Below are 111,611 nucleotides of genomic sequence, written 5' to 3'. Positions count from 1 at the left end.
ATGATGAACGGTCCCCGGCAGGCTCGGGGCGAAGCGAGTGAGAGCTATGACGAGTCCCGATACTGCGCCTGCCGACGACCTGCTTCCCGAGGGTCTGGAAGACCGCCTGCCGCGCGAGGCGGCGGCGGCGACCCGCGCGATGCGCGCGATTCTTTCGGCGATGGATGGGCATGGCTACGACCGGGTGCGCCCGCCGCTGATCGAGTTCGAAAAGTCGCTCGCGGGGCGGATGGAGGGGGTTCACACCCGCCGGATGGTGCGCTTCACCGATCCGATCAGCCTGCGCACGCTGGCGCTGCGGTCGGACATGACGGTGCAGGTCGGGCGGATCGCCGCCACAAGGATGGCGGGCGCGCCGCGTCCGCTGCGGCTGTGCTATGGCGGCGAGGTCGCCACGATCCGGTCCGATCACCTCGATCCGGCGCGGCAGCGGCTGCAGCTCGGCGCCGAACTGATCGGCAGCGACAGCGTCGAGGCGGCGGTGCAGATCGTGCTGCTGGCGCTGGAGTCGCTCGAGGCCGCGGGCGTGGCGAACGTCTCGGTCGATTTCACCCTGCCGGATCTGGTCGACACGCTTGCCGAAGCGGCGTTTCCGCTGGACGACGACCAGGTCGAGGCGGTGCGCCGCGAGCTCGACACCAAGGATGCCGGCGGGCTGGCGCAGGTGCCCGGCGGACAGGCCTATCTGCCACTGCTCTATGCCGCGGGCCCCTTCGACGCGGCGGTCGAACGGCTGGCGGCGATCGACGCCAGGGGCGCGCTCGCCAGCCGGATCAAGGGTCTGCGCAGCATCGCGGCGGCGGTCGGCGACCGCGCACGGCTGACGCTCGATCCCAGCGAGCGCCACGGTTTCGAATACCAGAGCTGGTTCGGCTTCACGCTCTACGCCGATGGCGCGCGCGGCGCGCTGGGGCGCGGCGGGACCTATTCGATCAAGGGCAGCGACGAGGTCGCGACCGGTTTCTCGCTCTATATGGAACCGGTGCTGGATGCGCTGGGTGGCGGCGGCGAGGAGCTACGCCCGGCAGTGTTCCTCGCGCTCGGTCACGACCGCGCCGCTGCCGCCGCGCTGCGCGCCATGGGCTGGCGCACGCTGGCGGCGGTGGGCGACGATGACGATGCGGCAGCGCTGGGCTGCACGCACCGGCTCGAGGGCGGGGCGGCGGTTCCGCTCTAGCAGAACTCGCTGGGGTCGGGGCCCATCCTTCCATCCGCGCTGTCGAGCGCGTCGATCCGCTCCATCTGTTCGTCCGAGAGTTCGAACGACAGCGCCTTGAAATTGGCCTCGATATGGCCCCGGCTGCTCGCCTTGGGGATCACCGCGAGCCCGTGTTGGATATGCCAGCGCAGGATCACCGCGCTGGCGGGCTGGCCGGTCTCCTCGGCGATCGCCTTGATCGCGGGGGTGTCCAGCCCGTCGCCTTGGCCGAGCGGCGACCAGCTCTGCGTGACGATGCCCAGTTCCTTGTGGAGCTGGCGCAATTCGCGCTGCTGGAAGCTGGGATGCAGCTCGATCTGATTGACCGCGGGCGTCACGCCGGTCTCGTCTATGATCCGGCGCAGATCCTGTTCGCGGAAGTTCGACACGCCGATCGACTTGGCCTTGCCCTCATCGCGCAGTTCGATGAACGCTTTCCAGGTATCCACGAACTCGCCCTTGTCGGGGCAGGGCCAGTGGATCAGCAGCATGTCGACAAGATCGCGGCCCAGCCGATCGAGGCATTTGTCCGCCGCCTTCTTGGCGCGATCGAAACCCTGGCTGTCGTTCCAGACCTTGGTCTGGAGGAAGATGTCGGCCCAGTCGCCCACGCCTTCGCCCACGCCCTTCTCGTTCTGGTAGATTGCGGCGGTATCGACCAGCCAGTAGCCGACATCGAGCGCGGTGCGGACTGTCTCGGGCGCGTCGGCGTCGTCGATCTTGTAGGTGCCGAAACCGAGCTGGGGGATCCGGCGGTCGTCGTTGAGCGTGAGGGTGGGGTAATCGGTCATGGGGTCTCCTTTGCCCTGACAATGGCGCAGCGCCGCCAAGTATCCCGAAACGCGCTTGCCCTGCCAAGGGCCAGCGCCTACCTGCCGCACCGTTTGTTCTCTACCGGGTGAATTCTGCCAGATGGCCAATGTTACCGTGATCGGCGCCCAATGGGGCGATGAAGGCAAGGGCAAGATCGTCGACTGGCTCGCCAGCCGCGCGGATGCCGTGGTGCGTTTCCAGGGCGGGCACAACGCCGGCCACACGCTGGTGGTGGGCGAGACCGTCTACAAGCTCAGCCTGCTGCCCAGCGGCATCGTCACCGGCACGCTCAGCATCATCGGCAATGGCGTGGTGCTCGATCCGTGGCATCTCAAGGCCGAGATCGCCAAGCTGGAGGGGCAGGGCGTCTCGATCACGCCCGAAAATTTTGCGATTGCCGACAATTGCGCGCTGATCCTGCCGCTCCACCGCGACCTCGACGGACTGCGCGAGACCGCGGCGGGCGCGGGCAAGATCGGCACCACCGGGCGCGGGATCGGCCCGGCCTACGAGGACAAGGTCGGCCGCCGCGCGATCCGCGTGTGCGACCTCGCCCACCTCGACCATCTCGAGCCGCAACTCGACCGCCTGTGCGCCCACCACGATGCGCTGCGCGCCGGGTTCGACCAGCCGCCGATCGACCGGGCCGCGCTGCTTGCCGAGCTGCGCGAAATCGCTCCCTCGGTGCTGCAATACGCGCAGCCGGTGTGGAAACGGCTCAAGAAGGTGCGCAAGGCCGGTGCGCGGATCCTGTTCGAGGGCGCGCAGGGCGTGCTGCTCGACGTCGATCACGGCACCTATCCCTTCGTCACCAGCTCCAACACCGTCAGCGGCACCGCCGCGGCGGGCAGCGGGCTGGGGCCGGGCAGCACCGGCTATGTGCTCGGCATCGTCAAGGCCTACACCACGCGGGTCGGCTCGGGCCCGTTCCCGACTGAGCTCGACGACGAGATCGGCCAGCGGCTGGGCGAGCGCGGCCATGAATTCGGCACCGTCACCGGGCGCCAGCGGCGGGTCGGCTGGTTCGATGCCGTGCTGGTGCGCCAGACCTGCTCGATCTCGGGCGTGACCGGTATCGCGCTGACCAAGATCGATGTGCTCGACGGGCTCGAGCAGGTGAAGATCTGCACCGGCTACCGGCTGCACGGGAAGGTCTACGACTACTTGCCCAGCCATGCCGCCGATCAGGAGGCGGTCGAGCCGATCTACGAGACGATGGACGGCTGGCACGAATCGACCGCGGGCGCGCGCAGCTATGCCGAACTGCCTGCCAATGCGATCAAATACATCCAGCGCGTGCAGGAACTGATCGAGACCCCGGTGGCGCTGGTCAGCACCAGCCCCGAGCGCGACGACACCATCCTGATGCGCGATCCGTTCGAGGATTGACTCGCGGATCGCCGTGGGCGCGGTTGCGCAGCGGTCGAGCTGGCGGCATTGTGGCTGGAGCCATGCGTAGCCTGCTTACCCTGCTGCTGCTCGTCACGATCGCTGTCTCCGGCGAGGAATCCGCCCGCGCCGAGAACGTCCCGACCGCCGACTTCGTGCTGGTCGACAAATCGGAACGCACACTGTGGCTGTATTCGCAGGGGCGGGTGGTTCACAGCGTGGCCGGCTTGCAGTTCGGCAACGCGCCGCGGGGTCATAAGCGGTTCGAGGGCGACGAGCGGACCCCCGAGGGTCGCTACACGATCGACTTCGGCAATCCGCAGTCGCGCTTCTTCCTCAGCCTCCGAATCTCTTACCCCAATGCCGCCGATCGCGCCTTTGCGCAGTTGCATGGGCGCTCGCCCGGCGGCGACATCTTCATCCATGGCCAGCCGAACGGTTCGCCCGACGACCGGCGCGTGGCAGGCGACTGGACCGACGGCTGCATTGCGCTGACGAATGCGGAGATCGAACTGCTGTGGCGGATGGTGCCCGATGGAACGCCGATTGAAATCCGGCCCTGATCATCGGGTGCAATTGCTCCATTCTTGACTCATTCCCGCTATGTTCTACTCCTGTTCACCCAAACAGGAGCGATTCGCATGGCCCAGCTTGCCTATCTTCACGAGGGTGTCGAACCTTTGCAGGCGGAGGGCGATCCGGTGTTCGCGCTCACGCTCTCGCTGTTCGGAGCGGACGAGCGCAGGCTGATCCATCTTGCCGAGGACGCCCGCGCTTGCGGGTTGGCGGCGGGCAAGCCGCAGCCGTTGGAAAGCCTGCTCGAAGGATCGGGCGGGGTGCTGGGCGATGTGGTGGTTGCCGATTGTCCGCAGATCGATGCCGGCAAGCTGGCGGCACTGATCCGGCTCGACGAGCGGGTGGCGCGCGCGGGGGCGCGACTGATCGTCGCGACCTCGGCGGAAGCGCTCGAGGATGTCTTCGGTTGTCTCGACCGCTCGCGCCCGCAAATTCTGATCGGTGCCCAGCGCGCCGAGGGGCTGGTGGCGCTGGGCGCGGCACTGGCGCAACTGCCCGGTCGCCGATTGCGCGAAGACGACGGCGAGGAGCGCATGATGCTGCTGCGGCTGACCGAGCAGGTCGTACGAATTGCCGAAAAGCTCGACCGGCTGGCGCCGGGAGCGGATGGAGGAGCGCTGCGCGCGCCCGAGAGGACATTCCGCCCGGCGGGTGACGAGCGCGATTTCCTGCGTCGACCGCGCCCGCCCTTGCCCGATCCGCGGCTGGTCAGGGGCATCATCCGCGACCGGCGTCGGCGCGCCAAGTATTTCGACGACGAAATGTTCGCCGATCCGGCATGGGACATCCTGCTCGATCTGACCGTCGCGCGGGCCGAGCATCGCCGCGTGTCGGTCTCCTCGCTGTGCATCGCCGCCGGGGTCCCGCCCACCACCGCATTGCGATGGGTGGCGCAGATGGTGGAGAGCGGCTTGCTCGAGCGTACGCAGGATCGGGAGGACAAGCGCCGTGCCTTCATCGCGCTAAGCGATCGAACCGCCGATGCGATGGCGCGCTATTTCGCCGAGGTGGACAGCGGTCGCGAAACCGCGATCTGATCCGCGCTGGTCACGGTGCAGCGCGACGCAATACGATCGTCAGCCCGTTCCCGGGTGGTTCGCACGGCAGGGCCATTCGCCTCGCATCGGCGCGCGCGCGGATCAGGATTGCTTCGGCGACAGCCGAATCGTGCAGCACCGTGTCGGCCATTCCGAGCAGCCGCGCCTGCCGCAGCGTGAGCTCGTCTGGGTCGTTGCCGGCGAGTTCGATCTCGATAACCTGCGCGCCCTGCGGCTCGGTGGCATCCGCCAGCCAGCTCTCGACCCGCTCGGCGCTTCCGCCGGCGAGCGGATCGAGCGGGCCGTGCTCGGACAGCGCGGCATCGATGGCGCGGCGGCGGTCGTCGCCATCGGGCCAGCGTGCGCGGAGCCGGTCCCTCGCTTCCGACAACCCGCTCGCGAGCGCGCCAAGTCCTGCGGGCAGCAGCCGCTCGAGCCGCAGCCGCAGATGCTTGGCGAGCCCGGCAGAGGCGCCGCCGGTGCCGACGGCGATCAGCACCGGTTCGCGCTCGAGCACGCTGGGGAGGGTGAAATCGCACAGTTCGGGCCGGTCGGCGACATTGACCAGCAGGCCCAGCCGCTTGAGCCGCAGCGCCGCCGCCTCGGCCTTGCGGCCATCCTCCAGCGCGACGAAAGCCAGCCGCGCGTGATGCGCCTCGGCCTCGCTGCAGATCTCGCCCCCGGCGCGCTCGACCAGCCGCTGCTTGGCCTCGGCCATGCCGCCGCTGCCGACCAGCACCACCTTCGTGCCCGCGATGCGGTGGAAGAGCGGCAGGCTGTTCACGCCAGCCAGTCGGGCATGCGCTCGGCGTCCATGATGGCGCTGGGCGCGATCCGGTCGGCGACCACGGCGAAGCGGTCGCCATCGACCAGCACCTCGGCGACGAAGCCGCGCGAATTGTAGGACGAGGCCATGGTTGCGCCATAGGCGCCCGCGGTGCGGAACACCGCCAGCTCGCCACTGGTCAGCGCATCGCATTCGCGGTCCATAGCGAAAGTGTCGCCGGTCTCGCAGATCGGCCCGACGATATGCGCGGTCGTGCGCTCGCCGGTGGGTTCGACCGCGTCGAAATCGTGCCAGGCGCCGTAGAGAGCGGGGCGTGCGAGATCGTTCATCGCCGCGTCGACGACCACGAAGGGATGCGTCAGCCCGCGCTTGACCCGCACCACGCGGGTCAGCAGCACGCCGGCATTGCCCGCGATCACCCTTCCGGGCTCGAACATCAGCCGCACGTCCCAGTCCTTGGTCACCCGCGCCACCATGGCGCCGTATTCGGCCGGGGCGGGGAGCACTTCGCCCGCGCGGTAGGGGACGCCGAGACCGCCGCCGAGATCGGCGTGGGTGACCTTGCAGCCGCCAGCGCGCAGTTCGCCGATCAGCGCGCCGACCTTGCCGAAGGCGGTTCCGAGCGGCTCGAGGCTGGCGAGCTGGCTGCCGATATGGACCGCGATCCCGCGCATATCGAGCCCGTCTTCGCGCGCGAGCGCGGTGTAGATCTCGGCGGCGCGGTCGAGCGGCACGCCGAACTTGTTCTCGCTCTTGCCGGTCGAGATCTTCTCATGCGTGCGCGCATCGATATCGGGGTTCACCCTGAGCGCGCAGCGCGCGACCTTGCCCGCGCGGCGCGCGATGGCTGCGAGCTCGTAGCCCTCTTCCTCGCTCTCGATGTTGAACTGGCCGATATCCTCGCGCAGCCCCTGTTCGAGCTCGCCATGGGTCTTTCCGACCCCGGAAAAGACGATGTCGTCCGGCTTCATCCCCGCGGCCAGCGCACGGATCAGCTCGCCGCCCGAGACCACATCCGCGCCATAGCCCTGCCGCGCGAGCACGCGCAGCACCGCGAGGTTGGGATTGGCTTTCACCGCGAAGGCGATGTGGGGATTGTCGAGCGGTGCCAGCGCCTCGCGGAAGACCGCGGCGTGGCGCTCGATCGTGGCGCGCGAATAGACATAGACGGGGGTGCCGACCGCCTCGGCGATCGCGGGGAGCGGCACGTCTTCGGCGTGGAGGACGCCGTCGCGGAGAGTGAAATGGTCCATCGCGGCGCCGCATGCCGCGATGCTGCGTCCAAGTCGAGTTATCTGTGCTTTCCGGGCAGCAAGCTAACCGGCGGCAAGCTATTCGGGAGGCAGGTCGAACGGATCGTCCTGGCGTTCCTCCGAACGGCGACGCAGTTCGACGCTGCGCTCGGGCGCGGCCTGCGGATCGAGTTCGAGCAGCTCCGCGGCATCGGGCGGGGTGCTGCTGCCATAGGGCGCGACGGGGAGCGTGGCGCCCGGTGCGGGCGTCAGCGCGGCCTGCTGTCCGCAGGCGCCCAGCGCCAGCAGCGCTCCGATGGCGGCGAGTGTGCGTGTCATTCGTCGATCCCCAATTCGCGGCGCGCCTCGGCCACGCGCTGTCTTACCTGCTCGGGCGCGGTGCCGCCATAGGAGCTGCGCGCCGCGACCGAGGCATCGACCGAGAGCGCGGCAAACACGCGCTCGTCGATGCGCGAGTCGATCGCTGTAAGCTCGTCCAGCGACAGCGCGTCGAGCGCTAACCCGCGGCTCTCCGCCAGCCGCACCGCCGCCCCGGTGATGTGATGCGCCTCGCGGAAGGGGATGTCCGCCTCGCGCACCAGCCAATCGGCGAGATCGGTCGCGGTGGCATAGCCCAGCTCGGCCGCCTGCCGCATTCGTGCGACCTCGAAGCGGCTGTCCGCGATCATGCCGGCGGCGGCGGCGAGGCACAGGTCGAGCAGGCCCGCGGCCTCGAACACCGGCGGCTTGTCGTCCTGCATGTCCTTGGAATAGGCCAGCGGCAGGCCCTTCATCGTCACCATCAGCGCGGTCGCGCAGCCGATAATCCGCCCGGAATGGCCGCGCACCAGCTCGGCGGCGTCGGGGTTCTTCTTCTGCGGCATGATCGAGCTGCCGGTCGAGAGCGTGTCGGGCATGCGCACGAAGCCGAAGGGCTGGCTCGCCCAGATGATCAGCTCCTCCGCCAGCCGCGAGAGATGGATCGCGCACTGGCTCGCGGCGGCGAGGTAATCCATCGCAAAATCTCGGTCAGAGACTGCATCGAGACTGTTGCGCGTTGGGCGGGCGAAGCCCAGCGCGCGGGCGGTCGCCTCGCGGTCGATCGGGAAGCCGGTCCCCGCCAGCGCCGCGCTGCCCAGCGGGCATTCGTCCATTCGCGCGCGGGCATCGGCGAAACGGCTGCGGTCGCGCCGCGTCATCTCGTAATAGGCCAGCAGGTGATGGCCCAACGTCACCGGCTGCGCGGTCTGCAGGTGCGTGAAGCCGGGCATGATGGTGTCGGCGTGCTCGCCTGCGCGCGTCACCAGCGCATGCTGGAGCGCATCGATCCCGGCCTCGGCGCGGAGCATCGCCTCGCGCATCCACAGCCGGAAATCGGTCGCCACCTGGTCGTTGCGGCTGCGCGCGGTGTGCAGCCGCCCTGCCACCGGGCCGACCAGTTCGGCCAGTCGCGATTCTACGGTCATGTGGATGTCTTCCAGGTCCCAGTCTTCGGGCACACCGTCGCGCTCGTATTCGGCGGCGATGGTCTGCAGACCCTCGTCGATCGCCTTCGCGTCCTTCGCGCTGACGATATCCTGCGCCGCCAGCATCGCGACATGCGCGCGACTGCCGGCGATATCCTGCCGCCACAACGCCTTGTCGAAGGGGATCGAGGCGTTGATTTCGCGCATGATCGCGCTAGGCCCTTCGGCGAACCTGCCTCCCCACATCGTATTGGAAGCCTGCTTGTCCCGCGTCTCGCTCACAATCGCCACCATCCTCATCGCCGGTCTCGGCCTGGCCGGCTGCGATAGGGGAGCGCCCGAGGGGGCGCAAGAAAGCTCGGGCGCCGTGGTCGCGGGCCGGATAGATCGCAGCCAGGCGGGGGAGCTGATGCCCGCGGTCAATCTGGTCGATCCTGCGGGCCGGGTTCTTAATCTCGGCGCGCTGCAGGGCACGCCGGTGCTGCTCAACCTGTGGGCCACCTGGTGCGCGCCCTGCGTCAAGGAAATGCCGCTGCTCGACAAGCTGGCGGGCGATTACGGAGAGGAACTGACCGTGATCGCGGCAAGCCAAGACCTCCAGACCGAGAAGGTCCAGCCCTTCTTCGAGGAGACCGGGCTGGAGCATCTCGAACCTTGGATCGATCCCGAAACCCAGCTTTCGATGGCGCTGGCACAGGCGCTGCCGACCACAGTTCTTTACGACGGTGCGGGCCGCGAGGTCTGGCGGGTTGCGGGCGAACTGGATTGGTCCGCACCGGAAGTGCGCGCTGCGATCGACGAGGCTCTGGCAGCGCAATAACTGCGCAGACCGGCTTCAGCGTTTTCAGGAGACTTCCGTGGTGGGCGCTGACGGGCTCGAACCGCCGACCCTCTCGGTGTAAACGAGATGCTCTACCAACTGAGCTAAGCGCCCCACGGGCTGCCCACATAGCGGGCTCGGGTGCAAAATCAATTGCCGTTGCGTGCGCCGCGCGGCTAGGCGCGGCAGCGATGACCGTGAAGCTCACCGTACTCGCCACCGGCGGCACGATCGCCGGGATCGCCGGCTCGGCGACCGCCAGCGATTACAACGCCGGCCAGATCGCGATCGAGGACTATCTCGAGGATGTCGCCGGGCTCGGTCTCGAGGCGGAGCTCACCGCACAACAAATCGCCAATATCGATTCGGCGGACATCGGACAGTTGGTCTGGAACGACCTCCACCGCGCGGCGCGCGCGGCGCTGGCCGATCCCGAATGCGACGGCGTCGTCATCACCCATGGCACCGACACGCTGGAGGAAACCGCCTTTCTGCTCGACCTGACGCTGCCCGCCAGCAAACCCGTGGTGATGGTCGGCGCGATGCGGCCCGCCGATGCGGTAGGCTATGACGGATTGCGCAATTTTGCCAATGCCATGCGCGTCGCGGGCGATCGCGAGGCCGCGGGGCGCGGTGTGCTGGTGGTGATGGGCGACAGGATTTTCGGCGCGCGCGACGTCCGCAAGGTGCGCACCCGCGGGACCGAAGCCTTTCGCGGTTTCCCGCGCGAATCGGTGGGGTTGGTCACGCCGTCCTCGCTCGAATGGTTCGGCGCGCCATGGCGGGCTGGCGATGAAGCGCAGTTCGCCTGGGTGGAAGCATTGCCCGAGGTCGCGATCGTCGCCGCCTATTCGGGCCTCTGCGGCGAAGCGGTGGCGCGCTGCATCGGGCCCGACACGCGCGGCGTGGTGGTGGCAGGCGTCGGCGAGGGCAACATGCCCAAAGCCGCGCGCCGCGAACTGGTTCGCCGCTGCGCCGAAGGGCTGCAGGTGGTCCGCGCCAGCCGTGCCGACGAGGGGCTGGTCGATGTCGAACCCGACGACGCCAAGAACGGATTCGTCGCCTCGCGGGCGCTCACTCCGGCGAAGGCGCGCATCCTGCTGCAATTGCTGATCGCCAGCGGTGAGAACGACCGCGCGGCGATCCAGCGCGCCTTCGACGGGCGCTGACAACCGGGTCCCCGCACCTGCGAGGACCCGGTCGCGACACGGCTAGCCGTTGGGCACGACGAGATATTTCTCGCCGGTCTTCATCGCGCGATAGTCGAGCACGGCGTTCTTGGTCAGCATTTCTTCCAGATTGACCTTGCGCTTGTACTTGCTGGCGAAGGTGGTGGTGAGGTTGTCGAGCACGCGCTTGCGCATCCGCACCACGGTTTCCATCCCCGCCTGCTGCAGGAACGGGGTCAAAAGCCAGCCCGACAGCGTCCAGCCGAAGCCATAGGCCGGGGTCAGCACGGTCGCGCCCATGTCGAGCCGTCCGTAGATATACATCTTCTTGGGCTGGTTCGAACCGTAACGGCTGAACTCGCTCATCTTGGAGACCGCGACCTGCTCCATCGCCTTGAAGCAGTGATCCACGGTCTGCCCGCCGCCGATCGGGTCGAAGCCGATGAAGGCGTCGGTCGCGTCGATCGCGCTGCGCAGCTGGGCCATGAAATCCTCGTCGGAGGAATTGACGACATGTTCGGCCCCCTGCGACTTGAGCAGTTCGACCTGCTCGCGCTTGCGGACGATATTGACCAGCTGCATCCCGTCCTCCTGGCAGATGCGGTTGAGCATCTGGCCCAGATTGGAAGCGGCAGCGGAATGGACGATCGCCTTGTGCCCTTCGGCGCGCGCGGTCTCGACGAAGCCCAGCGCGGTCATCGGGTTGACGAAGGCGCTGGCGCCGTCCTCGGCGGAGATATCGCCCAGCGGCAGGCACATGGCCGCCTCGGCGATGGCGTATTCGGAGAAGGCGGTGCCGGGGACGCAGGCGACCCGCTGGCCCATCAGCGCCTTGGCCATCTCGCCATCGCCGGTAGCCACCACCGTGCCCGCGCCCTCATTGCCGACGGGCATCCGCTGGTCGTGGCGGCCCTTGGAACCGGTGTTGAACGGCTCGGGCATCCGCGCGACGAGTTTGCCGGGAGAATAGTCCGCGTTCTCGAGATCCGCGGCACCGGTCAGCAGCGCGAGATCCGACGGGTTGATCGGCGCCGCCTCCATTTTGACCAGCACCTGATTGCCGGTGGGATCGGGGAAGGTGCTTTCGGCCAGTTCGACGGTCAGCGTGCCGTCGCTCGCGAGCGTGGTGAAGATCTGCTTGCCGGTCGTGGTCATCGGTCTCTCTCCTGTGGGGATTCTTTTGCTTGGTCGGGATAGATGGCTTCCATGAAGTAGAGGCCGTGAGGGGGTGCATTCAACCCCAGTCGCTGCCGGTCGCGCGCTTCGAGCGCGCTGACAAGCCTTTCCTCGCTCCAGCGGCCCATGCCCACCAGCGCCAGGCAGCCGACCATCGAGCGGACCTGATGGTGGAGGAAACTGCGCGCCGCGGCGTGGATGCGGATTTCCTCGCCCTCGCGTTCGACATCGAGCCGGTCGAGCGTCTTGACCGGGCTGCGGGACTGGCAATGCGCCGAGCGGAAGGTGGTGAAGTCATGCTGGCCGACCAGCAATTGCGCGGCGCGGTGCATGGCCTGGGCATCCACCTCGGGCACGATCTGCCAGGCCCGCTCGCGATCCAGCGTCAGCGGCGCGCGGCGGTTCACGATGCGATAGAGATAGCGCCGCTCGACACAGGCGAAGCGCGCGTGCCAGTCGTCGGACACCACCTCGCACTGCGTCACCGCGATCGGATCGGGGCGCAGATGCGCGTTGATCGCCCCCGTCAGCCGGAACGGCGTGAGGGCGGTGTCGATATCGCAATGGCAGCGCATCGCCACAGCATGGACCCCGGCGTCGGTCCTGCCGGCGCTGTGCAGCGCGACCTGCTGCCCGGTCACCCCGTGGATTGCCGCCTCGACCGAGCGCTGGATGCTGGGGCCGTCCTTCTGGCGCTGGAAGCCGAAGAAGGGGCCGCCGTCGAATTCGAGAGTGAGCGCGAAACGGGGCATGCGGGTCAGGCGAGCCTGGTCCCCGGCGCCACCGCGCGGCCGCGCAGGAATTCGCCGCGATCCATCGCCGGCTTGCCCGCGCGCTGGAGCCGCAGCGGGCGGATCGCGCCGCTGCCGCAGGCGATGGCGAGGTCGGTATCGAGCACTTCGCCGGGGACGCAAGCTTCGTCTGTATCTACCACCTCGGCGAGAAGCAGCTTGATCCGCTCGTCCTCCAGCTCGAACCAGGCCCCCGGGAAGGGTGCCAGCGCGCGGATTTTCCGCTCGACCGTCCCGGCGTCCTCGCTCCAGTCGATCCGCGCCTCCGACTTGTCGATCTTGGGCGCATAGGTCGCCTCGGCATCGTTCTGGCGCACCGCGCGGTGGTTCGCCAGTTCGCGCAAGGTACCCACCATCAGCTGCGCGCCCAGCTCGGCCAACTGTTCGGTCAATTCGCCCGTGGTCTGACGCTCGATCGGCTTGCGCAGCGTCGCCAGCATCGGCCCGGTGTCGAGCCCCGCCTCCATCTGCATGATCGTCACCCCGGTGGTCGCATCGCCCGCCATGATCGCGCGGTGGATCGGCGCCGCCCCGCGCCAACGCGGCAGGATCGAGGCATGGACATTCAAGCAGCCATGCGCGGGCGCGTCGAGGATCGCCTGCGGCAGGATCAGCCCATAGGCGGCGACCACCGCGATGTCGGCCTCGAGCGCGGCAAAGCGCGCCTGTTCCTCGGACGATTTGAGCGAGGCGGGGCTGCGCACCTCGAGGCCCAGCACCTCCGCCTCCTTCTGCACCGCCGAGGGCTGGAGCTGCTTGCCCCGGCCCGCCCGGCGCGGCGGCTGGGTGTAGACCGCGACAATCTCATGCGCCGCCTGATGCAGCGCGCGCAGCGTCGACACGGCGAATTCGGGCGTTCCCATGAAGATGATGCGCATGAAGGTCTTTCCGCCGGAGGAGTTTCGGTTTTCAATTGTCCGGCTGCGCCCTATCTGTCGCCCCATGGCATCGCAAGAGATCGAAACCCTCGCTTCGGCGCTGGCACGGCTGCCGGGGCTGGGCCCGCGCAGCGCGCGCCGCGTGGTGCTGTGGCTGGTCAAGCGCCGCGAGAGCGCGCTGCCCGCGCTGATCGAGGCGCTGGCGCAGGTCGGCGAGACGCTGGTCGAATGCGGCATCTGCGGCAATGTCGACACCAGCAATCCGTGCGGCATCTGCGCCGATCCGCGCCGCGACGCCAAGGCGATCTGCGTGGTCGAGGATGTCGCCGATCTCTGGGCGCTCGACCGTGCCAAGCTGTTCACCGGTACCTATCACGTGCTCGGCGGTCGCCTGTCCGCGCTCGACGGCGTCCGGCCCGAGGATCTCGATGTCGCCGGGCTGCTGGCGCGGGTCGAGCAGGGCGGGGTGGACGAGGTGGTGCTCGCCACCAACGCCACGCTCGAGGGCCAGACCACCGCGCATTACCTCGCCGAACGGCTCGAGAGCTACAGCGTGAGGATCACCCAGCTGGCGCATGGCCTCCCCGTGGGGGGCGAGCTTGACTATCTCGACGAGGGCACGCTGGCGCAGGCGCTGCGCGCGCGGCGGCCGGTGTCTTGACCATCGCCGCCGTACACCTACCCCAACCCCTCCCTCAAGGGAGGGGAAGCGAGACTTGGCGGCTTGCCTCCTAGACGCAGCGGGGTGGGTTTGCGGAGCGTTGTAATTCGCGCGTCATCACCCTAAATTGCCGGTTATGGCTATCCGTGAAATCCTCGAAGTGCCGGATCCCCGGCTCAAACTCGTGTCCGAACCCGTCACCGAATTCGACGAGGGGCTGAAAGAGCTCGTCGCCGACATGTTCGAGACCATGTACGACGCGCCCGGCATCGGCCTGGCCGCGATCCAGGTCGGCGTGCCCAAGCGCCTGCTGGTGATCGATCTCCAGCCCGACGACGAGACCGCCGAGCCCGAAGCCTGCAACCACGGCGGCCACCAGCACACCCACCAGCCCACGCGCAAGGAACCGCGGATTTTCGTGAATCCCGAGATCCTCGATCCGGCTGAAGAGCTGGCCAGCTATCAGGAAGGCTGCCTCTCGGTCCCCGAGATCTATGCCGATGTCGATCGCCCGGTAACCTGCCGCGTCCGCTATCAGGACCTCGAGGGCCAGACCCACGAGGAGAATCTCGACGGGCTGATGGCGACCTGCCTGCAGCACGAGATGGACCACCTCGAGGGGATCTTGTTCATCGACCATCTCAGCCGGCTCAAGCGCAACATGGCGCTCAAGAAGCTGCGCAAGCTGCGCGAAGCGGCTTGAGCGACAAGCCGCTCAGCCTGAGGCGAGCCGCCGCCGCGGGGCTCGTCTATGCGGCTCTGATGTGCGCATGGCGATATTACGACGAAGGCGGGAGCTTCGACGACTTCGCGATCCGTTTCGCGATCTACTTCAGCGTTTTCACGCTCGGCTTTTGGGCGCTCTACAACTTCGTGGCGAACCGCAAGGTCAGGCGCTAGCCCGACCCTGCGCAGCGCATTCACCGCGCGTCGCTCATCCCGTCGAGCGCCTTGCGGACATCGTCGAGCACCTCCTGGCACATCGTCGCACAGCGCTTGCAATGCGCATCCTCGTGCATCGAGCATTCTTCGCGGCAGGCCTCGACCGCAACCAGCACTGCTTCGCCGATCGCCTTGATCGCCGCGACATTGCCCCCGGTGCGGCGGCTGGCCATGCGATAGAAGGCGGTGCAGGCGTCCGACGCATCGAGGCAGCGGCGAATGCACTGCGCCCGCTCGCCGGGATTGGGTTCCGCCAGACAGGCATCGGCGCAGCTGTTCATGATCGCCGCGCCATACATCGCGTGTTTGATCGCCTCGCCGAGCTGGTCGTTGTAATCCGCGCCCACCTGCGGGTGGTCCGAAATCATTTCTTTGATCGACATAGTCGCGTTTCTCCTTCGGTAACTGAGCGGGCGGGACTGGGGATTGTTCCATGAGGGGCTTTCCCGCCAACCTCGTTCCGCGTATGTTCCAGCCATGGAAATGCTCGCAACATTCGTCGCGCTGGGCGCGCTGGTCATCGGCGCCGGTCTTGGCTGGTTTTTCGGCTCGCGCCCGGTTGTCGAGTGGATGGCGAGACATGGCGAACGCGACCGCGAAGCGCGCGAGCTCGACGAAAAATTCCGCAAGGCGATCGTCGAACTGGAGAACGCCACCGTTCGGGCGGCGCGCGCCGATGAGTTGACCGTAGAACTGCGCGAAGCTCGCTCGGGACACGAAACCGCGATCGAGGAGGTGCGTCGCAGCAATTCCGCGCTCGCTTCCGAACTGGCGACGCTCAAGGAAAAGACCGCCAATTTCGACGAGCAGAAGCGGCTGCTGGTCGAGGCGCGCGAGGAAATGCTCAAGGAATTCCAGAACACTGGCTCCGCGGTGCTGTCCAAGGCGCAGGAATCCTTCCTCGAGCGCGCGACCGAGCGCTTCGGCCATTCGGAAAAGACCTCCGAGGCGAAGATTCGCGAATTGCTCCAGCCGGTGGGCGACCGGCTCAAGAAATACGAGGACCAGGTCGCGGCCCTCGAGGAGAAGCGCACCAACGCGTTTTCCTCGCTCGCCACGCAGATCGAACAGATGCGGCTGGGTCAGGAAGAGGTCCGGCGGGAGGCGCAGCGGCTGGGCAATTCGCTCACCAACGCGCCCAAGGCGCGCGGGCGCTGGGGCGAGCGGGCCCTGCAGAACGTGCTCGAACAATGCGGGCTGTCGGAACACACCGATTTCACGCTCGAGCACTCGGTCGATACCGAGGATGGCCGGCTGCGTCCCGATGCGATCGTCCATGTTCCCGGGCAGAAGAAGCTGGTGATCGACGCCAAGGTCTCGCTCAACGCCTATCAGGCGGCGTTCGAGGCCGACACCGACGAGGAGCGCATCCGCCACCTCGACCTGCACGCCAAATCAATGCGCAACCACGTCCAAACGCTGGGGGCGAAAAGCTATCAGAGCCAGTTCGACGAGGCGCCCGACTATGTGGTGATGTTCATCCCCGGCGAGCATTTCGTTGCCGCCGCGCTCGAGCACGATCCCGAGCTGTGGGATTTCGCCTTCCGCAACAAGGTTCTGCTGGCGACTCCGACCAATCTCGTCGCGATCGCGCGCACCGTGGCGCAGGTCTGGCGGCAGGACACGATCGCGCGCGAGGCGGTCGAGATCGGCAAGGCGGGGGCGGAGCTTTACGACCGTCTTGCAGTCGCCGCCGAGCATATGAAACGCGTCGGCGGCGGGCTCGAAACCGCGGTCGACAATTACAACAAGTTCGTTGGCAGCTTCGAGCGCAACGTCTTGTCCGCGGGGCGGCGAATGTCGGAAAAGGGTATCGAGATCGGCAAGCGCGAGATCGAGGAAGTGCCCAAGGTCGAGGCGACCCCGCGCTACAACAACGAGGACGTGGCGCTGATCGAGGACCGGGCGGAGAAGGGCTGAGCCGGACCGGGGCCGGTCAGCTTTTACGCGAGCCGATCTGGCGCAGCTTCTGAGTCGCGATGTCGAGAACCTGCAGCTTGGCGTAATATTTCGCGACCACATCTGGATCCTCGCTCAGCGCGTCTCCCAATCCGTCGAGCAGGTCGGCGATGCTGAGCAATTCGTAGGATTCGGAATTGCGCGCCGGTGCCGGGGTAGGGGAGGGGCTGTCGCCGTCCTTGAGCGCCTTGACCACCCGGTCTACCTGTTGCTGGCTTCCTTGCCCCGCGGGCAACCACAGCTGCACGTCGGTCGGGCGATCGAACCGCATCCCCATCGCCTTGCCATTGCGCCAGCCGACGACGCCGGTCACCGAGAGCGTCCCGCGTCGCAGGCGGACCCGCGTACCGACATCGGGCAGATCGGCCGCCTCGACCTTGGCGCCCGAGGGGGAGATGTTGCGCAGCCGGACCGGCCCCGACATGGCGTCGGTGGCGATCGTCGCTGCCACAAACAGGTTGGTCCGCGGCTCGGCGCGGTCTTCGGTGTGATTCTTGTCCATCGTTCGACCCCGAACTTAATAGATATTAAGCGGCTCTGCCAAGCAAGCCGGGTGCTGCCGCAAAGCTTTTCCCCCGCGACTGTGCAACAAAGGCAACGCTTTTACTTGTCGAGATGCGCCAATATTTCATAGCCGAGCACCGCCGCGGCGACCGCCGCGTTGAGGCTGTCGGCGCGGCCGCGCATCGGCATGGTCACACGCAGGTCGCAGGCGAGCTCGTATTCCTCTGGCAGCCCGCGCGATTCATTGCCGACCATAACGAGGCAGGGGGCGGCATAGGGCGCGTCCCGGTAGGGCTGCGCATCGCGCAGGCTGGCGGCAATCAATTGTCCGTCGCCCGCGCGGAGCCAGGGGAGGAATTCGTCCCACTTCGCCTGCGCGATCGTTTGCGTGAACACCGCACCCATGCTGGCGCGGACCGCTTCGACGCTGAAGGGATCGGCGCAATCGTCGATCAGGATCAGCCCGCCCGCGCCCATCGCATCGCCGGTGCGCAGCATCGTGCCCAGATTGCCCGGATCGCGCAGCGCCTGTGCTACCAGCCAGATCGGCGCGCGGCTCCGGTCGAGCGCGGAAAGCGCGGTGTCGAACTCGGCGAACACCCCTGCGACCGCCTGCGGATTGTCCTTGCCGGTGATCTTGGAGAGAATATCGGGGGGTGTCTCGACGATCTCGCCCCCTGCCGCAGCGACATCGGCCTCCAGCGCCGCAAGCAGCGGATGCGGATCGCGCGCCGTGGACAGCACCAGCATCTCGGGCACGCGCCCGCTTTCGCGTGCATCGGTCAGGAGCCGCAGCCCTTCCGCGAGGAAACGGCCTTCGCGCTTGCGGTGCTTTTTATCGCGCAGCGCGCGCAGCGCCTTGACGGTGGGGTTGGAAAAACCGGTGATCCGGCGGCGATCGGTCATGGCAGAAGCGCGGCGGTCAAGTCTCGCCGAACCCGTCCTCGATCATGGCGGAAAGCTGAGCCATCACCGCCTCGGCGTTCTCGCCCGAGACGGTCAGGACGATGGTATCGCCTTTGGCTGCGCCGAGCATCATCAGGCCGAGGATCGAACCGCCCGCGGCCGCGGTTCCATCCTTGGCCACGCTGACCTTGGTGCTTTCCGGCAATTCGCTCACCGCACCGACGAATTTGGCGCTGGCCCGCGCGTGCAGCCCGCGCTGGTTCACCACCGTCAGTTCGCGGCGCAATTCGCTCACGTGACCTGCTTTCGCGGCGCGGCCTCGTCTTGGCCGAGGAATTGGCTGGCGACCGTGATGTAATTGCGCCCGGCCTCCTGCGCGGCCTCGACCGCCCGGGTCACATCCATCGATTTGCGCGCGCCGGCCAGCCGGATCAGCATCGGCAGGTTGATCCCGGCGATGACCTCGACCCGCCCGGCGTCGAGCAGTGAAATGGCGAGGTTGGAAGGCGTGCCGCCGAACAGATCGGTCAGGATGATCGCTCCCTTGCCGGTATCGACCGACGTGATCGCATCGGCGATCTGCTGCCGGCGGCGCTCCATGTCGTCATTGGGGCCGATGCTGATCGCGGCGATGCAATCCTGTTTACCAACGACATGCTCCATCGCATCGATGAAGTGCTCGGCAAGCTTGCCGTGGGTGACGAGGATCAAACCGATCATGCGTGGGGGGTCCGTGTCGTCCTGTGTCATATGACGAAAGCGGTGCGCCCTTGACCCTGTCTCATAGCTGAGTCAACCGGCCAACCCCACCTGTCCCTCGGTGGCATCGGTGGCGCGGGCAGTGAGATTGCGGTGCAGGACGGTCGGTGTGCGGCCCGCCTCTTGCAAGGCCAGGGCCAGCTTTTCCGTCGTGTAGACGGACCGATGGCGCCCCCCGGTGCAGCCAAAGGCGATCGTCAGATAGGCGCGGCCCTGGGCTTCGTAATGCGGGATCAGTTCCAGCACCAGATCGCGGATGCGCGCAAAGCTGGAGGCGAAAGCAGGATCCTTCTCGATATGGGCACCCACGTCCGGATCGAGCCCGGTCTGCGCGCGCAAGCCTTCGACCCAGTGTGGATTATCGAGGAAGCGCATGTCGAACACCAGATCGGCAAGCGGCGGCATACCGCGCGCGAAACCGAAACTGTTCACCGTGATCGTCAATTCCTGCGGCGCATCGCTGGCAAAGCGGTCGCGGACCGCCTGCTGCAGATCGTTGCTGGTGAAGCTGGTGGTGTCGATCACCATTTCGGCCCAGCGGCGGACTGGGTCGAGCAATTCGCGTTCTGCACGAATGCCTTCGCCGATCGGGCGTCCGCGCGCCATCGGGTGGCGCCGGCGGGTCTCGTTGTAGCGCCGCGCAACCTCGCCGCTGGCGCAATCGAGAAAGAGCGTCTGGACATCGAGATCGTCGCGCGCGGCGAGCTCCTTGATCCGGGCCACAAGCTCGGCGGGAATGAAGCCGCGGGTGCGCGAATCGATCCCGATCGCCAGCGGCATGACCTGGCATTCCTCTTTCGACAGCAGGTCGGGCAGCAGCCGGATCGGGAAATTGTCGATCGCCTCCCAGCCGAGGTCCTCGAGCACCTGCAAGGCGGTCGATTTGCCTGCCCCCGAAATGCCGGTCACGACGAGGATTTTCTGCGCCACAATCTTGTGGGACGGTGCCGGGTGCGATTCGGGGGCCATTCGGGCAGTCTGTCAGTCCTGCGGGGAATGTAAATGGACGGCACGGGCGTGCGACACAGATCATTCGATCCCGAAGCGCGCCAGCGCGTGTTCGGCGCGGACCGCTGCGGCCGGATGATTTGCCGCGAAAGCCAACTGCGGGATCGACCGCCCGAGCCAGCCGGCGCTCTCCATTTCAGGAAAGCGAGGCGCGCTATCGATTAGGCGCAGGACCAGCGCCACGGGAGCTTCGGTGCAAGGCATATCCACTATGCCGACGCCGCGGATCTCCAGTTTCCCGGCGATATTGGCGGGCGGGGCAGCCCAGAGACGCTCACCTCGCAGTTCGAAACCGACTCCATCGTCTCCCACGAGAACTGCTCCGCGATCCACCAGCTCGATAGCAAGAGTGGACTTGCCGCTGCCCGGTGGTCCCTGGATCAGCAGCCCGCGCCCGCCGATTGCGACGCAGGTGACATTGGCGACCGCAAACGCCACCAGTTCAGCGCTTGATTGCGGGGAGGCTCAGGACGAAACATGCGCCGTCCCCGCCATCCCTGCGCGAAGTTGCGGTCAGAGTCCCGTCGTGCGCCTCCGCGACCGCCCGCGCAATCGCCAGCCCCAGTCCGGAGTGGTTGCCAAAATCCTCGGCATCGGGCCTGAGCGAATGGAAACGTTCGAATATCTGCTCGCGTCGGTCTTCGGGGACGCCCGGACCATTGTCGCTGACTGCGAGCAGGACCCGTCCGTCGCGGCTGTCGAGGTCGATCGCGATCGCACCGTCGGGCGGAGAGAAAGACACCGCGTTGTCGAGCAGGTTCTCGATCACCCGCTCGAGCCTCGCAGGCTCTCCCAGCACCCGATAGGATCCGGCTGGCGCATCGAAGCGGATCGTGCGTCCCTCGTTCTCGTGCCGGTCCTCGCGCGAACCGATGATGTTCGCCACCAGCTGTGCCAGGTCGAGTTCCACGAAGGTGGTCCGCGACAGCTCGGCATCGATGCGGCTGGCGTCGGAGATGTCGGACACCAGCCGGTCGATCCGGCGGACATCGTGGCTGGCGATATCGTTGAGCTGACGGCGCAGATCGGGGTCGTCGACCTTGGCGAGCGATTCGACCGCGCTGCGCAGGCTGGCGAGCGGGTTCTTGATCTCGTGCGCGACGTCGGCGGCGAAGCTTTCGACCGCGTCGATCCGCTGACGCAGTGCGCCGGTCATGTCCGACACCGCACGAGCCAGCATGCCGATCTCGTCGCGCCGCTGCGGCAGGCGGGGGACCTCGACCTGTCGGTCGCGGCCCTGCCGGACCCGCACCGCCGCCTGGACCAGTTCGCGCAAGGGGCGCACGATGGTCTGTGCGAGAAACAGCGACAGCAAGGTCGAAACCAGCAGCGCGATCAGCACCACCAGCGCCACGGTCGAGCGCGCCTCGCGCACCCGCTGGTTGATATCGACCGGGTTGCGGGTGATCAGCAGCGTGTCGCCGTCCAGCCCCACGGGCGCCGCCGCGGTGATCACATGGCTGCCGTCGGGTGCATCGCGCAGCACGATCTGGGTCAGGCTCTCGCTGCGCGCGCGGGCCAGTTCGGGCCAGGCGTCGGCGAAATCGGAGGAGGGTTCATTGTAGTCGGGCAACACAGGAGCGCCGACGATCCGGTCGAACCAGCGATCGAGCGTGAGCGCGAATTCCTCGCTGCCGTCCGTGGGCTTCTCCGCCAGCGTGAAGGAGGGCGGGCCGAGCGCGAAACTGTCCGATTCGAGCATGCCTTCGGGGCCGTAGACCCGGATACGCAGCCGCTGTTCCTTGCCGATCTGGATGAGCAAGGCTTCCTGCCGGGCTTCGCTCGCGCCGGCGAGCGCCTCGGCGGTGATCTGCGCTTCGACCAGCGCCAGCTTGAAACGCTCGTCGAGCAGTTGTTCGCGATAGGAATCGAGATAGATGAACCCGCCGCCCAGCAGCACCAGCGGCAGGACGTTGACGAACAGGATGCGGCTGGTGAGCGAGAGGCGGCCCTGCCAGCGCGACCTGTCGGAACCCGGATTGCGCGCCGGAACGCTGCTCCGATCGATCACGCGGTCAGCTTTCGGCGAAGCTGTAGCCGGCGCCATAAAGCGTATCGATCGCGGAAAACCCGTCGTCGGCGACGCGGAACTTGCGCCGCATCCGCTTGATGTGGCTGTCGACCGTGCGATCGTCGACGAAGACATCATCGGGATAGGCGGCGTCCATCAATTGGTTGCGGCTTTTGATGACGCCGGGGCGCTGGGCCAATGCTTCGAGGATAAGGAATTCGGTGACGGTGAGTGAAACTGCCCTGCCGTCCCAGGTAACCTGGTGGCGCGCGGGATCCATCACCAGCCGTCCGCGCTCGATCTTCTCGGGCGGTCGTTCGCTCGCCGGTGGCGAGGGGGCGCCGTCGGGTAACACCGCATCGCTGCGGCGCAGGATCGCGCGGATGCGGGCCAGCAACAGCCGCAGGCTGAAGGGCTTTGCTATATAATCGTCGGCGCCCAGCTCGAGCCCGGCCTCCTCGTCCTGCTCGTGGTCCTTGCTGGTCAGGAAAATCACCGGCAGTGCCGAATGCTCGCGCAACCGGCGCAGCAATTCCATTCCGTCCATCTTGGGCATCTTGATGTCGAACACCGCCAGATGCGGCGGGTTGTCGAGCAGCGCCTTGAGCGCCGCTTCGCCATCGGAATAGACCCTTGTAGCATAGCCTTCGGATTGCAGCGCGATCGAGACAGTCGTCAGGATGTTGCGATCATCGTCGACCAGTGCGACGACAGTGCGGCCGTCGACGGGCGCCGTGGTCTCCGGAGGGACGGATTGCTCCGCGCTGCCGAGACCGGGTTGAGGAATGCCATGGTCCATGTTGCGTTCTGCCTATCCGCTTTGCTGGACCAAGACAACGCATGCAAAGCGCAGCCTGCTTGCCGCTTCATGGTAAATACATCCATCAAATTGACGCGGCCGCATGGTGTGCTTAGATACCTGCCGGTGGCCCCGCGCACTTCGATGCGCCCTGCCGCTCCATTCAGCCCGTTCGGTTCGGAGACTTCAGTGCCTTCATCGCTTTCTCATTCGCTCGCCGACCAAGGCATCGCCACCGATGCCGATATCCACGCCAATCTCTCGTCGGATGAACTGACGAAAGCGGCGCTGGCGAACGGGGAAGGGCGCCGCGCCAAGCACGGGCCGCTGGTGGTCGAGACCGGCGCGCACACCGGGCGCAGCGCCAAGGACAAGTTCATCGTCCGCGACGCCGAGACCGAAGACACCGTATGGTGGGATAACAACGCCTCGATGACACCCGCGCAATTCGCGGCTCTGAAGGAGGATTTCCTCGCCGAGGTGAAGGGCAAGGAGACGCTCTACGTCGCCGATCTGTTCGGCGGCTCGCAGCCCGAATACCGCCTCAACGTCCGCGTCATCAACGAGCTCGCCTGGCACAACCAGTTCATCCGCACGCTGCTGGTGCGCCCCACGGCGGAGGAGCTCCAAGGATTCGTCCCCGAATACACCATCATCGACCTGCCCGGCTTCCGCGCCGATCCCGAGCGGCACGGCTGCCGCAGCGAGACCGTGATCGCGGTCAGCCTGTCCGAGAAGCTGATCCTGATCGGCGGGACCAAATATGCCGGCGAGATGAAGAAGAGCGTGTTCGGCATTCTCAACTATCTGCTCCCGCCGCAGGGCGTCATGCCGATGCATTGCTCGGCCAATATCGGCCCCGACGGCAAGACCGCGGTCTTCTTCGGTCTCTCGGGCACCGGCAAGACCACGCTCAGCGCCGATGCCAGCCGAACGCTGATCGGCGATGACGAGCATGGCTGGTCGGACACGGCGGTCTTCAATTTCGAAGGCGGCTGCTACGCCAAGATGATCCGGCTCGACCCCGAGGCCGAACCCGAAATCTTCGCCACCACCCGCATGGAAGGCACCGTGCTCGAGAACGTGGTGATGGACGAGGATGGCGAGATCGATCTCGACGACAACAGCCTCGCCGAGAACACCCGCGGCGCCTATCCGCTGTCCTCGATCCCCAACACCAGCGCCGAGAACCTCGGCCCGCCGCCTTCAAACGTGATCATGCTGACCGCCGATGCCTTCGGCGTGCTGCCCCCGATCGCCAGGCTGACCCCCGACCAGGCGATGTACCACTTCCTCTCGGGCTACACCGCCAAGGTGGCCGGGACCGAAATCGGCGTCACCGAACCGCAGGCGACCTTCTCGACCTGCTTTGGCGCGCCCTTCATGCCGCGCCACCCCAGTGTCTACGGCAATCTGCTCAAGAAGCGGATCGCCGAGGGCGGGGCGCAGTGCTGGCTGGTCAACACCGGCTGGACCGGCGGCAAATACGGCACCGGCAAGCGGATGCCGATCAAGGCCACCCGCGCGCTGCTCAACGCCGCTCTCGACGGATCGCTCAACGATGCGGAATTCCGCAAGGATCCCAATTTCGGCTTCGAGGTCCCGGTCGCGGTGCCCGCGCTCGACGATGCCGGGCTCGATAGCGCGATCCTCGATCCGCGGACGACCTGGGACGACAAGGACGAATACGATCGCACTGCGCAAAAGCTGGTGCGGCTGTTCGTCGACAATTTCGAGCCCTTCGCGGAACACGTCGATCAAGGCGTGCGCGATGCGGCTCCGGCCGCCGCCTAGGCGACGGGATCGGTTACCAGACCGTATCGGCGGTTGGAGAGGAGACCCCCGCCCGGGCAACCGGAGCGGGGGTTTTCTTTGGCCGCGACCGATCCGGTTGGAATTCTCGGACTATTCGGAAGCGTCGGCGTCGGCGTCCCCGTCAACCTCACCCATGCTTGCGCTCAATGTGCGGGGGTCGAAGGGGACGCCTTCTTCGGCGGCGTCGAACAGCGTCAGCAGCAGCTTTGCCGCATTGGCCATGTTCCCTCCGTGCGGGTTCGCGGCAACCGGGGTCAGCTGGAGCGTGGCCTGTGCGATCTCGCCGAACCGCGCGTGCATGATCGCGGCATTCATCGCCAATTGATGATCGAAGGGGGCCAGTTCGGTTGCCTTTTCGAGCGCTTGCCGGGCGGTCTGATTGGGTTGCTTGCCCCGTTCGGCGAAGCTGCGATAATAATAGATGAGCGGCAGAGGATGGTCGTTCTCGATCACGTTGAGTGCAGAGAAGGGCGCCATTGCCGAGGCATAGGCCGCATCTGGGTCGGATGCCTCGCTCGCTCTCCGGAACAGCGCGAACCCTTTCTGGACATAGGCATTTGGTCGATTGGGATCGAGCGCGATAGCCCGGTCGGCGGCGGCGATCGCTTCGGCATCATTGCCCGCGTCGAACTCGGCTTCCGCCAGCGCGGTCTGGACCCCGGGGTCGTCGGGATATCGTCGCGCGATCTTGCGCGCGTCTTCGAGGACCTCGAGCGCGGTTTCCCGATCCACGCCGCGTTGCGAGCGGATGCGGACTTCCATCATCTCGGATTCGCCCTTGGGCAATTCGCGCAGACGGATTTCGCCGATCGCAATCTTCTCGGCGGGCAGCTTGAAGTTGTAGAGCGAGCGCCGCTTCAAATAGCGGTCGAGCTCCTTCTCGAGCTCGTCGAGATCGCCAAAGGCGGCCTCGGCTGCCTCAATCGAGGTGCCGCCGGCGATCATCCGGTTCAGATATTCGGTGAGCTGGCCTCGGCGTGATTCTTCGAACGTCAGGAAATGATAGAGCAGCCAGCTGCGACCGTAGAACGCATCGTAGCGGCTGCGCTCGCGGCTGTCGTAAAGCCCGGCGTCGAGCAGCTCCCGGACCGGAACTTCGTCTGCGAACGCGAGTTCGCCCGCCCGATGCTGAGCCGGACGACCCACCTGCACGCTCCCGTCGCTGTTGAAGGTCGCGGCGGCAAAGAACTCCGCCGAGCCCTCGCTCAGCCAGCGGGGCATGGCGTAAGACGAACTGGCGATCAGAAAGTGGTGCGCATATTCATGCAGCAGGACGGTGGTCGAGAAGCTCGGGTAGCCGCTCTTCATCCGGATGTTCTGGACGAATGCGCGCGAGGCGCCTGCGCGGGGGATGTAGAAGCCGGCGATCGAGCGGCTGTCGGTGCCGGCAAGTCTCCGGATGTCGCTCTGGTCGCCCACCACGAAGATCACCAGCCGGTTTGACGGGCTGGGCTTGGCGATCTCGCGACCGATCAGATATTCGAGCGCCGAGTGATAGCTTTCCAGGTTCTGCGAGAATTCGCGGACGTCCTTTTCGCTATCGTCGGCATAGATGACGAAATGATCGCTCGACGCCTCATACCAGGCGGCGCTGGCCGGCACTTCGATGCCGGACAGAGCCATAAGCGACAGAAAAGCGACCACGAATCTCATGCCAAATCCCCCGTCCGACGAGATCAGGCTAAGACAATTCACCGTTGATGCAAGGCGAATGCGGGGCCGCCGCTCCCACCTGCTATCAAGCGGTCCGGGTCGATGTCGTCTCGATATAGCGCCCGACATTCTTCGCCAGGACGTCGAGCGGGGCATTGCCGCCGAGGACCACCGCATCGTTGAACGCCTTGAAATCATAGGCGTCGCCCAGTTCCGCCTCGGCGCGGGCGCGCTGGCGGACGATCTCGCTGTGGCCGACCTTGTAGCCACAGGCCTGGCCTGGCCAGCTGCAATAGAGATCGACCTCGGAGGCCACTTCCTCGTATTTGCTGCCGTTGCGCTCGACGAAGAAATTGCGCGCCTGCTCGCGGGTCCAGCGCTTGTGGTGGAGCCCGGTGTCGACCACCATCCGGCAGGCGCGGAAGGCCAGCGCCTGGAGATAGCCCAGCCGCCCGACCTTGAAATCGTCATAGGCTCCCAGCTCGTCGGCGATCTGCTCGCCATAAAGCGCCCAGCTTTCGGAAAAGGCGTTGAAGGCGAGGATCGAGCGGATCAGCGGCAGGCGGTTGGAATATTCGCCCGCCCAGACGTGGCCCGGGATGGTCTCGTGATAGGTCAAGTCGGCGAGATCGTATTTGCGATGCAGATCGGTGGTGCGCAGATTGATCCACATTCGGCCCGGGATCGTACCGTCCTTGCTGCCGGCCCCGCCATAGGCGGCCGGTGCCCCGGGTTCCTCGGACAGCGGCAGGCGGCGGACCTCGAGCTTGGGGTCGACCAACGTGTTGAAGGCGCGCGGCATCTGCGAGGTGATCCACTCGATGCGGTCGTCGATGAAGGCCCTGATCTCGGCGCGGCCGGGATCGCCTTCAGCAAACTGATAGCGCGGATCGCGGCTCAGCGCCTGCATCCGCTCGCCCACGCTGCCGCTGGTGTAGCCGATCTCGCGCAGGATCGGGTCCATCCGCGCGTGCAGCATTGCGAGTTCCTCGAGCCCGGCTTCGTGGACTTCGTCGGGGCTCTGAGTGGTGGTGGTGCTGGCGCGCAGGGCCCAGGCATACCATTCGTCGCCGTGCGGCTGGCTCCACATTCCGGCATTGTCGTCGGCCATGCCGCGCTGGCGGCCTAGCTCGGCCACTTGGCGGGTCAGCGCCTCGGCGATGGGACCGGTGACTAGCGGCTCGGCGCGTGCGGCGAAGGCGGAGGGCATGCCCTTGGCCACCAGTCGCTCGCGCAATTGGTCGACAAACAATTTGCCCGATCGCGCGCTGGCGATCGTGCTCTGCATCTGCTCGATAATAGCCTTGTCGATCAGGAAGCCGGGCGGGATCACGCCCATCCCGCGCGCCGCTTGCATCCGCTCCAGCTCGCCGTCGAGCACGCCCGGCAGCGCTTCCAATCGCTCCATATAGGCATCGGCGTCGCTGCCATCCTCGAGCGGGTGGCTGCTGTCGAGAAAGCGCGGCATGTCGAGATAGGTGCCGACGTTCTGGATGACGACATAGGGCGCGTTGCGCCAGCTGCCGACTGCGACATCGCCATAGGGCAGCGCGAAGCCGTCGAGCGCGGTCGAATAGGCGCTCTCGACCACATTGAGACTGGTCACCAGATCGGGGTCGAGCCCCTCGCGCGGGACGGCCCGGACGCGGCCGAGATCGCGGCGCAGCGTCGCGGCGTAGAGATCCTGACCGGTCTGCGACTGGTCCTCCAGCCGCGCGCGCAGTTCGGCATAGCGGCCGGTGTCGACACCGAGCGAGGTGGCGCGCTCGGGCTCGTGTTCGAGCAGGTTGTAGGCGACCACCTCCAGCAACCGCTCGGCGCCGATGGCCTGCGCCTGTGCAAGCGCGATGGGGCGGCCGGTCGCGGCACAGCCGCCGAGCGTGAGTGCGGTGGTCGCGCCAAGCCCGGCGAGGGCCTGGCGACGGGTGAGGGAAAGGCTGGTCTGGATCATGCCGGGCGGTGTGCGCGCCCGGCATTATCCTGTCAAATCAATCGATATATTCGGGCGGGACCCGGCCGCCGCTGGCTGCGAGTTCGCGCATCGTGCGGCGGTGGAGCCAGAGATTGTCCTCTGCGCTGCCGTCGTAATCGGGGCGTCCGAGTTCGCTGGCGAGCGCCTTGCGGCTTTCGTAATCGGAATCGACATTGATCAGCTTGAGCAGATCGACGATCGAGGTCCGCCAGTTGAGCCGGTCCGAACCGGGCATGGAATCGAGACTGTTCTCGACATCGATCCGGTCCTCCGATGCGCGTTCGCTCTTGGGCTGCGCCGCGCTCGCTTCGGCATTGGTCGTTCGCGTTTCAGCGGATGCCGGGGCAGCGACCGGGCGGCTCGCCTGCGGTCTTGCAGGTTCGGATTCCGTGCCGAAGATGGCATCCTTAATTGAACTGAAAATACCCATGAAAATAGCGCTCCGACTGGCGCGCATCGCGGTGATGCGCTTGCCAAGGCTCAACGGCACCAGACCCCGGGCGTTCCGGACGAAACAGGGTTTCGCGGCGCGGCAAGGACTGCCAAGAAGCCTCCATGCTCGACATCGCGCTCTCGATCACCGTCCTTGCCGCCATCGCCTTGCTCGGAGGGGCATGGCTCGCCTGGAAGCGCGGCCAGCGCAAGCAGGCGGGGCTGATGCTCGTGCTGGTCGCGGTCGCGCTGGTCAATGTGGCGATATGGACTCTCCCCGACGAGGGCGGAACGGCCCCGCTCGACCGGATCGAGCAGGGCGCGGGCCGCTAGCGCAGGACCGGCCTCAGTCGGGCAATTCCCATCTGACCGCATTGACGAAGCTGCCAGCCACCGCATCCCCTTTCGCATTGCGCGCCGGCTCGAAGCGGGCGCGCTGCTTGAGCAGGCGGCAGGTCGCCGTATCGAGCGCCGCATGGCCGGTCGAACCGGTGATCGCGCAACCGGTGACGCGGCCATCCGCGGCGATGTCCAGCCGGAAGCGCGCGGTTCCGGTCAGTTCGCGGGCGATCCAGCTCGAACGATAGTCGTTGGTGGTGATCCAGCGCGCGGGATCGTTGCGCGGCCGCGCGGCAAGTGGCGCGACTCCGCTCGCGGTCGGCGTGGCGCTCGGCTGCAATGCCGGAACCGCGACCGGGTCCACGCCCGGTTGCCGGATGATGGTGTCGCGCGGAATGATGATCTCGGTGGTCTCGAACGGGGGTGTCGGAGACGCGAAGGAGATCGGAGGCTTGGGTGCGACGACGGTATCGCGCGGATTGCTGGCCTGCTGGCGTGGTTTGGGCTGCGGCTCGGGCGAGGGTTCGGGCGGGGGCGGCTTGGGCAGTTCGATCTGCGCCCCGCTCAGCGGCTTGGCTGGCGGCTTCAACACGCCCGTAAACGACAGGCCGGTAATCAGCGCGGTGCCGATCGCGGCGTGGACCGCGACGACGGCGATCATGCTGGTGGGGGAAGGGCGGCGGGTCTGGTCGGCATAGGCCATGGTTCAGTCCTCTCTCTTTGCGACCGCCTGTGCGACGAGAGAAGCCGGCGGCCTGCTGACAGAGAATGTTACAACATTACCATTGTTGCAAGAGGTTTCGCGTTGCCGCATGCAACGCAACTGCCCACGCGCCGTTTGCCGACGCGTGGGTTTCAACGGGTTCGCATGGTTCAGCGCCTTGCGGTCGAGGCCGCCCGGCTCACTTGATCGGGCAGGAAGGATCCAGCCGGAAGTCGAGGTAATTGTCGACCGAGGCCATCAGCTCGTCCTGCTCGTTCTCGAAGAAGTGGTTGGCGCGGGGGATTTCCTCGTGGTGCACGGTGATGTGCTTCTGGGTGCGCAGCTTCTCGACCAGCTTGGTCACCGCATTGGGCTGGACCACCGTGTCCTGCGCGCCGTGGATGAAGATCCCGCTGGCCGGGCAGGGGGCAAGGAAGGAGAAGTCGTACATGCTCGCCGGGGCGCCGATCGAGATCCAGCCGCGCACTTCGGGGCGGCGCATCAGCAGTTGCATCCCGATCAGCGAGCCGAAGCTGACGCCCGCGACCCAGGTGGTCTGCGCTTCGGGATGGATCGACTGGACCCAGTCGAGCGCCGAGGCAGCATCGGACAATTCGCCCACGCCATTGTCGAAACTGCCCTGGCTGCGACCGACACCGCGGAAGTTGAACCGTAAAACGGCGAAACCGCGATCAACGAAGTTCTTGTAGAGCTTCTGCGTGATCTGCTCGTTCATCGTCCCGCCGCCCTGGGGGTGCGGGTGGAGGATCATCGCCACTGGCGCGCGCGGGCGCGGGGCAGGCGAAAAACGGCCTTCAAGACGGCCCTCGGGGCCGGGGAAGATGACGGTCGGCATGGTTGGGGTACCTAGCGAGATGGTTGGCCCGTGCTGCCGGTGGTGGCGCGCGAGAGGTCGCGGGCTATATAGTGTTTCCGTCGCAATTCGCAATTGTTTAGAGCCTGTCCCATCGCCGAACGCATCTATCTCGATCACGCCGCCACCACCCCGATCCGGCCGCAGGCGCTCGCCGCGCTGGAGGAGGGCTGGCGGCTGTGGGCCAATCCCTCCAGCCCGCATGCCGAGGGGCGCAAGGCCAAGGCCGCGCTGGAGGCTGCGCGCGGGCGCATCGCTGCGGCACTGGAGTGGGACGGCGAGATCATTTTCACCTCGGGTGCGAGCGAGGCGGCGCAGCTGGCGCTGGGCAGCGCGCAAGCGGGCGCGCGGCTGGTCGCGGCCAGCGAGCACGATGCGATTCTCGGCGCGGCGCCCGACGCCGAGCGGTTGCCGGTCCAGTTGGATGGCGCGCTCGATCTCGAAGTGCTGCAGGAGGCGGTCCAGCGCGAGCGTCCGCTGGTGGCGGTGCAGCAGATCAATTCGGAGACCGGGCAGCGGCAGGATCTCGCGACGATCGGCTCCATCGTGCGCGATGCGGGCGGTGTGCTGCTCGCCGATTGCGCGCAAGGCGCGGGCAAACTCGCGCTGCCCGAATGCGACATGGCGATCCTCTCGGCGCACAAATTCGGCGGGCCGGTGGGTATCGGCGCGCTGCTGGTAAAGGATTACAATCTGCTCAAGCCCAGCGGCGGGCACGAGCGCGGCTATCGGCGGGGGACAGAGAACCTGCCCGGCGTGCTCGCCATGGCGGCGGCGCTGGAAGCCTGCGCCGAGTCCTATTGCGACCCTGCGGTGCTCGAACCGCTCGAGACGCTGGCGCAGGACTGCCGCAGCTTGGGCGGCACATGGCTGGCCGATCGGCTCGCCGCGCCCACGCCCTACATCCACGCCGTCGCCATGCCTGGGATGAGCGGCAGCGCGCAGCTGATGCGCTTCGACATGGCCGGGATCGCGGTCTCGCAGGGCAGCGCCTGTTCGAGCGGCAGCCTCAAGCGCAGCCATGTGCTCGAGGCGATGCAGCTCGAACCCGGCATCGCCGACCGCACCATCCGCGTGAGTGTCGGCTGGACCACCACCCGCACCGAGGTCGAGCGCTTCTGCGCGGTCTGGCGCGAGCTGGCGCAGCGCAGCTGACTCGCTCCGTCGAAACACCGCTTCGACAAGCCCGCCCCGAGCGGTTAGGATCGCATCCGACATGATCTATCTCGACTACCAGGCGACTACCCCGCTCGCCCCCGATGCGCGCGACGAAATGATGCGCTGGCTCGACGGGCCGGCCGGCAGCGGCTTCGGCAATCCGCATTCGCCGCACCGCATGGGGCGCGAGGCCGCCGCCGCGATCGCGCTGGCGCGCGACCGGGTGGCGGCGCTGTTCCCGCCCGGCGGAAAGGTGATCTTCACGTCCGGAGCCACCGAGGCGATCAATCTCGCCATCCGCGGGACTGCCGGCCGCGACGAGCGTCGCACGGTATCGGCCTCCGCGATCGAACACGCCGCGGTGCTCGACACCGCGCGCAGCATGGGCGCCTGCCATGAATTGAACGTCGCCAAGAACGGCCAGTGCAACACGAAGCAGGACCTTCCCGCCGACACGCGGCTGGTCTGCGTGATGCAGGTCAACAACGAGATCGGCACTATCCAACCGACGATCGACTGGCATCGCAAGGCCAAGGGCGCCAACGCGCTCTACCTGTGCGATGCGGTGCAGGCCTACGGGAAGATCGAGCTGACCGCGGCGGACATGATCGCGGTCAGCGCCCACAAGCTGCACGGGCCCAAAGGCGTCGGAGCGCTGTGGGTCCGTGACGGGCTCGAACTGGCGGAGGTGCAGACCGGCGGCGGGCAGGAATTCGGCATCCGCTCTGGCACGCTCAGCCCGGCGCTGATCGCGGGCTTCGGCGCTGCGGCCTTGCTGGCGAAGGAGCAGATGGCGGCCGATGCCGAACATGTCGAGAAGCTCTGGCATCGCGCCCGCGAGCTGTTTTCCGAGTGGAAGCTCAATGGCAGCGAGGAAGCGCGCTGGCATGGCAATATCAACATCAGACGCAAGGGCCTGGATGTGAACCGGCTGATGAGCGAGGTGCGCGACGTGATGTTCTCCGCCGGCTCCGCCTGCGCCAGCGGTTCGGGGCGCACCAGCCATGTGCTCGCCGCGATCGGACTCTCGGCCAAGCGAGCCAAAAGCTCGATCCGGCTGGGCTGGGGTCGCTATACTACGCTGGAGGAAATCGAACGGGCGGCCGAGAAGATCAACGCGGCAGTCAAGGCGCAGGGGCTGTGAGCGTGCGCGTGACCTTCACGACCGCACGTGACGAGCGAGTCGAAGCCGAGGGCGAACCCGGCGACAGCCTGCTGACGCTGGCGCAGGGCGCGGGCTTGCCTTTGGAGGGCACCTGCGAGGGACAGATGGCCTGCTCGACCTGCCATGTCGTGGTGGATCCCGAGTGGTTCGCGAAACTGCCGCCGGCCAGCGAAGACGAGGAAGACATGCTCGATCTCGCTGTCGGCGTGCGCCGCACCAGCCGCCTCTCCTGCCAGATCCTGCTGGACGAGAGCCTGGATGGGCTCAGCGTGTCGATCCCCGCCGACAGCCATGACGCTAGGCGCTTCTGATCACTCCGAATCGTCTTCGCCGGCGAGATCCATGCGTACCTCACGCTCGCGAGGCAAATAGGCAGGGACGGACTCGTTCCCGGCCGCCGCATCCAGCTTGGATGCTACCGACAGAAGGTGTTCGCGCAAGCGGCACTCCATGTTCCAGCCGCGCTTGGGATCGGGAGAGCGCACCATGAAGCGAACGCTCATCGCGCTCGCGTTCTGGGCCACCACCTGACACTTCGCGTCGTCCAGATCGATGGCGTCTTCGTCGTCGGCGATGAATTCATGGAATGCGTCGCGCAGGACGTCGACATCGGCGCGATTGTCGAGTTCCAGCACGACATGCATCATTTGCCGAGCGTCGTGTTTGGTCCAGTTCTCGAAACTCTCGTTGGTGAAATCGCTTACCGGAGCGATGATGCGGCGTTCGTCCCAGGTTCGCAGGCGAAGGTGGGTAAAGCCGATCTTTTCGACGTAGCACCACACGCCATCGTAGGAGACGGCGTCGCCGATGCGCGCCGTCTGTGCGAAAGCGATCTGCACGCTCGCCATCATGTCGCCCAGAACCTTGCGGGCTGCAAAGGCGAGGACTAGGCCGAGAATCCCCGCCGAGGCGATGATGGAAAAGCCCAGTGTGCTCGAGATGCTACTCGCCACCAGCAGGAACCCAAGCGCCGCGAGCAGAAGCAAGGCGGTGATGATGCGCCGGATCGCGCTCATTTTGGTGTAGAAATTGCGGTCCTCGTGATTGGACGGATCCTCGAGCTCGTCGGTGCGGCGGGACGTTGCGAACTCGAACAAGGCTTCGATCACCGCCAGCATGATGCCAAGGGCAGCGGCGATAACCAGGATCAGCTGCAGTGGATCGAGCAAGTCCTTCACCGGTCCCGAGAGGCGGAAGAAGAAAATCCGGATCAGCGCGAAAGTGCCCGCGAAAGCGAGCAGTGTGGCGGGAAGATGGAGCGCCCGCAAGACGCTGGTGAGCTTGGTCTCGTCCTCTTGGCGAGCGCGCCAGCGCGAGATTGCCAGATAGGTCAGCGGTGCCACGAAACCGGAAATCAGCAGGATGATAGGGAGCGCGATGACTTCCCACCAGGCGAGCGTCCAGAAAGCCTGTTCGCGCAGGCCCGCCGGAAGCGAGCGTTCGAACGCGGTGGGGCCGTACCGATCGTAGAGCGCCGGAACGTTGGCAACGCTCTGTCGTGCGAACACCCAGACCGGTTCGCCTCCCGGCTCTTGTACCCGGGCAATCCTCATTGGGACCATCCGGTCGCCGAGTTCCAGCCGTGCAATGGTCAGCGACCGGCGCGCTATGCCGGCCATGGGATCCTTGCTGCTAGTACTGACATCGACGGCGTCGGGCCGGTCCGGCAAGCTCGCCCAATCGAACGAAACCGTCCGCTTCAGGAGGTCGTAGAGCTGTTTCGCTACTCTCTGACTGGTCGCCGGATCGGCACCACCCTCAATATCGGCCAGGTCCAGACCAGCGGCGGCGCGGCTCCAGTCCCCTCGGCTACCCGCTTCGAGAAAGCTTTCCAGCAGACCCATCGGCGTTTCGAGATCGAGCGCTCCCGAAGCCTTGCCGTTCTGGAGCGCTTCGACTTCATAGATGTACGGTTCCGGTGCCTGAGCAACCTCGCGGCCTGATTGCGCGGTGCCCTGAGTTGCAAAGCATGCGAAAAGCAGCGCGATCAAGGTCGCAAACCGTGTGAACATTCTTTACCCCTTTCCGGCTCAATGCGCAGGCTTGGCTTAGGGTCCGGGAACGAAAAAGCCCCCGCAGTCGGTGCGGGGGCTTCTTGCGTCCGATTTAATTGCCTCAGGCGGCTTCGAGTTCGCCGTCCTTCACGGTCTCGCCGACCGCTTCGATCAGCGCCTTGGAGAAGGCGGGGATGTCGTCGGGCTTGCGGCTGGTGATGATGTTGCCATCGATCGCCACTTCCTTGTCGACCACATTGGCGCCTGCGTTCTTGAGATCCGTGCGGATCGAGTTGTAGCTGGTCGCAGTCTTGCCTTCGATCACTCCGGCCTCGATCAGCAGCCACGGCGCGTGGCAGATCGCCGCGATCGGCTTGCCCGCCGCGTTGAATTCGCGGACGATCGCGACGGCACGCTCGTTGGCGCGGAGCAGGTCGGGGTTGATCTGGCCGCCGGGGATCATCAGTGCGTCGTAGCCTTCGCAGTTCGACACCTCGTCGACGGTCTTATCGACGCTGACGCTCTGGCCCCAATCGTCCTTGTCCCAGCCCTTGATCGAGCCGCTTTCGAGGCTGACCACGGTGGTCTTAATGCCGGCCTTTTCGAGATTGGCCTTGGGCTTCATCAGCTCGGACTGTTCAAAGCCGTTGGTGGCGAGGATCATCACGTGCTTGGTCATGGGTAACTCCTTGATTTGCTGTTACCCGGTCAACGTATGGGGAAAGCCTGCCGTTCCCCGTTGGTAGCCAGGGCGTGGCGGTGATAGGGCGGGGCGACTGGAATCATTTCCGCCCATCCTCTGGAGCCGCGGCGCCGTCGATCCGGCGTCGCCAAGGTGCTCCGAATAACCGTCCTGCGGCCACCGGCTTCGGGTCCCCGAGCGGATGAGCGGGTAGGAATATAGATGGCGAAGACCGACACGACCGAACCCCACCCGATCGACGCGATCGTCGACACGCCGTTCGATTCCGCGCTGTCCGAGCGCTATCTGGTCTATGCGCTCTCGACCATCACCGCGCGCTCGCTGCCCGACCTGCGCGATGGGCTCAAGCCGGTCCATCGCCGGCTGCTGTGGGCGATGCGGCAGTTGAAGCTCAACCCCACCGACGCCTTTAAGAAGAGCGCGCGCGTGGTCGGCGACGTGATCGGCAAATACCACCCCCACGGCGATGCCAGCGTCTACGACGCTATGGTCCGGCTCGCGCAGGATTTCGCGCTGCGCTACCCGCTGGTCGAGGGGCAGGGGAACTTCGGCAATATCGACGGCGATAACGCCGCCGCCTATCGCTACACCGAAGCCCGCATGACCCGCACCGCGGTGCGGCTGATGGAGGGCCTCGACGAAGGCACGGTCGATTTCGTCCCCACCTACAATGGCGAGGAGCAGGAGCCGGAGATCTTTCCCGGGCTGTTCCCCAATCTGCTCGCCAACGGTTCGAGCGGGATTGCGGTGGGCATGGCGACCAATATCCCCAGCCATAATGTCGCCGAAGTGGTGGATGCCACGCTCGAGCTGATCGACAACCCGCATGTTGAGCATGCGCGGCTGATGGAGCTGTTCCACGGACCGGACTTCGCAACCGGCGGGCTGGTGGTCGACGGGCCCGAGGTGATCGCTCAGGCCTACGAGACCGGGCGTGGAAGTTTCCGCGTGCGCGGGCGTTTCCATGCCGCCGAGGCCGAGAAGCAGGCGGATCGCGACGCCGGGATCGAGCGGCTCGGCTCCGGGCAGTGGCAGCTGGTGGTCAGCGAGATCCCCTATCAGGTCCAGAAGGGCAAGCTGATCGAGCAGATCGCGCAGGCGATCGCCGATCGCAAGCTGCCGATCCTCGAGGATGTTCGCGACGAGAGCGACGAGCAGATCCGGCTGGTGCTGGTCCCGCGCAGCCGCAACGTCGATCCCGAGCTGCTCAAGGAATCGCTCTACAAGCTGACCGATCTCGAAACCCGTTTCGGGCTCAACCTCAACGTCCTCGACGCCACGCGCACCCCGATGGTGATGGGGCTGAAGGAGTTGCTGGGCAATTGGGTCGCCAGCCAGATCGAGATCCTCCAGCGCCGCAGCCTCCACCGGCTCGAGCAGATCGCGCGCCGGCTGGAACTGGTCGAGGGCTATATCATCGCCTTCCTCAATCTCGACCGGGTGATCGAGATCATCCGCACCGAGGACGAGCCCAAGCCGGTCATGATGGCCGAGTTCGGCCTGACCGACCGGCAGGCCGAGGCGATCCTCAACATGCGGCTGCGATCTTTGCGCAAGCTGGAGGAAATGCAGCTGCGCCAGGAAAAGGACACGCTGCTCAAGGAGAAGGACGAGCTCGACAGGCTGCTCGCCTCGCCCGCGCGCCAGCGCACGCGATTGAAGCGCGAACTGGCCGATCTGCGCAAGGAATACGGGCCCGAGACGCCGCTTGGCCGCCGCCGCACCAGCATCGAGGAGGCCGCGCCGACGGTCGAGTTCAGCATGGATGCGATGATCGAGAAGGAGCCGATCACGGTTATCCTGTCGCAGCGCGGCTGGGTGCGCGGCGCGCGTGGGCATGTCCCGCTCGACCAGGAGTTCAAGTTCAAGGAAGGCGACGGCCCGGCCTTCGCGGTGCATGCGCAGACCACCGACAAGCTGCTGCTCGCCGCGGACAACGGAAGGTTCTTCACGCTGGGCGCGGACAAATTGCCCGGTGCGCGCGGTTTCGGCGAACCCTTGCGCAACACGCTCGACATCGACACCGAGGCGCAGATCGTCGCCATGGTGCTGCATTCTCCCGACCAGCGGCTGCTGCTTGCGGCGAGCACGGGCAAGGGCTTCGCGGCCGCGACCGCGGACTTGCTCGCCGAGACCCGCAAGGGGCGGCAGGTCGTCAATCTCAAGGGCGATGCCAAGCTCGCGGTGGTCCGCCCGATCGCGAGCACCGACGATCATGTCGCGGTGGTCGGCGACAACCGCAAGCTGGTGGTGTTCAACCTCGAGGAACTGCCCGACATGGCGCGCGGGCAGGGCGTCCAGCTGCAGCGCTATCGCGACGGCGGAATGGCCGATGCGCGCACCTTCCGACTCGAAGACGGGCTTAGCTGGGCGATGGGCGGCGAGAGCGGCCGCACCCGCACCGAGCAGGAAATGTGGCAGTGGAAGGTCGCGCGCGGCGGGGCCGGGCGGATGCCGCCGCAGGGCTTCCCGCGCGACAACCGGTTCAGTTGATCAGCGCGCGCTAAGCTCGGCTTCGAGCAGAGCGTCGATCCGCTCGGGACCCGGAAAGCCTTCCGCGACCCAGCGGTTCTCGACCGCGCGCATGATCCGCGCGACCTCGGGGCCCGCCGCCACGCCGCGCGCGATGATGCTTCCGCCCTTGAGCGGGAATTGCGGGACGTCCCAATCCGCGAATTCGCCGAGTGACCGGCCCGACAGCAAAAGCCGGTCGCGCGCGCAGGCGAGCCCCTCGCGATAGGCGAGGGCGCGCGGGTCGGCGGCATCCTCCTCCCTGCGTTCAGCCGCGCAGACCAGCCGCGCGCGCTGGGCGCGCGACAGCCGCAGGCGCACTGCCACCGCTTCGGCTAGCGCGCGCACCGGCGGGATCAGCGCCGCGAGCCGGCGGATGGCGTCGGGGTGCGCATGCTGCGCCTGTTCATGCGCCACCAGCGCGACCAGACAGGCGCGTTCGGCGGCGCGGGCTTCGGGCAGGATCACCGCGAGCACGCCGCAATCCTGCATCAGCGCGAGGGTCGGGTCCGGATCGGGCAGGCCGAGGATGGCGAGCAGTTCCATCGCCACGCGCTCGCGGCTGAGTTCTTTGAGCGTTCCCGCCAGATTGCGGCAGGCGGCGAGCGCTTCCTCGTCGAGCGCATCGCCGAAGCGCGCCTGGAAACGGAAGTAGCGCAGGATCCGCAAGTGATCCTCGCGGATGCGCTGCGCGGCGTCGCCGATGAAGCGCACCCGCCGCGCCGCCAGATCGTCGAGCCCGCCGAAATAGTCGGCGATCTCGAGCGTCTCGGGATGCACATAGAGCGCGTTGATGGTGAAATCGCGCCGCGCCGCATCCTCGCGCCAGTCTGCGGCGAAGGCGACGGTCGCGCGGCGCCCGTCGGTCGAAACGTCGTGGCGCAGCGTCGTCACCTCGACCGGACCATCATCGAGCAGCGCCGTGACCGTCCCGTGATCGATCCCGGTGGGCACGGTGCGGATGCCCGCCTCGCGGCACAGCGCGATGACGCGTTCGGGGCGATGCGTCGTCGCGGCGTCGATATCCTTGGCGCTGCCGCCGAGCAGCGTGTCGCGCACCGCGCCCCCGACCCAGCGCAGGTGTTCCGCCCCCAGCGCCGCCACCAGCTCGGCAAGATCCTCGCGCCGCGTCCACTCCGCTTCGGGCAAACGCGTCATCGCTCAGCCTCCATCCAGGCCAGTCGGCGCGAGAGATTGTAGCAGATCGCCGCGGTCACGCCCCAGATGCGATAGCCGGAATGCTCGATCTCGAGATATTGGCGCTCGGCTCCCTTCCAGAACACCGAATTGCGCCGCCAGTTGCGGTCGTTCATCAGCAGCGACAGCGGCGCCTCGAACCAGCTCTCGACCTCGCGATCGCAGGCCACCAGCGGCAGGTCGGGCGGGATCACGCCGAGCACGGGAGTGATGTCGAAGCCGGTGCCGGTCTGATAGCGGTCGGTGGTGCCGATCAGCCGCACCGATTGTGGATCGAGCGCCAGTTCCTCCTGCGCCTCGCGCAGCGCGCCCGCGACCGCATCCTCTCCGGTCTCCAGCTTGCCGCCGGGAAAGGCGACCTGTCCGGGGTGATCGCGCATCGTGGTGGGGCGCTGGGTGAGCAGCACGCCCGGCTCGTCGGCGCGGTCGGTTACCGCGATCAGCACCGCGGCATCGGCAGTGCGCCCGACATCGGCGAAACGCACGTCGGACATCAGATCGCCCAATTCCTGCGCATGGCCCTGTTCGAACAGCGCCTGTAGTCGGTCGAACAGCGCGCTCATGCAGGCAGCAGCGAGTAGGTTTCGCCCCGGCTGGTCACGGTCCAGTCGTCGCCGCGCGCGAGCGCGATCTGCGCCAATTGCTCGTAGGTCGAACGGTTGAGCCGCGCCTCGCAGCCGCGCCGCACATGGCAGTAGATCGCGGGCGCCTCGCGGTTGCCCTCGGCGCGCAGCGCGTGGTCGGGGCCGACGATCACCAGTTCGTCGGTGTTGAGCCGCAGCGCGATCCCGTCATCGACCAAGCGGCAGTCGGTGGCGATGAAGGCGGCGTCCTCGACCGCGATCGAGAGCTTCTGCACCGGGGTGACCAGCCAGTAGATACCCGCCTCGTCGCGTGTCAGCAGGCCGGCGAAGGCGCGGACCATCGCCTGACGCCGGATCTTGCCGCCATCGTGATACCAGGTGCCATCGGCGGCGATCCGCATTGCGCTGTCGCCTTCGTTCGCCGGGTCCCACTCCTCGACCGGGGGGAGCTTGCGCTGCGCGACCTGTTCGGCGATCTCGGCAAGACCGAGCGAGGCGAGTTCGGGGGGCGGATCGTAGGGCATGGTGATGGCTTTACATGGCTGCGGGGCAGGGATGGCAGAGCGCGGCTAGTTCGCCAAGGCCGCGCGCGCTTCCTCGCTCCAGGGGCCGAGCATGCCCTCGTGTGGCAGGACGCCCGGATTGTCCGTGCGAACCAGCAGCCGCGCCGGGTCCCACGGACCGGGACAGTGCCACGATCGCGTAGGCGCCGCGGTAAAGCCCCACGCGCCGTAATAGGCCTCGTCCCCGATCAGCACCTGCGGCAGCGCGGCGCGCGGATCGATCGCGCCCAGCGCAGCGGTGATCAGAGCCTTGCCATAGCCTTCGCCCTGGCGCCCGGGCATTACTGCCACCGGGCCGACCATCAGCATCGGGTGCGGGCGTCCCCTGGGATCGGTCAGCGCGACCGGCCAGATCTGGATCGTGCCGGTGAGGTAATCCTCCTCGTCGAGCACCGCGAAGCTCAAGGCCTCGAGCCACTCGGTGCCTTCGCGCATGCGATAGGCGGTGCGCGCATGGCGGTCTTCGCCGAATGCGGCGTCGAGCAATTGCTCAATCAGCGCGGGTTCGACCGCGGTCAGGGGAATCAGCGTGGCCATGGGCGGCGCGGACTAGGACGCGGACAAGGGCAAGTCGATAGCAATCCTCCTGCCCGAGCGACGGCTCAGCCCGGCGTCAGCCGCAAGAGCCGCGCGTCGTCGCCGTCTTCGAGCACCCAGAGCGCGCCGTCGGGCCCTTGAATGACCGAGCGGATCCGCTCGCCCAGCTCGTAGCGGGCGACCTCGCGCGCGGTTTCTCCCTCCACCTCGACGCGGACGAGCCCCTGCGTCACCAGTCCCGAGATGATCGCATCGCCATCCCAGCCTGCGAACAGATCGCCGTCGTAGAACACGAAATTGCCGGGGGCAATGACCGGAGTCCAGCTCACCACCGGCTTGACGAAACCATCGTCCGGGCTGTGGTCGGGAATGTCGGACCCGTCGTAATTCACCCCATTCGATCGCACCGGCCAGCCGTAGTTCTCGCCGCGCTGCACCAGATTGAGCTCGTCGCCTCCCCTGGGTCCGTGCTCGATCTCCCAAAGGCGACCGCTGTCGTCGAAATCCATGCCGAGGATGTTGCGGTGGCCCCAGCTCCAGATCTCGTCGCTGGCCCCGGCGCGATCGGCGAGGGGGTTGCCGGGCGCGGGCGTGCCATCGGGGTTGAGCCGGACGATCGTGCCCAGCGTGTTGCCGGTGTCCTGCGCCGGGGTCATCTTCTGGCGGTCGCCGCTGGCGACGAACAGGTAACGCTCGTCGGGGCCGAATTCGATGCGGTGCGAGTAATGGCCGCGACCGGTGACCTTGGGGGCCTGGCGCCAGATCACCGAAAGGTCCTCGATGGTGCACGACGTCGGCTGAGCGCAGACCATCTGTCCGCGCCCGACCACCGCGCCGCGGGTATCGCCTTCGCCCGCCTCGGCCCAGCTCAGATAGATCGTGCGCGTGCCGAGGCTGGCGGAGGCCTCGCTGTCCAGAAAGGCGATATCGCCCAGACCGCCCTGGCCGCCGTAATCGACCTGCGGAGCGCCGGTGATGGTGATCGCCTGCCGCGTCTCGGTGTCGATCGCGTGCAGTTCGCCCGGCTTGGTGGTGAGCACCAGCACCGAGGTGCCGGGAACGAAGGCGGAGGCCCATGGCTCGTCGAAGGTTCCAAAGCTCTCGATCGCGAATTCGCCGTCGAATTCGCCGCCAGAATTTGCGCCCGCAACGGGAGTCGATTGGGCGGCGGTATCCCCGCTCGCCGCGTTCCCGCAGCTTGCAGCAAGCAGCAGGGGCGATAGGGTGGCGGCGAGGATGGATGCTTTGGTCATGATGTGTGCAACTCCCGACAAAGGCCTTGGTGCCGCCCCGCTGATCGTCGGCGTGGACGAAGCGGGACGCGGCCCGCTGGCTGGCCCCGTTGTGGCGGCGGCGGTGGTGCTGTGCAAGCCTTGCCCCGAAGGGCTCGACGATTCCAAGAAGCTCTCCCGCGCCCGGCGGGCGGCGCTCGAGCCGCAGATCCAGAGCTGCTGCGCCTGGGGGCTGGGGGTGGTCGAGCCCGAGGAGATCGACCGGCTCAACATCTTCGGGGCGACCATGCTGGCGATGACGCTCGCGGTGGCGCGGCTGGTCGAGGCGCTCGCCTGCGCACCCGACAGCGTGCTGATCGACGGCAATCTGACGCCGCATGGCCGCTGCGAAGGATGGCGCTGGCCCGCGCGCGCGATCGTCGGCGGCGACGCGCTAGAGCCCTGCATCTCCGCCGCCTCGATCCTCGCCAAGGAGTATCGCGACCGTCTGATGCGCGAGGCGGCGCACTCGCATCCGCATTACGGCTGGGAACGCAACGCCGGCTACGGAACGCCCGAGCACCTTGCTGCATTGAAGACGCACGGGCCGAGCCCGCTGCACCGCCGCAGCTTCGCTCCGGTCGCGCAAGTGGAGATGTTCGCGTGAGTTTCGCTTTTTCCGATATTCCCGACCAGACCGGCAAGACCGCCATCGTTACCGGCGCCAACACCGGCATCGGTTTCGCCATCGCCGAAGGGCTGGCGCGCAAGGGCGCCCGCGTGCTCCTCGCCTGCCGCGACGCCGACAAGGCGCAAGAGGCGCAGGAGCGGCTGGCATCGGGTCACGAGCGGGCGGACACCGAATTCCTGCCGCTGGATCTGGCGAACATCGCTTCGGTCCGCGACGCCGCCGAGAAGGCCGGCGAAGAGGAGCGGATAGACATTCTGGTCAACAATGCCGGGGTGATGATGCCGCCGCTGTCGCACGCGCCGGGCGGCAGCGAACTGCAATTCGCGGTCAATCATCTCGGCCATTTCGCCTTCACCAGCCTGTTGCTCGACAAGCTGGCGGCGGATGGCGGGGCGCGGGTCGTGAGCCAGAGCAGCCTCGCCCATCGCGGCGCCGAAATCGATTTCGACAATCTCGACGCGGCCAAGGGCTACGGACGAACCAAGTTCTACGGTCAGAGCAAGCTCGCCAATCTGCTGTTCGCGCTGGAGCTGGATCGGCGCCTGCGCGCGACCAACTCGCCGGTCGTCTCGATCGCCTGTCATCCCGGCATCGCCCAGACCGAGCTGACCCGGCATCTGGGGGTGGTCGGCGACCTCTTCGGATCGCTGGTCGGACTGGTGCTCAACAGCAGCGAGCAAGGCGCGCTGCCGGCACTGCAAGCGGCTACCGACCCCGAGGCGAAGGGCGGCGACTATTACGGACCCTACGGCCTGCGCGAAATGAGTGGCCGGACTTCGGGGCGCGCGATCGCCAGCAAGACCGCGCGCGATCCGCAGCTGGCGCAGCGGCTGTGGGAGAAGTCGATCGAGCTCACCGGTATTGATCCCGGGCTGGAGCCAGCGCCCGCCGATTGAGCTGGGGAAATATCTCTGGCGGGCGAGTCTCCTGGGCCACACCACTTCATCTGGAGTCAGGAAAACACCAGCAGACTCAACATCTAGTGGCGGACTCTTTTCGTTCCTTCGTAGCTAACCCGGAATTAACCATAGCCCTCTAGAACTCCGGCCTTGACCTGACGGCGGCTTGGATTCACCCTGTGGATAACTGCAGATGGGGGAATATGACATGGGGGTCCTCGAGGCCGAAATGACGCGCGTCAAATCGCGTGGGGTGGCCGTCGAAGCGCCGCGAGCGGCGTCGCCGCAATTGCCCTTGGGGCAGATCCTCGACGGCGATTGCGTCGAGCGGCTGCGCGAATTGCCGACCGCTTCGGTCGATCTGGTCTTCGCCGATCCGCCCTACAATCTCCAGCTCGGCGGCGATCTCAACCGGCCCGATGGCAGCCAGGTCGATGCGGTCACCGATGATTGGGACAAATTCGCCAGCTTCCGGACCTACGACGATTTTACAAAGGCCTGGCTGAGCGAGTGCAAACGGGTCCTCAAGCCCGACGGCGCGCTGTGGGTGATCGGCAGCTATCACAACATCTACCGCGTCGGGGCGATCCTGCAGGATCTGGGGTTCTGGATCCTCAACGACATCGTCTGGCGCAAGACGAATCCGATGCCCAATTTCAAGGGCACCCGCTTCACCAATGCGCATGAGACGCTGCTGTGGTGCAGTCAGGGCGAGAAGGCCAAGTACCACTTCAACTACCGCGCGATGAAGACATTGAACGACGAGCTGCAGATGCGCAGCGACTGGGTGCTGCCGATCTGCAGCGGCGGCGAGCGATTGAAGGAGGGCGGCACCAAGGTCCACCCGACTCAGAAGCCCGAATCGCTGCTCTACCGGGTGCTGCTGGCGACCACCGAGCGCGGCGACGTGGTGCTCGATCCCTTCTTCGGCACCGGCACCACCGGCGCGGTCGCGACGAGGCTGGGCCGCGACTGGATCGGCTGCGAGCGCGAGGCACCCTACCGCGATGCGGCGCGCAAGCGGATCGCCAAGGAACTTCCGCTCGACGAAAGCGCGCTCGCCACGATGCAGAGCCGCCGCGATGCGCCGCGGGTGGCCTTCGGCGCGCTGGTCGAGAACGGCCTGATCCCGCCGGGTACGCAATTGTTCGATCGCAAGCGCCGCTGGACCGCGGTGGTCCGCGCCGACGGCTCGCTGGCATACGAGAAGCAGACCGGTTCGATCCACGGGCTGGGCAAGGATCTGCAGGGCGCGCCCAGCTGCAACGGCTGGAGCTTCTGGCACTACGACAAGGGCGGCGAGGTGACCCCGATCGACGCGGCGCGGCAACTGTACCTGCTGGCGACCGAGGATTGATCGCCCACTCTCGCCTGAACCAAGCCATCGAGGGTTCCAGACCATGACCGACCGCATCTACATCCGCCCGATCGGTTTCGTACCCGGGCCGCAGAGCGAGCATGGCAATGCGATCCGGCTCTCCGGGGGGATGACCTATGCCAGTCGTTTCGCGGTGATCCTGCGGCGCGGCGAGGGCGAGGGCGGCGAGGTGGTCGAGCGCTGGCTTGCCTCGCCCGATACGATTCCCGAGGTGCTCGGCCAGCTCCCCGACAGCCTCGGCGCCGAAGCCGAGGCGCAATGGGCCAATCTCACCCTCGCGCATCCACCGCTCGCGCTGGGCTCGCGCACCATCCGGCTCGACCAGCCTCAGGTGATGGCGATCCTCAACGTCACCCCCGACAGTTTTTCCGATGGCGGGCGCTTCCTCGACGACCGCGCGGCGGGGCGGGACCACGCCGCGGCGATGGTCGAGGCGGGCGCGGCGCTGCTCGATATCGGCGGCGAGAGCACGCGGCCGGGCGCGCCGGTGCTGTGGGAGGGGGACGAGATCGCACGCGTGGTCCCCGCTATCGAGGCTTGCGCGGCCATGGGCGCGGCGATCAGCATCGACACCCGCAAGGCTGCGGTGATGGAGGCTGCGCTCGATGCCGGGGCGCATATGGTCAACGATGTCTCCGGCCTGGCGCACGATCCGCGCAGCCTCGAAGTGGTGGCGGAGCGCGGCTGCCCGGTTGTGCTGATGCATGCGCCCGGCGCGGCGGGCGACGATCTCCACGCCGGGAGCGGTTACGGCGACACGGTGTTCGACGTGTTCGACGCGCTGCGCGCGCGCCGCGATGCCGCGCTGGCGGCGGGGATCGCACCGGCGAAAATCCTGCTCGATCCGGGCATCGGTTTCGGCAAGTCGCTGGCCGACAACACCGCGCTGATCAACGCGCTGCCGCTGTTCCACGCGCTTGGCCATCCGCTGCTGCTGGGCGCCAGCCGCAAGCGGATGATCGGGGCGCTGTCGAACGAGGCACCGGTCGCGAACCGGCTGGGCGGCAGCCTCGCGCTGGCGCTGGCGGGAATGAATGCCGGCGTGCAGGTGCTGCGCGTCCACGATGCGGCGGAGACCGTCCAGGCGCGCAACGTATGGCGCGGCCTGCGCGACGCGGCGCTGACCGATTTCTCCGATCTGCCGGGCTGACCCGGTCTAGCCGGGAGACGCCGCCGAACCGGCGAGCAGCCCGCCATCCAGTGTGAGCTCGGTCCCGGTCATGTAGGCGCTCTTGCTGCTCGCGAGAAAGACCGCCAGCGCGGCGACTTCCTCGACCGTGCCGAACCTTTTGAGCGGCGTATCGGCGACCAGCGCCGCCATCCGTGCCTCGCGCTCGGGTCCGTCACCCAGCATTGGCTCCCAGATCGCGGTCAGGATCGCGGCGGGATGGATCGAGTTGCAGCGGATCCGCCAGCCCTGCTGGGCCGCATAGAGCGCAACCGATTTGCTGTGGTTGCGGATCGCAGCCTTGGACGCCGCATAGGCGGCGGCACCGGGAATGCCGACGAGGCCGGAGCGTGACGAGATGTTGATGATCGAGCCTTCGCCGCGCGCCTTCATCGCGCGCAGGGCATAGCGGCAACCAAGGAAAGTCCCGTCGCAATTGACCGCCTGCACTGCGCGCCAGTCGGCCAGCGAGGCGTGTTCGGGATCGTGCGGCCCGGGCGAGAATTCGAAACCGGTCACTCCCGCATTGTTGACCATCGTGTCGATCTGCGGCGCATGCTCGGCCAGCGCCTCCCAATCCGCTTCTTCGCGGACATCGAGTTCGAGGAATTCGCAGCCGATTTCGTCGGCGGCGGCTTGCCCGGCGACTGCATCGATATCGGTGAGGATGACCCGCGCGCCCTCGGCGGCGAAAGCGGCACAGATCGCCTTGCCGATGCCGCTGGCGGCACCGGTGACGACGCAGAGTTTGTCGTTTAATTCAGACATTGCCGTACCTCCAAGCCAAGCCAAGATTAGCCAAGCGGTGCGGAACTGTCGATCCGGTCCACCAGATCAGGCAGCGTTGTCGATCCCGAGGTCGCCGAGCTTGCGGTAGAGCGTCGAGCGACCGATCCCGAGGCGGCGCGCCACCTCGGTCATCCGCCCGCGGTAATGGCCGATGGCGAGGCGGATCACGTCGGCCTCGATTTCCTCGAGCGCGCGCAGATTGCCGTCGTTGGTGTAGAGCATGACCGCCAGTCCCCGCTGCCGGCTTTCGGCGCGATCATCCATCGCGCCGAGCAGTTCGGAGAGCTGGGGGAAGCTCTCGGCGGTCAGCGATTCGCCGTCGCAGAACACTGCCGCGCGGAACAGCACCGCCTGCAGCTGGCGGACATTGCCCGGCCAGTCGTAGACCTCGAGCAGGTTGAGCCCGCTGTCGGCGATCGAGTGATGGCGCAGGCCCGGCTGTTCGCCGATCAGGCTGAGGAAATAGCGTGTCAGCGCCGGGATGTCGCCCGCGCGCTCGCGCAGCGGCGGCAATTCGACCAGCGTCCCGTTGAGGCGCTTGTAGAGTTCGGGATCGAACTCGCCCGTCTTGACCAGCGCCGCCAGCGGCAGATCGCTCGCCGCCATGATCCGGACATCGATCTTGAAGCCGTGACTCGCACCGGTGGGGCGGACCACTCCGGTCGAAAGCACTTCGGCCAGCCGCGCTTGCAAGGCGGGCTCGAGCCGGTCGATCTCGTCGAGCAGCAGCGTGCCGGCATCGCATTGCTGGAGCGCGCCGACCTGGCGGTCGAAGGCGCCCGGGAAGGCACCTTGCTCATGTCCGAACAGCAGCGACTCGATCGATCCGGCCGAGGTCCCGCCGATCGAGATCATCCGCATCGGCGCCTTGGCGCGCGGGCTGGAGGTGAGCATCGCCCGCATGAGCATTTCCTTGCCCGTCCCGGTCTCGCCCTCGACGATCACATGGCCGTGTCCGCGCGCCGCGGTGGCGGCCTTGGCCAGGGCGGTGCGGAAGGGCGGAGCGCTGCCGACCATCGCGTCGAAATCGAGCGTGGCGGGCATCTTCTCCGCGAGCGGCTGCAGTTCGGCCTTGGGCGCTTCGGCGCGGGTGGCGCTGCGCAGCGTGGAGAGCAGCCGCTCGGGCGCGACCGGCTTGATGAGATAGTCGGTGGCACCCGCACGCATCGCCTCGACCGCCAGCAGCGGGGAAGCGCTGGCGGTGATCATGAGCACCGGCACGGCAGGTCGGCTGGACTTGAGCGCACGGATCAGGTCGCAGGCATCCTCGCCCGGAACCCACTGGTCGAGCAGGATCGCGGCCAGATCGTTGCATTCGGGTGTTGCGAGCAGATCGAGCGCTTCTTCGGCGGAACCCGCGACAAGCGTGCGCCAGCCCTCGCGCGCCGCGAGCGCGGTGACGAGGCGGCTTTGCGCCGGCTCGTCGTCGATCAGCATCAGGAGGCGCGTTTCGCTCTCCACCATAACCGTTTCCGCCCAATTCATGCGCGCCGGAAAGCCCGGCGGAAAAGCAGGCTTAGGCGAAATGGGTAAAAAGCGGATTAAGGGTGATCCGGGCCGGGCGGGGCTTGAGCGCGCGCACGGCTCGGGATAGAGCGGGAAGAACGCAATCATCCAAGCCGGGGACATACATGGCTTCGCCGCACGACATAACCAAGGCCACCAAGACCTACGATCGCTTCATCGGCAGTCTCAAATGGATCGTTCCGCTGCTCGCGGTCGTGACGCTCGTCATTGTCATTCTGATCGCGGAATGATCGCCGCCTAGTGCGCATCGCGGTCCTCAAGGAACGCGCGGCTGGCGAACACCGCGTCGCCGCAACGCCCGAGACGGTGAAGAAATTCATCGCCCTGGGTGCCATAGTCGCGATCGAGGAAGGCGCCGGGGAAGGCGCCTCCATTCCCGACGCCGCCTATCGTGATGCGGGGGCCGAGGTGACCACCGGACCGCAGGCGGTCGCCGGCGCGGACATCGTGCTCGGCGTGCAGGCACCCGATCCGCTGGCTTTGGCCGGCGCCAGCCCGGGTGCCTGGGTGGCGGCGACCTTTGATCCCTTCGGAGCGCGCGAGCGGGTCGATGCCTATGCGAGTGCCGGTTTCGAAGCGTTGGCGATGGAATTCATGCCGCGGATCACCCGCGCGCAGAGCATGGATGTGCTCTCGAGCCAGTCCAATCTCGCGGGTTACAAGGCGGTGATCGCCAGCGCCGACACCTATGGCCGCGCCTTCCCGATGATGATGACCGCCGCCGGTACGGTGCAGGCCGCGCGCGTGTTCGTGATGGGTGTCGGCGTCGCGGGGCTGCAGGCGATCGCCACCGCCAAAAGGCTGGGCGCGCAGGTCAGCGCCACCGATGTTCGCTCGGCGACGAGGGAACAGATCCAGTCGCTTGGCGCCAAGCCGATCTTCGTCGAGAATGTGGTCGGCATTGAGGGCGAAGGCTCGGGCGGCTATGCCACCGAGATGAGCGAAGAGTACCAGGCGGCGCAGGCCGAACTGGTGTCGAGCCATATCGCGAAGCAGGACATCGTCATCACGACGGCCTTGATTCCGGGCCGCGCTGCGCCCCGGCTCGTCACCGACGCGCAGATCGCCAGCATGAAGCCCGGCAGCGTGATCTTCGACCTCGCGGTGGCGCAGGGAGATGAAACCGGCGGCAATGTCGAGGGCAGCAGGCCCGACGAAGTGGTCGAGAAGCACGGCGTCAAGATCATCGGCTATGCGAACACCGCAGGCCATCTCGCCGCCGACGCCAGCGCGCTCTATTCGCGCAACCTCTACAATTTTCTCAGCGCATTCTGGGACGCAGAGCAGGGCAAGCCGGTGCTCGACGAGGAAATCGGTGATGCGGTGCGGCTGACACAGGGCGGCAGAGTGGTGAACGCGAGGCTGATGGAGTGAGCCGGGGGAGCGCTCCCGAAATCCTCCCCCCTTGGGGGAGGTGGCAGCGCGCAGCGCTGACGGAGGGGGACTGAATGGAAGACCATTCCTCCAAGGCTCTCCAGCGAGCAAGAAAGCTGCGGTCGACCATGAGCCTTCCCGAGGTGCTGCTATGGAACCGCCTTCGCGGCAATCCGATGGGGGTGAAATTCCGCAAGCAGCACCCGCTCGGCGATTACGTGATCGATTTCTTCTGCGCATCCAGGCGCATCGCAGTCGAGATCGACGGAATTGCGCATGACCAGGGCGACCGACCGTTGCGAGACAGCAGGCGCGATGCCTGGCTGCGCCAGCAGAGCGTCGAAGTGCTCCGGATTCCGGCAGCCGAGGTGCTGCGAGACGTCGCCGCCGTCGCAGATGCCATCGTCTGCTATTGCGCGGATGCGCCCCCACCGTCAGCCGCTGCCGCGGCTGCCACCTCCCCCAGAGGGGGAGGATTTCCCGGAGTGACCCGCTAGTGGACTTCATATCGATCCTGTCGATCTTCGTGCTGGCCTGCTTCGTCGGCTATTACGTCGTCTGGTCGGTCACTCCGGCGCTGCACACGCCGTTGATGGCGGTGACCAATGCGATTTCCTCGGTGATCATCGTCGGCGCGCTGATCGCGGCGGCGGAGGCGGGGAGTCCGGCGGCGAAATGGCTGGGGCTGGCGGGGGTGGTGCTGGCGAGCGTCAACATCTTCGGCGGCTTCGCGGTCACCGAGCGGATGCTGGCGATGTACCGGAAGAAGGAGAAGAAGTGATGGAACGCTTCCTCACCACTCTTCGTCACCCCGGCCCCCGAGCCGGGGTCCAGCTTGTTTCGAGCGCAACGCGCAAACCAGCTGGACCCCGGATCAAGTCCGGGGTGACGCTATTTCTGCTGGCTGCATTCAGTGCCACACCCGCGCACGCAGCAAGCGGAGAGCCCGTGAACCCGTGGGTCGCGCTCGCCTATCTTGTCGCCGGCATCTTCTTCATCCTCGCGCTGCGCGGCCTGTCCTCGCCCGCGACCAGCCGGACGGGCAACCGCTTCGGCATGGCGGGGATGCTGATCGCGGTGGTGACGACGCTGGTCACGCACGACGTCGCCAACCTTTTCGAGATCGCCATCGCCATCGCTCTCGGCGGGCTGATCGGCTTCCTGATCGCCCGCCGTATCGCCATGACCGCGATGCCGGAACTGGTGGCGGCGTTCCACTCGCTCGTGGGCCTCGCGGCGGTGCTGGTTGGGTGGGCGGCCTATCTCAACCCCGCGGCCTTCGGCCTGCTGATGCCCGATGGCGGTATCGGTGCGGTGAGCAAGATCGAGATGGGATTGGGCATCGCCATCGGGGCGATCACCTTCTCGGGTTCGGTCATCGCTTTCCTCAAGCTGTCTGGGCGGATGAGCGGATCGCCGATCCTGCTGCCCGCGCGTCATGTCATCAACCTCGCCACGCTGGCGGCGATCGTGGTGCTGACCGCGCTGTTCGCGATGGCCGAGCCCGCGCAGACCATGCCGTTGATCGTCGGGCTGACGGTGCTTGCCTTCGTGATCGGCTTCCTGCTGATCGTCCCGATCGGCGGGGCGGACATGCCGGTCGTGGTCTCGATGCTGAACAGCTATTCGGGCTGGGCGGCCGCCGCGATGGGCTTCACGCTGGGCAATACCGCGATGATCGTCACCGGCGCGCTGGTCGGTTCGTCGGGCGCCATCCTCAGCTACATCATGTGCCGGGCGATGAACCGCAGCTTCCTCTCGGTGATCGCGGGCGGTTTCGGCGCGGATAGCAGTGCCTCAGGCGGCGGCGAGGCGCGCGAGCAGCGCCCCTACAAGCAGGGCAGCGCGGCCGATGCCGCCTTCATGCTCGAGCAGGCCGAGAAGGTCATCATCATCCCCGGCTACGGCATGGCGGTGGCGCAGGCGCAGCACGCCTTGCGCGAGATGGGCGACGTGCTGAAGGAGAAGGGGGTCGAGGTCAAATACGCCATCCACCCGGTCGCGGGGCGCATGCCCGGCCATATGAACGTGCTGCTGGCCGAGGCCAACGTCCCCTATGACGAGGTGTTCGAGCTCGAGGACATCAATTCGGAATTCGCGCAGGCCGATGTCGCCTTCATCATCGGCGCCAACGATGTGGTCAACCCGGCGGCCAAGACCGACAAGAGCTCCCCCATCTACGGCATGCCGGTGTTCGATGTCGGCAACGCCAAGCAGGTGTTCTTCATCAAGCGCAGCATGGGCGGGGTCGGCTATGCCGGGGTCGACAACGACGTCTTCTACATGGACCAGACCATGATGCTGTTGTCCGACGCCAAGAAGATGGTCGAGGAAATCGTCAAGGCGATGGACTGATCCGATGCGCCGCACGCTTCTCGTCATCCTCGTCCTCGCGCTCGTCGGTCTCGGCCTGTGGGGCTATTTCGGCGGCGTCGAGGAGGTCACGCAGCGCCGGGTAGAAGCGGCGCTGGTCGATGCGGGGGTGCCGCAGGAGCAGGCGGCTTGCATGGCCACGCGGATGACCGAGCGGCTGACGCTGAACCAGTTGCGCAAGCTCGAGCGTCTGAGCGCGCAGGAGGGGGAGACCGCCACCCCGCTCTCGCCGGGCGGGATACTCGCGCGCGTGCGCCGGGTCGACGATCCCGAAGCGGTCGAAGTCACCGCGACCGCCGCCGCGATCTGCGCGCTGGGTTTCGGCGGGCGCGCACAATAGGTCGCGCTTGCATTCCCTCTCCCTTGCGGCACTATGCCGAAAAAAAAGGGAGAGACTGCCATGATCCGAGTAACGATCGCCGCGCTCGCGCTGGCTTCCACCGCCCCCGTGCTGGCTGCCACCCACACCATCGCGCCGGGCGAGGGTGCGCAGGAGCGGTTGCAGGAAGCGCTGATCCTCGCCGAGCCGGGCGACGAGATCGTGCTCGAGGCGGGCCGTTTCGCCATGGCCGATGGGCTCAGCCTGGATGTCGACAACGTCACCGTCCGCGGCGCGGGGATGCACGCCAGCGTGCTCGATTTCACCGGCCAGCAGGGCTCGGGCGAGGGGCTGCTGGTGACCTCGGACGGCGTCACGCTGCGCGATTTCGGGGTCGAGAACCCCAAGGGCGACGGGATCAAGTCCAAGGGCGCCGACGATATCGTCTATCACGCAGTGCGCGTCACCTGGACCGGCGGGCCGAAAGCCACCAACGGCGCCTATGGGCTCTACCCGGTCGAGAGCACCAATATCCTGATCGACTCCAGCGAGGTCTCTGGCGCCTCGGACGCCGGCATCTATGTCGGGCAGTCGAGCCGGATCACCGTGCGAAACTCGGTCGCCACCGACAATGTCGCCGGGATCGAGATCGAGAACAGCCGGGACGCCGAGGTCGAGCGCAATTTCGTCAGCCGCAACACCGGCGGCATCCTGGTGTTCGACCTGCCCGATCTCCCGGTGATGGGCGGCGGCAACGTGCTGGTGCGCGACAACCTCGTCGCCGCCAACACCACCGCCAATTTCGCGCCCGAGGGCAATATCGTCGCCAGCGTGCGGCGCGGCACCGGGATCATGGTGATGGCCAACGACAACGTCTGGGTCGGCGAGAACCTGCTCTACGACAATCCGACCGCGCCGATCATGGTGATCGCCTATCCGCTGGCGTTCGACGATCCCGACTACGATCCCTATCCGCGCAACGTTACGGTCGCCTGGAACCGGATCGACGAGGGCGGCACCGATCCGCAGATCGACGGCGCCGAACAATTGCTGGCCGCGTTAGGGGGCGCCTTGCCGCCGGTGATGTGGGACGGTCTGACCGGCGACGCGGCGGCCACCACGCTGACGGTCCACCCGGATATCGCCGGCTGGACGCTCAACCTCACCGAGCAGGGCCAGGGCATGGCCAACGCCCGGCCGGGTCCGCTCGCTGTCGGCGCGCCCGGCGAACCGCTCGCAACCGAGGGCTGGGGAGCCGGCGCGGAGCTGGAGGCGCGGCTCAAGTGAGACCCGCGGCGATCCTGCTCGGGGCCGCCGCGCTGGCGCTGGCGGGCAGCATCGCCCTGCATCCCGGGCGCGGTGCGGCGGAGCCGGTCATGGCGGTGAGCGATGCCGCGGTGCTGGACGGAATGCCCGCCATGCTCGCCGAATACGGATTCTTCACCGATGCGGCCGCACAGGTGCCCGCTGCGGGCGTCACTCCCTATCGGCTCAACACCCCACTCTATTCCGACGGGGCGGACAAGCTGCGCTTCGTCTATGTGCCCGTGGGGCAGCGGCTCACCGCGGACGGCGAAGGGCTGCTGCGCTTCCCGGTCGGTACCGCGCTGATCAAGACCTTCGCCTTTGGCGAGGGGGCGCAGCGGCGGCTGATCGAGACCCGCGTGCTGCTCCACCGCAGCGAGGGCTGGGTGGCGCTGCCCTATCGCTGGAACGACGAGCAAACCGCGGCAGAGCTGGCGCTGGCGGGCGGACGGACGCAGGTCGTCACGCCCGAGGGAGAGACGATCAGCTATCGCATCCCGAACAAGAACCAGTGCAAGGAGTGCCACGGGCTCGAGGGCGCGGTGGTGCCGATCGGACCCAAAACGCGCAATTTGGACGCAGGCTGGCTTGAGGCGGTGGTCGGCACAGTGCCCGAGGGCGCGGACACCATGCCGCGCTGGGAAACTCACTCGCAGGCGCCCGCCGAAGCCGCGGCGCGCGCCTATCTCGACGTCAATTGCGCGCATTGCCACCGCCCCGGCGCGACGGCCTCGAACAGCGGGCTCGACCTGCGCTGGGAGCAGCGCGATCCGCAAACCTTCGGAGTGTTCAAGCGCCCGGTAGCGGCTGGGCGCGGTTCGGGTGGGCTCGAGTTCGGCATCGTCCCCGGCGAGCCGCAGGCCTCGATCCTGGTCCACCGGATGGACAGCACCGAGCCCGGCGTCGCGATGCCCGAGCTCGGCAAATCGACCGTGGACCGCGAGGGGCTGGGCGTGGTCGCGCGCTGGATCGAGGGGATGGCGCAATGAAATGGCTCTGGCGCGGGCTCGCGCTGCTGGTCGTGGCGATTGCGGGGGCGTTTCTCATTTTTCGCGTTCCCGATACCGACCCCGCAGAGATGCGCGCCAAATACGGCGGGCCGCCATCGCAGTTCGTCGAACTGGCCGACGGCTGCAGCGTGCACCTGCGCGACGAGGGGCCGCGCGATGCGCCCGCCATCGTGCTGCTCCACGGCTCCAATGCCGATCTGCACACCTGGCAGCCCTGGGTCGAGGATCTGCGCGGCGACTACCGCGTGATCCGCTACGACCAGCGCGGCCACGGCCTCACCGGCCCCGCACCCGATGGCGACTACCGGCGCGAAGCCTTCGTCGCCGATGTCGAGCGGGTCGCCGAGGAGCTCGGGCTCGGGCGCTTCGTGCTGGCGGGCAATTCGATGGGCGGGGCGGTCGCGATGGGTTACGCCATGGCCCATCCCGAACGGCTCGACGGGCTGGTGCTGGTCGATGCCGGCGGGGTTCCGATGGACCACCGCGACGAGAGGAAGGCGTCCGAGGCGCAAGACGAAGAAGCCGGCGGCAATCTGCTTTTCACGCTCGCCCGCCTGCCGGGGATCAACGCGCTGGTCGCCTCGATCACCCCGCGCTCGCTGATCGAGCGGAGCCTGTCGCAGAGCGTCTCCAACCAAGCGGTGGTCACCCCGGCGGCGGTCGATCGCTATTGGGAACTGCTGCGCTACCCCGGCAATCGTGCGGCGACGCTGGATCGCTTCGCCCTCCCGCGCGAGGAATATGCGCGCGCCGATGTCGCCCGCGTCGCCGTCCCGACGCTGGTGATGTGGGGCGAGGAGGACGCGCTGATCCCCTTTTCCGCGGCGCATTGGTACAGCGACGCGCTCGCCGACGCCGAACTGGTGCATTATCCCGGGATCGGCCATTTGCCGATGGAGGAGGCTCCCGAACGCAGCGCGGCGGATCTGAGAGCATGGCTGGCCGAGCGCTCGCTCGTCGGCGCCACGCAGCTTGCTGTGGACAGAACGGCGCCGCCCCTTGCCGGAACCCGGTGAAACCATAGCCGTTCACACCTCGTAATCCGGGGGTGGGGTATTCAGGCCCCCGGCAAGTGGAATACACTCAGGAAGGGTGGGCAGTTTTGCGAAAACTCGGGTTGATAGGAGGCATGAGCTGGGTTTCGACCCGCGCCTATTACGAACGGATCAACCGGCTGATCCAGCAGGCGCGCAGTTCGCGCGACAGCGCCCCGCTGCTGATCGAGAGCCTCGAATACGGATCGCTTTATGCCCTGCGCGAGGAAAGCGAATGGGACGAAGCGGCCAAGACGCTGATCGACAGCGCACGCCGGCTCGAGCAGGCGGGCGCGGGTGCCATCGTCATCGCCGCCAATTCGATGCACCGGGTCTACGACCGGGTTGCGGAGGCGATCGACATCGAGATCATCCACATCGCCGACACGGTGGGCAAGGCGCTGGCGGATGCGAAAATCGAGGATGCGGTGCTGATCGGCACCCGCCCGGTCATGACCGAAAGCTTCTTTCGCCAGCGGATCGTCAAGCACGGGGTCAATCTCATCGCCCCCGAGGAAGACGATGTCGAGATGGTCGACTCGATCATCTACAAGGAACTGATGCTGGGCAAGGTGACCCGCGACGCCGAGCGGGCGCTGAAGACCATCATCACCCGCAAGGAACAGCGCGGCGCCGACGCCATCGTGCTCGCCTGCACCGAGCTGGGGCTGGTGGTCGATACCGATGCCAACGTCCTGCCGGTGTTCGACACCACCGACACCCATTGCCGTGCCGCCGCGGAGTGGATTCTGGCGGAGTGAACCGGCCGCCGGGACGCATCCCCGGCGGTTGTGCACATGGCTCGGCCGGGTTGCCACTCTGTTCCCGTTGAGCCCGGGCCCCGCCTGCCATACTCGCCTGAGGCGATGACGCTTGCTCCCCATGCTCCCTACGCTGCCGATCCCGCGCACAGCCGCGGCCGCGAATTTGCACAGGAGAGCGGCACGCGCGGGCCGCGCAGCGCTTTCCAGCGCGACCGCGACCGGATCATCCATTCGATGGCCTTCCGCCGCCTGCGCTCAAAGACGCAGGTCTTCATCTCGCCCGACAGCGATTACTACCGCACGCGGCTGACCCACAGCCTCGAGGTGGCGCAGATCGGGCGAGTGATCGCGCGGCTGCTCGGGCTCGAGGAGGATCTCACCGAAGGCCTGTGCTTGGCGCACGACATCGGCCATCCGCCCTTCGGCCACGCCGGAGAGAAGGCGCTGTCCGAGGCGATGATCGCCGCCGGCGGCTACGATCACAACGCGCACGGCATCCGCGTGCTGGCGCGGCTGGAAAGCCCCTATTGCAGCCATGACGGGCTCAACCTGACCTGGGAAACGCTTGAGGGAATGGCCAAGCACAACGGCCCGGTTGCAGCCCCCAACTGGGCGCTGGCCGAGATCGACGCGGCGTTCCCGCTGGCGCTGGGCCAATGGCCTTCGCTCGAGGCGCAGGTCGCCAATCTCGCCGACGATATCGCTTATGACAATCACGACATCGACGATGGCTTGCGCAGCGGCTTTCTCGCGCTCGACGATCTGCTCACCCTCGATTTCGTCGCCGAGCGCTGGCGCGCGGTGGAGCAGCGTTTCCCCCACGCCGAGCACGACCGCAAGCTGCGCGAGCTGGTGCGTGACCAGATCGGCGCGATGGTCAATGATGTGGTCGCCGAGACGCAGGCGCGGGTGAAGGGACTGCACTCCATCGACGAGGTGCGCGGCGCCGGAGGCCCGCTGGCGGGCTTCTCCGCCGAAATGGCGCAGCACGAGCGGCGATTGAAGGCCTTCATGTACGAGAAGCTCTATTACCACCCCGAGCAGCAGGGCACCGCCGAGCGCGCGCGCGCGGTGATCGCCAGCCTGTTCGCCGCCTATCGCGGCGATCCCGCCAGCCTTCCGGGCGGCTGGCGCGAGAACCTGCCCGAGCAGCAACCGCAGCGCGCGCGCCATATCGCGGATGTCATCGCCGGGATGACCGACCGCTTCGCAATCGACGAATACACGCGCCTGCACGGCACGGTGCCCGAGGGCCTGCGCAATGTCTGACGCGATCCGCGTCGCGCTGGTCGGGGCGACCGGGCTGGTCGGGCGCGAGGTCATCGGTGCCTGCGTCGGGCGCGAGGATATCCGGCTGGCGGCGGTGGCGCGGCGCGAAATGCCATTGCCTCCGGGCGCGCGGATGGAGCTGTTCGTCGCCGATCCCGCGAACTGGGGCGAGGTCTTCGAGGCGCTGCGGCCCAAGGCGCTGATCTGCGCGCTGGGGACCACCTGGAAGCACGCGGGCGAGGACGAGGCGGCGTTCCGCGCCGTGGACGAGGAACTGGTGCTCGCCACCGCGCGCGCCGCGCATGCGCAGGGCGTCGAGCGGATGGTCGTGGTCAGCTCGGTCGGCGCGGATCCCTATGCCAAAAGCTTCTATCTCAAGGTCAAGGGCGAGGTCGAGCGCGAGCTGGGCAAGATCGGGTTCCAGCGGCTCGACATCCTGCGCCCCGGGCTGCTGCGCGGCGAACGCGGCGGCGACCGGCGCCGGGCCGAACGGCTCGGAATCGCCATAAGCCCGCTGCTCAATCTGGCGCTGCATGGCAAATACCGCCGCTACCGCGCAATCGACGCGAGCGAAGTGGCGCGCGCCGCGCTGGCGCTGGCACGCAAGGCCACCCGCGCGCGACTGGTTCACGAGCACGACGCGCTGCGCCGCGAGGCGCACAGCCTGCCGATGCCCGCAACGGGAGAAGACTGACATGGCCTGGGATGCGATCTTCGGCGCCGCCAACATGCTCGCGCTGATAATGTGGGCGGGGCTGATCCTGCTGCCGCGCTGGCCCGCGCTGCTCTCGGCGGTGCTCTATCTCGGGGTCGGGCTGCTGTGCCTCGCCTATGCCGGACTTCTGATCGTCATCGTCTCGGGCGGGATCGATCCGGTCGGCGGGCAAGCGGCTGCGGTGGATTTCACCAGCATCGAGGGCATCCGCACGATCTTCGCCAGCGACGGCGGGGTGACGGTGGGCTGGATCCACTATCTCGCCTTCGACCTCTTCGTCGGCTTGTGGATCGCGCGCGATGCCGATGCCAAGCGCTTCTCGCGGCTGGTCCAGGCGCCGGTGCTGCTCGCGACCTTCCTCGCCGGGCCGCTCGGCCTGCTGATCTGGCTGGCGATCCGCGAGCGCAGGGCCAAGGCGCTGGGCCGCTGGCGCTGACGGGACGCTGAGGCAAAGGCGCCGAGAAGGCTGGACTTGGCGCCACCAGCGGGCATGATGCTTCCCGAGCCGTCCGGATCGAGACGGGTGCGGGAGAATGCCATGGGCGATCCGTCCACCATGCTGAGTTTCGACGAATACATCCGTCACTGGGCGGCATACCGGCCCGAGGCGGTGGCGCTGGAAGAGGGCGGCGAGCGGGCGAGTTTCGCGGAGCTCGAGCGCCGCACCGCGCGGGCCGCGATGCTGTTCCGCCAGCTCGGGGTCGAGCCGGGCGACCGGATCGCCTGGCTGGGCAAGAACGCCAAGCTCTATTTCGAGCTGTTCTACGCCGCCGGGCGCTATGGGGCGGTCATGGTCCCGATCGGCTGGCGGCTCGCCGTTCCCGAGGTAGCCTTCATTCTCGAGGATACCGGGGCCAAGGTGCTGTTCACCGATGCCGGCTTCGACGAGGCGGCTGCCTCCGCCTGCGCCGGGCTCGACAAAACCCCGCAGGTGGTCGGCTGCAAGGATGCCCGCGCCGCAATCGATGCCGCGCGGCCCGCCGAATTCGCTCCCGCTGCGCCCGACGATCCCGTGCTCCAGCTCTACACCAGCGGCACCACCGGCAATCCCAAGGGCGCGGTGCTGTCCAACCGCAATCTGTTCGCGCTGCGCCAGCCGGGCGAGCGCGCCGGGCTGGCGTGGTCGGTGTGGGACGAGGACGAGGCGCTGCTGATCGCCATGCCCTGCGCGCATATCGGCGGCACCGGGCTGGGCGTCATGGCGATCGGTGCGGGTGCGCGGGCTATCGTCCAGAGCGAGTTTACCCCCGAGGGCGTGCTCGAGGCCTTCGAGCAGGGCGCGACGCGGATGTTCATCGTCCCCGCCGCGCTGCAGATGGTGGTCCAGCACCCGAGCGCCAAGACCACCGATTTCTCCGCGGTCAAATACGTCTTCTACGGCGCCGCGCCGATCCCGCTCGACCTGTTGCGCGAGGCGGTGCGCACCATCCCCAACGCCGGTTTCGTCCAGTGCTACGGTATGACCGAGACCACCGGCACCGTCGCGGTGCTGCCGCCCGGCGATCACGATCTGGCGGGCAACGAGCGGATGCGCTCTGCGGGGCATGCGGTGCCCGGCACCGAGCTCAAGATCGTCGGCGAGGACGGGTCCGAGCTGCCGCGCGGCCAGGTCGGCGAACTAGCGGTCAAATCGCCCTCCAACATGCTGGGCTACTGGAAGCTGCCTCAGGCGACGCGCGAGGCGCTGCAGGACGGCTGGATGCACACCGGCGACGCCGCCTATATGGACGAGGACGGCTATGTCTTCATCCAGGACCGGATCAAGGACATGATCATCTCGGGCGGCGAGAACGTCTATCCCGCGCAGGTCGAGAGCGCGATCTACGGCCACCCCGCGGTCGCCGAGGTGGCGGTGATCGGCGTTCCCGACGATCACTGGGGCGAGGCGGTCAAGGCCTGCGTGGTGGCCAAGCCCGGCGAGCAGATCGATCCCGAGGCGATCATCGCCTGGACGCGCGAGCGGCTGGCGGGGTTCAAGGTCCCCAAGTCGATCGATGTCATCCTCGCGCTGCCCCGCAACCAGTCGGGCAAGATCCTGCGCCGCGAACTGCGCGCCCCCTATTGGGAAGGGCGCGAGCGCCAGGTGAATTGAGCTTAGCCGTGAAACGCCACGCCCCCGCCACCAGCCGAAACGCCGGCCCGATCGCCGAGGTGCTGGCGCGCGAACTCCCCGCGAGCGGGCTGGTGCTCGAAGTGGCAAGCGGGACGGGCGAGCATGCGGTGTTCATGGCGCGGCGTTTTCCCGCGCTGCTCTGGCAGCCGAGCGATCTGGGCACCGAAGCGCTGGCATCTGTCGACGCCTATGCGGCAGAGGCGGGGTTGGCGAACCTTCTCCCGGCGGTGGAATTCGACGCCGCGAAAGGCAACCCGCCGGTTGCGCATGCGGATGCGCTGGTATGCATCAACATGGTCCATATCAGCCCGTGGGCCACGACGGCGGGCCTGTTCCGCACCGCCGCCGGACTGCTGGAAGAGGGCGCTCCGCTTGTCCTCTATGGTCCGTTCCTTGAGGACGAGGTCGAAACGGCGGCGTCGAATCTGGAGTTCGACCGCTCGCTCAAGGCCCGCAATCCCGAGTGGGGCCTGCGCAACTTGGCCGATGTGGATCGCGTCGCCGACCAGTGCGGATTGAGCCGAACCAGCCGAGTTGAAATGCCGGCGAACAACCTGATGGCAATCTACCGCGCGCGTGGGGCGGGGGGCTGATTTTTCCGGAGGATTGCTTGCTGCGATTCCGTGTCAAAAGCCGCCTGTCGGTTGACGACCCACTAGCGGACATCGACCACGCCGTTATTCTCCTGTCATGTCGATCAATCAAACCGAGCGCGATGTGGCCTGCAATGAGCTACGGGAAATGGTTGGCGCCTTGCAGCAAAAAATTGCGAGTGACGAGCTTCAGCCACCCGAGTTAATCTTTGCCTGCCGGAATATTCTAAATCTCTGGCTCAAGAGCGGCGGTGAAACGACGGATGATGCGGTGATTGGCTTTTTGGGTATTGAAAGCCAGTCAGATCACGTTTTCGGTGGGAGCCGAGTGAAAGTGGGTCGTGATGTGGATCGCATCCGATTTGAGCCCGGATCAGATGCTGAAACGAAGGAAATCAGCGAGATCTCCCAATTTTTCAGAAAGAGCTTCGGGCGAGCGGTAGCAGGTCTCGCAGATCATTTGGGTGGCAGCTAACGACCCATTTGCTGACATTGGCAGCGATCTGATTCTTGGGTTAGACAGTCGCTCGTGAGAGTTCGCTATCAGGAATGAGGATATTCGCGCTTCTCGCTGTAATCTTGCTGATTGCTGCCTACGGTTGGCGAGTCTCGATAACCGGAGAAGACGACGATCCGCCTTCGACTGATTGGTGTCCAGCTCCCGACACCTGCATCCCGGCTGCCGACTTCGGTCGATACGGTGTTCCGGAATACGCGCTGTCGCAAAGGGCACTGCCAACCGAGTTCGCTATCCGTGGATTCACCGTCGATGGGCTGACGCCTGAGGCGCTAGGGATCGCGATCTATCCCAAAGAGGGGCGCAATCTCAGCAATTTCGAGCTTGTCGAGACTGATGCCATCCCTGGCTTCGACCAGGTGAGATATGCCGAGAAATTCGGCAACCAGCATACGTGGCGTGGAATGGTTGGCTCGCGTGTGCGCAAAGGAGAACCCTTTTTCGCCGCCGACAACATTAAGTTCTTTTGTGTCGAGGCGGGGCGCTGCATCGTCCTTGTCCATGACGGTCGGTTCGAGGCGCAATTTGATATTGCTGAAGGCGAGGTCGCGAAATTGCCCGCTTACAGGGACCGGCTGTCGCAGGTTTTTGAGGGCTGGAGGGTAGAAGAGTGAGCGACGTCTAGGAAGAAGTAGCCCAAGCATAAGCGAGAGCGGAAGCCGGGGCCGGGCCGCTGCGCAAAGCGGGGATCAGCAAGAGGACTAACGTCGGTTTCCCACCCAATACCAGACGATCAGCGCTCGGCTCGCGGTGCCTGAAAGCTGACGACCGAAGGTGATCTTGCTGACCTGTAGCATGCCCTTCCGTAGGAAATGTTCCGACCGTCGACCGTCGACGCGTAGCAAAGCGCCCGCCGGATAGGGTCCGACGGGCGCTTTCATTTCCTTATCGTGCGCTGATCAGATCGCGCGGTCGCCCGCTTCGCCGACGGACTCGATGTCGTTGCCGAGGCCTTTGACCGTGTTGCAGGCGGTCGCCGAGAGCGACATGGCGGTGAGGCCGAGGGCGATGAGAATCTTGCGAACCATGGGCAGTCCTTCCGGGGGTGGATTGGGCGGATTAACTTTGTTTAGGCCAAAACGGTTCGCCGAGGATCGGGTTCCCGCAGGCGACAAGCGACCCACGCTTTGCAACCGGCCCCGCTCACCCCATATCGCTCGCCGATGAAACTGCCCGACACCATCCTCTTCGCCAGCGACGCCGAACTGCTCGCCCTTGTCGGGGCTGTTCTGCTCGTCCTCGCGGGCTTCGCATCGCTGATGGAGCGCCGGCGGGTGAAGCGCGCCGCGCTCCACCATGTCGGCTGGGTGCCGTGGACCGGCATCTTTCTGACGCTGGCGGTGATCGGCGGCGGGCTGCTGTCGGTCGCGGTCCCCGCTATCCTCACCGCCTAGGCGGCGTCAGAGGCAGGCTTCGAGATAGGCCTGGTCGAACCCGAACTGGCGCGCTTTCTCGAGCGTGTAGGGACGCAGACCCGATGAGCGGAACTCGCCCATGATCTTGCCGTCCTCGCCTTCCTCGAGATATTCGAATTTGAACAGTTCCTGCGTCACGATCACGTCGCCCTCCATCCCGATCACCTCGGTGACATTGGTGGTGCGGCGCGAACCGTCGCGCAGGCGCTTGACCTGAACGATCAGATCGACGCTTTCCGCGATCTGGCGGCTGATGGCTTCCTTGGGGATCTTGATGTCGCCCATCAGGATCATGTTCTCCATCCGCCCCAGCGCCTCGCGCGGGGAGTTGGCGTGGAGCGTGCACATCGAGCCGTCGTGGCCGGTGTTCATCGCGGCAAGCAGATCGAAACATTCCGCGCCGCGAATCTCGCCCAGGATGATCCGGTCGGGCCGCATACGCAGCGCGTTCTTGACCAAATCGCCGATGGTGATCGCGCCCTGGCCCTCGAGATTGGGCGGGCGGGTTTCGAGCGGCAGCCAATGCGGCTGCTGCAGCCGCAGTTCCGCGGCATCCTCGATCGTCAGCACGCGCTCGCCCGGATCGATCATCTTCGACATCGCGTTGAGCATCGTCGTCTTGCCCGAGCCGGTACCGCCCGAGATCACGATGTTCATCCGGCAGGCACCGGCGATCTTGAGCGCGGTGCACATCTTCTCGCTCATCGAGCCGAAGCCCTTGAGCATGTCGAGCGTGATCGGCTTTTCGGAGAACTTGCGGATCGACAGCGCGGTGCCGCGCAGGCTGAGCGGCGGGACGATGACGTTGACGCGGCTGCCGTCCTTGAGGCGGGCGTCGGCGAGCGGCGTGGTCTGGTCGACGCGGCGGCCGACCTGGTTGACGATCCGCTGCGCGATCTGGAACAGGTGCTGTTCGTCGCGGAAGCGGATCGGCGCCATCACCAGCTTGCCGTTCTTCTCGATATAGGTCTGGTCGGGACCATTGACCATGATGTCCGAAATCTCGGGGTCGTTGAGCAGCTCCTCGAGCGGGCCGAAGCCGAGCAGCTCGTCGACCAGCACCTTCTCCAGCGCGAATTGCTCGCGCCGGTTGAGCGTGACCTTGAGCTCGGCCAGCACCTCGAGGATGATCGGGCGGAATTCCTCGGACAATTCGTCCTTGGTCAGCGTCGCCGCCGCCTCGGGATCGACGCGTTCGAGCAGGCGCGGCAGCACCTGCTCCTTGATCTTGTGGACGCTGGCCTCGAAGCCGCCGATGTCGGCCTCGCTGGCGTGAACCGCATTCGCGCGGTCCGACAATCGCGCCATCGCGGCGTTGGACTGGGCATTGCCGCCACCGCCCGGGGTCGGCACATCCTCGTCGGGCAGCGGGGGGAACTGCTCGCCGGCGCGCTCGGTATCGGGCTGGCTCTGCGAGGGTGTCGGTGTGCCGCCGCGCATGGGCTTGGCCACGCCGAACTGCGGACGTGCGCCGGGGTTCATTCCCCCCGGGCCATTCTTCCGTCCGAATGCGCTCATGTACTTGAACCCCTGCGGTAAGTCGTCATAGGTCGAGCCCGTCCCTGCGCTGACGTGGAGAATGGCTCCTTGAGAGGCGTGGTGAATAAGTCGGAAAGCTTGATTTTTCCCTAATTTCACGGCCATGCGCCAGACCAGTGCGGCGACGGTCGTTCAATGCGCGGCAAGTCGCTATGGCTCGCCGCCCTTTATCATTCGACTGGACCGACCTTCATCATGCAGCAGGACGAACGCAGCGGATTGCTCCTAGCGCTGAGCGGCTTCGCGCTATTGTCGGTGGGCGACGCGATCATCAAGACGATGGCCGGGCAATGGTCGCCGCTGGCGGTGGCGGCGCTGCGCTTCGCGATCGGTGCGGCCGCGCTCTCGGCGCTGCTGCTGGTGACCGAAGGACCGTCCGCCTTCCGCCCGCGCAAGCCCTGGCTGCAGGTCGCGCGCGGCGCCTGTCTGGCGGGGGCGACCCTGTGCTTCTTCTCGGCGATCTTCGTCATGCCGCTCGCCGATGCGATGGCGATCGCTTTCGTCTCGCCGATCTTTGTCGCGCTGTTCAGCGGCCCGCTGCTGGGGGAAAAGGTCCGCCCGGTGGTGTGGCTGGTCTCGCTGGTGGCGCTGGGCGGGGTGGCGCTGATCCTGCGGCCCAATCTCGCCGAATTGGGGATCGTGGCGCTGCTGCCGCTGGCTTCGGCCTTCTTCTTCGCATTGATGGTGGTGGCCAACCGCTCCAGCGCGGGCCAGGGCAGCGCGCTGTCGATGCAAGCCTTCATCGCGCTGTGGGCGACACCCTTCCTTATAATCGCCGCGCTGATCGGCGATCGCAGTTCGCTCGCCTCGCTCGAGATCGGCACGCCCGACTGGACGGTTGTGGCCCGCTGCGCTTTGGTCGCGGTCACCGCCAGCGCGGCGCATTGGATCGCCTATCTGGGCACGATGCGCGCCGGCGCCTCGACCATCGCACCGACCACCTATGTGCAGATCATCGTCGCCACCACGCTGGGCTATCTCGTCTTCGGCGACATACCCGATACGCCCACGCTGGCTGGCGCGGCGATAGTCGTCGGAGCGGGGCTGTTCCTGTGGTGGAGCACGCCGCGGCGGGCGAAGTAATTGCATGGCGCGCGATAGCCGCTAGAGCGCGGCGGACAGTATTTTCGGGATTGAAGGCGGACCAGATTATGTGCGGCATTATCGGCATCGTGGGCAGGGAATCGGTAGCGGACCGGCTGGTCGACGGGCTGCGGCGGATGGAATACCGCGGTTACGACAGCGCCGGGCTGTGCACGATCCACGAGGGCGATCTTGTCCGCCGCCGCGCACAGGGCAAGCTCGCGAATCTGGTGGCGGAACTGGCCAACCGGCCCGCACCCGGCAGCATCGGCATCGCGCACACCCGCTGGGCCACGCATGGCGCGCCGACCGAGGACAACGCCCACCCGCATGCCACCGAGCATGTCGCGCTGGTCCATAATGGCATCATCGAGAACTTCCGGGAACTGCGCGAGGAATTGCGCGCTGCGGGTCGCCACTTCACCAGCGAGACCGATTCCGAAGTGGTGGCGCATCTGGTCTCGCGCGAGGTCGAGGGTGGGGCGAGCCCCGAGGATGCGGTCAGGACCGTGCTGCCGCGGCTGCGCGGCGCCTTTGCGCTGGCGATCGCCTTTCGCAGCCACCCCGACATGCTGATCGGCGCGCGCCGCGGCTCGCCGCTGGTGCTGGGCTATGGCGAGGACGAGATGTTTCTGGGCTCCGACGCGCTGGCGCTGGCGCCGCTGACGCAGCGGATCGCCTATCTCGAGGAAGGCGACTGGGTCGTGCTCCACCGCGATGAGGTCGCGATCTACGATGCCGAGAACGCACCGGTCGAGCGCGAGGTGACCACTTCGGGCGCATCCGCCGCCGCGGTCGAGAAGGGCAATTACCGCCACTTCATGCAGAAGGAGATCTTCGAGCAGCCCACCGTGGTCGCGCAGACGCTGGGCTCCTATCTGCGCCAGGCCGACAATTCGATCGCGTTGCCGCAGTTCGATTTCGACATCTCCAAGATCCGCCGGGTGACCATCGTCGCCTGCGGCACCTCCTATTACGCCGGGATGGTGGCCAAATACTGGTTTGAGCATTTCGCGCGGGTGCCGGTCGACATCGATGTCGCGAGCGAGTTCCGCTACCGTGAGCCGGTGCTCGAAGAGGGCGGGCTGGCGCTGTTCATCAGCCAGAGCGGCGAGACAGCCGACACGCTCGCCGCGCTGCGCCATTGCAAGGCGAACGGCCAGACCATCGCGGTGGTGGTCAACGTGCCGACCAGCAGCATGGCGCGCGAGGCTGATCTGCTGCTCCCGACCCACGCCGGTCCCGAGATCGGGGTCGCCTCGACCAAGGCCTTCACCTGCCAGCTCGCCGTCCTCGCCGCGCTGGCCGCGCATATGGCGGTCAAGAAGGGGCTGATGAACCGCGAGCAGGAGGCCGATGTGGTCGCGCATCTGCTCGAGGCGCCGGCCTCGCTCAACGCCGCGCTCGATCACGACGAGGATATCGCGGCGATGGCGCATCTGATCGCCCCGGCGCGCGACGTGCTGTTCCTGGGGCGGGGGCAGGACTTCCCGCTGGCGTTGGAAGGCGCGCTCAAGCTCAAGGAAATCAGCTACATTCACGCCGAAGGCTACGCTGCCGGCGAGATGAAGCACGGCCCGATCGCTCTGATCGACGACCAGGTCCCGGTGGTGGTGCTCGCCCCCTCGGGCCCGCTGTTCGAGAAGACCGTCTCCAATATGGAGGAGGTCCGCGCGCGCGGCGGGCAGGTCGTACTGATCTCCGACGCCGAGGGGCTGGCGCAGGCGGGCGAGGGCTGCATCGCGACGATCGAGATGCCAAAGGTCCACCCGCTGATCGCGCCGCTGGTCTATGCGATCCCGGTGCAATTGCTCGCCTATCACGTCGCCTGCGTCAAAGGTACCGATGTCGACCAGCCTCGCAATCTCGCCAAATCGGTGACTGTGGAGTGATTTTTGAGGCGATCGCGCCGAGGCAGTAGCGACCGGGACTCCCTTCGCAAGTGAAGGCAAACGAGGTTTACAGCCGCGCCAGACCGATGCCCAGCGAGACGGCCAGCGCGAGCATGCTGGCTGCGAGCGCGATCGCGGCGCTTTTGCCCTTCGAACGCGCATAGGCGATCGTGATTCCCAGCTTGACGGTCATATTCGCCAACACCGTGCCGCCCAATGCCAGCGCCGCAAGCGCGGGAGCAAGCGCTCCCGCTTCCAGTCCCCCGACGGTCACGATGGCAGCATCGACGTCCATGCTGCCCATGATCAGGATCAGGGTGGCGATGCCCTGTTCGCCGAAGCGGCCTTCCGCCCAGCGCGCTGCCACTGCGGCCGCCGCGACGAAGCCGACGAAGCCCAGTGCCGGAAGGAGGGCGACGGGATTGCCCGGCGCGGTCGCGCCATCGCTCGGCGAGGACCTGCGATAGAGCCATAACCCTGCCATGGAGGCGGTGATCAGCGCCGGCAGGATGAAGATTGCCAGCGGGAGAAGCACGGAGGTCGCAAGCACCGAGACCAGGACCAGCACGCGAACGTACATCACCAGCGTGGCCAGAGCGATGCCGGCGGGTTCGGCACCGCCGCCGCCGGCCCCCGAACCGAGACGTTGCGCGAGCGACTGGGTGACCGCCGTGGAACTGTAGGCTCCGCCGATCAGCGCGGTCACGATCGTACCATGGCGAACGCCGACGACCCGATTGGCAATGTAGCCGATGAAGGAAAAGCCGGTCACCAGCACCACCACCAGCCACAGCTTCCGGAGGTCCCAGGCGCCGTAGGGTCCGTAGTCGCCGCCCGGAAGGAACGGCAGCACCGCCAGCGCGATCACCGCGAAGCGGGCGAGAGCCTTGACGTCCCGCTCCTCCAGCTTCGCGATCAGTCCGTGCAACTCGTTTCTGAGCGCGAGGGTCAGGGTGATGAGCGCTGCACAGGCGATGCTGAGTGCCGAATTTCCCCAACCGGCCAGGAATCCCAGTGCCAGTGTCAGAAGCCCCGCGATGGCTGTTGTCGCATCGGGCTTGGATGGCGCGGCCGTCTTGAAATAGCCGATCGCGAGGACGATCGCTGCCCCCGCGATCAGTGCGCCTCCGACGAAATTCTGTCCATTGTCGCTCAGCAGGCCGGAAATGCCGCCCAACAGGCCGAGCAGAGTGAAGGTCCGCACCCCGGCAACGCGCGTGCCGTCCGCCGCTCGGCGCAAGTTCCAGCCGCGTTCGATGCCAATCAGCAGCCCAGCTGCGAGGGCGGCCGCTATCGCGAGATACTCGCCATTCCAGCTCAATCGACGATCTCCCCGGAGGCCCTGCGCGGCGAGGCTCGCGCGCATTCGCCGGAATAGCCGGGAAACCGGTCCAGGACCATCGCCGCTTTCCGGCGGAAACGCCGGACGCATAAGGGACGCGAATTCGCATCATCCTTTACCGCGGCATAACCTTTTGGGGCTAACCGCGATGGCGTGAAAAACAGCAAATCAGCGCCGATCGATTTCGCCGAGGGAATGTGCGCGAGCGTCGTCCTCGGGCTCAAACCGCCCGCCACGGGCGACTGGTCGCAATTGCAGGGCTCGCAATACGCGTTGCTTGCAGCGCGGCTGCCCATGCGGATTGCGATGCATCTGGCCGGCGTGGTTCTGTTCTTCTATCTTTTCCAGCCGGTGGTGGGTCCATGGATCATCGGTGCCTGGGGCGTGGTCGTCCTTCTCGTAACCGCAGACGGTGCCCGCCTCGATCTGACGATGCGCGATGCGGATCGGCGCATTTTCACCAGAGACGAATATCTTCGCCATACCTTCTACTCGGGCCTCAAAGGCGTGGTCTGGGCCCTGCCGGCGTTCCTGTTCCTGCCCCTGGCCGATCCCGAAGCCCATGCCATCGCCTGGGGCTTCGCCGGAATCATGCTGCTCGTGTCGGCGGTGTCGCGTTACGGCGCGCCGGCGGGGACGGTGTTGTTCTGCATCGTCACCTCTCTGGGCTATGCAGTCGGTCTTCTTCTGATGGGGCAGACGGGTCTGGGTATCATCGCGATCGTGACGGGGATCTTCGCCACTTTCGGCACCATCGAGGGCGCGCGTGTGGCGCTATCGGCCAAGATCGCGCAGTTGGGAATGAACGAGAAAAGCGAAGTGGTCTCGCTGCTGCTGCGCGAATACGAGGATACCGGCGCCGACTGGCTGTTCGAGCTCGATCCGCGTCGCCGCCTGCGCTCGGTCTCGCCGCGGCTCGCCGTTGCGCTGGGCCAGGAGCTGTCCGAGATCGAGGGCCGCAGTTTTCTCGAACTGATTTCCGGCAGCGCCTGGGAGACCGGCCGCTTTCCCTCCAGCCTCCACGAATTCGCCGAGAAGCTGAAGAAGCGCGAGAATTTCTCCAATCTCGTGGTCGAAGTGATGGTCAACGACGAGCGCCGCTGGTGGGAATTGTCGGGCGCTTCGATCTTCAACGAGGCGGGTGGCTACGCCGGCTTCCGCGGGGTCGGATCGGACGTCACCACGCAGCGCGAATCCTCCGAGAAGATCGCCTATCTCGCGCGTTTCGACACGCTCACCGCGCTGCCCAACCGGCTGATGCTCAACGAGTCGCTGGGCGAGGCGATCGGCTATGCCGCCAAGTGGCGCACGCGCTGCGCCTTCCTGATGATCGATCTCGACCGCTTCAAGGCGGTGAACGATTCGCTCGGCCACCTGACCGGCGACCGGCTGCTGGGTCAGGTCGCGGGGCGCCTCAAGAGCCTCATGACCGAGAACGAGATCTGCGGCCGCCTGGGCGGCGACGAATTCGGCGTGGTGATCCGCGATGCCTCCGATCGCTCGAAGGTCGAGCAGGTGGCCAAATCGATCATCGAGCATCTGTCCGAGCCCTATCAGGTCGATCAGCACGTGCTCTATGTCGGTGCCAGCATCGGCGCGGCCTTCGGCCCGCGCGACGGGCGCTCGGTCGAGGAATTGATGCGCAACGCCGATCTCTCGCTCTACCGCGCCAAGGATTCCGGCGGCGGCGAATACCGCGAATACGAACCCTCGCTCCACGCCTCGGCCGAGGAACGCCGCCAGCTCGAATTCTCGCTGCGCAACGCGCTCAAGAACGACGAACTGTCGCTCAACTACCAGCCGGTGGTCGACGCGAATACCGAGGAACTCGTCAGCTTCGAGGCGCTGGTGCGCTGGAACAGCGATGTGCACGGCGCGGTCAGCCCGGCCAAGTTCATCCCGCTGGCCGAGGACACCCGTCTGATCGTGCCGATCGGCAAATGGGTCATGCAGCAGGCTTGCTGCGAAGCGGCCAACTGGCCCTCGCATATCGGGATCAACGTCAACGTCTCGCCCGAGCAGCTGACCGAGCCCGATTTCGCGACCAGCGTGGTGCATGCGCTGTCGCACAGCGGTCTGCCCGCCGAACGGCTCGAGATCGAGGTGACCGAGAGCATCTTCCTGCGCGATGCGAATGTGGCGCGCCGGGCGCTGGAACAGGTGATGGCGCTGGGCTGCTCGGTGGCGCTCGACGATTTCGGCACCGGCTATTCCTCGCTCGGCTATCTGCGCAAGCTGCGCTTTTCGACGATCAAGGTCGATCAGACCTTCGTTCAGGGCGCCTCGCAGGACAGCGCCGAGAGCCTGGCGATCATCAATGCGGTCGTCGCCATGGCGCGCAGCCTGGGCATGACCACCACCGCCGAAGGGGTCGAGACAGCCGAGGAAGCCGAAATGATCCGTTCGATGGGCTGCAACAAGATCCAGGGTTACCACTTCGGCCGCCCGATGCCTGCGGCCGAAGCCCGCCAGGTGTTCGAACGCGAAGAAGCGCGCCGGCTGGCGTGATCACGCTTGCGGCTGAGGCCGAGCCTCGGGCTCAGGCGTGGGCGAGCGCCCGAATCGCGTTCTCGAAGATGGTCCGCCCGTCGGTCCCGCCATGCGCGGCATCGACCGCGCGCTCGGGGTGCGGCATCATCCCCAGCACGGTGCCGCTCGCGTTGAGGATGCCCGCGATGTCCCGGCGCGAGCCGTTGCAATTCTCGACATAGCGAAACGCCACCAGGCCTTCGCCCTCGAGCCGGTCGAGCGTGGCCTCGTCGGCGAAGTAATTGCCATCGTGATGCGCCACCGGGATGCGCAGGTTCTGGCCCGCCGCGAAGCCGCGGGTGAAGAGCGAATCGGTGTTCTCCACCGTGAGATCGACGGTGCGGCAGATGAAATGCTGGCTGGCATTGCGCATCAGCGCGCCGGGCAGCAGGCCGGCCTCGGTCAGCACCTGGAAGCCGTTGCACACGCCCAGCACGGGCACACCGCGCTGCGCCGCCGCGGCGACTTCGCGCATGATCGGGCTGTTCGCCGCCATCGCGCCCGAGCGCAGGTAATCGCCATAGGAGAAGCCGCCGGGCAGGGCGATGAAATCGAGCCGTTCGGGCAGTGCGCTGTCGCCGTGCCACACGCGGATCGGCTGCTGGCCCGACACCGATTCCAGCGCCACCGCCATGTCGCGGTCGCAATTGGAACCGGGAAAGGTGACGACCGCGGCGCGCAGGCTCATTGGCCGACCTTCTCGATGCGGTAAGTCTCGATCACCGTGTTGGCGAGCAGCTTCTCGCACATGGCTTCCAGATCGGCGTCGCTGGTCGAGTCCGCCACGGTGAGCTCGATCAGCCGGCCGATCCGGACATCCTCGACCCCGGCGAAACCGAGCCCGTCGAGCGCATGGTGTACCGCACGGCCCTGCGGATCGAGCACGCCGGGCTTGAGGCTGACATGGATGCGGATCTTCATGGGCGGCGAACCTTTTGTGAATGCGGCTGAGCTCGTGCGGCGCCTATGCCGATGCCGCCGGGTTTTTGCAATCGGCGGCGGGTCACCCGCCCGCGCCGGCTTCGGGGACGACGCGGACGCGCACCGCACTTGCAGGATCGAGATACTGCGCCGCGAGCGTCTGCAGTTCTTCCGGGGTGATCGCCAACTGGCGCTCCTTCGCCTCGAGGAAGCGGGCGATGTTCTCGGGCTCGCTCTGCGCGCGCGCAACCAGACCCATCCAGCCGCCATTGGTCTTGAGCCGGTTGTCGAGCCCTTCGAGAACCGGCTGGCGCGCCCGCTCGACCAGATCCGCATCGGGGCCCTGTTCGATCAAGGTCCGCACGGTTTCCTCCATCGCGGCCTGCGCGGCATCGAGCTGCGCCACATCGACCGCGGCACCCAGACTGAAGGTCCCGTAATCGCGGTAGGTATCCGAGGGACTGCTGTCGACCGAGGGCGAATAGGTCTGCCCCAGCTCCTCGCGCAGCTTCTCGGTCAGCGCCAGCCGCATCACCCGCGAGAGCAGCGTCAGCCGGCTGGTGCGCGCCCAGTCGCTGTCGTCGGCGGTCGGCCAGACCATCCGCAGCACCGCCTGATCCGGCTCGCCGCCATGCGTGAGCGTGACGGTCTCGCGGGAATCGGTGAAACTGCGCTCGCGGGTGTCGCCTTCATAGGCGCGGAAGGCCGGCTCGCGCGGCGGCAGCGCGCCGAAGGTCTGCGCGACCATCCGGATCGCCTCCTCCTCGTCGAAATCGCCGACCAGCGCGATCTCGATCGCACCATTCGCAAGCCGCTCGCCGATGGTGGCGGACAGCTGCTCGTAATCGAGCGCCCGGTAGGCTTCGAGCGGTTGGCGGGTGAAGCGCGGGTCCTGGTCCGAGAGCAGGGGGCCGAGGCCTTCGCCCAGCGCCGATTCGGGCGTCCGGCCGAGCCGGGCGAAGAAATCCGCCAGCGAGCGCTGCCACGGCCCGAGCCCTTCGGCGCGATAGCCGGGATCGGTCAGATAGGCGGCCATCAGCTGGAGCTGCAGCTCGAGATCGCGCGGGGTGGTGGTGGCGCCGCCGGCGAAGGTTTCGTCGCCCGCACCGAAGCCCGCCCCGACCGAGCGGCCAGCGAGGATCGACTGCAATTCGTCGCGGCTGTGCTTGCCGAGCCCGCCGGCAGTGTAGAGCCCGGTCAGTTCGACCGCGAGCGGATCGGCGCGCGAAGCGAGCATTTTCCCGCCGTCGAGGTTGAAATTCACCGTCACCCGGTCGTCCGCCAGATCGGTGGGCTTGAGGTTGAGCATGACGCCGTTGGCGAAGCGGATCGTGCGGATTTCGAGCGCGGCGGTGCGGCTGTCCGCGACTACCTCTCCGGCAGGCCCGAAATCGGTATAGGCGAACTCGGCCGCGGCGGTGTCCTGCGGCGGAGCGACCGGGCGCGCGAAGGCGGCCTCGACCGCGGCGCGCAAAGCGGCTTCGCCGCCCTCGGGCGCGGTCTTGCCCGAAAAGCGGATCAGCGGCTCGTCGAGCGCGATGCTCTCGGCGCGCAAGGCGGCGAGCACCTCGGCGGAGGTTACTTCGGGGGCGAGCGCCTCGAACCGGGCCAGCGCATCGGCGGGTGCGGTGGGGACGAACGTTCCCTGCGCCACCGCCAGCGCCTGACCGACCAGCGCGGCATTGCTGCGTGTCTCGGCATTGGCGACAGCGTTCTCCAGCCCGGTGCGCATGTTGGCGAGCTGCTCGGCGATCTCGGCCTCGCTGAAGCCGTGGGTCAGCGCGCGGCGATACTCGTCCACCGCCACGTCGAGCGCGCGGCGCCACCGGCCTTCCTCGCTGGCGACGCTCAGCGTGGTGGTGCGCCCGGCCTCGAACGCGTCGGAGGTCGAGAAGCCCACTCCGCGAAACGGCGGATCCTCGCTGCGCTGGAGCCGCTGCAGCCGCCGCGACAGTGCGCCGCTGGCGACCTGCCGCAACACCGCGGCGCGCCGCTCGGCGGCCGTATCCGGCTTGTCGACATAGGGGCCATGACGCGCGATCGCGATCGTCTCGGTCAGCGCCGGATCGAGATAGATGTCCGTGGTGCCGCGGTAATCGGGATCGATCGGGCCGGCGGGGGGCTGGTCGGGGGAGGAAGCCGACTGCCAGTCGGCGAAGCGTTCGACTATCTTCGCTTCAACCATGGCGGGATCGAAATCGCCGACCACCACGATCACCGTGTCGGCGGGGACGTATTCGCGCTCCCAGAAGCCGCGCAGGGCCGCTGCATCGGCGGCTTCGAGCGTTTCGGCGGTGCCGATCGGCAGCCGTCCGGCGAGCAGCGAGCCGGGATAGGCGAATTCGAGCGAATCGACCGTGTTTTTGAGCGCATAGCCGTTGCGCACCCGCCGCTCGGCCAGGATCACGCCTTTTTCGCGCTGGACCGCCTGTTCGTCGAAATCGAGCTCGCTCGCGGTCTCGCGCATCAGCATCAGTGCGGTGTCGAGCAGTTCCTCGTCGGCGCGCGGCAGGTCGAGCTTGTACTGGGTGCGATCGAAACCGGTCGAGGCATTGGTGTCCGCGCCGAAGGCCAGGCCCAGCCGCTCGAGCAGCTTGATCATCTCGCCCTCTGGCACATTGGTCGAGCCGTTGAAGGCCATGTGCTCGACATAATGCGCATAGCCGCGTTCCTCGGCGCGCTCGTCGAGCGAGCCGGCGGCGATATCCATCCGCACCAGCGCGGTGTTCTCGGGCCGGGAATTGCGGCGGATAATATAGCGCAACCCGTTGTCGAGCTTGCCGAAATGCCAGCCGCTCTCGGGTTCGAACTCGCTGTCCTCGAGCTCCCAGTCCGCGGCATTCCAGCCGACTGGCTCGGCAAAAGCCGGAGCGGAGAGAACCCCGGCGACGGCGGTGGTGACGAAGAGCGAGAACGCGAGGCGCGTCGAGTAGCGAAGCTTCATGCCGCGATCCTGCCCGATCGCGACTGAACCCTCAATGACAAGCCGTTGCGAAAGCGGTTATTTCTTGGGCTTGCTGCCCCGCAGCCGGCCGCGATGGGCCGACAGGTCGAACACCTCGCCCGCGCCATTGTCCTCGTTCTGGAGCAGGCCGAGCCGGCGCGCGACTTCGCGGTAGGCCTCTTCCTCGCCGCCGAGATCACGGCGGAAGCGGTCCTTGTCGAGCTTCTCGCCGGTGTTGACGTCCCACAGCCGGCAGCCGTCGGGGCTGATCTCGTCGGCCAGGATGATGCGGCTGAAATCGCCGTCCCACAGCCGTCCGAACTCGAGCTTGAAATCGACAAGGCGGATATCGATCGCCGCGAACATGCCGCAGAGGAAGTCGTTGACCCGGATCGCCATCGAGGAAATGTCCTGCATCTCCTCGCCGCTGGCCCAGTTGAAACAGGCGATGTGCTCCTCGGCGATCAGCGGATCGCCCAGCGCATCGTCCTTGTAGTAATATTCGATCAGCGTGTGCGGCAGCGGCTCGCCTTCTTCCAGGCCCAGCCGCTTGCAGATCGAGCCCGCGGCGATGTTGCGCACCACCACCTCGATCGGCACGATCTCGACCTGGCGGACCAGCTGTTCGCGCATGTTGAGGCGGCGGATGAAATGCGTCGGCACCCCGATATGCGAGAGCCGCGTGAAGATGTATTCGCTGACGCGATTGTTGATCACGCCCTTGCCGTTGATCGTGCCCTTCTTCTCGGCGTTGAAGGCGGTGGCGTCATCCTTGAAATACTGGATGATCGTGCCGGGCTCGGGACCTTCGTAGAGAATCTTGGCCTTGCCTTCGTAGATCTGGCGGCGACGAGCCATGCAGCGGTTCCTTGCGACATTGGGTGCGACATTGGGTGCGACGTTGGGTGCAACGATAGGTGCGACGAAAAACAGCCGCCCCGGGACGCGGAATCGGGCGCAATCCGCAGACCGGGGGTAGGGCGGCCTGCTTACATGAGGCTTGCAGGCGACGCAATCGATGAGCCGGACCCGTAAAGGGGAGGTTTTGAGGAAGCGGGATCGGGGAAAGTGGTGCCCAGGGAGGGATTCGAACCCCCGACACTGCGATTTTCAGTCGCATGCTCTACCAACTGAGCTACCTGGGCCTGTCCGGGCGCCTCGTCGGACCAGAAAGACCCGCGAGGGGCTGTTCGGCGACCGGCGAGCGGTTGGAGCGCCGCCCTATGGCGAAGGCTCCTGCGCTTGGCAAGGACGTTTTCAGTCCTCCTCGCCGCGGATCACCTCGCTCGCGATTTCCTCGGGCGCGGCGGGCCGGCCGGGCACGGCATAGCTGTCGCCGAACCAGTGCGCGAGATCGCGGTCGCGGCAGCGCTGCGAGCAGAAGGGCGCGTGCTCCTCGATGCGGGGCTTCTTGCAGATCGGGCAGGTCTTTTTCGTTGCGGTCATAGCGGCACCGCCTGCGCGAAGCCGGTTTCGAGTTCAAGTCCCGGATCGCCGTGCAGCGACACTTCGCGCCCGCTCCGCCGCGCCAGTTCGGCCTGCCAATCGGGCCGCAGCCGCGCGAGAACGGCGGGATTCGCGGTCAGCAGCAGGCGGCCGGGTTGCTCGACGAATTCGGCGCGGCGCAGCAACAGCCGCGCGGCGGCTCCGGTGCGGTCGTGATGAAGGCGGCGCAGCAGCGACGGGCGCTCCGAGCGCGCGACCAGCTGGACGAAGCCGAAGCCGTTCATCGCGGTCCGCTCGTGGTTCCAGTGGGCAAGCGCCTGGTCGAGCGCGGCATCGACTGCCTTGCGATCGGCCTTCGCCGCCAGCGTCGGGAAATCGACTCCGAGCGAACCCGCCAGATCGAACCGCCCGATCGAGTCCGCCAGTGCGGGGACTGAGGCGAGCGCGAGCCGGCGCGGATCGTCGGGTCCGTCGACATCGATCAGCATCATCGCGCTGGTGTCGAAGAAGGCGAGTTCGCCGCCGTCGAACTCAACCGTCCCGGACAAGGCTTCGAGCCAGAGATCTTCCCACCCGCCTTCGTGGCCGTCCTCCGGAAAGCGGCGGACAGTTGCGACCGTTTCTCTGGCGAGCGTCAATTGTTCGGCAAGCGTGGGAGCGGGGCGCAGATCCTCGTCGCTGGGCGTGGCCTGCGCCAGCTTAATCCGGTCGCGCTCGCGGGCTGCGGCGCGGGTCACGCGAGCGCGGATCGCCGCCCCTTCGCTGGCCGAAGCCGGGAGCCTGTCGACGAGCGCTTCCTCGCCGCTGGCGAAGCGCAGCGTGCCGCGCTGGCTGCCCCTGGCGCGCGAGACCAGCACCGCATCCTCGACCTGGCCCGCCGTCAGCGCGCCTGGCCAGTGCAGCCGCGCCGCGACTATCCGGCCGCGCTGGAGCAGGACCGCGCGCTCCTCGGCGATGCCCTGCTCGACGTACCAGGTCATGTCTCAGCCAAGCGCAAATCCCGCCGCCTTGAGCAGCGCGCGGGTCTCGAACAGCGGCAGGCCGACGACGCCCGAATGGCTGCCCTGAAGCCAGGACACCAGCCCCTCGGCAGCGCCCTGGATCGCGTAGCCGCCGGCCTTGCCGTGCCATTCGCCACCGGCGAGATAGGAGTCGATCTCCTCGGCGGAGAGGCGCTTGAACCTGACCGCGGTCTCGCTCAGCCGCTCGCGGAGGGTACCGTCGGGCGCGCGCAGGGCGATCGCGGACAGCACCCGGTGGCGGCGCCCCGAGAGCAGTTCTAGACAGCGGCGAGCGGTGGCTTCGTCCTCGGCCTTGGGCAGGATGCGGCGACCGGCGGCGACCACGGTGTCGCCCGCCAGCACGAAGCCCTCGACGACGGTGGCGGCCTCCACCGCCAGAGCCTTCTCGCGCGCCATGCGCTGCGCATAGTCGCGCGGCAGTTCGGTCTTGTGCGGGGTTTCGTCGATATCGGCAGCGATCACCGCGTCAGGCGTCACGCCCAGCCGCGCGAGCAATTCGCGGCGGCGCGGGCTGGCGGAGGCGAGGGTGAGCCGAAGCGGGGAAGCGGGCGCGCTCATGCGGCGCGGCGCGTTATTGCGGGCCCGGACCGCCGCGACCCGGCATGAAGCGGTAGGTGATCCGCGCCTTGGTCAGATCGTAGGGGGTCAGCTCGCACAGCACTTCGTCGCCCACCAGCACGCGGATGCGGTTCTTGCGCATCTTGCCGGCGGTGTGGCCGAGCACCTCATGGCCGTTTTCGAGCTCCACCCGGAACATCGCATTGGGCAGCAATTCGACCACCCTGCCGCGCATTTCGAGGAGTTCTTCCTTGGCCATGTGATTCCTTGGTTGGTGATAGGGGGAGGGCACAATTGCCGCTCCGGGCCGCGCCCCATAGCCCCGTGCAGAACAAAAGGGAAGCCTCGCCGCTATTTAGACCAGCGACCGACCGACACCGACCGGTTACATCTTGCGACAGGCAGGGTGGTTGTGTCCGGGCCGGCGATGCCGCAATGCCTTGTCAGCGGGGGCGGCCAGTTACGGATTTTCGAAAGGTACACCCCTTGCGCTTCGCATCGACGGTTTCTCTTCTGGCGCTCGCCGGCACCTTCCCTCTGACCGCGCTTTCGGCGCAAGACGTGCCCGACACGCCCGGCACCGAGGTGGATTCGGGCGATCCGCAGGCCGATGCGCCGATGGCGGGCCCCATGGTCGGCCCCATGGTGGGCAACGAGATCGTGGTGACCGGGGCCCGCCAGCGGGGATCGCTCGATGTCGAACAGCCTCCCGTGCTCGAACTCGACGCCGAGGCAATCGCCGCGCTCGGCGCCGGCTCGATCGAAGAACTGCTCCAGGCGATCGAACCCGCCACCGGCAGCGCGCGCGGCCGCGGCGGCGGCGGGCGGCCGATCTTCCTGGTCAACGGGGTGCGGATCGGTTCCTTCCGCGAGTTCCAGTCCTACCCCCCCGAAGCGATCGAGAAGGTCGAGGTCTTCCCCGAGGAAGTGGCGCAGCGCTTCGGCTATTCGCCCGACCGGCGGGTGGTCAATTTCATCCTCAAGGATAATTTCTCCAGCCGCGAGATCGAGCTCGAATACGGCCAGCCGGGGATCGGCGGATATTCGCAAAGCGAGCAGGAATTCTCGCTGCTGACGATCAGCGACGGCGCGCGGATCAATCTCAATCTCAAGTTCGAGGACACCAGCCTGCTGACCGAGGCCGAGCGCGATCTGACGCTGGTCGCCGGATCACAAAGCGATGTCGCGACCGATCCCGATCCGCGAGAGTTCCGCAGCCTGATCGCCGACAGCGCCGGGGTCGAAGCCTCGGCGAACTACGCCAAGGCCTTCATCGACAGCGGCTCCTCGATCAGCCTCAATCTCACCGGCGCCTACAACGAACGCCGCAGCCTCTCGGGGCTCGACAGCGTGCTGCTGACCGATCCCGCGGGCAACAGCGCCTTTCGCACCTTCGGTGCCGGCGACCCGCTCGAGCGCAACGTCGCGAGCAATTCGATCGCCAGCTCGGGCAGCTACAACCGGCCGCTGGGCGATGGCTGGAACCTGACCGCCACTTTCGACGCCAGCCGCGCCCACAGCCGCACGCGGATCGACCGGCGCGCCGACACCGCCGCGCTCGAGGCGCAGGCGCTTGCCGGGACGCTTGCGATCGACGGTGCGCTGCCCGCGCTCGGCGATGCCGGCGTCGACACCGCGCGCTCCACGCTGTGGGGTGCGAGCACGCTGGCGACGATCACCGGTTCGCCGCTCTATCTCCCCGGGGGCGAGGTCGCGGCCACCTTCGATCTCGGCTATGACTGGGATCGCATCGTCAGCTCCGACACCCGCAGCGCGCAGGACAGCCGGTTGACCCGCGGCGATGTCTCGGCCGGGGTCAATCTCGTGGTCCCGCTGACCAGCCGCCGCGAGGGTTTCGCCGATGCGATCGGCTCGATCTCGCTCACCGGGCAGGCGGGGATCAACGAACTCTCCGATTTCGGCACGCTGACCGACTGGAGCCTCGGGCTCAACTGGCAGCCGTTCGACAATCTCAACCTCTCCGCCACCCGCATCTGGCGCGAGGTCGCGCCGGGGCTCAACGCGCTGGGCGATCCGCAGGTGGTAGATTTCAACGTGCCGGTGTTCGACTACGCCACCGGCGAGAGCGTGCTGGCGACGGTCGTCACCGGCGGCAATCCGGCGCTGCTGGCGGAAACCCAGGCCGACTGGAAGTTCTCCGCCAATTGGGAACTGCCCTTCATCGACAACACGCGGCTCCAGCTCGATTACGCGGTCAACCGCTCGAACGACGTGACCTCCAGTGCCCCGGGCCTGAGCCCCGCCTTCGAGGCCGCTTTCCCCGACCGCGTGACGCGCGACGGCGCGGGCCAGCTGGTCGAGCTCGACCGCCGCCCGATCACGCTGTTCGAGACCCGCAGCAAGGTGCTCTCCTTCGGGATCAACACCAGCGGCAGGATCGGCGCCGAACCCGAAGCGCCCGAAGCGCCGGCTGCGGGCTCGGCGAGCCGCGGCGGGCCGGCTGCCGGCCAAGGGGGTGGACCGGCCGGAAGCGCCGCTGTCACCATGGGCCCCGAGGGCATGGAAGCAATGCGGGCCCGCTTCTGCGCCACGCCCGAGGGCGAAACCCCCGATCTCACCGGGCTTCCCGAAGCGCTGCTCGCGCGGCTGCGCGGGCCCGACGGCACGATCCCCCCTGAACGCATTGCGCAGCTGCGCGAACGCTTTTGCAGTGCCGATGCCGAACGTCGGGCCGAGGGCGGGGGCGAGCGCATGGCAGCGATCCGCACCGCGGTCTGCGCCGATCCGCCCAATCTCGAGGGTCTGCCCGAGCCGATGCTCGCGCGGCTGCGCAACGAAGCTGGCGAGATCGATCCCGACCGGCTGGCGCAAGTGCGCGCGCAGATGTGCAGCGCCGGCGCGGCGGCGGGCGAGGGTGGCGCTTCGGCCCAGCCTGCGCGCGGCGGCGGCGGTGATGGCGGCGGCCGGCGCGGCGGACGCGGCGGCGGCATGGGCGGCATGATGGGCGGCGGCGAGAACCCCGACACCCGCCCGCGCTATTTCCTCAGCCTGACGCATAATTTCGCGCTCGAGAACGAAGTGGTGGTCGCGGACGGCGGCCCGGTGCTCGACCAGCGCGACGGCTTCGTGCTCGGCGGCGGCGGGGTGCCGGTCTACAGCGCGCGCCTTGAAGGCGGGCTGTTCTGGCAGGGCTACGGCGTCCGCGCCTCGGGGAGTTACGTCGGCCCGAGCGAATTGCGCGGCGATGGCCTGGTGGGCAGCAGCGACCTGTTCTTCGGCGATCTGGCCACTTTCGACCTGCGGCTGTTCGCCGATCTGGGCGAGGTGACCGGAGCGGAATCGGGAGTGCTCGACGGGCTGCGGGTTTCGCTCAATGTCGACAATATCTTCGACACCCGCCGCGAGGTGGTCGATGCCAATGGCATCACCCCGCTCGCCTACGACCCGCTGCGGATCGACCCGACCGGCCGCTATATCGGCATCGATATCCGCAAGTTGTTCTAAGCCTGTTCGGTTTCTTCGACCCGGTAGAGATCCCAGCTTTCGCTGGGATGACGGTTATTGTTTGGATGGACCGGTCACGCCCCTCCTCGCACGTCGTCCCAGCGAAACTAACACGTCATCCCAGCGAAAGCTGGGATCTCCATCGGGTTCGCGCTACCCCCGTGCCTCGCCAGTCGTCTCGTACGCCCCGCGCATATGCGCAACCGAGCGCGTCACCAGCTCCTCCAGCGCTTGCACATCCACATCCGCCAGCCGCTTGATATAGAGGCACGATTTGCCGGTCTTGTGCTTGCCCAGCCGCGCCATCAGCTCCCGGTGCTGCGGAAAGCCGTCCATCACATAGAGCGTGAGTGCCGCGGCGCGCGAGGCGAAGCCGGTGATGAACCACTCCCCCTCGCGCCCGCTCTCGTAGCGATAGCGGTAGGTGCCGAAGCCGACCATCCCGCCGCTCCACACCCGCGGGCTCTCGCCGCTGGCGCGCGCCATCATCGCGCAGACGGTCTGCGCATCGGCGCGGCGCTGCGGATCCGCAATTGCGTCCAGCAGCGCCGCGACGTCGTCGCCGGTCGGTCTGGTCTTGTTCTCGGTCATCGCGGGCGCCTCCCGCGAGGGTTCTAGAACCGCAGGCCGACCCCGGCAACGACCTGATCGGTGGAGGCGTCGCCGAAGGTGCCGTCGTTGAGATCCTTGTAGCTCGACCGGCGATATTCCAGCCGCGCCTCGAGCGGACCGGGCAGCTGCACCTGCACCCCGCCGCCGAAGCGCACGCCGTCGGCGTTGCCCTCAAGCTCGCCCAGCGAGCCCGCGCTGGTGAAGGCGCTGGTGTCGAGCGAGGTGTAGCCCAGCTTGCCATAGGCGGCGATTCCCGGGGTCACCGCGAAGCCGGCGCGCGCGCCGATGTAATACTGGCCGTCGGCCTCGAGCCCGTCGCGCGCGCCGCCGAAGCTGGCGGGGAACTCGGTCGAGCCGCCGCTGGCCGAATATTCGCCCTCGACCCCGACGAAAGCGCTGCCGAGGCTGAGATCGTAGCCGGCGGTGACGCCGTAAACCGCAGCATCGGCGCTGGCGCTGGCCGAGCCGTCGGCGGCCTCGACATCGATGCCCTCATAGCCGGCGAGCGCGCCGACATAGAGCCCGCCCGGCGCGGCGGCCTGCGCGAAAGCGGGGCTGGCGACGAGGCCCGAAGCGAGAATCGCGGCGGTGAGGAAGGATTTCATGGGGTGGGTCCTTTGAGTGGTCGGTGTATCGAAGCGCCCTTCGCGCATGGCGGATTGCACCCCGATGAACCGCGAGGCGACGCGGGGGAGAGCTGCGATCAGCCGCCGTTCCGCTCACGAGCCACTTGAGGCACCCGCCAATTTCGTCGCCCCGGGCTCGACCCGGGGTCCCGCTGCCTTCGTGCCCAAAGGCTCGACGCCTGCAGGCACGCGGCCGAGGACAAACCCACCCCTTCGTCATTGCGAGCCGCCGCAGGCGGCGCGGCAATCCACGAACGACAGTTTCGTCTTTCTATGTCAGTAGTGGGGACCCGCAAAGCCGCGCCATGGATTGCCGCGTCGCTGCGCTCCTCGCAATGACGAGAGGGTACTCCCAGTTCGCAGCCGGGGGACGATGCAGCGGAGTGCAATGGTCTTCGTGCGCCGTCCGAGAGCATCTGTTCCTGCTCCGGCCGCCCAACGCCGACTATCGGCTAACGACCCAGATGGGGTCATTCAAGGGACCGGGGGCGAGACAGGGCTGCTCTTGCGGCTTATCGCTCTTCTCCAGCTGCAGCTTGCAATCAGTCATCGCACCCCTGGACACAGGCATCGGGGAGAGCGCCGATGTGGAACAAAGAGCGGTGGATCACAGCGGCAATACTGCTCGGCGCTACAGCTGTGATGATGTTCCCACTCATAATGAGCTGGTCAGGCCGAAACATCCCGATGGTTCAGGAATTGGGTCTCGCACGCGGTACGTGGGCGCCGCTTCACGCTTGGATTGCGGCCCTATTGTTTGCCGGCGCCTACATCGCCTATACTTTTCGAGTGCTGCCGTTTGTGAGGGAGCAGCAGCGCGAAGTTTCGCTATTCAAGTTGATTGGCGTCGCCGCTGCCTTCGCAAGCGGGATTATGGAAGAAGTCGTTTTCCGCCGCTGGCTGATGGATACGGTGCAAAGCTACGGCATTGGCAGCGCCGGCCAGGTCCTCCTATCCGGGGGCATCTTCGGCCTGTTCCACCTAGTGTGGCATGCCTTCAGTGCAGATCGCCGCTTTTCTCTTTATGGAGCCGCCTCGACCGTGGTGGCAGGCGCGGCTCTCGCCGTGATCTATCTGCTTGGCGGTCGGAATCTTGGTCCTTGTATCGCTGCTCACGTGCTGATCAACCTGGTGGTGGAACCTTGGCTGGTCCTGGCGGCAGTCTCAGGAGCCACTTCCGCAAAGAGCGCACTCGATCGGTCACAAAATCGGGCAAAGACGAGGTGATCGATCCTTGCGGTACATCCTCTTGCTGCCGCATCGTTGGCAGTGAGCAAGCGCCGAAGCTTTCGTTCGTCGCCGAGCCCGGTCAATGTCGGCTTCCCCCCATTCCGGACATTCCCGCATGACACGCGCCGCCCTGAAAGCGGCCTATCGTATCCCGGTCCCGATGCCCGTCATCCCCCCAGCGCATTCCCCGCGGCGACGCCGCTGGCCCAGGCCCACTGGAAATTGTAGCCGCCGAGCCAGCCGGTGACGTCGACCGCCTCGCCGATCGCGTAGAGGCCGGGGTGCTTCTTTGCTTCCATCGTCTGCGAGGAGAGTTCGCCGGTCGCGATGCCGCCGCTGGTGACCTCGGCTTTGGCGAAGCCTTCGCTGCCGTTGGGGTGGAAGCTCCATTGCGCCAGCCGCGCCTCGGCTTCGCGCAGGGCCTTGTCGGGGGCGTTGCCGAATTCGTTGGCGAGGCCGATCCGCTCGGCGAGGATGTCGGCGAGGCGGTGCGGCAGCGCCTCGCGCAGCACACTGCGCAGGGTGGCGCGCGGGACGGTGCGTTTGGCGGCGAGCAGCCAGCCGGTCTCGCGCTCGGGGAGGAAATTCACGCTTACCGGGTCGCCGGGCTTCCAGTAGGAGGAGACCTGCAGGATCACCGGCCCCGACAGCCCGCGATGGGTGAACAGCGCCGCCTCGGAGAACGCCTGCCTGTTGGCGGTCGCGGTGACCGGTGCGGCGACGCCCGAGATCTCGCGGAACAGGACATCGTCGCCCCCCAACGTCAGCGGGACGAGGGCGGGGCGGGGCTCGACGAGCTTCAAGCCGAACTGGCGCGCGAGATCGTAGGCGAAGCCGGTCGCGCCCATCTTGGGGATCGACGGCCCGCCGGTGGCAATGACGAGGTTTTGCGCGCGATATTCGCCGCTCTGGGTGCGGACGGTGTATCCGTCTTGCGCCGAAACCTCGGCCACTTCCTCGCCGCAGCGCAGGGTGACATCGCCGCCGTTTTCGCGGGCGCGGTCGCATTCCGCCAGCAGCATCGCGACGATCTGCTTGGCCGAGCCGTCGCAGAACAATTGCCCCAGCGTCTTCTCGTGCCAGGCGATGCCGTGGCTCTCGACCAGATCGAGGAAATCGCGCGCGGTGTAGCGCGCCAGCGCGGATTTGGCGAAATGCGGGTTGGCGGAGAGATAATTCGCCGGGCCCGCGCCCAGATTGGTGAAATTGCAGCGCCCGCCGCCCGAGATCAGGATCTTCCTGCCCGGTTCCTCGGCGCGCTCGAGCAGCAGCACCCTGAGCCCGCGCTGCCCGGCGCGCGCGGCGCACATCAGCCCGGCGGCGCCGGCGCCGAGGATGATGGCGTCGAATTGCGTCATATGCGGCTTAGAGCGGCGCCGCGGCCAGCGGGCGCTCCTGGCGGGCGAGGAAATAGAGCAGCGTCCCCGCCACCACCAGAGCGCCGAACACCGCCCAGCTCTGCGCATCGGCGTGGGTCGCGACCCACAGCGTGCTCACCACCGTCAGCGCGCAGACCAGCGCCCGGACCGGGCGGATCCGCCCCTCGCGGTGCTCGAGCACGGGCAGCGCGAAGGCGGCGATGAGATAGGTCAGCAGCCGCGTCAGCGTTCCCGCCAGCGCCAGCACCATGAAGCCCTCCCACAGCCCGAAGGCGATGCTCGCCGCGCCGTAGAACAGGATCGAGTTGACCGGGGTGCCCAGCCTAGGCGAGACCGCCATGAACCAGCGCGGCAGCATGCCCCTTTCCGCCATGCCATAGGTCATCCGCGGCAGGCTGATCCCGCCGGCGAAATTGTTCGCCCCGATGCTGAAGGCCGCGGCGATCACGATCGCCACCGCGCCGACCGGCCCCATCGCGTCGCGCGCGGCCACCGCCAGCGGGTTGTCGGCATCCGCGCCGACCACCGGGCCGATCGCGATATAGGCCCAGATCACCAGCATGTAGAGCAGCGTCACCGCCGCCAGCATCGCGACCAGCGCCAGCGGCACGTCGCGCTTCGGGTTCTTCATCTCGCCCGCGGGGAGGACGACGTATTCGAAGCCGATGAAGGCGTAATAGGTCAGCAGCACGATACTCTCCGCCGCGGAAAATTGGGGCAGCACCAGCCCCATGCTGGGCTCGCCCGCGAACAGCCCGGCGCCGATCAGCGCGAACAGCGGCAGCAGCTTGACCGCGGTCAGCGCGCCCAAAGTCGCCACCGAGCTCTTGAGGCTGAACAGGTTCACCACCGTGATGAAGCCGATGAAGCCCGCGACCACAAGCGGGCGCAGCAGCGGCCCGTCCAGCGCGGGGAACAGCGTGGCGAGATAGGAGACCATCACATGGGTGTTGGCCGCCACGGTGACGATCGCGCTGGCGTAGCGCGCCCAGCCGGCCTGGAAGCCGACGAAGCGCCCGAACGCCGCCTCGCCATAGAGGATCGGCCCGCCGCTGTGGTCGAACCGCGCCGAGAGCCAGGCGAACACCAGCACCAGCGGCAGGAACAGCACCCCGCCCAGCAGCATCATCCACGGCGCGAAATCGCCGACCGCGAGGAACAGCGTGGCGGGCAGCGCGAAGATGCCCGCGCCGATCATCCCGTTGACCGGGAGCAGCGCGGTGCCGAACAGGCCCATGGTGCGCGGCGGTGCGGTTTGCGTGTCCATTATCTCGTCCCCTCGCAGTTCTGGGCGGCCCTGAGCAGCGGGCGCGCCTATGCCGTGGGCCGCGCCGCGCCAGCAAAGCAGAAACCGGACGCGCGCGACAAGCAGAAGTTTCACTCGCCCTCGCCGTGCACAATGCGCGCCCCCGATGCGCGCCAGAGGTTCACATTCGCGCCGGACAATCTTAACTGCATCCCATGGCTCGCACCCCCGCCGGAACCCCGCACGATCCCCGTGGCAAGGAACGCTTCAACGAGGAGCGCGCCACCTCGACCGTGGCGGGCGCGCAGCCCGATCTGGCGGCGGGCGTCGAGGCGATCCGCGAGACGGTGCGGACCCTCAAGCCCAAGCCCGGGGTCTACCGGATGCTCGATGCCCGCGGCGAGGTGCTCTATGTCGGCAAGGCGCGCAGCCTCAAGGCGCGGGTGGCGAACTACACGCAGGTCAAGAACCTCACCAACCGGCTCCAGCGGATGGTCGGCCAGACCCGGGGCATGGAGATCGTCACCACCAATTCCGAGGCCGAGGCGCTGCTGCTCGAGGCGCAGTTCATCAAGCGCTTCCGCCCGCCCTTCAACGTGCTGCTGCGCGACGACAAGAGCTTCCCCTTCATCCTGCTGCGCGCCGATCACGCCTTCCCGCGGATCCAGAAACACCGCGGCGCGCGCCGGGCCAAGGGCAATTACTACGGCCCCTTCGCCAGCGCCGGCTCCGTCAACAAGACGATCAACGCGCTGCAGAAACTGTTCCTGCTGCGCAGCTGCTCCGACAGCTTCTTCGCCAATCGCGACCGGCCCTGCCTGCTCTACCAGATCAAGCGCTGCTCGGCGCCGTGTACCGGGCGGATCGATGAGGCGGGCTATGCCGAGCTGGTGGGCGAGGCCAAGGATTTCCTCGGGGGCAAATCGAGCGCGGTGCAGGGCAAGATCGAGCAGCAGATGGCCAAGGCCGCCGAGGCGCTCGATTTCGAGACCGCGGCGATCCTGCGCGACCGCTTGCGCGCCGCGACCTTCATCCAGGGCAGCCAGGCGGTCAACGCCGCCGGGGTGGGCGATGCCGATGTCTTCGCGCTCGCCGCGAAAGGCGGGCAGATTGGGGTCCAGGCCTTCTTCATCCGCGGCGGGCAGAACTGGGGGCACAAGGCCTTCTTCCCCAAAAACACCGGCGAGATCGACAAGGACGACGTCCTCGCCGACGTGCTGCTGCAATTCTACGAGGAGGTCCCCCCGCCGCGCACCATCCTCACCGACCGCGCCTTGCCCGAGCAGGAGCTGATCGCCGAGGCGCTGGCGGCCGAGGCGGGCCACCCGGTGGCGATCTCGATCCCGCAGCGCGGCGACCGCCGGCGGTTGATGGAACAGGCCAGCCGCAACGCCACCGAAGCGCTCGAGCGGCGGCTGGCCGAGACCGGCACCAAGGCGACGCTCAACCGCGCGCTGGCCGAATTCCTAGAACTGGAGGAGCTTCCGCAGCGCATCGAGCTCTACGACAACAGCCATATCCAGGGCACCAAGGCGGTGGGCGCGATGGTGGTCGCCACCCCCGAGGGCTTCGACAAGGGCCAGTACCGCAAGTTCAACATCAAGACCGCCGCGGGGAACGACGATTTCGCGATGATGCGCGAGGTGATGCAGCGGCGGTTCCGCAAGCTGGCGGAGGATGAATCCTCCCCATCACCAGATGGGGAGGGGGACCATCCGCAGGATGGTGGAGGGGTAACCTCGCCGCCCGCCGGCAATACCCCTCCACCGCCTGCGGCGGTCCCCCTCCCCGGCACAGCCGGGGAGGATAGCGGGGTGGGCCCAAAGCCCGCGCGCCCGCCTTCACGGGGTCACGAGGCCATCTGGCCCGATCTCGTCCTGATCGACGGCGGCAAGGGCCAGATGAGCGCGGTGCGCGACACGCTGGCCGAGATGGGGATCGACGACGTCCCGCTGGTCGCCATCGCCAAGGGCCCCGACCACGGCCGCGAGGGGCGCGAGGTGTTCCACTTCCCCGACGGGCGCGAGAAGACGCTGCCGGTCAATTCGCCGCTGTTGTTCCACCTCCAGCGGCTGCGCGACGAGGTCCACCGCTACGCCATCGGCGCCCACCGCGCCAAACGCAGCCGCGCCATCACCGCCAGCCCGCTCGACGAGATCCCCGGCATCGGCCCCTCGCGCAAACGCGCGCTGCTGCTGCATTTCGGCACCGCCGGCAAGGTCCGCGCCGCCGCCCTCGCCGACCTCACCCGCGTCCCCGGCATCAGCGCCGCCGTGGCGCGGCAGGTCTACGATTTCTACCACGCGGGCGGGTGAGGGGCCAAAGCCCCCTCTCCTTCAGGGGAGGGGGCTTGGGGGTGGGGGCAGCAGGCAGACCGCCGTCCCGGCCAAACCCCACCCCCGGCCCCTCCCCTGAAGGAGAGGGGAGAAGAGAAGACCGCCAACACCCCCCCGTCACCCCGGACTTGATCTCACTCGTCAGCCCGGACCTGATCTCACCCCGTCACCTCCGCCTTTATCTTACCTCGTCACCCCGGACTTGATCCGGGGTCCATCTCGCCCCCCGAACCGACGCCCGAAATCCAGGGACGCCTGAAACCCAACCGTCGCCCCGGACTTGATCCGGGGCCCCGCTCCCTCGCACGCCAGCAGCTCCCGCCTCCATCGAGCGCAGTCGAAACACGCCGCCCGCCGCAGCCGGTCAGTCGTCCCAGCCTGACCTATCGAGCGCTGCCATCGCTCCGGTGATCGCATTGGTCTCCACGCTCACCCGCACCACCTTGGCGAGCAGTTCGATCATGCTCTCCTTGTAGTCCGCGAAGCGGTAGGTGTTGAACTTCGCAGCGATGGTCGGGTCGCGCGGCTTCTTTTCCTTGTGCTGGTCGAGCACCCAGTCGATCGCGCTGCGATTGCCGAGGCGAAGTCCCACGCGCCCGCCGGAATGCCGGTGATCTGCGTGTCCTCGTCCACCACCACGGCTCCGGTCTCGGCCCCTTCGGCGAGCACGGATTTGAGCTTGGGCTTGGGGTGCGACCCCTCGGCGCGCTTGGGGTTGGGGGTATCGACCCGCTCCAGCGAATACGGGTCGACCTCCTCGTAATCGATATGCAGCTCGAGCAGCGCCTCGCCCCACGCCGCCCATCGCGCGAAATCGGGATAGAAGGGGATGCGCGGAAACTCGCGCTTGAGGTTCAACGCGTATTTATCGCGATAGATCGGGTCGTGAAGCACGGCGTAGCAATAGGCGAAAATCGCGTCCTTGGTGACGGCGGGCGCGCCATTGTCGTTGCAGGGCCAGGCGGCAGGACCGGGTTCGATGGAGAGGTATTCGACCGTCCCGTCAGGCAACGTAACGCTTTGCCCCACCCCGCCATTGCCGAGCCGGTCCGCATGGCGCGCGGCGGCGACCTCGTCCTTGTAATGCCCCTTGAACTTGTTGAGCGCCCAGTCGGTGATGTTGTCGATGCGTTCGCCGGATTTTGCGTAGCGGTAGCGGGGAAGGCACTGATTTGCGTCAAGCGACAAGACTGTAAGGGAGGGAAGGTTCGAAGCGGCGAACGTCGCAAAATCGAGGCGGCCTCCTGCCGTAAAGCCAATGACGGAGTTCTCAAGTTCAACACCTGAAATCGCAGCTGAAGAACCTAATTCGTCTACAAAGAGCTCGGAATGATACAAGAATCTAGGAGAGAAAGGTCGGTACAGCGAAGTGCGAATGCGCTGTCGCGAAAATGGCTCTGCTAGCCCCTGCTTAAGGCGGCGCTTCAGGTTGCGAGATAATTTTATTGGTGGGTTTTCAACTTCGTCGAAGGTCGAAACGGCATGATATTCTGACGCAAGGAACTCAACCTTTGATTCGAGTGTCTCTCGGTTCCGATCATAAACCCACTCATCTCTGTTCGTGCTTATCCCCAAAGAGAAAAGTTTAAAGATCGCGCGATCTTTGCTGTGGCCGCTGGCCGATTTCGTAGATTTTGCCGCAATCGGTAAAAATTCGAACCACTCATCCTCATTCCCGGCGTTCAGCCAGTTGTGAATTTTGTTTGGTTTAAGAGCTTCAGATGAGGCGCTGGGCAGGGATAGCCTACCAAGCCAACTGAGCTTTTCTTCGGCTAATGCCGTTTCGGGGAGCCGGACGTATCTGATTGACGACGGTTGCTTGGTCCGGGTCCGAACTAGGAATGCAATCGCAACACCAGTTTGGATTCCGAAGACGTTATGCGTCGTTCCAGATAACTTTGGGTTGGCGCGGACATCGCCGCCGAGATCAATGACCCAAATATCATCAAAGCTATCTGCCACAACTTTGCGAAAGCCATCAAAGGTTCGGCTCTCAATAAAGCTGCGATTAGTGACGAAAGCGATAATTCCTTCGTCGCCCAGCCGGTCGCTCGCCCACCGATAGAAGCGCGAATACATGTCGTAGAGCTTGGTCTTCTGCGCCGTGCTCTCCTTGATGTAGGTCCGCTTGATCCGGTCGTCGATATGCGGATATTCGCGGTTCTTGTTGTTGTCGTTCTCGTTCTGCTGGTTCGCGTTGTAGGGCGGATTCCCGATGATCACGCTGATCTTGCGCCGGTTCTGCCGCTTTACCCGCTCGATGTTCTCGTCGCTCAGCGCGCCGAGCATGTCGAACTGGTGGCCCGAATGGATGCCCAGCCCGTCCACATTGTCCAGCGTATCGACGAGGCACAGCCCCTCGAACTCCGCAAACTGGCCGGTGATCGCCTGATAGGTCGCCTCGATGTTCAGATTGGCAACGTAATAGGGCAGGATCGCCACCTCGTTGGCGTGCAGCTCTTCCTTGTATTTCTGGCGCAGCTTGTCCGGCTGGCCGCGAAAATATTCGAGCAGCTCGACGATATAGGTGCCGGTGCCAGTCGCCGGATCGAGGATTTCGACCCCAGAATCGACGAGGTTCTTGCCGAAGTGCTTTTCGCACAGCCAGTCCGCGCTGCGGATCATGAAACGCACGATCTCGCCCGGCGTATAGACCACGCCCAAGCGGTCGGCAGCTTTGGGATTATAGACCTTGTAGAAATTCTCGTAGAGCGATTTGAGGAAGTTCTGCTTTTCCGAATGGCTCTGGATCAGGTGCGCGGTTTCCTCGATCCCGGTGTAATAGGGCCGCAGCGCCTGTAGCAACGAACGTTTCTCACCATAGCCGAACAGCTTACGCTCCAGTTCGTAGAGCTGCTTCGCGACATTGTTTTCGCGCATGTAGTCGCGCATGTCGAACACGCGGTTGAAGATGTCTTCGGTCAGGACATGCTGGATCAGCATCTCGGTGACATCGGCGCGCTCCAGCGCGGGGTTGATCGTCTCCTTGACCTGCTTGAGGAACGCGACCTCCGCCGCCGAATATTCGGCGCTGGCCTCGCGCTTCTCGCGGATACGCTCCCGCAGCGCCTCGAGGATGGCGGGCAGGTCTTCTGCGAATTTCCTGATCGCCTTGCGGAAGTCGCGGATCGCTTCCTGCTCGTAGGCGAAGAACCGGGTCATCAGCGCATAGAGCGCCTCGGTGTCGGCCATGTCGGCCTCTGCGACACGGGCGCGGTCCTGGATCAGCACCGCGCGCTTGGTGTCCTCGTAGATGATGTTGGTGCGCGGGTAGCCCTTGGCTTCCTTCGCCGCGATTTCCGCGTCGAGATCGTCCTTGCTGTCCTTGGCTTCCCAATAGCCGAACGGCACGCGGATGTCGTAGACCAGCGCTCCGTCGACATAGATATTGCCGCCCGAGCCGGTCATCTTGTGCTCGGAGAGATAGGTCAGATCGTTGGACCGCCCCCAGCTCTTGAGCAGGCCCTGAAATGCGTCGCGCACCGAACCCTCGTTGAGGCTGCCCCCGACCTTGACGATGCGGTCGAGTTCGCTGCGGTATTCGTTGATCAACTGACGGCTCAAGCGATCGTCCCCCTTGGCGCCCCTCCTAGCGCGCCGCAAGGGCGGGGCAAACTGCGCATTTTCCTACACGCCGCCGGCCTGCTAGCTTCGAGTCGGCTCTTTGCATCGTCCAGTCCCGCACCCCTCCCGCAGCGCTTGCGTCACAGGCGCCCCGCGAATCGTCCTTACGCCGCCCCCCGGATGAGTTTCATCAACCAACGCAGAGCGCCCGATTGCGCGTCAAAGCGTAACCTTGCACCCCGCAACCCGCGCATTTCCGCCATCGCGGCGTGTAAGATGTGTCCGATGTGCCCGAAGTATCAGGCGGTCCGCTGGTGCCGCCGCCGTACCACGCCTTCCTGCGCGACGCTGGCGACCAGCCGGCCCTCGCGGTCGAAGATCCGCCCGCGGTTGAAGCCGCGGCCCGCGCCGCTCCACGGGCTGTCGGTGGCGTAGAGCAGCCATTCGTCGGCGCGCGCCGGGCGGTGGAACCAGATCGCGTGATCGAGGCTGGCGCCGTTCAGCTCGCCGCGCGCCCAGCTCAGCCCGTGCGGCAGCGCCGCGGTGCCGAGCAGCGTGTAGTCGCTGGCATAGGCGATCACCGCGCGGTGGAGCGCCGGGTCGTCGCTAAGCGCGGGCAGCGGCGCGACGGTGCGAAACCAGCTGTGCGCCTGCGGCGCGCGCGGTTCGGAGTTCATCCAGTGGAGGCTGTCGCTGGTGCGCATCTCGATCGGCCGGGGGCGCAGCATCAGCGCGCGCTGGAGATCGGAGACGTGGTCGAGCTGGGCGACGAACTGGCGGCGCAGCTCGGTGTCCGGCGTCAGCTCCTCGGGCGGGGTGACCTGCGGCATGGTGTAGTCGTCGTGGCTCAGCCCGTCCTCCGCCTGCTGGAAACTGGCGGTGAGATTGAGGATCGGGCGGCCCTGCTGGCGCGCGACCACGCGGCGGTTGGCGAAGCTGCGGCCGTCGAAATCGCGCGCGGTTTCGTAGGCGATGTCCACGCCTTCCTCGCCGCCGCGGAGGAAATAGGCGTGGAGCGAATGCGCCGCCATGCCCTCGGGCGCGGTGGCCTGCGCCGCCTGCAACGCCTGCGCGATAACCTGGCCGCCGAAGACCCGCCCGACCCCGCCGGGCTGCGGCTGGCCGACGAAGCTGTCGTCGCCCTCGCGGGTCACGGTGAGGAGATCGACGAGACCCGCAACGAGTTCGGCAGGGGTGGAATTGTCTGGCATCGGTTCGGTCATGACAGGCGCTTTGCGGACCGCCCGCCGCAGCGTCAATCCACCGCGCCGAGTTTCCGCAGCACCCGGTAGGCGTTGGCCTTGGTGCGGTTGGTGCGCGGCCAGCGCCCCGGAGCGGCGGGGCTGAGCCCGGCGGCGCGCAGCACGCGGTTGAGCCCGCGCGCATCGGCCTCGGCGAAGCTCCAGTCGCTGCGCCAGGTGATCGAGAGCGAGATCGAGCTGTCGGGCCCGTTGCGGACGAAATGCGGCGCCATCACCGGCACGAACACGGCCTCGCCCGGACCGATTGCGAATTCTTGGCCAGCGGCGGCGAAATTATCCTGCCAGCGCAGTTCGCGCGCGCCGCCCGAATGGTAGGTTTCGTGGACCTCGTCGGGCGCGAAGCGGGCGTCTCCGGCCGGAAACTGGGTCATCACCTTGGAGCCCTTCACCTGCAGCAGGATGTTGTGCTCGGGGTCGAAATGATAGGGGGTGACGGCATCGGGCGAGGAGATGAAGACGAAGCCCTGAGGGCGCAGCATGGCACCGGTGCGGGCCTCGATCTCGGCGCGCAATTCGCCCAGTAGGCCCAGCAGCAACGCTTCGTAGGCCGGGTCCTGCTCGATGTTCTTGAGCACCGCCCAGCTGTTGGCCGAAGCGATGCGGCGGATGGTGTCTTCGATCGAGAGCCCGGTCGCGCCGGGCTTGCCGTCCACTCCGATCGGCAGATCGCCGCGGTTGTATTCGATCGAGGCCTCGGGGAGCCGCCCCGCCAGCGCGGCGAGGCTGCCCAGTTCGAGCAAAGGGTGCGAGCCCAGCGCATGCGCGAGAACATGCGGCTGTTCGGGATAGAGCTGCCCGAAGCGCTCGCGGGTCGCCTGGTCGAAGATGGGCGCCCCGTTGGCTTGCGGAGGATCTGCGCGAACCTGTGAACCGATCGCTGCGGCGGTGCGGGTGCTATCCATCATGGTCCCTTCCCAAGGGTTCGGCGCTGCGCTCGAGCTGGCTCATCAGCCGGAAGGCGGTGCGTTTGAGCGGTCCGCCGAGTGCGATGTTGACGGCCAGAATGGTGCGCTTCTCGCGCCAGATCCGCTCGATCATCGGATGGTCCGCCGCTGCGCAGCTATCGCACCAGGCGATATCGGCGCGGTCGAGCAGCGCGAGGTTTTCCTGCTGGAGCAGCATTCCGGGCGAGAATTTGGCATAGCGTTCGTCGAAGGCGGTCTTGAAGGAGAAGCTTCCGGGCGCGGCGATAAAGGTCGCGAGCATCGCGATCGGCGCGCCGTCGAGCGTGAGCGCCAGCCGCTCGAGTCGGCCTGCCGCCGCGCCGCCCTGCAATGCGCTGCGAAAATAGGCAGCGACCGGCGCATGGCTGGCGAGCGAGGATCCTTCCGCGCCCTTCCAGCCGGCGTTTTCGAGCGCCAGAAAATCGTCGATCCAGCGATCGAGCTCCTCGTCGCCTGCAAGCCGCTCGACTGCCAGTTCGCCCATTTCGCCGAGACGCTTTGCCTGACGGCGCAATTCCTTGCGTTTCTTGGCGCTCATCGCGGCTTCGAGGTAGGCGCTCGAGCCGAGCGGGGAGGAGAGCAGCGCGCGCTCCTCGCTCCCGACCACCGTGGCCGTGCGGCGGGTCTGGGCGACAACGCGCAGCAGCGCCTGCGTCACCGGACTGTCCTCGGGAAGGGCCGGCAGGTGGAGAAAGAATTCGAAGCCGGCGCGGTGGTCGATCGCAGCGAGCGCGGCGCGCCAGAACGCGTCCTCGGCGCCGCGCCGCACCAGCGGAATCCCGCAAAAGGCGTTGTCATGCAACCAGCCGGTCAAATGCCGGAACGGGCGATTGTAGTAGTTTGCGGAGCGGGCGACGGGCAGGAGCCCCGCAAGCGCGCCATTTTCGCGATAGGCGAGCAAGGCCACATTGCCGCCCGGCGCGAGCTGCGCGAGTGCGGGTCGCAGGTTCCATTCCTCGTAGAATGGGTTGGGGGCTGCGGCCGCGGCGGTCAGCGACTGCCACTCTGCGACGAAGCCGGGGGTAAGCGAGGCGAGGTCGTCGAGCCAGGCGACACCGGCGTCCGCCACGCTCGCGGCGCGGCGATCCAGGGCGGTAACCGCTCCGTGCTCGTCCGATGCCATGCTGGCCACGCCTCAGCCCCCTCAAAGATGCGACGATGGGTGTCGCAGGCGATGCCCTAGCAAAGCTGCGCTTAAGAAGCCCTAAAGCCGCGCAAAAAGCGAACCCCGCCCGGATCGCTCCGGACGGGGTTCTGGTTTGCAACGAGAGGCTTGGTCAGACCGTGCCGCCGGCCAGCGCCGCAAGCAGCAGCAGCGCGACGATGTTGGTGATCTTGATCATCGGGTTCACCGCCGGGCCGGCGGTGTCCTTGTAGGGATCGCCCACCGTATCGCCGGTCACCGCGGCCTTGTGGGCTTCGCTGCCCTTGCCGCCGTGATTGCCGTCCTCGATGTACTTCTTCGCATTGTCCCAGGCCCCGCCGCCCGCGGTCATCGACAGCGCCACGAACAACCCGCTGACGATCACGCCGAGGAGCAGGGCGCCGAGCGCGGCAAAGCCGTTCTCCTGACCTGCGATCGCGGTGATGACGAAATAGACCACGATCGGAGCCAGCACCGGCAGGAGCGAGGGCACGATCATCTCCTTGATCGCGGCCTTGGTGACCAGATCGACCGTCCGGGCATAGTCGGGCTTGGAGGTGCCCTGCATGATGCCCGGGTTCTCGCGGAACTGGTCGCGGACATCCTTGACCACATCGCCCGCCGCGCGGCCGACCGCGGTCATTCCCATCGCCCCGAACAGATAGGGCAGCAAAGCACCGAGCAGCAGCCCGACGATGACATAGGGGTTCTCGAGGCTGAAATCGACATCGGCCAGCGGGAAGAACTCGGCGAGGTCGGCGGTGTAGGCCGCGAACAGCACCAGCGCGGCGAGGCCGGCCGATCCGATCGCATAGCCCTTGGTCACCGCCTTGGTGGTGTTGCCCACCGCATCGAGCGCATCGGTCTTCTCGCGCACGCTGTCGTCGAGCCCCGCCATTTCGGCGATCCCACCGGCGTTGTCGGTGACCGGGCCATAGGCGTCGAGCGCCACGACCATGCCCGCGAGCGCCAGCATCGAGGTGGCGGCATAGGCGATGCCCATCAGCCCCGCGAACTGGTAGGCGCCGATGATCCCGGCGACGATCGCCAGCGTCGGCAGCGCGGTCGATTCAAGGCTGATCGCCAGACCCTGGATCACGTTGGTGCCGTGGCCGGTCTCCGAGGCCTTGGCGATCGAGCGCACCGGGCGGAAATTGGTCCCGGTATAATATTCGGTGATCCAGATGATCACCCCGGTGAGCAGCAGCCCGATCATCGCCGACCCGAACAGGTCCCAGCCGGTGAAGGGGATGAGCGACGAAGTGCCCTCCTCGGCGAGCGGGGCGCCGGCATCGACCGCGGCGAGATTGGCGCCGCCCATCAAGGTGTTCAAATCGCCCAGCGCGAATTGCATCGCCAGCCAGATCGCCGGGATCGACAGCACCGCGGTGACGAGGAAGCCCTTGTACATGGCTCCCATGATGTTCGTGCCGCCTCCCAGACGGACGAAATAGGTCCCGATGATGCTGGTGACGATGCATACCCCGCCGATCAGCAGCGGCAGCGCCATCATCGGCAGCAGCATATCGCCCAGGCCGCTCAGCAGCAGCGCGGTGAGCACCATGGTGGCGCCGACGGTGACGACATAGGTCTCGAACAGATCGGCGGCCATGCCGGCGCAATCGCCGACATTGTCGCCGACATTGTCGGCGATCACGGCGGGGTTGCGCGGATCGTCCTCGGGAATGCCCGCCTCGACCTTGCCGACCAGATCGGCGCCGACATCGGCGGCCTTGGTGAAGATCCCTCCGCCGAGCCGCGCGAAAATCGAGATCAGCGAGGCGCCGAAGGCGAGACCGACGAGCCCGTCGATCACCTCGCGGCTGTTGGCGGCATGACCGGCGATTTCAACGAGGTAATAGAAGAACACCGCGATCGCGAGCAGCGCGAGCCCGGCGACCAGCATGCCGGTGATGGCGCCGGAGCGGAAGGCGAGGGTGAGCCCCTGCTGCAGACCGCTCTGCGCGGCGGCGGCGGTGCGGACGTTAGCGCGCACCGAGATGTTCATCCCGATGAAGCCCGCGACGCCCGAAAGGATCGCGCCGATGACGAAGCCGACCACCGGAATGATCCCGAGGAACACGCCCACCAGCACGGTGACAACGACGCCGACGATGGCGATGGTGGTGTACTGGCGCTTGAGGTAGGCCTGCGCGCCTTCCTGGATGGCGCCGGCGATTTCCTGCATCCGCTCATTGCCCGCGCCCGCGCGCAGCACCTGACGGCTGGTGACGAAGCCATAGATAATGGCCAGCAGTCCCAACCCGATCGCTATAAGAACTAGGTTCACTGAATTTTCCCTCCCCGCTTTTTGTTTATGCGCTCCCTCGCGAGTGTGTGGGCGCATGATGGGAAGGTATATAGCGGCTCGTGTGCCTGACAAGCCCGAAGCCCAAAGAGCCGCTGCCGCTCAGCCGTGGGTGTATCCGAGCCTGTCATCGGAGGACAGAAGGCGGCCATCGAGCCGCAGCGGGCCGTGTTCCAGCGCTACGACGCTGCCGATCCGGCTGGCCGCGACGGGCAGGGTGCTACCTGCGGGAGCGGTGAACAACAGCTGGTAGTCGTCGCCCCAGCGCAGGCATTCGTCGCGGCGCGCCATGTCGGCTACCGGGATGCTCGCGCTGTCGAGATCGAGTGTGACGGCGCTCGCGGTCCCCAGCCGCCAAGCGTCGAGCAGCAGGCCGTCGGAGACGTCCATCATGGCAGTAACCAGTGGGGCCAGCGCGCGGCCCTCGGCGAGCAGCGGGAGGGGGCGAAGATAGGCGGCAGTGTCCGCCTCGCCGACGCTGGCGAGCGCGTCGTGGCCGAGCATCGCCGCGCCTAGCGTGCCGGTGACGAACACCCCGTCGCCGAGCTGCGCGCCTCTGCGCGAGGGGACGGGCACATGCGTCGCGCGGCCGAGCGCGGTGACGCCCCAACTGCGCTGGGCGCCGCCCTTGACCGTGTCCCCGCCCAGCAGAGGGACATCGTAGGCGTCGAGCACTGCACGCAGGCCCTCGAGAAATCGCGCGTCGCCCTCGCCGAGCATGTGACCGAGCAGAATCCCCACCGGCTCCGCGCCCTTGGCGGCGAGGTCGGAAAGGTTCACCGCGACCAGCTTCCAGGCGATATCGGCGGGGTCGGAGCCGGGCAGCACATGCACGCCCTCGACCAGCACGTCATGCGTCAGCACCAACGTCTCGCCGCCGAAGGTTAGCACCGCAGCATCGTCCGCCAGCCCGCGCGCCGCCGGATCGGCGGCCAGCGCGCGCAGGGCGGCGATGAAATCGGTTTCGGTCAGCGGCGGACGTCCTTCGCCACGGCGTCGAGGATGCCGTTGACGAATTTCGCCTCGCGGTCGTCGAAGAACGCCTTGGCGACATCGACATATTCGCTGATCGCGCTGCCGGTGGGGACATCGGGGCGGGCGATCAGCTCGTAGGCGCCGCAGCGCAGCACCTGGAGCATGGTCTTGTCGAGCCGCGCCAGCGTCCAGCCCGACGCCAGCTTGGCGACCAGCGCCTCGTCGATCTCGGCGCGACGGGCATCGACCCCGGCGACCAGATCGTCGAAGAAACCGACCTCGGCATCGGCGTATTCCTCACCCTCGATCTCGTGGCCGAGGCGATGCATGTGAAACTCGTGGAGCAGCCGCGCGAGCGGGGTCTTCTCCATCTGCATCTGGTAGAGCGCCTGGACGGCGGCGAGACGCGCGGCCGAGCGGGCCTGACTGCGTGCGGGGCGGGCGGGCTTGTTCATTTCAATCTCAATTCGATGGAGCGGGCGTGCGCGGGCAGGCCCTCGGCCTCGGCCAGCGCGACCGCGGCAGGGCCGATTGCGGCCAAGGCGCCGGGGCCGGCGTCGATGAAACTGGTGCGTTTCATGAAGTCGAGCACCGACAGCCCGCTGGCGAAACGCGCGCGGCGCCCGGTGGGGAGGACATGGTTGGGCCCGGCGATGTAGTCGCCGACCGCCTCGGGCGTGGTGCGACCGAAGAACACGCTGCCGGCGTGCCGCAGACCGTCGAACAGCGCCTGCGGATCGGCGACCGCGAGTTCGACATGTTCGGCCGCCAGCCTGTCGGCGAGCGGCAGGGCCTGCTCGATGGTATCGACCACGATGATGACGCCATGCGCTTCCCAGCTCGCACGCGCCACCTTGGCGGTGGGCAGGTTCATCAGCTGGAGATCGACCGCATCCTCGACCATCCGCGCGAAACCGAGATCGTCGGTGATCAGGATCGACTGGCTGGTGGGGTCATGTTCGGCCTGGCTGAGCAGGTCGGCGGCGATCCATTCGGGGTCGTTGTCGGCATCGGCGATGACGAGGATCTCGCTTGGTCCCGCGACCATGTCGATCCCGACCACGCCGTAGAGCTGGCGCTTGGCCTCGGCGACCCAGGCGTTGCCCGGGCCGGTGACGACATCGACCTTGGCGATCCGTTTGGTGCCATAGGCGAGCGCGGCCACCGCCTGCGCCCCGCCGACGCGCCAGATCTCGTCGATCCCGGCGATATGCGCGGCGGCCAGCACCAGCGCATTGGTCTCGCCCTTGGGGGTCGGCGTGGCGACTGCGAGCCGCTTCACCCCGGCCACCTTGGCGGGGATCGCGTTCATCAGCAGCGAGGAGGGGTAGGAGGCGCGCCCGCCCGGAACATAGAGCCCCGCGGCATCGACCGGCAGCCAGCGCGCGCCCAGCCGCATGCCGATGGAGTCGGTGCGGTCGCTGTCTGCGGGCAATTGCTGTTCGTGATAGGCACGGATGCGGTCGGCGGCGAGCTGGAGCGCGTTGCGCAGCGTGGGGTCGAGCGAGTCGTAGGCGGCGCGGATATCCTTCGCCGGGATCCGCCAGTCGGCGTCCTCGGTGAGGCGGTGTCCGTCGAAGCGCATGGTGTATTGGACCAGCGCGTCGTCGCCGCGCTCGCGGACCTCGTTGAGGATGTTGGCGACGTCGCGGCCGACATCGGCATCGCTGTCGCGGCGGTTGCGGACGATCCTGGCGAAGGCCTGCTCGAAATCCGCGGCATTGGCGTCGAGGAACTTCATCACGCGGCCTTCCGGGCGGAAGCATCGGCGCGGAAGGCCTCGACCAATGCGCCGACGCGCGGATCGGTCTTGAGCGCGGCGCGGTTGACGATCAGCCGGGCGGAAATGTCCATGATCCGGCTGGTCTCGACCAGACCGTTCTGCTTGAGCGTGCGCCCGGTGGAGACAAGATCGACGATCCGCCCGGCGAGGCCGAGCACCGGGGCGATCTCCATCGCACCGTTGAGCTTGACGCATTCGGCCTGGATCCCCTGACGCTCGAAATGGCGCCGGGTGATGTTGGGATATTTGGTCGCGACCCGCAGATGGCTGGCGCTGCAGATGGTCTGCGCGCCTTGCTCGGGTTCGGCGACCGCGAGGTGGCAATGGCCGATGTCGAGATCGACCGGCGCGTAGAGATCGGCGTAGTCGAATTCCTCGATCACGTCCGAGCCGACGATCCCCGCCTGCGCCGCGCCATGCGCGACGAAGGTGGCGACATCGAAGGCGCGCACCCGGATCAGCCGCATGTCCTCGCGCGTCGTCCCGAAGGTGAGCGAGCGGTTGGCCTTGTCGTGGAAAGCGTCCTCGGGCACCACGCCGGCACGCGCCATCACGGGCAGCGCCTCCTCGAGGATGCGGCCCTTGGGAATGGCAAAGGTTAGACTGTCGGTCATTGCGGTGCGGCAGATAGGGTCACGGACGAAAAAGGGCAACGCATATGGCCGACGACGGCGTGATGGATCTGGCTTCGATCCCCGAAGCGATCGAATGGCAGGCGCAGCACGCCGAAAAGGCGGGCGCTCCGGGCACGGCGCAGGTCATACGCGGGCTGATGGCACTGCAAAACAGCCACGCCGCCACCGCGCGCCGCATCTTCGCCTGGCAGGGGCTGAGCCTGCGAGACGCCATGCCGCTGCGGATCGCTGGCGGGATCCACAATTTGCTGCTGACGGGCGAGGAGCCGCGGCTGGCGGATGTCTACGCCGGCCGCGTTGCCTCGCAGGACGATGTCGATACGCTCATTCGCGAGATCGTCGAAGCGCATGACGCGCAGCTGATGCCCTGGCTCGACGGACCGCCGCAGACCAATGAAGCCGGGCGGTCCGCCAGCTTCGCCGCGGCACTGCTGTGGCTGGCGGACGGCCGCACGACCGCGCAGTTCGAATGGCTCGAGATCGGGGCGAGTGCGGGCATCAACACCATGATGGGCCGCTATCGCTACGATCTCGGCGGAGTGAAGACGGGACCGAACAGCAGCCGGATGCAGATCGCACCCGAATGGCGCGGCTCGCCTCCGCCCGCGAGCGCCATCGGCTTCGTCGATGCGCGCGGCAGCGACATTGCGCCGGTAGACCTCACCGACGAGCGGCAGGCGCTGCGCCTCAAGAGCTATGTCTGGCCCGAAGCGACCGGCAGGATGGCGCGCATCGATGCAGCGATCGCGCTGGCGCAGCGTATGCCTCCTGAAATCGAACGAATGGATGCGGGCGATTGGGTGATCAAGGAAGTGGCGCGAAAGCAGGAAGCTGGCGTGACGCGGGTGATCGCGCATTCGATCATGTGGCAGTATCTGCCCGAGTTCACGCAGGAGCGGATCGAGACGGCGATGGAGGAGGCCGGAGCCGCCGCCACCGCCGAAAGCCCGTTGGCGCACATCGCGCTGGAGACCAATCGCGAGACCTTCCAGCACGAACTCAAGGTGCGCTACTGGCCCGGCGGCGAGGTGCCGCAGCATCTCGCCAATGCGCATCCGCATGGCGCCTGGTTGGAGTGGCTGGGCGGTTAGACCTTCCGGCCCAGAAATTCCTCCATCGCCGCATTGACCGCATCGGGTGCTTCCCAGGGGACGAAATGGCCGCAATCGGGCACTTCGACGAGCGTCAGATCCTTCACCACCTCGCCCAGCCCCTCAAGGTTTTCCGGCGGCAGCGCGAGATCGTCGAGCGCCCAAATCACCAGCGTGGGGATCGTCAGCGGCGGTAGCGGCGGCGGGGTCCAGCCTTCGGGCAATTCGTAGGGCGCATCGGGCGCGGGGATGTCGATCGGGCTGGCGCGGTACCAGTTGAGCATGGCGAAGGCCGCGTCGCGATCCTGCCAGTCCTCGAGCAATTGCGCGCGCTCGGCGGGCTCCATCTTGTCGGGCGCATCCCAGCGGATTTCCTGCAGCAGGATGCCGCCAAGACCGTGTTCGCGCACCAGAGCGTCGTTCGCCGGATCGCGGAAACCGCGCATATACTGGCTCGCCTCGCGCTGGACCGGATTGGTGTAGAGCAGCCGCTGGAAGATTGCCGGGTGCGGGGCATTCGCCACCACCGCGCGGGTCACGCGGCCATTCATCTGGCCCATCAGCGCCACCCCCCAGGCGATCGCACCGCCCCAGTCGTGCCCGATCACGGTAAAGCGCTCGACCCCCAGCGCATCGGCGAGCAGGAAGATGTCGCCGACGAGTTTGTCGGGGGTGTAATCCTCCACCGCGGGCGGTTTGGACGAGCCGCGATAGCCGCGCTGGTCGGGCGCGATGCAGCGGAAGTCTTCCGAGAAATGCGCGATCTGGTGGCGCCAGGTGCGGTGGCTCTCGGGAAAGCCGTGCAGTAACATCAGCGCCGGCGCATCGCGCGGGCCTTCGTCCACCACATCGAGTTCGATCCCGTTGGCGAGCGTGACGCGGGTCTGTTCCATCACTGATCCTCTACCTGCATCTTGGCCATATAGCCCTTGGCGACCATCTGCGAAATCTGGTCGAACAACTGGTCGGGGGTGCGGCGCAGTTCGGCCATGGCTTCCTCCATCCCTTGCGCGACGATGATCTCGCGCTGCTTGAGCTCGACCGCATCGACGATCGTCTTCGCGGCATCGCCGGGCGCGATGCCCTCGTCGATGGCCTTGTCGCTGCGGCCGCGCCGGCTGCCGTCGCCGGTCAGCGCATTGCGGCTGACGTCGGTGGCGACCGAGCCGGGGCACACGACATGGACGTCGATCCCGCTCAGCGACAATTCGGCGCGCAGCGCGTCGGCGTAGCCGATCAGCCCGAACTTGGCGGCGCAGTAGGCGGTCCGCAGCGGCACGCCGACCTTGCCCGCCACCGAGGAGATGAAGACGAGCTTGCCGCTGCTGCGCTGTGTCATGTGCGGCAACAGTGCCTGCGTCGCGGCGATCTGCGCGGTGAGATCGATGGCGATGATGTCGCGATAGACCTGCATCGCGGTGTCGACCGCCGGGCTGCGCTGCGAGATACCGGCGTTGGCGACGAAGATATCGACGCCGGCCCCTTGCGTTGCGCGCGCGGTTGCCTCGCGCATCGCGTCCTCGTCGCGGACATCGAAGGGGAGCACCAGCGTCTCGGTCTCAAGCGAGGCGGCGACTTCGTTCAGCCGCGCCTCGTCGCGTCCGGACAGGATCACCCGCGCGCCGCGGCTCGCCCATTCGCGCGCCAGCGCCGCGCCGATGCCCGAGGAAGCGCCGGTGATCCAGACGGTCTTGCCCTTGAAGCTCATGATCATCTCCTGATAATTGTATTGCAGTCGCGTTGCCGATCGTTGTCGGACGCTTACGGGTAGGTGACGGTCTTGGGCGCGCCTGGGGGGAGCGGAATATGCTCCTCGGAATCTCCCGGAACCTCGGGAAACCGCCCTTCGCGCCAGTCCTGCTTGGCCTGTTCGATCCGCTCGCGGCTCGAACTGACGAAGTTCCACCAGACGTGGCGCTCGGTGGCAAAGGCTTCGCCCCCGAGCAGGATCACCCGTCCGCCCCGGTCCGATCTCAGCGTCATGCTGCGTCCGGGCTCGAGCACGGTGAGCGTGTAGAGATCGAGCGCGGTATCATCGATGCTCGCCGCGCCGCCGACCAGCATCAGCGCGCGCTCGTCGGCGCTCGGCTCAATCGGGGTAGAGCCTCGGGATTCCAGCACGATCTCGGCATAGATCGTCTGAGCATAGGTGGTCACCGGGGCGCGTTCGCCCCACAATTCACCCATCACGACAGTCGCTTTTGCGCCCTTGTCGGCGATCACCGGCAGGTTCACCACCGCCTCGAACGCCGGGTCGATCTCCTCGCGGCCATCGGGCAGCGCCAGCCAGGTCTGCATTCCGTAGAGCCGGGGACCGGTCTCGCGGTGCTCCTGCGGCGAGCGTTCCGAATGCACGATGCCGCTCCCGGCGGTCATCAGATTCACCTGCCCGGGGCGGATGGTCGAATAGCTGCCGAGGCTGTCGCGATGGTCGATCGCGCCCTCGAACAGCCATGTCACGGTGGCGAGATTGATATGCGGATGCGGGCGCACGTCCATCCCGGCGCCGATATCGAGCTGCGCGGGGCCGAACTGATCGACGAAGATGAAGGGGCCGATCATGCTGCGTTCGCGCGCGGGCAGGGCGCGGCGGACCTGGAACTGGCCGAGATCGTGGGTGGTCGGCACGATGGTCTGGGTGATCATTGGGCGTCCAGTTCGGGATAGTGGCGAAAGATGCCGTCCTCGTTGAAGGGGATGCGGCGCTCCGATTGCAGATAGGCGACGATGCCCGGCAGCTCGGCGACCGCATCGCGGCAGGCGCATATGCGCGGGTAGTCGGACTCGATCTGCGCCATCCGCCGCGGAAAGGCGTAGCGCAGCCCCTCGACCAGCTGGAACAGCGAGGTGTCGACATGGCAGAAGCCATCGGCGCGGAAGAAGGGGCCGGGATTCACGCCGAGGGCGGTTTCGAAATGGTCGAAATATTTCGGGATCCGCTCCTCGCGGAAACCCTTCGCTGCGGTGGCGGCGGCTTCCTTCTGATCCTCGTAATACAATCCGCCGCCCAGCGGATGGTGCGTATCATGCGCCTCGGCGACGATGTCGGTGATCGTCAGCTGGAGCTGGATCAGATGGAGGTCGGTCTGCGGGTCGCCGCTTCCCAGATCGTGGCGGTCGGTCAGCCAGGCGAGGATATGCGCCACCTGCGCGATGGCGATTTCTCCCTCGCCGTCTTTGGCGACGAGATAGGGCGGGGCATAGGGTGCGAAATTGCCGCTCTGCTCGCGCGCTTCCATATCCTCCACCAGCGCCTGCGCATCGGCCTGCCGCGCCCGGTCGCGATAGGGAATATCCGCGGCTTCCATGAAAAGCCGGACGAACTCGCCGCGGCCCTGGATGCCGGGCCAGTACCACAGATCGTAGCTCATGGCGTCGGCGCCGATGCCTGGATCGCCAGCGCGTGGACCCGCTCGCCGGGAATGTCGCCCAGCGCGCGATTGACCATCCGCTGGCGCTCGAGCCGGCTCTTCTCGGCGAAGGCGGGGGCCTCGATCACCACGGTGAAATGCGATTCGCCGCTGCCGTTGTCGCCCGAGTGGCCGCTGTGCTTGGCGCTGTCGTTGACCACCTCGAGCCGCGTCGGGGTGAAGGCTTCGGTGAGCAGGCGTTCCATTTCCTGCTGAACGGTTCCGGCCATGCGATTTTCTCCTTCCAGGGGTTTTCTAACGCGTCGGGCTTCCCCATCCTAATGCGAATGCGCACGACAAGGTTTCATGGCCGCTATGAAGCGGAAGGAAGAAGGTGTGAACATCCGGCCTGCAACGAAGCAGGCGAATTCCGTGCACCGGGCGGCGGGGGCCACGGCTTCGACGGGCCGGGCAATTGGCGCTGGATGTGCCTCGATCATGTTCGCGAGTTCAACGCGGGCTACGACTGGTTCGAGGGCATGAGCGTGGATGAAATCCTCGATGCACAGGGGGTTGCGTCCGGGTGGCGGACCGAAAGTTCGACCTTCCGACCGACTGTCGGGGTGGACGGGATGCCGCGCTGGGCCGATTTCGACGATCCGCTCGATGCAATCTCGGCGCGCGCCGGCGGGATCCGCAGCCGCGCCCGGCGCGAGGCCGAGATGGCGATGGATGGCCGCTTCAGCCGCGAGGAGGCGCAGGCGCTGGAGGAAATGGGTCTGGGTCTCGATGCCGACCGGACGCGCCTGCGACGGCGCTATTCCGAACTCGTGCGGCGCTACCACCCCGACCGCAACGGCGGCGACCGCAAGTTCGAGGCGAGGCTGGGCCGGGTGGTGGAAGCCTATCAATTGTTGCGCAAGAGTTCGGCGATGGGCTGACGAATGTCATCCGAGTAGCCATTCCCTAAAGCTCGATTTCACTTGAGGTTTCAATTCGCGATGCGCTGCCGGATCTAGGGGCTTCAGTTCTGACGGAACGCCCAGCGCAGCGTCTTGCCCATCCCCCAGGTCGCCGCGCGCGCGGGCAGAGCGATCAGTCCGGACCGGTCGAGCCCGAGCATCGAGCGGGCGAAGGGCGGCAGCAACGCCACGGCCTCGGAGCCGAGAATGCTCTGCACGGCAGGCGGCGCGCCCTCGGGTCGCTGGTTGAGAACCAGTTCGGCGATCTCGCGCGCCTGCGGTGAGGCCGCCAGATCGTGGCGCAATTCGCGGAAGATCGCTTCCGCCTCGCTCTGGTCGAGCGGAACCGGATCGGCGCCCAGCGCCTTGGCGATCACCGCGAACTGGCGGTAATATTCGTCCTTGGCGTGGTTGGGCATGTCGGGCCGAACGTAGCGGACATAGGCAGCCAGAAAACTGCTCGCCTCGGCCACATGGACCCAGGCCAGCGTCCGCGCATCGCGCGCCGAATAGGGGGTGCCGTCGGGCAGCGTGCCGTCGACCTGCGCGTGGATGCGGTTGACCCGCTCGATCGCGCTCATCGCCTCGTCGCGGTGGCCGAAGGTGGTGGTCGCGATGAAGCGCGCGGTGCGGCGCAGCCGCCCGTGCATGTCGCTGCGGAAGTTGGAATGGTCGAGCACGCCCTGCAGCGCATGCGGGTGGAGCATCTGCAGCAGCAGGCTGCGAATGCCGCCCACCATCATGCTCACCACATCGGCATGGACCAAGCGGATCGGCGAATCGCGCTCGAACAGCGCCTCGTCGCTGGGCGGGACCGATTGCTCGCCCCCCTCGACGTCGTGGAACACCGCGCGGACGCGGCCGACAAGGCGCTGGCGGAGTTTCTCGGATAGGTCGGCTTGCGGCATCGTCAGCCAATATAGGGTTGGCGCAGCGCGGATAAATGCCTAACCCGCAACGCGATGAACGACATGACCGAAAAGAGCTTCGACGCCTCCGCCAAGACCGTGCTGGCCGCGCCCGACACCGAGGTCGATGTGCGCGAGGTCTTCGGCATCGATATCGACTGGAAGGTGCCGGCCTTCTCGAAGCCCGACGAGCGCACCCCGGATCTCGACGAAGCCTATGTCTTCGATGCCGACACTACGCTGGCGATCCTCGCCGGCTTCGCGCACGATCGCCGCGTCATGGTGCAGGGCTATCACGGCACCGGCAAATCGACTCATATCGAACAGGTCGCGGCGCGTCTCAACTGGCCGTGCATCCGCATCAATCTCGACGCGCACATCAGCCGGATCGACCTGATCGGGCGCGACGCCATCGTGCTGCGCGACGGCTTGCAGGTCACCGAATTTCGCGAAGGTCTGCTGCCCTGGGCGCTCCAGCACCCGGTGGCGCTGGTGTTCGACGAATACGACGCCGGGCGCCCCGATGTGATGTTCGTCATCCAGCGCGTGCTCGAACAGCAGGGCAAGCTGACGCTGCTCGACCAGAACCGCGTGATCCGCCCCGATCCCAACTTTCGCCTCTTCGCCACCGCCAATACGGTCGGGCTGGGCGACACCAGCGGGCTCTATCACGGCACGCAGGCGATCAACCAGGGCCAGATGGACCGCTGGAACATCGTCATCGGGCTCAACTATCTGCCCGCCGAGACCGAGCAGGCGATCGTCGCGGCCAAGAACCCCGATGCCGACCCCAAGCTGCTTGCCGACATGGTCAAGGTCGCCGATCTGACCCGGCAGGGCTTCATCAACGGCGATATCTCAACCGTGATGAGCCCGCGCACGGTGATCACCTGGGCGCAGAACAACGCGATCTTCAAGAACGTCGGCTTCTCCTTCCGGCTCTCCTTCCTCAACAAATGCGACGAGGAAGAGCGGATGCTGGTCGCCGAATACTACCAGCGCGTCTTCGGCGAGGATCTGCCCGAGAGCGTGGTCGGCAAAAACTGACTCCGGCGGGTCTGGCCCCTCCTGTGTTGTTCTGTTAACACAGTAACCGCATGGGCCTGTTCGATCCTTTCCGCCGCAAGCCACCCGAGCCCGAACCGGCGCCGCATCGCGGCTATTACTCGCTGCACGACGGGCTGGGCGAGGATCCCGCTTACGATGAATGGGATGCACGGCTCGACGAGGTCGATCGCCGGCTTTCCGGCGAGCTCGATTCGGGCGGCACCTATCGCCTGCAACGCGAACCGCGCGGCGCCGAACGCTGGTGGCAGCGCGCTTACTGGCGCGACCGGCGCAAGCGCTGGTGGTCAGGGCGGATCATCGCCGCCGCGCTGGCGCTGTTCGTGCTGCTGGTCGCCTGGCTGGCGATCACCGCACCGCTCAACAAGTCGCTCCAGCCGATCGCCCCGCCTATGGTCACGCTGCTGGCCGCCGACGGCACGCCGATCGCGCGCAATGGCGCGGTCACCGACGAGCCGGTGGTCGTCTCCGAGCTACCACCGCATGTGGTCGAGGCCTTCATGGCGATCGAGGACCGGCGCTTCTACGACCATTGGGGCGTCGATCCGCGGGGCGTGGCGCGGGCGGTGTTCATGGGGGTGGGCGGCGGCTCGACCATTACACAGCAGCTCGCGAAATTCACCTTCCTGACCCCCGAACAGACGCTGACGCGCAAGGCGCGCGAGATGCTGATCGCCTTCTGGCTCGAGAGCTGGCTGACCAAGGACGAGATCCTCGCGCGTTATTTGTCGAACGCCTATTTCGGCGACAACGTCTACGGCCTGCGCGCCGCGAGCATGCACTTCTTTTACCGCCGGCCCGAGAACCTCACCGTAAGCCAGGCGGCGATGTTGGCGGGGCTGGTCCAGGCGCCGTCGCGGCTCAACCCGGTCAAGCATTACGAGCGCGCGGAGCGACGCCGGCAGATGGTGGTCGATGCGATGGTCGCGGCGGGGTATCTAAGCGAGGCGGAGGCGCGCAACCTGCGCCCGCCCGCGCTCGATGTCCGGCTCAAGAGCGATCTGCCCACCGGAACCTATTTCGCCGATTGGGCGCTTCCCGAGGCGCGCGAGCGGACCAGCGGCGGCTATGCCCGCCAGACGCTCACCACCACGCTCGACAGCCGGTTGCAGTCGATCGCCCGGGTGGTCACCGGACGCCCGGAGTTGGGCGGGGCGCAGGTCGCGCTGGTCGCTATGCGTCCCAATGGCGAGGTGGTGGCGATGATCGGCGGGACCGATTACGGCAAATCCACCTTCAACCGCGCGACCCAGGCCAAGCGCCAGCCCGGATCGACCTTCAAGCTGTTCGTCTATCTCGCCGCCCTGCGCGCCGGCTGGGACCCCGACGACCGCATCGCCAACACCGCGATCGAGGAGGGCAGCTATCGCCCGAAAAATTCCCGCGAGCGCTATTCGGAGAGCCTGACGCTGCGCGAAGCCTTCGCCCAGTCGAGCAATGTCGCTGCGGTGCGGCTGTTCGGCGAGGTCGGCTCCGAGGCGGTGATCGAGACCGCGCGCGATCTGGGCGTAACCTCCGCCCTGGCCGAGGGCGATCCCAGTCTTGCGCTCGGCACCTCGACCATGAGCCTGCTCGAGCTGACCTCCGCCTATGCCGGGGTCGCGGCCAACCGCTATCCGGTCGATCCCCACGCCTTTGCGCGCGCAGAGCCGAACTGGTGGGAGCGGCTGTGGGATGGCAGCGACACGCTCTCTGGGCGCGTCCTCACCGACATGGAGGACATGCTGCGCCACGCGATCAACCAGGGCACCGGCCGCGCGGCGATGCTGCCCGGACCCAATTTCGGCAAGACCGGCACCACGCAGGACAATCGCGACGCGCTGTTCGTCGGCTACGCGAACGATCTGGTTGTCGGGGTGTGGATCGGGAACGACGACAATTCGCCGCTCGACGGGATCAGCGGCG

The 111,611-nt window shown here is 66.8% G+C and carries 109 protein-coding genes and 2 tRNA genes (1 of these 111 only partly in view); 48 read left to right on the top strand and 63 right to left on the bottom strand.

Annotated elements, in window-relative coordinates; genetic code table 11:
• Positions 1-46 precede the first annotated feature (46 nt).
• Positions 47-1,177 (top strand): ATP phosphoribosyltransferase regulatory subunit, encoded by a 1,131-nt coding sequence (locus ACQ5J0_RS00880; protein WP_462568647.1) that lies wholly within the window; start codon positions 47-49, stop codon positions 1,175-1,177.
• On the opposite strand, the gene ACQ5J0_RS00875 is transcribed toward ACQ5J0_RS00880, so the two are convergent.
• Positions 1,174-1,989 (bottom strand): aldo/keto reductase, encoded by an 816-nt coding sequence (locus ACQ5J0_RS00875; protein ID WP_462568646.1) that lies wholly within the window; start codon positions 1,987-1,989, stop codon positions 1,174-1,176. The two genes, ACQ5J0_RS00880 and ACQ5J0_RS00875, sit on opposite strands and share 4 nt — an antisense overlap.
• A gap of 121 nt (positions 1,990-2,110) precedes the next feature.
• Here ACQ5J0_RS00875 and ACQ5J0_RS00870 point away from each other — a divergent pair, with 121 nt between their 5' ends.
• The 3 genes from ACQ5J0_RS00870 to ACQ5J0_RS00860 all read left to right on the top strand — a co-directional run bounded on the left by ACQ5J0_RS00870 (position 2,111) and on the right by ACQ5J0_RS00860 (position 5,013).
• A complete protein-coding gene (locus ACQ5J0_RS00870; RefSeq protein ID WP_462568645.1) occupies positions 2,111-3,400 on the top strand; it encodes an adenylosuccinate synthase in 1,290 nt (429 codons plus the stop codon).
• A 62-nt stretch (positions 3,401-3,462) separates the two neighbouring features.
• Positions 3,463-3,963, top strand: a complete 501-nt coding sequence (locus tag ACQ5J0_RS00865) for a L,D-transpeptidase family protein (protein ID WP_462568644.1) — start codon at positions 3,463-3,465, stop codon at positions 3,961-3,963.
• A gap of 78 nt (positions 3,964-4,041) precedes the next feature.
• Entirely contained in the window at positions 4,042-5,013 is a 972-nt protein-coding gene (locus ACQ5J0_RS00860; protein ID WP_462568643.1) for a winged helix DNA-binding protein, read from the top strand.
• A 10-nt stretch (positions 5,014-5,023) separates the two neighbouring features.
• Here ACQ5J0_RS00860 and ACQ5J0_RS00855 read toward each other — a convergent pair whose 3' ends face one another.
• The 4 genes from ACQ5J0_RS00855 to argH form a co-directional block, all read right to left on the bottom strand.
• Positions 5,024-5,797, bottom strand: coding sequence for a precorrin-2 dehydrogenase/sirohydrochlorin ferrochelatase family protein (locus tag ACQ5J0_RS00855; protein WP_462568642.1), 774 nt, complete (start codon positions 5,795-5,797; stop codon positions 5,024-5,026).
• Positions 5,794-7,053 (bottom strand): diaminopimelate decarboxylase, encoded by a 1,260-nt coding sequence (gene lysA / locus ACQ5J0_RS00850; protein ID WP_462568641.1) that lies wholly within the window; start codon positions 7,051-7,053, stop codon positions 5,794-5,796. Before lysA ends, ACQ5J0_RS00855 begins: the two co-directional genes overlap by 4 nt.
• A 78-nt stretch (positions 7,054-7,131) precedes the next feature.
• Positions 7,132-7,371 (bottom strand): hypothetical protein, encoded by a 240-nt coding sequence (locus ACQ5J0_RS00845; protein ID WP_462568640.1) that lies wholly within the window; start codon positions 7,369-7,371, stop codon positions 7,132-7,134.
• On the bottom strand, positions 7,368-8,744 hold the full coding sequence (gene argH, locus ACQ5J0_RS00840) for an argininosuccinate lyase (protein WP_462570149.1): 1,377 nt from the start codon (positions 8,742-8,744) through the stop codon (positions 7,368-7,370). The genes ACQ5J0_RS00845 and argH overlap by 4 nt, the downstream gene beginning before the upstream one ends.
• A gap of 16 nt (positions 8,745-8,760) precedes the next feature.
• Here argH and ACQ5J0_RS00835 point away from each other — a divergent pair, with 16 nt between their 5' ends.
• Positions 8,761-9,318: a TlpA family protein disulfide reductase gene (locus ACQ5J0_RS00835; protein ID WP_462568639.1), complete on the top strand. Its 558-nt coding sequence runs from the start codon at positions 8,761-8,763 to the stop codon at positions 9,316-9,318.
• Positions 9,319-9,356: 38 nt separating this feature from the next.
• On the opposite strand, the gene ACQ5J0_RS00830 is transcribed toward ACQ5J0_RS00835, so the two are convergent.
• Positions 9,357-9,432: transfer RNA gene (locus tag ACQ5J0_RS00830), tRNA-Val, on the bottom strand.
• A gap of 77 nt (positions 9,433-9,509) precedes the next feature.
• On the opposite strand from ACQ5J0_RS00830, the gene ACQ5J0_RS00825 reads away from it, so the two are divergent.
• Positions 9,510-10,487: an asparaginase gene (locus ACQ5J0_RS00825; protein ID WP_462568638.1), complete on the top strand. Its 978-nt coding sequence runs from the start codon at positions 9,510-9,512 to the stop codon at positions 10,485-10,487.
• Between the two features lie 42 nt (positions 10,488-10,529).
• Here the strand turns inward: ACQ5J0_RS00825 and ACQ5J0_RS00820 are convergent, their stop codons facing one another.
• The 3 genes from ACQ5J0_RS00820 to fmt are packed head-to-tail and all read right to left on the bottom strand — an operon-like array spanning position 10,530 to position 13,332.
• Positions 10,530-11,642, bottom strand: coding sequence for a zinc-binding dehydrogenase (locus ACQ5J0_RS00820; protein ID WP_462568637.1), 1,113 nt, complete (start codon positions 11,640-11,642; stop codon positions 10,530-10,532).
• The gene (gene truA / locus ACQ5J0_RS00815; protein ID WP_462568636.1) at positions 11,639-12,415 is read right to left on the bottom strand and encodes a tRNA pseudouridine(38-40) synthase TruA; all 777 of its coding nucleotides are present in this window, start codon (positions 12,413-12,415) and stop codon (positions 11,639-11,641) included. Before truA ends, ACQ5J0_RS00820 begins: the two co-directional genes overlap by 4 nt.
• A gap of 5 nt (positions 12,416-12,420) precedes the next feature.
• Positions 12,421-13,332: a methionyl-tRNA formyltransferase gene (gene fmt / locus ACQ5J0_RS00810; protein ID WP_462568635.1), complete on the bottom strand. Its 912-nt coding sequence runs from the start codon at positions 13,330-13,332 to the stop codon at positions 12,421-12,423.
• 64 nt (positions 13,333-13,396) lie between these two features.
• Between fmt and recR the strand changes: the two genes are divergently transcribed.
• From recR to ACQ5J0_RS00795, 3 genes are all read left to right on the top strand, one after another.
• Positions 13,397-13,993: a recombination mediator RecR gene (gene recR, locus ACQ5J0_RS00805; RefSeq protein ID WP_462568634.1), complete on the top strand. Its 597-nt coding sequence runs from the start codon at positions 13,397-13,399 to the stop codon at positions 13,991-13,993.
• Positions 13,994-14,129: 136 nt separating this feature from the next.
• The gene (locus ACQ5J0_RS00800; protein WP_462568633.1) at positions 14,130-14,696 is read left to right on the top strand and encodes a peptide deformylase; all 567 of its coding nucleotides are present in this window, start codon (positions 14,130-14,132) and stop codon (positions 14,694-14,696) included.
• On the top strand, positions 14,693-14,893 hold the full coding sequence (locus ACQ5J0_RS00795) for a hypothetical protein (protein ID WP_462568632.1): 201 nt from the start codon (positions 14,693-14,695) through the stop codon (positions 14,891-14,893). Before ACQ5J0_RS00800 ends, ACQ5J0_RS00795 begins: the two co-directional genes overlap by 4 nt.
• A 20-nt stretch (positions 14,894-14,913) precedes the next feature.
• On the opposite strand, the gene ACQ5J0_RS00790 is transcribed toward ACQ5J0_RS00795, so the two are convergent.
• A complete protein-coding gene (locus ACQ5J0_RS00790) occupies positions 14,914-15,318 on the bottom strand; it encodes a four-helix bundle copper-binding protein (protein ID WP_462568631.1) in 405 nt (134 codons plus the stop codon).
• A 100-nt stretch (positions 15,319-15,418) separates the two neighbouring features.
• Between ACQ5J0_RS00790 and ACQ5J0_RS00785 the strand changes: the two genes are divergently transcribed.
• Complete coding sequence (locus tag ACQ5J0_RS00785) at positions 15,419-16,855, top strand: DNA recombination protein RmuC (protein WP_462570148.1); 1,437 nt, start codon at positions 15,419-15,421, stop codon at positions 16,853-16,855.
• Positions 16,856-16,871: 16 nt separating this feature from the next.
• Here ACQ5J0_RS00785 and ACQ5J0_RS00780 read toward each other — a convergent pair whose 3' ends face one another.
• The 8 genes from ACQ5J0_RS00780 to ACQ5J0_RS00745 all read right to left on the bottom strand — a co-directional run bounded on the left by ACQ5J0_RS00780 (position 16,872) and on the right by ACQ5J0_RS00745 (position 22,881).
• Entirely contained in the window at positions 16,872-17,396 is a 525-nt protein-coding gene (locus ACQ5J0_RS00780; protein ID WP_462568630.1) for a PilZ domain-containing protein, read from the bottom strand.
• A gap of 101 nt (positions 17,397-17,497) precedes the next feature.
• The gene (locus tag ACQ5J0_RS00775; protein WP_462568629.1) at positions 17,498-18,304 is read right to left on the bottom strand and encodes a TrmH family RNA methyltransferase; all 807 of its coding nucleotides are present in this window, start codon (positions 18,302-18,304) and stop codon (positions 17,498-17,500) included.
• A 16-nt stretch (positions 18,305-18,320) separates the two neighbouring features.
• A complete protein-coding gene (locus tag ACQ5J0_RS00770) occupies positions 18,321-18,599 on the bottom strand; it encodes an HPr family phosphocarrier protein (protein ID WP_462568628.1) in 279 nt (92 codons plus the stop codon).
• On the bottom strand, positions 18,596-19,024 hold the full coding sequence (locus ACQ5J0_RS00765) for a PTS sugar transporter subunit IIA (RefSeq protein ID WP_462568627.1): 429 nt from the start codon (positions 19,022-19,024) through the stop codon (positions 18,596-18,598). Before ACQ5J0_RS00765 ends, ACQ5J0_RS00770 begins: the two co-directional genes overlap by 4 nt.
• A 72-nt stretch (positions 19,025-19,096) precedes the next feature.
• Entirely contained in the window at positions 19,097-20,032 is a 936-nt protein-coding gene (gene rapZ, locus ACQ5J0_RS00760; protein WP_462568626.1) for an RNase adapter RapZ, read from the bottom strand.
• A gap of 60 nt (positions 20,033-20,092) precedes the next feature.
• On the bottom strand, positions 20,093-20,509 hold the full coding sequence (locus tag ACQ5J0_RS00755) for an HPr kinase/phosphorylase (protein WP_462568625.1): 417 nt from the start codon (positions 20,507-20,509) through the stop codon (positions 20,093-20,095).
• 4 nt (positions 20,510-20,513) lie between these two features.
• Positions 20,514-22,118, bottom strand: a complete 1,605-nt coding sequence (locus ACQ5J0_RS00750; protein ID WP_462568624.1) for an ATP-binding protein — start codon at positions 22,116-22,118, stop codon at positions 20,514-20,516.
• Positions 22,087-22,881, bottom strand: a complete 795-nt coding sequence (locus tag ACQ5J0_RS00745) for a response regulator transcription factor (RefSeq protein ID WP_462568623.1) — start codon at positions 22,879-22,881, stop codon at positions 22,087-22,089. The genes ACQ5J0_RS00750 and ACQ5J0_RS00745 overlap by 32 nt, the downstream gene beginning before the upstream one ends.
• A gap of 189 nt (positions 22,882-23,070) precedes the next feature.
• On the opposite strand from ACQ5J0_RS00745, the gene ACQ5J0_RS00740 reads away from it, so the two are divergent.
• On the top strand, positions 23,071-24,675 hold the full coding sequence (locus tag ACQ5J0_RS00740; protein WP_462568622.1) for a phosphoenolpyruvate carboxykinase: 1,605 nt from the start codon (positions 23,071-23,073) through the stop codon (positions 24,673-24,675).
• 111 nt (positions 24,676-24,786) lie between these two features.
• Here the strand turns inward: ACQ5J0_RS00740 and ACQ5J0_RS00735 are convergent, their stop codons facing one another.
• The 3 genes from ACQ5J0_RS00735 to ACQ5J0_RS00725 all read right to left on the bottom strand — a co-directional run bounded on the left by ACQ5J0_RS00735 (position 24,787) and on the right by ACQ5J0_RS00725 (position 28,751).
• A complete protein-coding gene (locus tag ACQ5J0_RS00735) occupies positions 24,787-26,349 on the bottom strand; it encodes a tetratricopeptide repeat protein (RefSeq protein WP_462568621.1) in 1,563 nt (520 codons plus the stop codon).
• An 85-nt stretch (positions 26,350-26,434) separates the two neighbouring features.
• Positions 26,435-28,300 (bottom strand): DUF885 domain-containing protein, encoded by a 1,866-nt coding sequence (locus ACQ5J0_RS00730; RefSeq protein ID WP_462568620.1) that lies wholly within the window; start codon positions 28,298-28,300, stop codon positions 26,435-26,437.
• A gap of 37 nt (positions 28,301-28,337) precedes the next feature.
• Positions 28,338-28,751, bottom strand: a complete 414-nt coding sequence (locus ACQ5J0_RS00725) for a DUF3597 domain-containing protein (RefSeq protein ID WP_462568619.1) — start codon at positions 28,749-28,751, stop codon at positions 28,338-28,340.
• A 125-nt stretch (positions 28,752-28,876) separates the two neighbouring features.
• On the opposite strand from ACQ5J0_RS00725, the gene ACQ5J0_RS00720 reads away from it, so the two are divergent.
• Positions 28,877-29,086 carry a hypothetical protein gene (locus ACQ5J0_RS00720; RefSeq protein ID WP_462568618.1) on the top strand — a complete coding sequence of 70 codons (210 nt, stop codon included), beginning with the start codon at positions 28,877-28,879 and terminating at the stop codon, positions 29,084-29,086.
• Positions 29,087-29,099: 13 nt separating this feature from the next.
• Here the strand turns inward: ACQ5J0_RS00720 and ACQ5J0_RS00715 are convergent, their stop codons facing one another.
• Both ACQ5J0_RS00715 and ACQ5J0_RS00710 read right to left on the bottom strand, forming a co-directional pair.
• Positions 29,100-29,795: a TonB family protein gene (locus tag ACQ5J0_RS00715; protein ID WP_462568617.1), complete on the bottom strand. Its 696-nt coding sequence runs from the start codon at positions 29,793-29,795 to the stop codon at positions 29,100-29,102.
• A 199-nt stretch (positions 29,796-29,994) separates the two neighbouring features.
• Entirely contained in the window at positions 29,995-30,651 is a 657-nt protein-coding gene (locus ACQ5J0_RS00710) for an alpha/beta hydrolase (RefSeq protein WP_067608239.1), read from the bottom strand.
• 93 nt (positions 30,652-30,744) lie between these two features.
• Between ACQ5J0_RS00710 and ACQ5J0_RS00705 the strand changes: the two genes are divergently transcribed.
• From ACQ5J0_RS00705 to ACQ5J0_RS00695, 3 genes are all read left to right on the top strand, one after another.
• The gene (locus ACQ5J0_RS00705; RefSeq protein ID WP_462568616.1) at positions 30,745-31,824 is read left to right on the top strand and encodes a cysteine desulfurase family protein; all 1,080 of its coding nucleotides are present in this window, start codon (positions 30,745-30,747) and stop codon (positions 31,822-31,824) included.
• Positions 31,825-31,885: 61 nt separating this feature from the next.
• Positions 31,886-32,971: a cysteine desulfurase family protein gene (locus ACQ5J0_RS00700; RefSeq protein WP_462568615.1), complete on the top strand. Its 1,086-nt coding sequence runs from the start codon at positions 31,886-31,888 to the stop codon at positions 32,969-32,971.
• Complete coding sequence (locus tag ACQ5J0_RS00695; RefSeq protein ID WP_462568614.1) at positions 32,968-33,303, top strand: 2Fe-2S iron-sulfur cluster-binding protein; 336 nt, start codon at positions 32,968-32,970, stop codon at positions 33,301-33,303. The genes ACQ5J0_RS00700 and ACQ5J0_RS00695 overlap by 4 nt, the downstream gene beginning before the upstream one ends.
• Here the strand turns inward: ACQ5J0_RS00695 and ACQ5J0_RS00690 are convergent, their stop codons facing one another.
• Together ACQ5J0_RS00690 and ACQ5J0_RS00685 are read right to left on the bottom strand one after the other, a co-directional pair.
• On the bottom strand, positions 33,304-35,004 hold the full coding sequence (locus ACQ5J0_RS00690) for a mechanosensitive ion channel family protein (RefSeq protein ID WP_462568613.1): 1,701 nt from the start codon (positions 35,002-35,004) through the stop codon (positions 33,304-33,306).
• Between the two features lie 103 nt (positions 35,005-35,107).
• A complete protein-coding gene (locus ACQ5J0_RS00685) occupies positions 35,108-35,665 on the bottom strand; it encodes a type 1 glutamine amidotransferase domain-containing protein (protein WP_462568612.1) in 558 nt (185 codons plus the stop codon).
• A 225-nt stretch (positions 35,666-35,890) separates the two neighbouring features.
• Between ACQ5J0_RS00685 and parC the strand changes: the two genes are divergently transcribed.
• Positions 35,891-38,182 (top strand): DNA topoisomerase IV subunit A, encoded by a 2,292-nt coding sequence (parC, locus tag ACQ5J0_RS00680; protein ID WP_462568611.1) that lies wholly within the window; start codon positions 35,891-35,893, stop codon positions 38,180-38,182.
• Here parC and ACQ5J0_RS00675 read toward each other — a convergent pair whose 3' ends face one another.
• The 5 genes from ACQ5J0_RS00675 to ACQ5J0_RS00655 all read right to left on the bottom strand — a co-directional run bounded on the left by ACQ5J0_RS00675 (position 38,183) and on the right by ACQ5J0_RS00655 (position 42,334).
• Positions 38,183-39,358 carry a CCA tRNA nucleotidyltransferase gene (locus ACQ5J0_RS00675; protein ID WP_462568610.1) on the bottom strand — a complete coding sequence of 392 codons (1,176 nt, stop codon included), beginning with the start codon at positions 39,356-39,358 and terminating at the stop codon, positions 38,183-38,185.
• Complete coding sequence (locus ACQ5J0_RS00670) at positions 39,355-39,960, bottom strand: CoA pyrophosphatase (RefSeq protein WP_462568609.1); 606 nt, start codon at positions 39,958-39,960, stop codon at positions 39,355-39,357. Before ACQ5J0_RS00670 ends, ACQ5J0_RS00675 begins: the two co-directional genes overlap by 4 nt.
• Complete coding sequence (locus ACQ5J0_RS00665) at positions 39,957-40,505, bottom strand: DUF1285 domain-containing protein (RefSeq protein ID WP_462568608.1); 549 nt, start codon at positions 40,503-40,505, stop codon at positions 39,957-39,959. Before ACQ5J0_RS00665 ends, ACQ5J0_RS00670 begins: the two co-directional genes overlap by 4 nt.
• Before the next feature lie 45 nt (positions 40,506-40,550).
• The gene (locus ACQ5J0_RS00660; protein WP_462568607.1) at positions 40,551-41,081 is read right to left on the bottom strand and encodes a GNAT family N-acetyltransferase; all 531 of its coding nucleotides are present in this window, start codon (positions 41,079-41,081) and stop codon (positions 40,551-40,553) included.
• A 65-nt stretch (positions 41,082-41,146) separates the two neighbouring features.
• Entirely contained in the window at positions 41,147-42,334 is a 1,188-nt protein-coding gene (locus ACQ5J0_RS00655; protein WP_462568606.1) for a PQQ-dependent sugar dehydrogenase, read from the bottom strand.
• On the opposite strand from ACQ5J0_RS00655, the gene ACQ5J0_RS00650 reads away from it, so the two are divergent.
• The 4 genes from ACQ5J0_RS00650 to folP all read left to right on the top strand — a co-directional run bounded on the left by ACQ5J0_RS00650 (position 42,318) and on the right by folP (position 46,410).
• A complete protein-coding gene (locus ACQ5J0_RS00650; RefSeq protein ID WP_462568605.1) occupies positions 42,318-42,959 on the top strand; it encodes a ribonuclease HII in 642 nt (213 codons plus the stop codon). The genes ACQ5J0_RS00655 and ACQ5J0_RS00650 overlap by 17 nt on opposite strands.
• A complete protein-coding gene (locus ACQ5J0_RS00645) occupies positions 42,956-43,879 on the top strand; it encodes an oxidoreductase (protein WP_462568604.1) in 924 nt (307 codons plus the stop codon). Before ACQ5J0_RS00650 ends, ACQ5J0_RS00645 begins: the two co-directional genes overlap by 4 nt.
• Positions 43,880-44,090: 211 nt before the next feature.
• Entirely contained in the window at positions 44,091-45,239 is a 1,149-nt protein-coding gene (locus ACQ5J0_RS00640; RefSeq protein ID WP_462568603.1) for a DNA methyltransferase, read from the top strand.
• A gap of 43 nt (positions 45,240-45,282) precedes the next feature.
• The gene (folP, locus tag ACQ5J0_RS00635; RefSeq protein WP_462568602.1) at positions 45,283-46,410 is read left to right on the top strand and encodes a dihydropteroate synthase; all 1,128 of its coding nucleotides are present in this window, start codon (positions 45,283-45,285) and stop codon (positions 46,408-46,410) included.
• A gap of 6 nt (positions 46,411-46,416) precedes the next feature.
• Here folP and ACQ5J0_RS00630 read toward each other — a convergent pair whose 3' ends face one another.
• Together ACQ5J0_RS00630 and ACQ5J0_RS00625 are read right to left on the bottom strand one after the other, a co-directional pair.
• Positions 46,417-47,196, bottom strand: a complete 780-nt coding sequence (locus ACQ5J0_RS00630; RefSeq protein WP_462568601.1) for an SDR family NAD(P)-dependent oxidoreductase — start codon at positions 47,194-47,196, stop codon at positions 46,417-46,419.
• Between the two features lie 66 nt (positions 47,197-47,262).
• Positions 47,263-48,681 (bottom strand): sigma-54-dependent transcriptional regulator, encoded by a 1,419-nt coding sequence (locus tag ACQ5J0_RS00625; RefSeq protein WP_462570147.1) that lies wholly within the window; start codon positions 48,679-48,681, stop codon positions 47,263-47,265.
• 167 nt (positions 48,682-48,848) lie between these two features.
• Here ACQ5J0_RS00625 and ACQ5J0_RS00620 point away from each other — a divergent pair, with 167 nt between their 5' ends.
• The 17 genes from ACQ5J0_RS00620 (at position 48,849) to ACQ5J0_RS00540 (ending at position 62,744) form a co-directional block, all read left to right on the top strand.
• On the top strand, positions 48,849-48,974 hold the full coding sequence (locus ACQ5J0_RS00620) for a hypothetical protein (protein WP_462568600.1): 126 nt from the start codon (positions 48,849-48,851) through the stop codon (positions 48,972-48,974).
• Positions 48,975-48,984: 10 nt separating this feature from the next.
• Positions 48,985-50,118 carry an NAD(P) transhydrogenase subunit alpha gene (locus tag ACQ5J0_RS00615; RefSeq protein ID WP_462568599.1) on the top strand — a complete coding sequence of 378 codons (1,134 nt, stop codon included), beginning with the start codon at positions 48,985-48,987 and terminating at the stop codon, positions 50,116-50,118.
• 128 nt (positions 50,119-50,246) lie between these two features.
• Positions 50,247-50,615 (top strand): endonuclease domain-containing protein, encoded by a 369-nt coding sequence (locus ACQ5J0_RS00610; protein WP_462568598.1) that lies wholly within the window; start codon positions 50,247-50,249, stop codon positions 50,613-50,615.
• Positions 50,615-50,899 carry a proton-translocating transhydrogenase family protein gene (locus ACQ5J0_RS00605; RefSeq protein ID WP_305929091.1) on the top strand — a complete coding sequence of 95 codons (285 nt, stop codon included), beginning with the start codon at positions 50,615-50,617 and terminating at the stop codon, positions 50,897-50,899. The genes ACQ5J0_RS00610 and ACQ5J0_RS00605 overlap by 1 nt, the downstream gene beginning before the upstream one ends.
• Positions 50,900-51,018: 119 nt before the next feature.
• Entirely contained in the window at positions 51,019-52,473 is a 1,455-nt protein-coding gene (locus ACQ5J0_RS00600; protein ID WP_462570146.1) for an NAD(P)(+) transhydrogenase (Re/Si-specific) subunit beta, read from the top strand.
• 4 nt (positions 52,474-52,477) lie between these two features.
• Positions 52,478-52,831: a hypothetical protein gene (locus ACQ5J0_RS00595; RefSeq protein WP_462568597.1), complete on the top strand. Its 354-nt coding sequence runs from the start codon at positions 52,478-52,480 to the stop codon at positions 52,829-52,831.
• Between the two features lie 60 nt (positions 52,832-52,891).
• Entirely contained in the window at positions 52,892-54,097 is a 1,206-nt protein-coding gene (locus ACQ5J0_RS00590; RefSeq protein WP_462568596.1) for a parallel beta-helix domain-containing protein, read from the top strand.
• Positions 54,094-55,104 (top strand): SO2930 family diheme c-type cytochrome, encoded by a 1,011-nt coding sequence (locus ACQ5J0_RS00585; RefSeq protein ID WP_462568595.1) that lies wholly within the window; start codon positions 54,094-54,096, stop codon positions 55,102-55,104. The genes ACQ5J0_RS00590 and ACQ5J0_RS00585 overlap by 4 nt, the downstream gene beginning before the upstream one ends.
• Positions 55,101-56,141 carry an alpha/beta fold hydrolase gene (locus ACQ5J0_RS00580; RefSeq protein ID WP_462568594.1) on the top strand — a complete coding sequence of 347 codons (1,041 nt, stop codon included), beginning with the start codon at positions 55,101-55,103 and terminating at the stop codon, positions 56,139-56,141. Before ACQ5J0_RS00585 ends, ACQ5J0_RS00580 begins: the two co-directional genes overlap by 4 nt.
• A 113-nt stretch (positions 56,142-56,254) precedes the next feature.
• The gene (locus ACQ5J0_RS00575; protein ID WP_462568593.1) at positions 56,255-56,920 is read left to right on the top strand and encodes an aspartate/glutamate racemase family protein; all 666 of its coding nucleotides are present in this window, start codon (positions 56,255-56,257) and stop codon (positions 56,918-56,920) included.
• 105 nt (positions 56,921-57,025) lie between these two features.
• Positions 57,026-58,192, top strand: a complete 1,167-nt coding sequence (locus ACQ5J0_RS00570) for a deoxyguanosinetriphosphate triphosphohydrolase (protein ID WP_462568592.1) — start codon at positions 57,026-57,028, stop codon at positions 58,190-58,192.
• The gene (locus ACQ5J0_RS00565; RefSeq protein WP_462568591.1) at positions 58,185-58,886 is read left to right on the top strand and encodes an NAD(P)H-binding protein; all 702 of its coding nucleotides are present in this window, start codon (positions 58,185-58,187) and stop codon (positions 58,884-58,886) included. The genes ACQ5J0_RS00570 and ACQ5J0_RS00565 overlap by 8 nt, the downstream gene beginning before the upstream one ends.
• A 1-nt stretch (position 58,887) precedes the next feature.
• The gene (locus tag ACQ5J0_RS00560; RefSeq protein ID WP_462568590.1) at positions 58,888-59,343 is read left to right on the top strand and encodes an ABA4-like family protein; all 456 of its coding nucleotides are present in this window, start codon (positions 58,888-58,890) and stop codon (positions 59,341-59,343) included.
• 102 nt (positions 59,344-59,445) lie between these two features.
• Complete coding sequence (locus ACQ5J0_RS00555; protein WP_462568589.1) at positions 59,446-60,999, top strand: fatty acid--CoA ligase; 1,554 nt, start codon at positions 59,446-59,448, stop codon at positions 60,997-60,999.
• 8 nt (positions 61,000-61,007) lie between these two features.
• Positions 61,008-61,613: a DUF938 domain-containing protein gene (locus ACQ5J0_RS00550; RefSeq protein ID WP_462568588.1), complete on the top strand. Its 606-nt coding sequence runs from the start codon at positions 61,008-61,010 to the stop codon at positions 61,611-61,613.
• A gap of 97 nt (positions 61,614-61,710) precedes the next feature.
• Positions 61,711-62,088: a hypothetical protein gene (locus tag ACQ5J0_RS00545; RefSeq protein WP_462568587.1), complete on the top strand. Its 378-nt coding sequence runs from the start codon at positions 61,711-61,713 to the stop codon at positions 62,086-62,088.
• 104 nt (positions 62,089-62,192) lie between these two features.
• Positions 62,193-62,744 carry a hypothetical protein gene (locus ACQ5J0_RS00540; RefSeq protein ID WP_462568586.1) on the top strand — a complete coding sequence of 184 codons (552 nt, stop codon included), beginning with the start codon at positions 62,193-62,195 and terminating at the stop codon, positions 62,742-62,744.
• 285 nt (positions 62,745-63,029) lie between these two features.
• On the opposite strand, the gene ACQ5J0_RS00535 is transcribed toward ACQ5J0_RS00540, so the two are convergent.
• Positions 63,030-63,158 carry an entericidin A/B family lipoprotein gene (locus tag ACQ5J0_RS00535; RefSeq protein WP_462568585.1) on the bottom strand — a complete coding sequence of 43 codons (129 nt, stop codon included), beginning with the start codon at positions 63,156-63,158 and terminating at the stop codon, positions 63,030-63,032.
• Positions 63,159-63,293: 135 nt separating this feature from the next.
• Here ACQ5J0_RS00535 and ACQ5J0_RS00530 point away from each other — a divergent pair, with 135 nt between their 5' ends.
• Entirely contained in the window at positions 63,294-63,524 is a 231-nt protein-coding gene (locus ACQ5J0_RS00530; RefSeq protein WP_462568584.1) for a hypothetical protein, read from the top strand.
• Between the two features lie 6 nt (positions 63,525-63,530).
• On the opposite strand, the gene ACQ5J0_RS00525 is transcribed toward ACQ5J0_RS00530, so the two are convergent.
• A complete protein-coding gene (locus ACQ5J0_RS00525; RefSeq protein WP_462568583.1) occupies positions 63,531-65,063 on the bottom strand; it encodes a CpaF family protein in 1,533 nt (510 codons plus the stop codon).
• A 156-nt stretch (positions 65,064-65,219) separates the two neighbouring features.
• On the opposite strand from ACQ5J0_RS00525, the gene ACQ5J0_RS00520 reads away from it, so the two are divergent.
• Together ACQ5J0_RS00520 and glmS are read left to right on the top strand one after the other, a co-directional pair.
• On the top strand, positions 65,220-66,167 hold the full coding sequence (locus tag ACQ5J0_RS00520) for a DMT family transporter (protein WP_462568582.1): 948 nt from the start codon (positions 65,220-65,222) through the stop codon (positions 66,165-66,167).
• 68 nt (positions 66,168-66,235) lie between these two features.
• Positions 66,236-68,059, top strand: a complete 1,824-nt coding sequence (gene glmS, locus ACQ5J0_RS00515) for a glutamine--fructose-6-phosphate transaminase (isomerizing) (RefSeq protein WP_462568581.1) — start codon at positions 66,236-66,238, stop codon at positions 68,057-68,059.
• A 67-nt stretch (positions 68,060-68,126) separates the two neighbouring features.
• On the opposite strand, the gene ACQ5J0_RS00510 is transcribed toward glmS, so the two are convergent.
• Positions 68,127-69,380, bottom strand: coding sequence for an MgtC/SapB family protein (locus tag ACQ5J0_RS00510; RefSeq protein ID WP_462568580.1), 1,254 nt, complete (start codon positions 69,378-69,380; stop codon positions 68,127-68,129).
• Between the two features lie 216 nt (positions 69,381-69,596).
• On the opposite strand from ACQ5J0_RS00510, the gene ACQ5J0_RS00505 reads away from it, so the two are divergent.
• Positions 69,597-71,909, top strand: coding sequence for a putative bifunctional diguanylate cyclase/phosphodiesterase (locus ACQ5J0_RS00505; RefSeq protein WP_462570145.1), 2,313 nt, complete (start codon positions 69,597-69,599; stop codon positions 71,907-71,909).
• 31 nt (positions 71,910-71,940) lie between these two features.
• Here the strand turns inward: ACQ5J0_RS00505 and purQ are convergent, their stop codons facing one another.
• The 9 genes from purQ to infA all read right to left on the bottom strand — a co-directional run bounded on the left by purQ (position 71,941) and on the right by infA (position 79,080).
• Complete coding sequence (purQ, locus tag ACQ5J0_RS00500; protein WP_462568579.1) at positions 71,941-72,618, bottom strand: phosphoribosylformylglycinamidine synthase subunit PurQ; 678 nt, start codon at positions 72,616-72,618, stop codon at positions 71,941-71,943.
• Complete coding sequence (purS, locus tag ACQ5J0_RS00495) at positions 72,615-72,851, bottom strand: phosphoribosylformylglycinamidine synthase subunit PurS (RefSeq protein WP_462568578.1); 237 nt, start codon at positions 72,849-72,851, stop codon at positions 72,615-72,617. Before purS ends, purQ begins: the two co-directional genes overlap by 4 nt.
• Before the next feature lie 82 nt (positions 72,852-72,933).
• Positions 72,934-75,795 carry a M16 family metallopeptidase gene (locus tag ACQ5J0_RS00490; protein ID WP_462568577.1) on the bottom strand — a complete coding sequence of 954 codons (2,862 nt, stop codon included), beginning with the start codon at positions 75,793-75,795 and terminating at the stop codon, positions 72,934-72,936.
• A gap of 57 nt (positions 75,796-75,852) precedes the next feature.
• The gene (gene purC / locus ACQ5J0_RS00485) at positions 75,853-76,653 is read right to left on the bottom strand and encodes a phosphoribosylaminoimidazolesuccinocarboxamide synthase (protein WP_067608130.1); all 801 of its coding nucleotides are present in this window, start codon (positions 76,651-76,653) and stop codon (positions 75,853-75,855) included.
• Between the two features lie 211 nt (positions 76,654-76,864).
• Positions 76,865-76,940: transfer RNA gene (locus tag ACQ5J0_RS00480), tRNA-Phe, on the bottom strand.
• 112 nt (positions 76,941-77,052) lie between these two features.
• The gene (locus ACQ5J0_RS00475) at positions 77,053-77,241 is read right to left on the bottom strand and encodes a DNA gyrase inhibitor YacG (RefSeq protein WP_305929113.1); all 189 of its coding nucleotides are present in this window, start codon (positions 77,239-77,241) and stop codon (positions 77,053-77,055) included.
• Positions 77,238-78,221 carry a ribonuclease gene (locus ACQ5J0_RS00470; RefSeq protein WP_462568576.1) on the bottom strand — a complete coding sequence of 328 codons (984 nt, stop codon included), beginning with the start codon at positions 78,219-78,221 and terminating at the stop codon, positions 77,238-77,240. Before ACQ5J0_RS00470 ends, ACQ5J0_RS00475 begins: the two co-directional genes overlap by 4 nt.
• Before the next feature lie 3 nt (positions 78,222-78,224).
• On the bottom strand, positions 78,225-78,821 hold the full coding sequence (locus ACQ5J0_RS00465; protein ID WP_462568575.1) for a Maf family protein: 597 nt from the start codon (positions 78,819-78,821) through the stop codon (positions 78,225-78,227).
• 13 nt (positions 78,822-78,834) lie between these two features.
• Positions 78,835-79,080, bottom strand: a complete 246-nt coding sequence (gene infA, locus ACQ5J0_RS00460) for a translation initiation factor IF-1 (protein WP_007163491.1) — start codon at positions 79,078-79,080, stop codon at positions 78,835-78,837.
• A 227-nt stretch (positions 79,081-79,307) separates the two neighbouring features.
• Here infA and ACQ5J0_RS00455 point away from each other — a divergent pair, with 227 nt between their 5' ends.
• Entirely contained in the window at positions 79,308-82,286 is a 2,979-nt protein-coding gene (locus tag ACQ5J0_RS00455; protein WP_462568574.1) for a TonB-dependent receptor, read from the top strand.
• A 153-nt stretch (positions 82,287-82,439) separates the two neighbouring features.
• On the opposite strand, the gene ACQ5J0_RS00450 is transcribed toward ACQ5J0_RS00455, so the two are convergent.
• Together ACQ5J0_RS00450 and ACQ5J0_RS00445 are read right to left on the bottom strand one after the other, a co-directional pair.
• Positions 82,440-82,877 carry a DUF1801 domain-containing protein gene (locus tag ACQ5J0_RS00450; RefSeq protein WP_462568573.1) on the bottom strand — a complete coding sequence of 146 codons (438 nt, stop codon included), beginning with the start codon at positions 82,875-82,877 and terminating at the stop codon, positions 82,440-82,442.
• Between the two features lie 23 nt (positions 82,878-82,900).
• The gene (locus ACQ5J0_RS00445) at positions 82,901-83,503 is read right to left on the bottom strand and encodes an outer membrane protein (RefSeq protein ID WP_462568572.1); all 603 of its coding nucleotides are present in this window, start codon (positions 83,501-83,503) and stop codon (positions 82,901-82,903) included.
• A gap of 606 nt (positions 83,504-84,109) precedes the next feature.
• On the opposite strand from ACQ5J0_RS00445, the gene ACQ5J0_RS00440 reads away from it, so the two are divergent.
• The gene (locus ACQ5J0_RS00440) at positions 84,110-84,751 is read left to right on the top strand and encodes a lysostaphin resistance A-like protein (RefSeq protein ID WP_462568571.1); all 642 of its coding nucleotides are present in this window, start codon (positions 84,110-84,112) and stop codon (positions 84,749-84,751) included.
• Positions 84,752-84,921: 170 nt separating this feature from the next.
• Here the strand turns inward: ACQ5J0_RS00440 and ACQ5J0_RS00435 are convergent, their stop codons facing one another.
• On the bottom strand, positions 84,922-86,112 hold the full coding sequence (locus ACQ5J0_RS00435) for a BaiN/RdsA family NAD(P)/FAD-dependent oxidoreductase (RefSeq protein ID WP_462568570.1): 1,191 nt from the start codon (positions 86,110-86,112) through the stop codon (positions 84,922-84,924).
• Between the two features lie 7 nt (positions 86,113-86,119).
• Positions 86,120-87,400: an APC family permease gene (locus ACQ5J0_RS00430; RefSeq protein ID WP_462568569.1), complete on the bottom strand. Its 1,281-nt coding sequence runs from the start codon at positions 87,398-87,400 to the stop codon at positions 86,120-86,122.
• Positions 87,401-87,594: 194 nt separating this feature from the next.
• Here ACQ5J0_RS00430 and uvrC point away from each other — a divergent pair, with 194 nt between their 5' ends.
• Positions 87,595-89,694, top strand: coding sequence for an excinuclease ABC subunit UvrC (uvrC, locus tag ACQ5J0_RS00425; protein ID WP_462568568.1), 2,100 nt, complete (start codon positions 87,595-87,597; stop codon positions 89,692-89,694).
• A 480-nt stretch (positions 89,695-90,174) separates the two neighbouring features.
• On the opposite strand, the gene ACQ5J0_RS00420 is transcribed toward uvrC, so the two are convergent.
• The 9 genes from ACQ5J0_RS00420 to hisG all read right to left on the bottom strand — a co-directional run bounded on the left by ACQ5J0_RS00420 (position 90,175) and on the right by hisG (position 102,309).
• Complete coding sequence (locus ACQ5J0_RS00420; RefSeq protein WP_462568567.1) at positions 90,175-93,279, bottom strand: type ISP restriction/modification enzyme; 3,105 nt, start codon at positions 93,277-93,279, stop codon at positions 90,175-90,177.
• 299 nt (positions 93,280-93,578) lie between these two features.
• Positions 93,579-94,490, bottom strand: a complete 912-nt coding sequence (locus ACQ5J0_RS00415) for an acyl-CoA thioesterase (RefSeq protein WP_462570143.1) — start codon at positions 94,488-94,490, stop codon at positions 93,579-93,581.
• A 44-nt stretch (positions 94,491-94,534) separates the two neighbouring features.
• Entirely contained in the window at positions 94,535-95,446 is a 912-nt protein-coding gene (locus ACQ5J0_RS00410) for a transcriptional regulator (protein WP_462568566.1), read from the bottom strand.
• The gene (locus ACQ5J0_RS00405) at positions 95,436-96,608 is read right to left on the bottom strand and encodes a GNAT family N-acetyltransferase (RefSeq protein ID WP_462570142.1); all 1,173 of its coding nucleotides are present in this window, start codon (positions 96,606-96,608) and stop codon (positions 95,436-95,438) included. The genes ACQ5J0_RS00410 and ACQ5J0_RS00405 overlap by 11 nt, the downstream gene beginning before the upstream one ends.
• Before the next feature lie 154 nt (positions 96,609-96,762).
• Entirely contained in the window at positions 96,763-98,919 is a 2,157-nt protein-coding gene (locus tag ACQ5J0_RS00400; protein ID WP_462568565.1) for a sodium-translocating pyrophosphatase, read from the bottom strand.
• Positions 98,920-99,039: 120 nt separating this feature from the next.
• A complete protein-coding gene (gene thiL, locus ACQ5J0_RS00395; RefSeq protein WP_462570141.1) occupies positions 99,040-99,909 on the bottom strand; it encodes a thiamine-phosphate kinase in 870 nt (289 codons plus the stop codon).
• Complete coding sequence (gene nusB / locus ACQ5J0_RS00390) at positions 99,906-100,367, bottom strand: transcription antitermination factor NusB (RefSeq protein ID WP_462568564.1); 462 nt, start codon at positions 100,365-100,367, stop codon at positions 99,906-99,908. The genes thiL and nusB overlap by 4 nt, the downstream gene beginning before the upstream one ends.
• A complete protein-coding gene (gene hisD / locus ACQ5J0_RS00385) occupies positions 100,364-101,653 on the bottom strand; it encodes a histidinol dehydrogenase (RefSeq protein ID WP_462568563.1) in 1,290 nt (429 codons plus the stop codon). The genes nusB and hisD overlap by 4 nt, the downstream gene beginning before the upstream one ends.
• Complete coding sequence (gene hisG / locus ACQ5J0_RS00380; RefSeq protein WP_462568562.1) at positions 101,653-102,309, bottom strand: ATP phosphoribosyltransferase; 657 nt, start codon at positions 102,307-102,309, stop codon at positions 101,653-101,655. The genes hisD and hisG overlap by 1 nt, the downstream gene beginning before the upstream one ends.
• Positions 102,310-102,353: 44 nt before the next feature.
• Here hisG and ACQ5J0_RS00375 point away from each other — a divergent pair, with 44 nt between their 5' ends.
• On the top strand, positions 102,354-103,421 hold the full coding sequence (locus ACQ5J0_RS00375) for a DUF2332 domain-containing protein (protein WP_462568561.1): 1,068 nt from the start codon (positions 102,354-102,356) through the stop codon (positions 103,419-103,421).
• Here ACQ5J0_RS00375 and ACQ5J0_RS00370 read toward each other — a convergent pair.
• From ACQ5J0_RS00370 to ACQ5J0_RS00350, 5 genes are read right to left on the bottom strand one after another with little or no spacing between them, the layout of a single operon-like run.
• Positions 103,418-104,314 carry an alpha/beta fold hydrolase gene (locus ACQ5J0_RS00370; protein WP_462568560.1) on the bottom strand — a complete coding sequence of 299 codons (897 nt, stop codon included), beginning with the start codon at positions 104,312-104,314 and terminating at the stop codon, positions 103,418-103,420. The genes ACQ5J0_RS00375 and ACQ5J0_RS00370 overlap by 4 nt on opposite strands.
• The gene (locus ACQ5J0_RS00365; RefSeq protein ID WP_462568559.1) at positions 104,314-105,129 is read right to left on the bottom strand and encodes an SDR family NAD(P)-dependent oxidoreductase; all 816 of its coding nucleotides are present in this window, start codon (positions 105,127-105,129) and stop codon (positions 104,314-104,316) included. The genes ACQ5J0_RS00370 and ACQ5J0_RS00365 overlap by 1 nt, the downstream gene beginning before the upstream one ends.
• A gap of 53 nt (positions 105,130-105,182) precedes the next feature.
• Positions 105,183-106,067, bottom strand: coding sequence for a pirin family protein (locus ACQ5J0_RS00360; protein ID WP_462568558.1), 885 nt, complete (start codon positions 106,065-106,067; stop codon positions 105,183-105,185).
• Positions 106,064-106,792: a glutathione S-transferase gene (locus ACQ5J0_RS00355; RefSeq protein WP_462568557.1), complete on the bottom strand. Its 729-nt coding sequence runs from the start codon at positions 106,790-106,792 to the stop codon at positions 106,064-106,066. Before ACQ5J0_RS00355 ends, ACQ5J0_RS00360 begins: the two co-directional genes overlap by 4 nt.
• A complete protein-coding gene (locus tag ACQ5J0_RS00350) occupies positions 106,789-107,061 on the bottom strand; it encodes a BolA family protein (protein ID WP_462568556.1) in 273 nt (90 codons plus the stop codon). The genes ACQ5J0_RS00355 and ACQ5J0_RS00350 overlap by 4 nt, the downstream gene beginning before the upstream one ends.
• 57 nt (positions 107,062-107,118) lie before the next feature.
• On the opposite strand from ACQ5J0_RS00350, the gene ACQ5J0_RS00345 reads away from it, so the two are divergent.
• The gene (locus ACQ5J0_RS00345) at positions 107,119-107,712 is read left to right on the top strand and encodes a J domain-containing protein (RefSeq protein WP_462568555.1); all 594 of its coding nucleotides are present in this window, start codon (positions 107,119-107,121) and stop codon (positions 107,710-107,712) included.
• Positions 107,713-107,795: 83 nt separating this feature from the next.
• On the opposite strand, the gene ACQ5J0_RS00340 is transcribed toward ACQ5J0_RS00345, so the two are convergent.
• Positions 107,796-108,641 carry an oxygenase MpaB family protein gene (locus tag ACQ5J0_RS00340; protein ID WP_462568554.1) on the bottom strand — a complete coding sequence of 282 codons (846 nt, stop codon included), beginning with the start codon at positions 108,639-108,641 and terminating at the stop codon, positions 107,796-107,798.
• A gap of 54 nt (positions 108,642-108,695) precedes the next feature.
• Between ACQ5J0_RS00340 and cobS the strand changes: the two genes are divergently transcribed.
• Together cobS and ACQ5J0_RS00330 are read left to right on the top strand one after the other, a co-directional pair.
• Positions 108,696-109,688 (top strand): cobaltochelatase subunit CobS, encoded by a 993-nt coding sequence (gene cobS / locus ACQ5J0_RS00335; protein WP_462568553.1) that lies wholly within the window; start codon positions 108,696-108,698, stop codon positions 109,686-109,688.
• A 50-nt stretch (positions 109,689-109,738) separates the two neighbouring features.
• Positions 109,739-111,611, top strand: partial view of a transglycosylase domain-containing protein gene (locus tag ACQ5J0_RS00330; protein WP_462568552.1) — the 5' portion only. 380 nt of this gene lie beyond the right edge of the window; 1,873 of the gene's 2,253 nt are visible here — the first part of the coding sequence; it begins with the start codon at positions 109,739-109,741; its stop codon lies off the right edge, out of view.

The organism is Qipengyuania sp. SM2512 (genome assembly GCF_054954005.1).
This window is presented reverse-complemented; position numbering and strand designations above follow the sequence as displayed.

Coding starts and splice junctions, on each gene's coding strand:
- ACQ5J0_RS00790 (WP_462568631.1), bottom strand. CDS start 15,318: ATGTCGATCAAAGAAATGATTTCGGACCACCCGCAGGTGGGCGCGGAT.
- ACQ5J0_RS00610 (WP_462568598.1), top strand. CDS start 50,247: ATGAGCCTTCCCGAGGTGCTGCTATGGAACCGCCTTCGCGGCAATCCG.
- ACQ5J0_RS00620 (WP_462568600.1), top strand. CDS start 48,849: ATGGCTTCGCCGCACGACATAACCAAGGCCACCAAGACCTACGATCGC.
- purQ (WP_462568579.1), bottom strand. CDS start 72,618: ATGAGCCTGCGCGCCGCGGTCGTCACCTTTCCCGGTTCCAATTGCGAC.
- nusB (WP_462568564.1), bottom strand. CDS start 100,367: ATGAACAAGCCCGCCCGCCCCGCACGCAGTCAGGCCCGCTCGGCCGCG.
- ACQ5J0_RS00345 (WP_462568555.1), top strand. CDS start 107,119: ATGCGCACGACAAGGTTTCATGGCCGCTATGAAGCGGAAGGAAGAAGG.
- ACQ5J0_RS00690 (WP_462568613.1), bottom strand. CDS start 35,004: ATGTTCACACGGTTTGCGACCTTGATCGCGCTGCTTTTCGCATGCTTT.
- ACQ5J0_RS00820 (WP_462568637.1), bottom strand. CDS start 11,642: ATGACCACGACCGGCAAGCAGATCTTCACCACGCTCGCGAGCGACGGC.
- ACQ5J0_RS00670 (WP_462568609.1), bottom strand. CDS start 39,960: ATGAGCGCGCTGTTCGACCGACTACAGGCGCTGTTCGAACAGGGCCAT.
- ACQ5J0_RS00415 (WP_462570143.1), bottom strand. CDS start 94,490: ATGCCAGACAATTCCACCCCTGCCGAACTCGTTGCGGGTCTCGTCGAT.
- ACQ5J0_RS00800 (WP_462568633.1), top strand. CDS start 14,130: ATGGCTATCCGTGAAATCCTCGAAGTGCCGGATCCCCGGCTCAAACTC.
- glmS (WP_462568581.1), top strand. CDS start 66,236: ATGTGCGGCATTATCGGCATCGTGGGCAGGGAATCGGTAGCGGACCGG.
- ACQ5J0_RS00775 (WP_462568629.1), bottom strand. CDS start 18,304: ATGACCGATCGCCGCCGGATCACCGGTTTTTCCAACCCCACCGTCAAG.
- ACQ5J0_RS00725 (WP_462568619.1), bottom strand. CDS start 28,751: ATGGGTATTTTCAGTTCAATTAAGGATGCCATCTTCGGCACGGAATCC.
- ACQ5J0_RS00530 (WP_462568584.1), top strand. CDS start 63,294: ATGAAACTGCCCGACACCATCCTCTTCGCCAGCGACGCCGAACTGCTC.
- ACQ5J0_RS00370 (WP_462568560.1), bottom strand. CDS start 104,314: ATGGAACAGACCCGCGTCACGCTCGCCAACGGGATCGAACTCGATGTG.
- ACQ5J0_RS00660 (WP_462568607.1), bottom strand. CDS start 41,081: ATGGCCACGCTGATTCCCCTGACCGCGGTCGAACCCGCGCTGATTGAG.
- ACQ5J0_RS00350 (WP_462568556.1), bottom strand. CDS start 107,061: ATGGCCGGAACCGTTCAGCAGGAAATGGAACGCCTGCTCACCGAAGCC.
- ACQ5J0_RS00780 (WP_462568630.1), bottom strand. CDS start 17,396: ATGGACAAGAATCACACCGAAGACCGCGCCGAGCCGCGGACCAACCTG.
- ACQ5J0_RS00825 (WP_462568638.1), top strand. CDS start 9,510: ATGACCGTGAAGCTCACCGTACTCGCCACCGGCGGCACGATCGCCGGG.
- ACQ5J0_RS00720 (WP_462568618.1), top strand. CDS start 28,877: ATGCTCGACATCGCGCTCTCGATCACCGTCCTTGCCGCCATCGCCTTG.
- ACQ5J0_RS00360 (WP_462568558.1), bottom strand. CDS start 106,067: ATGATCACCCAGACCATCGTGCCGACCACCCACGATCTCGGCCAGTTC.
- ACQ5J0_RS00730 (WP_462568620.1), bottom strand. CDS start 28,300: ATGATCCAGACCAGCCTTTCCCTCACCCGTCGCCAGGCCCTCGCCGGG.
- ACQ5J0_RS00685 (WP_462568612.1), bottom strand. CDS start 35,665: ATGACCAAGCACGTGATGATCCTCGCCACCAACGGCTTTGAACAGTCC.
- ACQ5J0_RS00625 (WP_462570147.1), bottom strand. CDS start 48,681: ATGGTGGAGAGCGAAACGCGCCTCCTGATGCTGATCGACGACGAGCCG.
- truA (WP_462568636.1), bottom strand. CDS start 12,415: ATGCCCCGTTTCGCGCTCACTCTCGAATTCGACGGCGGCCCCTTCTTC.
- rapZ (WP_462568626.1), bottom strand. CDS start 20,032: ATGGCCCCCGAATCGCACCCGGCACCGTCCCACAAGATTGTGGCGCAG.
- ACQ5J0_RS00465 (WP_462568575.1), bottom strand. CDS start 78,821: ATGAGCGCGCCCGCTTCCCCGCTTCGGCTCACCCTCGCCTCCGCCAGC.
- ACQ5J0_RS00860 (WP_462568643.1), top strand. CDS start 4,042: ATGGCCCAGCTTGCCTATCTTCACGAGGGTGTCGAACCTTTGCAGGCG.
- lysA (WP_462568641.1), bottom strand. CDS start 7,053: ATGGACCATTTCACTCTCCGCGACGGCGTCCTCCACGCCGAAGACGTG.
- ACQ5J0_RS00435 (WP_462568570.1), bottom strand. CDS start 86,112: ATGACGCAATTCGACGCCATCATCCTCGGCGCCGGCGCCGCCGGGCTG.
- ACQ5J0_RS00545 (WP_462568587.1), top strand. CDS start 61,711: ATGTCGATCAATCAAACCGAGCGCGATGTGGCCTGCAATGAGCTACGG.
- ACQ5J0_RS00750 (WP_462568624.1), bottom strand. CDS start 22,118: ATGGCGCCGGCTACAGCTTCGCCGAAAGCTGACCGCGTGATCGATCGG.
- ACQ5J0_RS00560 (WP_462568590.1), top strand. CDS start 58,888: ATGGCCTGGGATGCGATCTTCGGCGCCGCCAACATGCTCGCGCTGATA.
- ACQ5J0_RS00710 (WP_067608239.1), bottom strand. CDS start 30,651: ATGCCGACCGTCATCTTCCCCGGCCCCGAGGGCCGTCTTGAAGGCCGT.
- ACQ5J0_RS00375 (WP_462568561.1), top strand. CDS start 102,354: ATGGCCGACGACGGCGTGATGGATCTGGCTTCGATCCCCGAAGCGATC.
- ACQ5J0_RS00440 (WP_462568571.1), top strand. CDS start 84,110: ATGTGGAACAAAGAGCGGTGGATCACAGCGGCAATACTGCTCGGCGCT.
- ACQ5J0_RS00445 (WP_462568572.1), bottom strand. CDS start 83,503: ATGAAATCCTTCCTCACCGCCGCGATTCTCGCTTCGGGCCTCGTCGCC.
- ACQ5J0_RS00655 (WP_462568606.1), bottom strand. CDS start 42,334: ATGACCAAAGCATCCATCCTCGCCGCCACCCTATCGCCCCTGCTGCTT.
- ACQ5J0_RS00650 (WP_462568605.1), top strand. CDS start 42,318: ATGGATGCTTTGGTCATGATGTGTGCAACTCCCGACAAAGGCCTTGGT.
- ACQ5J0_RS00410 (WP_462568566.1), bottom strand. CDS start 95,446: ATGATGGATAGCACCCGCACCGCCGCAGCGATCGGTTCACAGGTTCGC.
- ACQ5J0_RS00590 (WP_462568596.1), top strand. CDS start 52,892: ATGATCCGAGTAACGATCGCCGCGCTCGCGCTGGCTTCCACCGCCCCC.
- ACQ5J0_RS00525 (WP_462568583.1), bottom strand. CDS start 65,063: ATGAGCGCATTCGGACGGAAGAATGGCCCGGGGGGAATGAACCCCGGC.
- ACQ5J0_RS00490 (WP_462568577.1), bottom strand. CDS start 75,795: ATGAAGCTTCGCTACTCGACGCGCCTCGCGTTCTCGCTCTTCGTCACC.
- ACQ5J0_RS00355 (WP_462568557.1), bottom strand. CDS start 106,792: ATGAGCTACGATCTGTGGTACTGGCCCGGCATCCAGGGCCGCGGCGAG.
- ACQ5J0_RS00580 (WP_462568594.1), top strand. CDS start 55,101: ATGAAATGGCTCTGGCGCGGGCTCGCGCTGCTGGTCGTGGCGATTGCG.
- ACQ5J0_RS00870 (WP_462568645.1), top strand. CDS start 2,111: ATGGCCAATGTTACCGTGATCGGCGCCCAATGGGGCGATGAAGGCAAG.
- purC (WP_067608130.1), bottom strand. CDS start 76,653: ATGGCTCGTCGCCGCCAGATCTACGAAGGCAAGGCCAAGATTCTCTAC.
- argH (WP_462570149.1), bottom strand. CDS start 8,744: ATGTGGGGAGGCAGGTTCGCCGAAGGGCCTAGCGCGATCATGCGCGAA.
- folP (WP_462568602.1), top strand. CDS start 45,283: ATGACCGACCGCATCTACATCCGCCCGATCGGTTTCGTACCCGGGCCG.
- ACQ5J0_RS00595 (WP_462568597.1), top strand. CDS start 52,478: ATGCGCCGCACGCTTCTCGTCATCCTCGTCCTCGCGCTCGTCGGTCTC.
- ACQ5J0_RS00430 (WP_462568569.1), bottom strand. CDS start 87,400: ATGGACACGCAAACCGCACCGCCGCGCACCATGGGCCTGTTCGGCACC.
- ACQ5J0_RS00470 (WP_462568576.1), bottom strand. CDS start 78,221: ATGACCTGGTACGTCGAGCAGGGCATCGCCGAGGAGCGCGCGGTCCTG.
- cobS (WP_462568553.1), top strand. CDS start 108,696: ATGAACGACATGACCGAAAAGAGCTTCGACGCCTCCGCCAAGACCGTG.
- hisG (WP_462568562.1), bottom strand. CDS start 102,309: ATGACCGACAGTCTAACCTTTGCCATTCCCAAGGGCCGCATCCTCGAG.
- ACQ5J0_RS00365 (WP_462568559.1), bottom strand. CDS start 105,129: ATGAGCTTCAAGGGCAAGACCGTCTGGATCACCGGCGCTTCCTCGGGC.
- fmt (WP_462568635.1), bottom strand. CDS start 13,332: ATGCGCATCATCTTCATGGGAACGCCCGAATTCGCCGTGTCGACGCTG.
- parC (WP_462568611.1), top strand. CDS start 35,891: ATGGCGAAGACCGACACGACCGAACCCCACCCGATCGACGCGATCGTC.
- ACQ5J0_RS00880 (WP_462568647.1), top strand. CDS start 47: ATGACGAGTCCCGATACTGCGCCTGCCGACGACCTGCTTCCCGAGGGT.
- ACQ5J0_RS00405 (WP_462570142.1), bottom strand. CDS start 96,608: ATGGCATCGGACGAGCACGGAGCGGTTACCGCCCTGGATCGCCGCGCC.
- ACQ5J0_RS00340 (WP_462568554.1), bottom strand. CDS start 108,641: ATGCCGCAAGCCGACCTATCCGAGAAACTCCGCCAGCGCCTTGTCGGC.
- ACQ5J0_RS00575 (WP_462568593.1), top strand. CDS start 56,255: ATGAGCTGGGTTTCGACCCGCGCCTATTACGAACGGATCAACCGGCTG.
- uvrC (WP_462568568.1), top strand. CDS start 87,595: ATGGCTCGCACCCCCGCCGGAACCCCGCACGATCCCCGTGGCAAGGAA.
- ACQ5J0_RS00535 (WP_462568585.1), bottom strand. CDS start 63,158: ATGGTTCGCAAGATTCTCATCGCCCTCGGCCTCACCGCCATGTCGCTC.
- recR (WP_462568634.1), top strand. CDS start 13,397: ATGGCATCGCAAGAGATCGAAACCCTCGCTTCGGCGCTGGCACGGCTG.
- ACQ5J0_RS00475 (WP_305929113.1), bottom strand. CDS start 77,241: ATGACCGCAACGAAAAAGACCTGCCCGATCTGCAAGAAGCCCCGCATC.
- ACQ5J0_RS00565 (WP_462568591.1), top strand. CDS start 58,185: ATGTCTGACGCGATCCGCGTCGCGCTGGTCGGGGCGACCGGGCTGGTC.
- ACQ5J0_RS00865 (WP_462568644.1), top strand. CDS start 3,463: ATGCGTAGCCTGCTTACCCTGCTGCTGCTCGTCACGATCGCTGTCTCC.
- ACQ5J0_RS00555 (WP_462568589.1), top strand. CDS start 59,446: ATGGGCGATCCGTCCACCATGCTGAGTTTCGACGAATACATCCGTCAC.
- ACQ5J0_RS00520 (WP_462568582.1), top strand. CDS start 65,220: ATGCGCGGCAAGTCGCTATGGCTCGCCGCCCTTTATCATTCGACTGGA.
- ACQ5J0_RS00640 (WP_462568603.1), top strand. CDS start 44,091: ATGGGGGTCCTCGAGGCCGAAATGACGCGCGTCAAATCGCGTGGGGTG.
- ACQ5J0_RS00700 (WP_462568615.1), top strand. CDS start 31,886: ATGATCTATCTCGACTACCAGGCGACTACCCCGCTCGCCCCCGATGCG.
- ACQ5J0_RS00665 (WP_462568608.1), bottom strand. CDS start 40,505: ATGCCCTACGATCCGCCCCCCGAACTCGCCTCGCTCGGTCTTGCCGAG.
- ACQ5J0_RS00765 (WP_462568627.1), bottom strand. CDS start 19,024: ATGATCGGTTTGATCCTCGTCACCCACGGCAAGCTTGCCGAGCACTTC.
- ACQ5J0_RS00675 (WP_462568610.1), bottom strand. CDS start 39,358: ATGACGCGTTTGCCCGAAGCGGAGTGGACGCGGCGCGAGGATCTTGCC.
- infA (WP_007163491.1), bottom strand. CDS start 79,080: ATGGCCAAGGAAGAACTCCTCGAAATGCGCGGCAGGGTGGTCGAATTG.
- ACQ5J0_RS00450 (WP_462568573.1), bottom strand. CDS start 82,877: ATGACCGAGAACAAGACCAGACCGACCGGCGACGACGTCGCGGCGCTG.
- ACQ5J0_RS00735 (WP_462568621.1), bottom strand. CDS start 26,349: ATGAGATTCGTGGTCGCTTTTCTGTCGCTTATGGCTCTGTCCGGCATC.
- ACQ5J0_RS00745 (WP_462568623.1), bottom strand. CDS start 22,881: ATGGACCATGGCATTCCTCAACCCGGTCTCGGCAGCGCGGAGCAATCC.
- ACQ5J0_RS00630 (WP_462568601.1), bottom strand. CDS start 47,196: ATGTCTGAATTAAACGACAAACTCTGCGTCGTCACCGGTGCCGCCAGC.
- ACQ5J0_RS00715 (WP_462568617.1), bottom strand. CDS start 29,795: ATGGCCTATGCCGACCAGACCCGCCGCCCTTCCCCCACCAGCATGATC.
- ACQ5J0_RS00570 (WP_462568592.1), top strand. CDS start 57,026: ATGACGCTTGCTCCCCATGCTCCCTACGCTGCCGATCCCGCGCACAGC.
- ACQ5J0_RS00505 (WP_462570145.1), top strand. CDS start 69,597: ATGTGCGCGAGCGTCGTCCTCGGGCTCAAACCGCCCGCCACGGGCGAC.
- hisD (WP_462568563.1), bottom strand. CDS start 101,653: ATGAAGTTCCTCGACGCCAATGCCGCGGATTTCGAGCAGGCCTTCGCC.
- ACQ5J0_RS00785 (WP_462570148.1), top strand. CDS start 15,419: ATGCTCGCAACATTCGTCGCGCTGGGCGCGCTGGTCATCGGCGCCGGT.
- purS (WP_462568578.1), bottom strand. CDS start 72,851: ATGAAGATCCGCATCCATGTCAGCCTCAAGCCCGGCGTGCTCGATCCG.
- ACQ5J0_RS00845 (WP_462568640.1), bottom strand. CDS start 7,371: ATGACACGCACACTCGCCGCCATCGGAGCGCTGCTGGCGCTGGGCGCC.
- ACQ5J0_RS00875 (WP_462568646.1), bottom strand. CDS start 1,989: ATGACCGATTACCCCACCCTCACGCTCAACGACGACCGCCGGATCCCC.